82 protein-coding genes and 1 tRNA gene are annotated in these 81,172 nt (G+C 68.3%); 49 read left to right on the top strand and 34 right to left on the bottom strand.

Translation table 11 applies throughout. The features are described from left to right. Nucleotides 1-602, bottom strand: a 602-nt coding sequence (locus WMK75_RS06340) for a 1-deoxy-D-xylulose-5-phosphate synthase N-terminal domain-containing protein (protein ID WP_347266823.1), incomplete at its 3' end; no start/stop codon positions are given. A gap of 91 nt (nt 603-693) precedes the next feature. Between WMK75_RS06340 and WMK75_RS06335 the strand changes: the two genes are divergently transcribed. After that, nucleotides 694-2,616 carry a hypothetical protein gene (locus tag WMK75_RS06335; protein ID WP_347266822.1) on the top strand — a complete coding sequence of 641 codons (1,923 nt, stop codon included), beginning with the start codon at nt 694-696 and terminating at the stop codon, nt 2,614-2,616. Nucleotides 2,617-2,621: 5 nt separating this feature from the next. Here WMK75_RS06335 and WMK75_RS06330 read toward each other — a convergent pair whose 3' ends face one another. From WMK75_RS06330 to WMK75_RS06320, 3 genes are read right to left on the bottom strand one after another with little or no spacing between them, the layout of a single operon-like run. After that, nucleotides 2,622-3,587, bottom strand: coding sequence for a tyrosine recombinase (locus WMK75_RS06330; RefSeq protein ID WP_347266821.1), 966 nt, complete (start codon nt 3,585-3,587; stop codon nt 2,622-2,624). Then, nucleotides 3,584-5,209, bottom strand: coding sequence for a hypothetical protein (locus WMK75_RS06325; protein WP_347266820.1), 1,626 nt, complete (start codon nt 5,207-5,209; stop codon nt 3,584-3,586). The genes WMK75_RS06330 and WMK75_RS06325 overlap by 4 nt, the downstream gene beginning before the upstream one ends. Continuing rightward, nucleotides 5,196-5,417 carry a hypothetical protein gene (locus WMK75_RS06320; RefSeq protein ID WP_347266819.1) on the bottom strand — a complete coding sequence of 74 codons (222 nt, stop codon included), beginning with the start codon at nt 5,415-5,417 and terminating at the stop codon, nt 5,196-5,198. The genes WMK75_RS06325 and WMK75_RS06320 overlap by 14 nt, the downstream gene beginning before the upstream one ends. A 131-nt stretch (nt 5,418-5,548) precedes the next feature. Here WMK75_RS06320 and WMK75_RS06315 point away from each other — a divergent pair, with 131 nt between their 5' ends. From WMK75_RS06315 to WMK75_RS06305, 3 genes are read left to right on the top strand one after another with little or no spacing between them, the layout of a single operon-like run. Next, the gene (locus WMK75_RS06315) at nt 5,549-6,085 is read left to right on the top strand and encodes a shikimate kinase (protein WP_347266818.1); all 537 of its coding nucleotides are present in this window, start codon (nt 5,549-5,551) and stop codon (nt 6,083-6,085) included. Next, on the top strand, nt 6,082-7,206 hold the full coding sequence (aroB, locus tag WMK75_RS06310) for a 3-dehydroquinate synthase (protein ID WP_347266817.1): 1,125 nt from the start codon (nt 6,082-6,084) through the stop codon (nt 7,204-7,206). The genes WMK75_RS06315 and aroB overlap by 4 nt, the downstream gene beginning before the upstream one ends. A gap of 2 nt (nt 7,207-7,208) precedes the next feature. Then, nucleotides 7,209-8,330, top strand: coding sequence for a hypothetical protein (locus tag WMK75_RS06305; protein WP_347266816.1), 1,122 nt, complete (start codon nt 7,209-7,211; stop codon nt 8,328-8,330). A 9-nt stretch (nt 8,331-8,339) separates the two neighbouring features. Here the strand turns inward: WMK75_RS06305 and ileS are convergent, their stop codons facing one another. Then, nucleotides 8,340-11,258: an isoleucine--tRNA ligase gene (ileS, locus tag WMK75_RS06300; RefSeq protein ID WP_347266815.1), complete on the bottom strand. Its 2,919-nt coding sequence runs from the start codon at nt 11,256-11,258 to the stop codon at nt 8,340-8,342. Between the two features lie 211 nt (nt 11,259-11,469). Here ileS and WMK75_RS06295 point away from each other — a divergent pair, with 211 nt between their 5' ends. Together WMK75_RS06295 and WMK75_RS06290 are read left to right on the top strand one after the other, a co-directional pair. Further along, complete coding sequence (locus WMK75_RS06295) at nt 11,470-11,871, top strand: group III truncated hemoglobin (RefSeq protein ID WP_347266814.1); 402 nt, start codon at nt 11,470-11,472, stop codon at nt 11,869-11,871. 48 nt (nt 11,872-11,919) lie between these two features. Then, nucleotides 11,920-12,243 carry a VOC family protein gene (locus WMK75_RS06290; protein ID WP_347266813.1) on the top strand — a complete coding sequence of 108 codons (324 nt, stop codon included), beginning with the start codon at nt 11,920-11,922 and terminating at the stop codon, nt 12,241-12,243. A gap of 67 nt (nt 12,244-12,310) precedes the next feature. Here WMK75_RS06290 and WMK75_RS06285 read toward each other — a convergent pair whose 3' ends face one another. Both WMK75_RS06285 and WMK75_RS06280 read right to left on the bottom strand, forming a co-directional pair. After that, complete coding sequence (locus WMK75_RS06285) at nt 12,311-13,081, bottom strand: Bax inhibitor-1/YccA family protein (protein WP_347266812.1); 771 nt, start codon at nt 13,079-13,081, stop codon at nt 12,311-12,313. Nucleotides 13,082-13,204: 123 nt separating this feature from the next. Then, nucleotides 13,205-14,173, bottom strand: coding sequence for an NADPH:quinone oxidoreductase family protein (locus tag WMK75_RS06280; protein WP_347266811.1), 969 nt, complete (start codon nt 14,171-14,173; stop codon nt 13,205-13,207). 166 nt (nt 14,174-14,339) lie between these two features. Between WMK75_RS06280 and WMK75_RS06275 the strand changes: the two genes are divergently transcribed. The 5 genes from WMK75_RS06275 to WMK75_RS06255 all read left to right on the top strand — a co-directional run bounded on the left by WMK75_RS06275 (nt 14,340) and on the right by WMK75_RS06255 (nt 21,624). Then, nucleotides 14,340-14,699, top strand: coding sequence for a helix-turn-helix transcriptional regulator (locus WMK75_RS06275; protein ID WP_347266810.1), 360 nt, complete (start codon nt 14,340-14,342; stop codon nt 14,697-14,699). 78 nt (nt 14,700-14,777) lie between these two features. After that, nucleotides 14,778-15,593 (top strand): inositol monophosphatase family protein, encoded by an 816-nt coding sequence (locus WMK75_RS06270; protein WP_347266809.1) that lies wholly within the window; start codon nt 14,778-14,780, stop codon nt 15,591-15,593. Between the two features lie 82 nt (nt 15,594-15,675). Further along, a complete protein-coding gene (gene mgtE / locus WMK75_RS06265) occupies nt 15,676-17,061 on the top strand; it encodes a magnesium transporter (protein WP_347266808.1) in 1,386 nt (461 codons plus the stop codon). Then, nucleotides 17,046-17,588: a 5-formyltetrahydrofolate cyclo-ligase gene (locus WMK75_RS06260; RefSeq protein ID WP_347266807.1), complete on the top strand. Its 543-nt coding sequence runs from the start codon at nt 17,046-17,048 to the stop codon at nt 17,586-17,588. Before mgtE ends, WMK75_RS06260 begins: the two co-directional genes overlap by 16 nt. A 427-nt stretch (nt 17,589-18,015) precedes the next feature. Continuing rightward, nucleotides 18,016-21,624 carry a vitamin B12-dependent ribonucleotide reductase gene (locus tag WMK75_RS06255; protein ID WP_347266806.1) on the top strand — a complete coding sequence of 1,203 codons (3,609 nt, stop codon included), beginning with the start codon at nt 18,016-18,018 and terminating at the stop codon, nt 21,622-21,624. 25 nt (nt 21,625-21,649) lie between these two features. On the opposite strand, the gene WMK75_RS06250 is transcribed toward WMK75_RS06255, so the two are convergent. Next, nucleotides 21,650-22,516 carry a hypothetical protein gene (locus WMK75_RS06250; RefSeq protein ID WP_347266805.1) on the bottom strand — a complete coding sequence of 289 codons (867 nt, stop codon included), beginning with the start codon at nt 22,514-22,516 and terminating at the stop codon, nt 21,650-21,652. A gap of 203 nt (nt 22,517-22,719) precedes the next feature. On the opposite strand from WMK75_RS06250, the gene WMK75_RS06245 reads away from it, so the two are divergent. The 6 genes from WMK75_RS06245 (at nt 22,720) to WMK75_RS06220 (ending at nt 28,598) form a co-directional block, all read left to right on the top strand. After that, nucleotides 22,720-23,454: a hypothetical protein gene (locus WMK75_RS06245; protein WP_347266804.1), complete on the top strand. Its 735-nt coding sequence runs from the start codon at nt 22,720-22,722 to the stop codon at nt 23,452-23,454. A gap of 156 nt (nt 23,455-23,610) precedes the next feature. Further along, a complete protein-coding gene (gene rpsB / locus WMK75_RS06240; protein ID WP_347266803.1) occupies nt 23,611-24,396 on the top strand; it encodes a 30S ribosomal protein S2 in 786 nt (261 codons plus the stop codon). 103 nt (nt 24,397-24,499) lie between these two features. Beyond that, the gene (gene tsf / locus WMK75_RS06235; RefSeq protein ID WP_347266802.1) at nt 24,500-25,411 is read left to right on the top strand and encodes a translation elongation factor Ts; all 912 of its coding nucleotides are present in this window, start codon (nt 24,500-24,502) and stop codon (nt 25,409-25,411) included. 261 nt (nt 25,412-25,672) lie between these two features. Beyond that, the gene (gene lon, locus WMK75_RS06230; RefSeq protein ID WP_347266801.1) at nt 25,673-28,093 is read left to right on the top strand and encodes an endopeptidase La; all 2,421 of its coding nucleotides are present in this window, start codon (nt 25,673-25,675) and stop codon (nt 28,091-28,093) included. A gap of 71 nt (nt 28,094-28,164) precedes the next feature. Next, the gene (locus WMK75_RS06225) at nt 28,165-28,455 is read left to right on the top strand and encodes a DNA-binding protein (RefSeq protein WP_347266800.1); all 291 of its coding nucleotides are present in this window, start codon (nt 28,165-28,167) and stop codon (nt 28,453-28,455) included. 68 nt (nt 28,456-28,523) lie between these two features. Next, nucleotides 28,524-28,598, top strand: a tRNA-Val gene (locus tag WMK75_RS06220). 154 nt (nt 28,599-28,752) lie between these two features. On the opposite strand, the gene pdxY is transcribed toward WMK75_RS06220, so the two are convergent. Together pdxY and WMK75_RS06210 are read right to left on the bottom strand one after the other, a co-directional pair. After that, complete coding sequence (gene pdxY / locus WMK75_RS06215) at nt 28,753-29,589, bottom strand: pyridoxal kinase (protein WP_347266799.1); 837 nt, start codon at nt 29,587-29,589, stop codon at nt 28,753-28,755. Next, a complete protein-coding gene (locus WMK75_RS06210; RefSeq protein WP_347266798.1) occupies nt 29,586-30,266 on the bottom strand; it encodes an MOSC domain-containing protein in 681 nt (226 codons plus the stop codon). The genes pdxY and WMK75_RS06210 overlap by 4 nt, the downstream gene beginning before the upstream one ends. Before the next feature lie 168 nt (nt 30,267-30,434). Between WMK75_RS06210 and WMK75_RS06205 the strand changes: the two genes are divergently transcribed. The 9 genes from WMK75_RS06205 (at nt 30,435) to WMK75_RS06165 (ending at nt 39,125) form a co-directional block, all read left to right on the top strand. Further along, nucleotides 30,435-30,800, top strand: coding sequence for a hypothetical protein (locus WMK75_RS06205; protein WP_347266797.1), 366 nt, complete (start codon nt 30,435-30,437; stop codon nt 30,798-30,800). A 65-nt stretch (nt 30,801-30,865) separates the two neighbouring features. Further along, a complete protein-coding gene (locus WMK75_RS06200; RefSeq protein ID WP_347266796.1) occupies nt 30,866-31,399 on the top strand; it encodes a copper chaperone PCu(A)C in 534 nt (177 codons plus the stop codon). Beyond that, a complete protein-coding gene (locus tag WMK75_RS06195) occupies nt 31,386-32,000 on the top strand; it encodes an SCO family protein (RefSeq protein ID WP_347266795.1) in 615 nt (204 codons plus the stop codon). The genes WMK75_RS06200 and WMK75_RS06195 overlap by 14 nt, the downstream gene beginning before the upstream one ends. 72 nt (nt 32,001-32,072) lie before the next feature. Continuing rightward, a complete protein-coding gene (locus WMK75_RS06190) occupies nt 32,073-33,203 on the top strand; it encodes an aminodeoxychorismate synthase component I (protein ID WP_347266794.1) in 1,131 nt (376 codons plus the stop codon). Continuing rightward, nucleotides 33,155-33,796: an aminotransferase class IV family protein gene (locus WMK75_RS06185; protein ID WP_347266793.1), complete on the top strand. Its 642-nt coding sequence runs from the start codon at nt 33,155-33,157 to the stop codon at nt 33,794-33,796. Before WMK75_RS06190 ends, WMK75_RS06185 begins: the two co-directional genes overlap by 49 nt. 163 nt (nt 33,797-33,959) lie before the next feature. Continuing rightward, nucleotides 33,960-35,012 carry a quinolinate synthase NadA gene (nadA, locus tag WMK75_RS06180; RefSeq protein ID WP_347266792.1) on the top strand — a complete coding sequence of 351 codons (1,053 nt, stop codon included), beginning with the start codon at nt 33,960-33,962 and terminating at the stop codon, nt 35,010-35,012. A gap of 2 nt (nt 35,013-35,014) precedes the next feature. Further along, complete coding sequence (locus tag WMK75_RS06175; RefSeq protein ID WP_347266791.1) at nt 35,015-36,580, top strand: L-aspartate oxidase; 1,566 nt, start codon at nt 35,015-35,017, stop codon at nt 36,578-36,580. Further along, a complete protein-coding gene (gene nadC, locus WMK75_RS06170; RefSeq protein ID WP_347266790.1) occupies nt 36,577-37,428 on the top strand; it encodes a carboxylating nicotinate-nucleotide diphosphorylase in 852 nt (283 codons plus the stop codon). The genes WMK75_RS06175 and nadC overlap by 4 nt, the downstream gene beginning before the upstream one ends. A 65-nt stretch (nt 37,429-37,493) precedes the next feature. Then, complete coding sequence (locus WMK75_RS06165) at nt 37,494-39,125, top strand: alpha-D-glucose phosphate-specific phosphoglucomutase (protein WP_347266789.1); 1,632 nt, start codon at nt 37,494-37,496, stop codon at nt 39,123-39,125. A 9-nt stretch (nt 39,126-39,134) separates the two neighbouring features. On the opposite strand, the gene WMK75_RS06160 is transcribed toward WMK75_RS06165, so the two are convergent. From WMK75_RS06160 to WMK75_RS06145, 4 genes are all read right to left on the bottom strand, one after another. Further along, a complete protein-coding gene (locus tag WMK75_RS06160) occupies nt 39,135-40,277 on the bottom strand; it encodes an alpha-D-ribose 1-methylphosphonate 5-triphosphate diphosphatase (RefSeq protein WP_347266788.1) in 1,143 nt (380 codons plus the stop codon). Nucleotides 40,278-40,340: 63 nt separating this feature from the next. After that, a complete protein-coding gene (locus WMK75_RS06155; protein WP_347266787.1) occupies nt 40,341-41,039 on the bottom strand; it encodes an NAD-dependent deacylase in 699 nt (232 codons plus the stop codon). Between the two features lie 7 nt (nt 41,040-41,046). After that, nucleotides 41,047-41,349 (bottom strand): hypothetical protein, encoded by a 303-nt coding sequence (locus WMK75_RS06150; protein WP_347266786.1) that lies wholly within the window; start codon nt 41,347-41,349, stop codon nt 41,047-41,049. Between the two features lie 139 nt (nt 41,350-41,488). Next, nucleotides 41,489-41,674, bottom strand: a complete 186-nt coding sequence (locus WMK75_RS06145) for a heavy-metal-associated domain-containing protein (protein ID WP_347266785.1) — start codon at nt 41,672-41,674, stop codon at nt 41,489-41,491. A gap of 85 nt (nt 41,675-41,759) precedes the next feature. On the opposite strand from WMK75_RS06145, the gene WMK75_RS06140 reads away from it, so the two are divergent. Both WMK75_RS06140 and lepA read left to right on the top strand, forming a co-directional pair. Next, complete coding sequence (locus WMK75_RS06140) at nt 41,760-42,665, top strand: DMT family transporter (protein ID WP_347266784.1); 906 nt, start codon at nt 41,760-41,762, stop codon at nt 42,663-42,665. Nucleotides 42,666-42,718: 53 nt separating this feature from the next. Next, nucleotides 42,719-44,518 carry a translation elongation factor 4 gene (gene lepA, locus WMK75_RS06135; protein ID WP_347266783.1) on the top strand — a complete coding sequence of 600 codons (1,800 nt, stop codon included), beginning with the start codon at nt 42,719-42,721 and terminating at the stop codon, nt 44,516-44,518. Between the two features lie 39 nt (nt 44,519-44,557). Here the strand turns inward: lepA and WMK75_RS06130 are convergent, their stop codons facing one another. The 3 genes from WMK75_RS06130 to WMK75_RS06120 form a co-directional block, all read right to left on the bottom strand. Next, complete coding sequence (locus WMK75_RS06130) at nt 44,558-45,730, bottom strand: AI-2E family transporter (protein ID WP_347266824.1); 1,173 nt, start codon at nt 45,728-45,730, stop codon at nt 44,558-44,560. Nucleotides 45,731-45,944: 214 nt separating this feature from the next. Then, nucleotides 45,945-46,421: an NUDIX domain-containing protein gene (locus WMK75_RS06125; protein WP_347266782.1), complete on the bottom strand. Its 477-nt coding sequence runs from the start codon at nt 46,419-46,421 to the stop codon at nt 45,945-45,947. Between the two features lie 69 nt (nt 46,422-46,490). Then, nucleotides 46,491-46,814 carry an FYDLN acid domain-containing protein gene (locus tag WMK75_RS06120; protein ID WP_347266781.1) on the bottom strand — a complete coding sequence of 108 codons (324 nt, stop codon included), beginning with the start codon at nt 46,812-46,814 and terminating at the stop codon, nt 46,491-46,493. 147 nt (nt 46,815-46,961) lie between these two features. Between WMK75_RS06120 and WMK75_RS06115 the strand changes: the two genes are divergently transcribed. Further along, nucleotides 46,962-47,651 carry a SprT family zinc-dependent metalloprotease gene (locus WMK75_RS06115; protein ID WP_347266780.1) on the top strand — a complete coding sequence of 230 codons (690 nt, stop codon included), beginning with the start codon at nt 46,962-46,964 and terminating at the stop codon, nt 47,649-47,651. A 31-nt stretch (nt 47,652-47,682) separates the two neighbouring features. After that, nucleotides 47,683-48,327 carry a GntR family transcriptional regulator gene (locus WMK75_RS06110; protein ID WP_347266779.1) on the top strand — a complete coding sequence of 215 codons (645 nt, stop codon included), beginning with the start codon at nt 47,683-47,685 and terminating at the stop codon, nt 48,325-48,327. Here WMK75_RS06110 and WMK75_RS06105 read toward each other — a convergent pair. The 7 genes from WMK75_RS06105 to scpA all read right to left on the bottom strand — a co-directional run bounded on the left by WMK75_RS06105 (nt 48,324) and on the right by scpA (nt 54,457). Further along, a complete protein-coding gene (locus WMK75_RS06105) occupies nt 48,324-48,920 on the bottom strand; it encodes a DUF4453 domain-containing protein (RefSeq protein ID WP_347266778.1) in 597 nt (198 codons plus the stop codon). The two genes, WMK75_RS06110 and WMK75_RS06105, sit on opposite strands and share 4 nt — an antisense overlap. Before the next feature lie 71 nt (nt 48,921-48,991). Further along, nucleotides 48,992-50,308, bottom strand: coding sequence for a homoserine dehydrogenase (locus WMK75_RS06100; protein WP_347266777.1), 1,317 nt, complete (start codon nt 50,306-50,308; stop codon nt 48,992-48,994). A 71-nt stretch (nt 50,309-50,379) separates the two neighbouring features. Further along, nucleotides 50,380-50,901 (bottom strand): hypothetical protein, encoded by a 522-nt coding sequence (locus WMK75_RS06095; RefSeq protein ID WP_347266776.1) that lies wholly within the window; start codon nt 50,899-50,901, stop codon nt 50,380-50,382. Next, entirely contained in the window at nt 50,898-51,722 is an 825-nt protein-coding gene (locus WMK75_RS06090; RefSeq protein WP_347266775.1) for a glycosyl transferase, read from the bottom strand. The genes WMK75_RS06095 and WMK75_RS06090 overlap by 4 nt, the downstream gene beginning before the upstream one ends. Nucleotides 51,723-51,783: 61 nt before the next feature. Further along, nucleotides 51,784-52,128, bottom strand: coding sequence for an N-acetyltransferase family protein (locus WMK75_RS06085; RefSeq protein ID WP_347266774.1), 345 nt, complete (start codon nt 52,126-52,128; stop codon nt 51,784-51,786). Next, a complete protein-coding gene (locus WMK75_RS06080) occupies nt 52,067-52,252 on the bottom strand; it encodes a hypothetical protein (RefSeq protein ID WP_347266773.1) in 186 nt (61 codons plus the stop codon). Before WMK75_RS06080 ends, WMK75_RS06085 begins: the two co-directional genes overlap by 62 nt. A 63-nt stretch (nt 52,253-52,315) precedes the next feature. Beyond that, a complete protein-coding gene (scpA, locus tag WMK75_RS06075; RefSeq protein ID WP_347266772.1) occupies nt 52,316-54,457 on the bottom strand; it encodes a methylmalonyl-CoA mutase in 2,142 nt (713 codons plus the stop codon). A gap of 57 nt (nt 54,458-54,514) precedes the next feature. Between scpA and WMK75_RS06070 the strand changes: the two genes are divergently transcribed. Beyond that, nucleotides 54,515-55,036, top strand: a complete 522-nt coding sequence (locus WMK75_RS06070) for a DUF4174 domain-containing protein (protein ID WP_347266771.1) — start codon at nt 54,515-54,517, stop codon at nt 55,034-55,036. A 99-nt stretch (nt 55,037-55,135) separates the two neighbouring features. Continuing rightward, nucleotides 55,136-55,318 (top strand): hypothetical protein, encoded by a 183-nt coding sequence (locus WMK75_RS06065; protein WP_347266770.1) that lies wholly within the window; start codon nt 55,136-55,138, stop codon nt 55,316-55,318. Here WMK75_RS06065 and WMK75_RS06060 read toward each other — a convergent pair. The 8 genes from WMK75_RS06060 to WMK75_RS06025 form a co-directional block, all read right to left on the bottom strand. Continuing rightward, nucleotides 55,284-55,970: a hypothetical protein gene (locus WMK75_RS06060; RefSeq protein WP_347266769.1), complete on the bottom strand. Its 687-nt coding sequence runs from the start codon at nt 55,968-55,970 to the stop codon at nt 55,284-55,286. The two genes, WMK75_RS06065 and WMK75_RS06060, sit on opposite strands and share 35 nt — an antisense overlap. Nucleotides 55,971-56,074: 104 nt before the next feature. Then, nucleotides 56,075-58,132, bottom strand: a complete 2,058-nt coding sequence (locus WMK75_RS06055) for an acetyl/propionyl/methylcrotonyl-CoA carboxylase subunit alpha (RefSeq protein ID WP_347266768.1) — start codon at nt 58,130-58,132, stop codon at nt 56,075-56,077. Nucleotides 58,133-58,243: 111 nt separating this feature from the next. Continuing rightward, entirely contained in the window at nt 58,244-58,456 is a 213-nt protein-coding gene (locus WMK75_RS06050) for a hypothetical protein (protein WP_347266767.1), read from the bottom strand. Nucleotides 58,457-58,522: 66 nt separating this feature from the next. Continuing rightward, entirely contained in the window at nt 58,523-58,759 is a 237-nt protein-coding gene (locus WMK75_RS06045) for a hypothetical protein (RefSeq protein WP_347266766.1), read from the bottom strand. 130 nt (nt 58,760-58,889) lie between these two features. Next, a complete protein-coding gene (locus WMK75_RS06040; protein ID WP_347266765.1) occupies nt 58,890-59,297 on the bottom strand; it encodes a hypothetical protein in 408 nt (135 codons plus the stop codon). A gap of 93 nt (nt 59,298-59,390) precedes the next feature. Continuing rightward, on the bottom strand, nt 59,391-59,522 hold the full coding sequence (locus WMK75_RS06035) for a hypothetical protein (RefSeq protein WP_347266764.1): 132 nt from the start codon (nt 59,520-59,522) through the stop codon (nt 59,391-59,393). 178 nt (nt 59,523-59,700) lie between these two features. Continuing rightward, on the bottom strand, nt 59,701-60,348 hold the full coding sequence (locus WMK75_RS06030; RefSeq protein WP_347266763.1) for a DUF6497 family protein: 648 nt from the start codon (nt 60,346-60,348) through the stop codon (nt 59,701-59,703). 22 nt (nt 60,349-60,370) lie between these two features. Further along, entirely contained in the window at nt 60,371-61,903 is a 1,533-nt protein-coding gene (locus tag WMK75_RS06025) for an acyl-CoA carboxylase subunit beta (protein ID WP_347266762.1), read from the bottom strand. Between the two features lie 281 nt (nt 61,904-62,184). On the opposite strand from WMK75_RS06025, the gene pip reads away from it, so the two are divergent. From pip to WMK75_RS05985, 8 genes are all read left to right on the top strand, one after another. Next, a complete protein-coding gene (pip, locus tag WMK75_RS06020) occupies nt 62,185-63,129 on the top strand; it encodes a prolyl aminopeptidase (RefSeq protein ID WP_347266761.1) in 945 nt (314 codons plus the stop codon). Then, entirely contained in the window at nt 63,126-64,910 is a 1,785-nt protein-coding gene (locus tag WMK75_RS06015; RefSeq protein ID WP_347266760.1) for a prolyl oligopeptidase family serine peptidase, read from the top strand. Before pip ends, WMK75_RS06015 begins: the two co-directional genes overlap by 4 nt. A gap of 12 nt (nt 64,911-64,922) precedes the next feature. After that, a complete protein-coding gene (locus WMK75_RS06010) occupies nt 64,923-66,356 on the top strand; it encodes a M20 family metallopeptidase (RefSeq protein WP_347266759.1) in 1,434 nt (477 codons plus the stop codon). A gap of 33 nt (nt 66,357-66,389) precedes the next feature. Then, nucleotides 66,390-67,997, top strand: a complete 1,608-nt coding sequence (locus tag WMK75_RS06005; protein ID WP_347266758.1) for an ABC transporter substrate-binding protein — start codon at nt 66,390-66,392, stop codon at nt 67,995-67,997. A 67-nt stretch (nt 67,998-68,064) separates the two neighbouring features. Continuing rightward, nucleotides 68,065-69,117: an ABC transporter permease gene (locus WMK75_RS06000; RefSeq protein WP_347266757.1), complete on the top strand. Its 1,053-nt coding sequence runs from the start codon at nt 68,065-68,067 to the stop codon at nt 69,115-69,117. 11 nt (nt 69,118-69,128) lie between these two features. Continuing rightward, entirely contained in the window at nt 69,129-70,040 is a 912-nt protein-coding gene (nikC, locus tag WMK75_RS05995; RefSeq protein ID WP_347266756.1) for a nickel transporter permease, read from the top strand. Next, nucleotides 70,033-70,911, top strand: coding sequence for an ABC transporter ATP-binding protein (locus tag WMK75_RS05990; protein ID WP_347266755.1), 879 nt, complete (start codon nt 70,033-70,035; stop codon nt 70,909-70,911). The genes nikC and WMK75_RS05990 overlap by 8 nt, the downstream gene beginning before the upstream one ends. Beyond that, complete coding sequence (locus WMK75_RS05985; RefSeq protein WP_347266754.1) at nt 70,908-71,678, top strand: ABC transporter ATP-binding protein; 771 nt, start codon at nt 70,908-70,910, stop codon at nt 71,676-71,678. Before WMK75_RS05990 ends, WMK75_RS05985 begins: the two co-directional genes overlap by 4 nt. Nucleotides 71,679-71,705: 27 nt before the next feature. Here the strand turns inward: WMK75_RS05985 and WMK75_RS05980 are convergent, their stop codons facing one another. After that, nucleotides 71,706-72,629, bottom strand: coding sequence for a LysR family transcriptional regulator (locus WMK75_RS05980; RefSeq protein ID WP_347266753.1), 924 nt, complete (start codon nt 72,627-72,629; stop codon nt 71,706-71,708). 287 nt (nt 72,630-72,916) lie between these two features. On the opposite strand from WMK75_RS05980, the gene WMK75_RS05975 reads away from it, so the two are divergent. The 8 genes from WMK75_RS05975 (at nt 72,917) to WMK75_RS05940 (ending at nt 79,745) form a co-directional block, all read left to right on the top strand. Next, nucleotides 72,917-73,501 carry a d(CMP) kinase gene (locus WMK75_RS05975; RefSeq protein ID WP_347266752.1) on the top strand — a complete coding sequence of 195 codons (585 nt, stop codon included), beginning with the start codon at nt 72,917-72,919 and terminating at the stop codon, nt 73,499-73,501. A gap of 1 nt (nt 73,502) precedes the next feature. Then, nucleotides 73,503-74,552: a nitronate monooxygenase gene (locus tag WMK75_RS05970; protein ID WP_347266751.1), complete on the top strand. Its 1,050-nt coding sequence runs from the start codon at nt 73,503-73,505 to the stop codon at nt 74,550-74,552. Nucleotides 74,553-74,738: 186 nt separating this feature from the next. Next, entirely contained in the window at nt 74,739-76,418 is a 1,680-nt protein-coding gene (gene rpsA / locus WMK75_RS05965) for a 30S ribosomal protein S1 (protein WP_347266750.1), read from the top strand. 187 nt (nt 76,419-76,605) lie between these two features. Next, a complete protein-coding gene (ihfB, locus tag WMK75_RS05960) occupies nt 76,606-76,893 on the top strand; it encodes an integration host factor subunit beta (protein ID WP_347266749.1) in 288 nt (95 codons plus the stop codon). 37 nt (nt 76,894-76,930) lie between these two features. Beyond that, entirely contained in the window at nt 76,931-77,332 is a 402-nt protein-coding gene (locus tag WMK75_RS05955; protein WP_347266748.1) for a LapA family protein, read from the top strand. A gap of 3 nt (nt 77,333-77,335) precedes the next feature. After that, entirely contained in the window at nt 77,336-77,983 is a 648-nt protein-coding gene (locus tag WMK75_RS05950; RefSeq protein WP_347266747.1) for a phosphoribosylanthranilate isomerase, read from the top strand. Nucleotides 77,984-78,095: 112 nt separating this feature from the next. Further along, nucleotides 78,096-79,328 (top strand): tryptophan synthase subunit beta, encoded by a 1,233-nt coding sequence (gene trpB / locus WMK75_RS05945; RefSeq protein ID WP_347266746.1) that lies wholly within the window; start codon nt 78,096-78,098, stop codon nt 79,326-79,328. Nucleotides 79,329-79,409: 81 nt separating this feature from the next. Beyond that, complete coding sequence (locus tag WMK75_RS05940; RefSeq protein WP_347266745.1) at nt 79,410-79,745, top strand: hypothetical protein; 336 nt, start codon at nt 79,410-79,412, stop codon at nt 79,743-79,745. Between the two features lie 67 nt (nt 79,746-79,812). On the opposite strand, the gene WMK75_RS05935 is transcribed toward WMK75_RS05940, so the two are convergent. Continuing rightward, nucleotides 79,813-80,430, bottom strand: coding sequence for a DsbA family protein (locus tag WMK75_RS05935; protein WP_347266744.1), 618 nt, complete (start codon nt 80,428-80,430; stop codon nt 79,813-79,815). Between the two features lie 89 nt (nt 80,431-80,519). Between WMK75_RS05935 and alkB the strand changes: the two genes are divergently transcribed. Then, nucleotides 80,520-81,131 carry a DNA oxidative demethylase AlkB gene (gene alkB / locus WMK75_RS05930; protein ID WP_347266743.1) on the top strand — a complete coding sequence of 204 codons (612 nt, stop codon included), beginning with the start codon at nt 80,520-80,522 and terminating at the stop codon, nt 81,129-81,131. The last annotated feature ends 41 nt before the right edge of the window (nt 81,132-81,172 follow it).

Genomic DNA, 81,172 nt, shown 5'->3' with positions numbered 1-81,172 from the left:
GACACGCGGCCGTCGATGGTGATGTCGTTGTCGTCCCAAAGCACGATCAGGTTCTTCAGCTTCTGGTGGCCGGCCAGGGCGATGGCCTCCTGGCTGATGCCCTCCATCAGGCAGCCGTCGCCGGCGATGACCCAGGTCCGGTGGTTGCACAGATCGGCGCCGAACTGCGCGCGCATCGCTTCTTCGGCGATGGCCATGCCCACGGCGGTGGCGATGCCCTGGCCCAGCGGGCCGGTGGTGGTCTCGACCCCCTCGGCATGGCCGTATTCGGGGTGGCCGGCGGTGATCGCCCCCCACTGGCGGAAGTTGCGGATCTGGTCGAGCGACATCTGCTCGTACCCGGTCAGATAAAGCAGCGCATAGATCAGCATCGAGCCGTGGCCGGCCGACAGCACGAAGCGGTCGCGGTCGAACCAGTTGGGCGCCGCGGCATCGAATTTCAGGTGGTCGCGGAACAGGACCGTGGCGACATCGGCCATGCCCATCGGCATGCCCGGATGGCCCGAGTTCGCGGCTTCGACCGCATCCATAGCAAGGGCGCGGATGGCGGTGGCAAGGCGCCAGTGGGCGGGATCGGCTTGACGGCGGGCGTCGATGTCCATGTCGGAATTCCGTGCTGTTGTGGCGGCAAGCCCAAATAGGCAGGCCTGCGCGTGGTTGCAACCCGCCATGGGATCGGGCATTGCGCTTTCGATGACGCCTGTTGCCCCCATCATCGGCTTTCGCCAGGACCGGATCGGCGCGCGGCTGACCTGCCTGCTGAACGTGCTGCGCCTGTCGCGCAAGTTCGGCACGCCGGGGCGCTTTCTGTGGCTGGCGGATGCCTCGGGCGCCTATCCGGAACTGGCCGACCCCTGCGCCTTTTTCGCCCCCGATTTCGTTGCGCGCCATGTCACCGTCATCGGGCAGACGCCGGACCTGCGCGGTCGCGCCAACCTGTGCACCCGGGCGCCGGGCCTGTCGGTCGAGGGGTTCGCCGAGGCGCTGGCCCGAGGCGAGCGCCATGAATGCGACACCATGGCCGAGCCGGTCCGCTTCATGGACGAATCCCCCGCCGAGGTCGCGGCCGAGCTGCGCGAGATCGCCGCCGGCATCGAACTTGCTGCGCCGCTGCGCGCGGCGCTTGCCGAGGCGCGGCAGCGGCTGGCGCAGGCCGGCGGCGGCGATCCGGTGGCGATCCATGTCCGGCGCGGCGACATCCTGGACGGCGATCCCTGGTCCTATTCCGCATGGAGCGCGAAATACGTCCCGGACGAATTCTTTCGCGCCTTCATCGCGCTTTCGGACGGGCCGGTGATCGGGTTCTCGGACACGCCGCGGGCGGTGGCGCATCTGGCGCAGGACAGCGCGCGGGTGCTGGCGGCCTCGGATCTGCTGGCCGGGATGGCGCCGGGCCCCGCCGCGCGCGATCTGCTGGAGCTGCTGCTGATGGCGGGCTGCGCCAGCGTGGGCGCGCCGTTTCAAAGCGCCTTTTCCCGGGCCGCGGCGACGATCGGCGGCTGTCACATCCTGGCGCTGCCGCAGGGACTGCCGCCCGAGGCGCGCACGGCCGCGCATGACGCGCTTCTGGAGCGGGTGATCGCGCGGCCTGACAGCTTTCTTGCCCCGGGCGATCTGGCGCAAAGCCTGGGCTTTGCCGCGCGTCATGCGGTCTCGGTCGGGCGCGGCGCGGAGCTGGTCGCGGGTTTTGCCAGGCAGGAGCGGTTCCTGACGCGCTTTCCGTTTCTGCATGCCGATCTGGCGGTGGCGGCGCTGCAGTCGCGCCTGCCCGATGCGGCGCGTCACCTGGCCGAGGCCGGGCTGCAGGCGCCGCGGATCAGCCATCACGACAAGTCGCGCTGCCGGCAGGTGTTGCTGGCCTGCAGCGAGGGCTGGCATTCCGCTGGCCGCACCGATCTCGAGGCCGGGCTGATCGCGATGATCCTGACCGGGCGCCGTGCCGATGGTCCGGTCACGCCGGCCCTGCTGTGGCGGGCGCTGTCGCAGCCGGGGCGGGCGCGGCGCGAGCTGCTGTTCGATCCCGCCCTGCTGCCGGTGCTGGCGCAGCCGCATCCGGTTGCGGATCAGGGGCCGGTCATGCCGCTGTGGATGCTGCGCGGCGACTGGGCCGAGCTGCTGCTGGACGCGCAGCTGCAGGGCGCGCTGCTGCTGGCGCCGGAGCTGCGCCAGAAGCTGGCCCCGGCGGCCGCGGGGCTGGGCGCGCTCGAGACGGCGCTGACGGCGGGCAAGCACCCGGCGATCGGCGCCGGGGATGCGGCGCGGTTCGGCTTTTGCGCGGCACAGCTGCGTCTGCACCACCGGCTGCAGCGCGCCTTCCGCCTGCTGCACGAACTGGACGCGCAGCATCCGCATCAGGCCCTGACCCACAAGCGCCTGGCCGATGCCTGTTTCGCCGCCGGCAATCGCAAGAGCGGCGACAGGTGGCTGACCTCGGCGCTGGCGCTGGCGCCCGAGAATGCCATGCTGCGCCTTTCCGCCGCCGTCCGCGCGCATGAGGCCGGGCGCAGGAACGCGGTCGCGGCGCAGCTTGACCTGGCCGAGACCTTCTGGCCGGATTTTCCGCTGATCGCGCGGCTGCGACAGAAGCTGGGCGATGCCGGGCCGGGGCCGGGCTGAGGCGCTCAGTCCGGCTTGCGGGACCCGATCGCCAGCGGGTGGTGGTTCAGCACCAGTTCGCGCATGCGCGTGTCCAGCACATGGGTATAGATCTCGGTGGTGCCCAGGTCGGCGTGGCCGAGCAGGGTCTGGATGGCGCGCAGATCGGCGCCGCCCTCCAGCAGATGCGTGGCAAAGGCGTGGCGGATGACATGCGGCGACACGCGCGCCGGATCGATTCCGGCCGCCAGCGCCAGCTGCCCCAGCAGGTTGTTCATCGACTGCCGGCCCAGATGCCCCTCGCGGCTGGCGGCCGGAAACAGCCAGCGCGCGCCCTTGCCGGCGACCAGTCGGCCCAGCTGCGTCGTGGGCGCGGCATGGTCGCGCAGCGCCAGCCAGTCGGCCAGCGCCTCGCGCGCCGGGCGGTTCAGCGGCACCATGCGTTCCTTGCCGCCCTTGCCCCGGATCAGGATCAGCGCCGGATCGCCGCGGCAGGCGCTGACCGGCAGGGTCACCAGTTCGCTGACGCGCATCCCGGTGGCATAGACCAGTTCGACCAGCGCGCGGTTGCGCGCCCTGTCGCAGGGGGTGCGGCCAAGCCCGGCCAGCGCGTCCAGCATGGCCTGCACCTCGGCGCGGCCCAGGATGCGCGGCAGCCGCCGGGCGCGGCCGGGGCCGCTGATGCGGCCGGCGGGGTCGTCCTCGCGCCAGCCTTCCTCAAGCGCAAAGCGCGTCAGCTGCCGGATCGAGGACAGCCGCCGCGCCCGCGTCGCCCGCGACAGGCCCTGCGCCTCGCAATGGCGCAGATAGTCCTCGATACCCTCGCGCGGCACGGAAAGCAGCGTCTGCCCGCGCGCCGCCAGCCAGGCGGCAAAGTCGCGCAGGTCGCGGCCATAGGCCAGCAGCGTGTTGCGCGCCGCACCCGCCTCGGCGGCCTCGGCGTCAAGAAAGGCCAGGATGCGGCGCTCATCCTCGTGGCGGGCGCCGCTCATGGTGCGGTGCCGGGGGCGGGTTGCAGGATCGGGGCCAGGATCAGCTCGACCGCCGCCTGGCGGGCGACCTGCTGCTGGCCCAGGGCGCGCAGGCTGCGCAAACCCTGCGCCGCCCGCGCCAGATCGCCGTCCAGCCCGGCATCGGTGTCGGCGATCGCCGCCAGCAGGGCCTCGCCGCGACGCTCCGCCAGGATCAGCTCGGCCGTGGCGGCGGGGACATCGTGTTCGGATGGGCCGAGAAAGGCCGGAAACAGCGTCGCGGCGCGCGGTGCCGCCCCGGTGGTGCCGGAGGGCGGCGCGGTCTCGGGCTCGCCCTCGGCAAAGCGCAGGAGCCACAGGTCGAACTCGGACGCATCGGCGGGCGGCGCCTGCAGCACCTGCGCCTGTCCGGCCTGCAGGGCCAGCCACAGCGCGATCTGCCCCGCGCGGCCCGACAGCGCCATGGCCCCGGCCTCGGCCCCGGCCATGTCCGCCAGCGCCGGACCCAGACCCGCGGGAACCATGGTATCGAAGGCGCGCGGCAGCGTGCGCGCCACCTCTTGCGCGTCGCGCGCGTTCAGCGCCACGCGCAGCGCCTGCACCGCGGCCGCGCGGTCCCAGACCCCGCCCGAGGCGGCGGGCTTCTGTTCCAGATAGATGTCGCGCAGCTGCGAGGCCGGGATCGCGCCGGCCCGCGCCAGGCGCTCGGCCGCCTCGAGCCGGGCCTTCCAGCCGGTGTTCTCGTCAAGGTCGGCAAGGGCAAAGACCAGCGGCAGACTGGTCAGGGGCAGCGGCTGGCCGATGGCCTCGAACAGCCGCAACTCCAGCGGCGAGACCGGCTGCGGCACCGGCAGTTCCCCGCCTTCGTCGACATAGGCGTCGTCAAGATAGCGCGCCAGCAGCGCCGCCATCTGCGGCGCGATCAGCCCCATGGTCTCGGCGCCGTGAAAGACCATCGCCGCCGCCGGCCAGTCGCCGCTCATGGCGAGACAGAAGATGCGTGCCGGAAAGCTGGGGGCGACGCCGGGGGTGCGGTCCATGATCTCGCAGGCATGGGCCTCGTCTCCCGAAAGCAGCGCGATGTCGAAGAGGCGGCGGAAACGCTCGGGGTCGCCGGGGCCGGCGGCCTTCAGCAGCTCGCGCGCCGCGCCGGTGGCGCCCATGTCCAGAAGCTTGTCGACCCGGGCCAGGAACAGCGCGCCTTCCTGACCCTGGATGCTGCGCGGCGGCTGCAGCTGCGCCGCCAGCAGCCGCCGTTCCAGACGGCGCATCACCGGCAGGCGCGGATGCGACTCGCCGATCAGCCGCACCAGAACCGCGGTGTCGCTGTCCCCCCAAAGCCCCGGCGGCAGCCCGGCCGCGCGCGGCGAGACCGTGCCCTTGCCGTCGGGATTGCCCTCGCCCAGCCGGGTGACGCCCACCGGCTCGACGGCGCCGGTGGGCGCGATCTCGCGCGTGCTGCGGCGGCGCAGCTCGGGCGGGCGCGCGTCGCCGGGGCGCCAGGACGAGACATTGCCCGGCGGCTGCACGCTGCCCGAAAGCCAGTCGCTGGCCGCAAGCGGCGGCCGCGCCAGCGCCGGGCCGGCAAGCCCCGCGGCAACGGCCAGCGCCAGGGCAAGGCGGTGCGGATCAGTCCAGATCATCTTTCCCGCTTTCCGCCCCGGCGGGGGCCGGCTGCTCGGCCTCGGCCGTCGGCGCCGCGGGCGTGGGGGTCTCGGCCGCGCCAAGGTCAAGCGCCACCGGCATCCGCATCTCGCGCGGGGTGGAATTCATGTCGCCGAAATAGGCGTATCCCGCCAGTCCTGCCACCAGAAGAATGACAAGAACCGCCAGCAGTTTCAAAAGCCGCATGAAATCTTCCTTCCGCCTCGAAAGTCTTGCCTTGGCCGGTCTGACGCCGACTGATGCGAAATATATATGGCATTTCCCGAAAGATCACGCCATCAGTCAGTCCGGTTGCAAGGGTGGACTTCGGGGTGGTGATGCGGCGAAACATCGTGCTGATCGGAATGATGGGGGCGGGAAAGACGGCAATCGGCGGCGAGTTGTCGCGCCGGCTGCGTCGCCCGTTCTCGGATACCGACGCCGAGATCGAGCGCGCCGCCGCCATGACCATCCCCGAGATCTTTGCCCGCGACGGCGAGGCTTTCTTTCGCGCCCGCGAATCAGAGGTGCTGGCGCGGGTGCTGGCCGCAGGCAACGGGGTGATCTCGACCGGCGGTGGCGCCTGGCTGCGGCCCGAGAACCGTGCCTGCATCGGCGAACACGGCGTCTCGGTCTGGCTGGACTGCGATCTGGGAACGCTCTGGAACCGGGTGCGGCACCGCACGACGCGGCCCTTGCTGCAGACCGCCGACCCTTACGGCACGCTGGAACGGATGCTGGCCGAGCGCCGCCCGACCTATGCGCTGGCCGATATCCGCGTCGGCGCCGATCGCAGCGACAGCATCGAGCAGACCACCACGCGCGTGCTGGACGCCCTCGCCAGCCATGCCCCCGAGATCCTGGAGACGAAATGAGCATCGACACCGTGCATGTGGACCTGGGCGCGCGTTCCTATGACGTGCGCATCGGGCGCGGGCTGCTGGCGCGCGCGGGCGAGCAGATCCTCGCCCTGGCCGGCCGGCGGCGGGTGGCGATCCTGACCGACGAGACCGTGGCCGGCCTGCACCTGGCCCCCCTGCAGGCGGCGCTGGCAAGTGCCGGCATCGACGCCCCGGCGCTGGCGCTGCCCGCGGGCGAGGCGACGAAATGCTGGGCCGAGCTGGGCCGCACCGTCGAATGGCTGCTTGCGCAGCGCATCGAGCGCAAGGATCTGGTGATCGCGCTGGGGGGCGGGGTCATCGGCGATCTGGCGGGCTTTGCCGCGGCGATCCTGCGCCGCGGCCTGCGCTTTGTGCAGATCCCCACCTCGCTTCTGGCGCAGGTGGACAGTTCCGTGGGCGGCAAGACCGGCATCAACAGCCCGCAGGGCAAGAACCTGATCGGCGCCTTTCACCAGCCGGCGCTGGTGCTGGCCGACATCGACATTCTGGCGACGCTGCCGCCGCGCGACCTGCGCGCCGGCTATGGCGAGGTGGCGAAATACGGGCTGCTGGGCGATGAGGGCTTTTTCCGCGACCTGGAATCCGCCGGCCCGGCGCTGTTCGGGGATCCGCAGGCGCTGCAGCGCGCCGTGCGCCATTCCGTGCAGATGAAGGCCGGGATCGTGCAGCGCGACGAGACCGAGCAGGGCGAGCGCGCGCTGCTGAACCTTGGCCATACCTTTGGCCATGCGCTGGAATCGGCCACCGGTTACAGCGCCCGGCTGCTGCATGGCGAGGCGGTGGCCATCGGCTGCACCCTGGCCTTCGCGCTGTCGGCGCGGCTTGGCCTGTGCAGCCAGGAGGCGCCCTCGCGCGTGGCGGCGCATCTGGCGGCCATGGGCCTGCCGACGCGCATCGGCGACATTGCGGGCGATCTGCCCGACGATCAGGCGCTGATCGCGCTGATGGGCCAGGACAAGAAGGTTCAGGACGGCCGGCTGCGCTTCGTGCTGGCGCGCGGCATCGGCCAGGCCTTCGTCACCGACGAGGTGGATCCTGCGGCGCTGCGCCATGTGCTGGCCGAGTCCCGCCTCGGCGCCTCGGCCCCGGCCTGAACTTGCGCGCAGGCGATGACAGCGGCGGCAAGGCCGCCGCCCGCGCCGCGCGCCAGGCGGCGAACCGGGCCCAGCGGCTGGCCCTGCGCGAGGCGCGGCGCGTCGGGCGCCGGTTGCAGCACTCCGCGCCCGGGGTGCCGGCCGGGCCGTTCAACATCCTTGCCGTCGGCCAGGGCCAGAGGCTTGGCCAGCAGGCGCTGCTGCTGGCGGCCAGTTTGCGGCGCAACGCGCCCGACTGGCGCGGCCGGCTGATCATCGCCGAGCCGCAGCCCGTGGCCGCCTGGGAGGGCTGCGACACGCGCATGCCCGCGGCCCTGCACCTGGCGCTGGCGGATTTCGGCGCCGAGATCCTGCCCCTGGTCGCGCGCCATTTCGGGCACAGCTACCCGCATGGCAACAAGATCGAGGCGCTGGCGCTGCTGCCCGAAGCTGAGCCCTTCCTGTTTCTGGACAGCGACACATTGGTGACCGGGCCGCTTGAGCGGGTGGGTTTCGACTTTTCCCGCCCCTCGGCCTCGATGCGGCGCAGCAATACCTGGCCCGAGCCGCCGCTCTATGGCCCCGGCTACGCGGACATCTGGCGCGCACTGCACCAGCGTTTCGGGCTGGACTTCGACAGCTCGCTCGACCCTTCCCAGCCCGAGGAACACTGGGAGCGCTATCTCTATTTCAATGCCGGCTGGTTCTATGGCGCCGATCCGCGGGCCTTCGGGCGCCGCTTTCTCGACTGGGCGCTGGCGATCCGCGCGGCGCCGGGCGAGGTGCTGGCCTGCCAGAGCCTGGATCCGTGGCTGGACCAGATCACCCTGCCGCTGGTGATCCATGCCCTGGGCGGCGGGCGCCCGGGGCCGGAACTGGCGGGTCTGGACGGCTGGGCCACCTGCCATTACCGCAACCTCGCGCTGCTTTACGCGCGCGAGCCGGCGCCGGTGCTGGATCTGATCGAATCGCTCGCCGCCGATCCGCGCATCGCCCCGCATCTGCAGGACGAGGCGAGCGAGCGACTGATCCGCCGGGGCGGGGGGCGGCGGCTGATCCGGCCGATGTTCGCGAAACAGGACCCGCCCCCGCCCGAAAAGACCATGCGGCACCGGCTGCGCCAGGCCGGGCTCTGGCTGCGCTGAGGGGCGACCTCAGCCCCCCAGGACCGCGTTGCAACGCGCGCAGGTGCCGGGGTGGCTGTGGTTTCCGACATCGGGCAGGATCTTCCAGCAGCGCTGGCATTTCTCGCCTTCGGCGGTCTCGAACACCACGCCGATGCCGGGAATCTCGGCCAGCCGGAACGCCTCGTTCGGGGCCGGGTCGGCAGTCAGGCTCAGGCCCGAGGTGATGCAGATATCGGCGAAGGCCACCGATTTCAGCGCCGCCAGAACCTCGCCGTCCTCGACATGCACCACCGGCGCGGCCTCAAGACTGGCGCCGATCACCTTGTCGCTGCGCTTGATTTCCAGCGCGGCGGTGACCACGCGGCGGGTGCGGCGGATCGCCTCCCATTTGCGGGAAAGCGGCTCGTTCAGCCATTCCGCCGGTGTCGCCGGGAAGTCCTGCAGATGCACGCTGCCATCCTCGGAGGGGAAGCGGCTCAGCCAGACATCCTCCATGGTAAAGGGCAGGATCGGCGCCAACCAGGTGACCAGCCGGTGGAACAGAATGTCCAGCACCGTGCGCGCCGCCCGCCGCCGGATGGAATCCGGCGCGTCGCAATAAAGCGCGTCCTTGCGGATGTCGAAGTAAAAGGCCGAGAGGTCCACCGTGGCGAACTGAAATACGGTCTGGAACACGCCCTGAAAGTCGAAACCCTCATAGCCCTGGCGCAACTGCCCGTCGATCTGTGCCAGACGGTGCAGCACCCATTGCTCCAGTTCCGGCATCTCGGCACTGCCGATGCGCTCGGCCTCGTCAAAGCCCGCAAGGTTGCCAAGGACAAAGCGCAGGGTATTCCTGAGCCGGCGATAGCTGTCGGCGGTGCCCTTCAGGATCTCGGGGCCGATGCGCTGGTCGGCGGTATAGTCGGTCTGTGCCACCCACAGTCGCAGGATGTCGGCGCCATATTGCTTGATGATCTCGGCCGGCACGATGGTATTGCCCAGAGACTTGGACATCTTCATGCCCTTCTCGTCCAGGGTGAAGCCATGCGTCACCACATTGCGATAGGGCGCGCGGCCCCGCGTGGCGCAGGCCTGCAAAAGCGAGGACTGGAACCAGCCGCGATGCTGGTCCGTGCCCTCAAGATAGACATCGGCGATGCCGTCCGCCGCCCCGTCCGCACGGTCGCGCAGAACAAAGGCATGGGTCGAGCCGGAGTCGAACCAGACATCCAGCACGTCCATGACCTGGTCGTAATCCTCCGGATTCGCGATGCCCGCCAGCATCTCGGCGGCAAAGCCGGGGCGATACCAGACATCGGCGCCGTCCCGTTCAAAGGCGGCGGTGATGCGGTCGTTCAGGCGCTGGTCGCGCAAAAGGAAATCGGCATCAGTGGGCTTTGCACCCTTCTTCACGAAGCAGGTCAGCGGCACGCCCCAGGCGCGCTGGCGCGACAGCACCCAGTCGGGCCGGTTCTCGACCATGGAATGGATGCGGTTGCGGCCCGACTGCGGCCACCACTTCACCAGCCGGTCGATCGAGTTCAGGGCGCGGGCCCGGATCGTCGCGCCATATTCGCCCATGCCGTCGGCCAGTTCGTGGTCGATGGCCGCGAACCATTGCGGGGTGTTGCGATAGATCAGCGGCGCCTTGGAACGCCAGCTATGCGGATAGCTGTGCTTGATCCTGCCCTTGGCCAGCAGCGCCCCGGCCCAGGCCAGCTGCTTGATGACGCTGACATTGGCCGGGCCCTCCTTGCCGTCGGCGGTCAGGATCGCCTGTCCCCCGAACAGCGGCAGGTCGGCGCGATAGCTGCCGTCCGGCTCGACATTGTAGGTCATCGGCAGTTTGTGGCGCAGGCCAAGCTGATAGTCGTCGTCGCCATGGCTGGGGGCGGTATGGACAAAGCCGGTGCCGGCGTCCTCGGTGACGTGATCGCCGGGCAGCATGGGCACGTCAAAGTCCCATTCGGCCTCGGCGCCTTCGACGCCGCGCAGGGGGTGGGACAACATCAGCCCGTCCAGATCGGCCGCCGCGACACCGCCGACGCGTTCCCAATCCGCGACCCTGGCCGCCTGCATGACGCTTTCGACCAACGCATCGGCCAGCACCAGCAGTTCACCGGTTTTGGCCGTGGCATTCTCGGCCACGGTGCCGACGCGATAGATGCCGTAGGCAATCGCCGGATTGAAGGCCACCGCCCGGTTCTGCGGAATCGTCCAGGGGGTGGTGGTCCAGATCACCACGCTGGCGGGCTTCTCTGTTCCCCAAATACTCCGCGACGACTGCACCGGGAACCGCAGCCAGATGGTGTGGCTGGTGTGGTCGTGATATTCGACCTCGGCCTCGGCCAGTGCGGTCTTTTCCACCGGCGACCACATCACCGGCTTGCTGCCCTGATAGAGGCTGCCGTTCATCAGAAGCTTCATGAATTCGGCCGCGATCACCGCCTCGGCGTGAAAGTCCATGGTCAGATAGGGGTCGTCCCATTTGCCGGTGACGCCCAGGCGCTTGAATTCATCGCGCTGCACGCCGACCCAGTGCTCGGCAAAGCGGCGGCATTCCTGGCGGAACTCGACCACGTCCACCGCGTCCTTGTCGCGGCCCTCCTTGCGGTATTTCTCTTCGATCTTCCACTCGATCGGCAGGCCGTGGCAGTCCCAGCCCGGCACATAGCGCGCATCGCGACCCATCATCTGGTGGCTGCGCACGATGATGTCCTTGATGGTCTTGTTCAGCGCGTGGCCGATGTGCAGGTTGCCGTTCGCATAGGGCGGGCCGTCATGCAGCACGAAGGGTGCGCGGCCGGCGGCGGTCTCGCGCAGACGGTCATAGATGCCGATGCGCGCCCAGCGGGCCAGCCATTCCGGCTCGCGCTGGGGCAGCCCGGCGCGCATGGGAAAATCGGTCTGGGGCAGGAAGACGCTGTCGCGGTAATCGGGCGCGGTATCGGTGGTGTCGCTCATCTGGCGGGAATCCTTGGCTGGCAGGGCAGGCGGAGGTGACCCGACGGCGAGGACACCCTACGCCGCCGGGCGAATAATTCGGAAAATCCGCGCCCTGCTGAACATGGCGGGGTTATAGGAAACCGCCCGGGGGGCTGCAAGCGCCCGATGGCCGGCGCCGCGACAAGCCGCCATCTTGCAAGTCGCGCGCCGCCGGCACATATCATGGGCCATGATCCCGCCACGCTTTGAAGTCACTCCCGAACAGATCGACCGCGTCGTTGCCGTCTTCTATGCCGCGATTCGCCGGCACGCGGAACTTGGCCCGGTCTTTGCCAACCATGTCGCCGACTGGCCCGAGCACGAGGCCAAGATCGCCCGCTTCTGGCGCAATGCCATCCTTTACGAGCGGGCCTATGACGGCAATCCGATGATGGCGCATATGCGCGCCGGCGATGTCGAGGCCGGGCATTTCCCGCTCTGGCTGGCGCTGTTTGACGAGGTGCTGCAGCGCACGCTGCCGGCCGAGCCGGCCGAGGCCTGGTCGGTGCTGGCCCATCGCATCGGCGCCGGCCTGCGCATGGGGGTCGAGGACCTGCGCGACCGCAGCTCGGCGCCGCCCTCCTTGCGCTGAGCCTGCTACAAGGGTAAACAAAGCGAGAACATCCGAGGAGATCCTGCGATGCAGATCGACTATATCGAGTTCTCGTCCCCCGACATCGCCGCCACCAAGGCCTTCTTTGCCAGCGCCTTTGGCTGGAGCTTCAACGACTATGGCCCGGATTACCAGGAGATCGCCGATGGCGGCGTCTCGGGCGGGATCGCGGCCGCGCCGCTGGCGCCGCCGCTGGTGATCCTGCGCAGCGACAACCTCGAGGCGGCGCTGGCGCAAGTGACGGCGGCGGGGGCCACGATCACCCGGCCGATCTTTGCGTTTCCCGGTGGCCGGCGTTTCCACTTCCGCGAACCGGGCGGCACCGAGCTGGCGGTCTGGTCCGGGACCTGAGCCGATCCTCGCATGAAAAGGGCCGGGCAGATGCCCGGCCCTTTTGCAATGGTCGCAAGTCGCGCGCTTACTCGCGGTTGCCCATGAACTGCAGCAGGAACATGAACATGTTGAGGAAGTTCAGGTAAAGCTGCAGCGCACCCATGATTGCGGCCTTGCCCAGGAAATCGCGATCCGAATTGGCAAGCTGCAGATAGGTGTTCTTGATGTTTTGCGTGTCATGCGCGGTCAGGCCGGCAAAGATCAGCACCCCGATGGCCGAGATCGCGAACTGCATCGCGCCCGACTGCAGGAAGATGTTGATGATCGATGCGATGATCAGGCCGATCAGCCCCATCATCAGGAAGGTGCCCATCGCCGACAGGTTGCGCTTGGTGGTGTAGCCGTAAAGCGACAGGCCGGCAAAGGCGATCGCGGTGACGATGAAGGTCTGCACGATCGAATAGGAGGTGTAGGTGGCAAAGATCCAGCTGATCGAGACGCCCATCACCGCCGAAAAGACGTAAAACATCGTCGTCGCGCCCCGCACCGACAGCCGGTTCAGCGCGGCGCCGAAGGCAAAGACCATGACCAGCGGCGCAAACATCACCAGCCATTTCACCGGCGACAGGAACAGCGTCTTGCCGAATTCGGTCAGGAACTTGCCATTGCCCAGCGCATAGGGGGTCGGCACGTCGGAAAGCGTCAGCCCCGCCATGCCCCAGGCGGTGCCCGCGGTGACCAGCATGCCCACGGCCATCAGGCCATAGACCTTGTTCATGTAGGCGCGCAACCCTTCATCCACGGCGGCCGAGCGCGTCGCGGTCCCGGCCGTGCGGATCGTATTGAAATCTTGCATAGGTTCTCCCCGGTCGAAAGTCGCGGTGCGGCCCATGAGGCCCACCATCCACGCAGATATTGGCGAGGAATGGGGCGATTTCAATGCGGCACTTGCGTTTTCCCGCGCAGGCTGACGCAAAATTCAGATGCTGACGATCACCTTGCCGATGGATTTGCGCCCGGCAAGCAGCGCATAGCCCTGCGCCAGCCGGGCCAGCGGCAGCACGGTGCCCGGATGCGGCTGCAGCCCGCCGCGGCGGTAAAGCGCGAAGAGCGCTTCGGTGTCGCGCCGCAGCAGCCCTGGGTCAAGCCGCAGATAGCCGCCCCAGTAGAATCCGTGAATGGCGATGTTCTTGACCAGGGCGTGGTTCAGCGGCAGCTGCGGCGGCTGGCCGCCGGCAAAGCCGATGACCAGAAAGCGCCCGCCGGGCCGCAGCGCGCCAAAGGCGGCGGCGCCGGGCGCGTCGCCCACCGGGTCATAGACCACGTCCACGCCGCCCAGATCGCGCAGCGCCGCGCGCAGGTCGGGGCAGTCGTCGCTGTCGATGCCATGCGCCGCCCCGGCCGCGCGCGCCACCGCCAGCTTTTCCGGCCCGCGCGCCACGGCGATGACGCGCGCGCCCAGCGCCGCGCCGATCTCGACCGCGGTCAGCCCGACACCGCCGGCCGCGCCCAGCACCGCCAGCGTCTCGCCCGCGCGCAGCCCGGCGCGCAGGGTCAGGGCGAAATGGCTGGTGCCATAGGCGATCTGGAACCCGGCCGCCACCTCATGCGGCATCGAATCGGGAATCGCCGTGCAGGCGGAGGCGGCGAACAGATTCGCCTCGGCCATCGTGCCCTGGCCCAGCACCGCGACGCGCTGGCCGGGCGCCAGATCCACCCCCGGCCCGGCGGCAAGGACCTCGCCCGAACCCTCCAGCCCCGGGACATAGGGCGGGGGCGGGCTGTCCTGATAGCGCCCCTCGGTCATCAGCAGATCGGCAAAGTTCAGCGCCGCGGCGCGCAGCCTGACCAGCACCTGGCCGGGCCCGGGATCGGGCAGGACAAGGCTGCCGGGCAGCGGAATCCCCGCCTTTTCCCTGATTTCCATCGTCTTCCAGGTCGTGCTCATGCTGCCTCCCAAAGTGCCCATGCCTGGCTTTTCCAGTTCGCGTCGGATTTCGCCAGCGTTTTCTGGCGCTTCTGCCGAATTGTCTTTTTGGTCAGGTCGCAAGATTAGAACTCGAAAATTGCGCAAACCTGCTATAGTGCCCGCTTAGATTGAGTGAGGTGTTACCATGAAACATAACGTGGATGTCCATGTCGGCAAACGCATCCGGCACCGGCGCTGGATGATCGGCATGACCCAGCAGCAGTTGGCCGAAAAGGTCGGGATCAAGTTCCAGCAGATCCAGAAATACGAGACCGGGATGAACCGCGTCTCGGCCTCGCGGCTGTGGGACATCTCGCGCGCCGTGGATGTGCCGGTCAGCTTCTTCTTCGAGGGGCTCGAGGACGGGCAGGTGACCACCGCGGTCGAGGGCGACATCCTCGCCGACAAGGAGGCGCTGCAGCTGGTGCGCGCCTATTACGCCATGCCCGAGGCGCAGCGCCGCCAGATCTTCGAACTGGCGCGGGTGCTGTCCGACGCGGCCTGACGCCACTGCGACCGCCGGGCTTTCGCTTGCGCGCGGCTGCGGCTAAACCTGCCCCGGAACAGTTGTGCGGGGCAGGCCATGGCAGACGCCAGGAGGACAATCTCGGCCGATGAGGCCGGGCAGATCACGCGGCTGGCGCATCGCCTGGCCGATGCCGCCCGGCATAAGACGCTGGCGCTGTTTCGCAGCCCGGCGCTGCGGCCGGACAACAAATCCGCCGCCGGTTTCGATCCGGTGACCGAGGCCGACCGCGCCAGCGAACGGGCCATGCGCGCGATCCTTGAGGCCGAGCGGCCCGAGGACGCGATCCTGGGCGAGGAATATGGGCCGAAGGACGGCAGCAGCGGCCTGACCTGGGTGCTGGACCCGATCGACGGCACCCGCGCCTTCATGGCCGGTGCCCCCAGCTGGGGGGTGCTGATCGGCCTCTCCACCGCCGACGGCCCGGTTTATGGCATCATCGACCAGCCGCATCTGGACGAGCGTTTCGAGGGCGGCTTCGGCAGGGCGCGGCTGCTGTCGCGCCAGGGCGAGACCCCGCTGGCGGCGCGGCAGGGCGTGGCGCTGGCGCAGGCCACGCTGATGACCACCTATCCCGAGGTGGGCAGCGCGGCCGAGCAGGCGGCCTTTGCGCGCGTCGCGGCGCGGGCGCGGCTGGTGCGCTACGGCCTCGATTGCTATGCCTATGCGCTGCTGGCCGCCGGCCATGTCGATCTGGTGATCGAGGCCGGGTTGCAGCCCTATGATGTCGCTGCCCCCATCGCCGTGGTGCAGGCCGCGGGCGGCGTGGTCAGCGACTGGCGGGGCGGGCCGGCGCATGGCGGCGGCACCATCCTCGCCGCCGGCTCGGCCGCGCTGCATGCCGAGGCGCTGGCGCTGCTCAAGGGCGATTGAGGCCCGCGCCCGCGGCCCCTATGGTGCCGCCAGCCGGGGCAAGCGTCCGCAGACAGCAACAAGAATCAGGGGAGGGCCGCCGATGGACGATCTGCGCGAGGCCGAAACCGACAGCGGCGACGCCGATTTCCAGCTGAGCCAGAGGGATCTGGACGCGATCGGCAAGGCCATCGACGAGGGCGACGGCGCGGCGCTGGACGCGCTGCTGGAGCCGGTGCACGCCGCCGACATCGCCGACCTGATCGAGCAGCTGACGCCGCCGCGCCGCCGCGCCTTCCTCGGGCTCTACTCGGGCGAGATCGACGGCGACATCCTGTCCGAGATCGACGAATCCATCCGCGACGAGGTCATCGAGCAGCTGCCGCAGGAAGTGCTGGCCGAGGCCGTGCGCGAGATGGACACCGACGATGTCGTCGACCTGATCGAGGACATGGAGGCGCCCGAGCAGCAGGCGATCCTTGCGGCGCTGGACGAATCCGACCGTGCCGCGGTCGAGCGCTCGCTGACCTGGCCCGAACATTCCGCCGGCCGCCTGATGCAATCCGAGGTCGTCACCGCCCCCGAAGACTGGACCGTGGGCGAGACCATCGACTTCCTGCGCGCCGAGGAATGGCTGCCCGACCAGTTCTATCATGTGGTGCTGGTCGATCCGCGCCGGCATCCGACCGGCTATGTCACGCTGGGCAAGCTTCTGTCCTCGCGCCGGCATGTGGCGCTGCGCGAGATCACCGAGGACAGTTTCCGCACCATCAGCGCCCGCGAGGACGAGGGCGACGTGGCCTATGCCTTCAACAAGTATCACCTGATCTCGGCGCCGGTGGTCGATGACGACGACCGGCTCGTGGGCACGATCACCATCGACGACGCCATGTTCGTGCTGGACGAGGAACACGAGGAGGACTTTCTGCGCATGGCGCGGGTCTCGGACGACAGCCATGTTTCGGACGGGCCGCTGCAGACCGCGCGCCAGCGCCTGCCCTGGCTGATCATCAACCTGTTCACCGCCTCGCTGTCGGCGGTGGTGATCTCGCGGTTCGAATCCACGCTGGCGCAGCTGGTGATCCTGGCGGCACTGATGCCGATCGTCGCCTCGACCGGCGGCATCGCCGGCACGCAGTCGCTGGCGGTGGCGGTGCGCGCGCTGGCGACGCGCGACCTGACCAGCGCCAATGCGCGCCGGGTGATCCTGCGCGAGTTGATGGCCGGGCTTCTGAACGGGCTGGGCCTTGCCCTGCTCTTGACGCTGGCGGGCGGGTTCATCCTGGGCGACGTGCAGATCGGCCTGGTGTTGGGCATGGCGATGGTCGCCAACCAGGTCGTCGCGGCCATGGGCGGGGTGCTGGTGCCGCTGGGCCTCAGCCGGCTGGGGCTGGACCCGGCGCTGGCCTCTGGGACGTTCGTGACCACCATGACCGACGTGATGGGGTTCTTTGCCTTCCTGGGCCTGGCGTCATGGCTGCTGATCTGAAGCAGGAGTTGCGCCGCAAGGCGCTGGCGGCGCGGGCCGGGGGCGGCGACGATGCGGCGATGACGCGCCATCTGCTGGCGGCGCTGGTGGCGCATCGGGGCAGGGTGCTGGCCGGCTATTGGCCGATCCGGGGCGAGGCCGACCCGCGCCCGGCCATGGCGGCGCATCAGGGGCCGGTCTGCCTGCCGGTGGTGCTGGCGCCGGGCCTGCCGCTGCAGTTCCGCCTCTGGGACGGCAGGCTTGAGCCGGGGCGCTACGGCACCAGCCAGCCCCCGGGCGATTCGCCGCTGCTGCGCCCCGAGGTGCTGATCGTGCCCCTGGCCGGGTTCGACCGCATGGGCCACCGCCTGGGCTATGGCGGCGGCTATTACGACCGCACGTTGCAGCACCTGCGGGCCGAGGGCGCGGTCACGGCGATCGGATTCGCCTATGCCGTGCAAGAGATTCGCGCGATTCCCGCCGAAGTGACAGATCAGATGCTGGATCTGATCGTCACCGATCGCGGCGCCATCCTGCCGCAGCGCTGATTTTTCCTGCGCCGCGCCGTGCGAACGAAAACGCAACCGGGCTGTGCACAGGCTGGGGATAAGCCTGTTGAAAGCCGGTGCATCAGCGGCGCGAACCCTGCCGGATCGTTTGGATTTTACGCAATCGCCGCCCGGCGGCAGGCTTGTTAACAGTGCGGATGCAGCGAATCCATGCGCCGGCCGGATGGCGGCAAAGCCCCGGAAGTCCAGCGAAAATTTCGGTTGAAATGTGCCGTAACCCGGTTCAGGTTGTGGTCCATGCCCGCAAGTCCACCATATCTGGTGTCTGAACCGAAATGGCGGCCGTTGGCGGGGATCAAGGATGACAGTTCGGAAAGCCGGGGCTCTGGCCGCCTGACCGATGCCTGCCGGCACGGTCCGGAGGGCGGCGCCGCACGGCCCGGCGCAACAGGGGGACGGACAGGATATGCGGATCGAGCGGCGCTTTACCACGGCCGAGGGCGGTGCCTATGGCGACATCGCCTTCACCACCACCAGCAGCGAGATCCGCAACCCGGACGGCAAGATCGTGTTTCGCAACGATGCCGTCGAGGTGCCGCAGGGCTGGAGCCAGGTCGCCTCGGACGTGATCGCGCAGAAATATTTCCGCAAGGCCGGCGTGCCGGCGCGGCTGAAGCGGGTGCCCGAGAAGGGCGTGCCCGAGTTCCTCTGGCGCTCGGTCGCGGACGAGGAAGCAATGGCCGATCTGCCCGAGGCCGAGCGGTTTGTCGGCGAGACCTCGGCGCGGCAGATGTTCGACCGGCTGGCCGGCGCCTGGGCCTATTGGGGCTGGAAGGGTGAGTATTTTTCGAACGAAGAAGACGCACGCGCCTATTATGACGAGATGCGTCACATGCTGGCGGCGCAGATGGGGGCGCCGAACAGCCCGCAATGGTTCAATACCGGCCTGCACTGGGCTTACGGCATCGACGGTCCGTCGCAGGGGCATTTCTATGTCGATTACCGCAGCGGCAAACTGGTGCGTTCGGACAGCGCCTATGAGCATCCGCAACCGCATGCCTGTTTCATCCAGTCGGTCAGCGACGATCTGGTGAACGAGGGCGGCATCATGGACCTGTGGGTGCGCGAGGCGCGCCTGTTCAAATACGGCTCGGGAACGGGCACCAATTTTTCGTCCCTGCGTGGGGAGGGCGAGAAACTGTCGGGCGGCGGGAAATCTTCGGGGCTCATGGGATTCCTGAAGATCGGAGACCGCGCAGCCGGGGCGATCAAATCGGGCGGCACGACCCGACGCGCGGCAAAGATGGTGATCTGCGACATGGATCACCCCGACATCGAGCAGTTCATCAACTGGAAGGTCATCGAGGAGCAGAAAGTCGCCTCCATGGTGGCCGGCTCGAAGATGCACGAACAGAAGCTGAACGAGATCTTCGCCGCGATCCGCGGTTGGGACGGCGACATCGAAAGTGCCACCGACCCGGCGCGGAACGCGGCGTTGAAATCGGCAATCCGCTCGGCCAAACGCAGCATGATCCCGGAAACCTATGTGAACCGGGTTCTGCAATATGCCCGTCAGGGCTTTGATTCGATTGAGTTCCAGACCTATGACACCGATTGGGACTCGGAGGCCTATATTTCGGTCTCGGGGCAGAATTCGAACAATTCGGTGCGGGTGACCGATGCCTTCCTGCGTGCCGTGCGCGAGGACAAGCAGTGGGACCTGATCCGGCGCACCGATGGCGGCGTGGCGAAAACCGTCCCCGCGCGCGAGCTTTGGGACCAGATCGGCCATGCCGCCTGGGCCTGCGCCGATCCGGGCATCCAGTTTCACGACACGGTGAACGCCTGGCACACCTGCCCCGAGGACGGGCCGATCCGCGGCAGTAACCCCTGCAGCGAATACATGTTCCTTGATGACACCGCCTGCAACCTGGCCTCGATGAACCTGCTGACCTTCTGGCGGGACGGGGGATTCGATGCGGATGGCTATGTCCATGCCAGCCGGCTGTGGACGCTGACGCTGGAAATCTCGGTTCTGATGGCGCAGTTCCCCTCACGCGAGATCGCGCAGCGCAGCTATGATTTTCGCACCCTGGGCCTGGGTTACGCCAATATCGGCGGCCTCTTGATGAACATGGGGCTGGGCTATGACAGCGCCCGGGGTCGGGCGATGTGCGGGGCGCTGAGCGCGGTGATGACCGGCGTGGCCTATGCCACCTCGGCCGAGATGGCGGCCGAGCGCGGCGCATTCCCCGGCTATGCCCGCAATGCCGGCCATATGCTGCGGGTGATCCGCAACCACCGTGCCGCCGCCGAGGGCAGCGATGCCTATGAAGGGGTGAACGTGGCGCCGCTGGCGCTGGACGCGGCGAACTGCCCTGATGCGCGGCTGGTGGCGCTGGCGCGCGACGCCTGGGACCGCGCCCTGACGCTGGGCCAGGCGCATGGCTATCGCAATGCGCAGGTGACGGTGATCGCCCCCACCGGCACCATCGGCCTGGTGATGGATTGCGACACCACCGGCATCGAGCCCGATTTCGCCCTGGTCAAGTTCAAGAAACTGGCCGGCGGCGGCTATTTCAAGATCATCAACCGCTCGGTGCCGGCGGGGCTGGAGACGCTGGGCTATGGCAGTGCGCAGATCGAGGAGATCGTCGCCCATGCCGTCGGCCATGCCAGCCTTGGCAACTGCCCGGGGATCAACCACGCCAGCCTGATCGGCCACGGCTTTGGCCCGCGCGAGCTGGAAAGGATCGACGCGGCGCTGGCCTCGGCCTTCGACATCCGCTTCGTCTTCAACCAGTGGACGCTGGGCGAGACCTTCTGCCGCGAGACCCTGGGTATCCCGGCGGAAAAGCTGGCCGATCCGGGGTTCGATCTGCTGCGGCATCTGGGTTTCACCCGCGCCCAGATCGAGGCGGCGAACGACCATGTCTGCGGCACCATGACGCTGGAGGGCGCGCCGCATCTGCAGCCCGAACATTACCCGGTCTTCGACTGCGCCAATGCCTGCGGCAAGACCGGCCGGCGTTACCTGTCGGTGGAAAGCCACATCCGCATGATGGCGGCGGCGCAAAGCTTCATCTCGGGGGCGATCTCCAAGACGATCAACATGCCCAATAGCGCCAGCATCGCGGATGCGCTGGCGGCTTATGAGCTATCCTGGTCCCTGGGCATCAAGGCCAATGCGCTTTACCGCGACGGATCGAAACTGAGCCAGCCGCTGGCCGCCGCCCTGGTCGAGGACGACGACGAGGCCGAGGAGATCCTTGCCAGCGGCAGCGCCCAGGAAAAGGCCGTGGTGGTGGCCGAGAAGATCGTGGAAAAGATCATCCTGCGCGAGGTGGTGCGCAGCAACCGCGAGAAACTGCCGCAGCGCCGCAAGGGCTATACGCAAAAGGCGGTGATCGGCGGGCACAAGGTCTATCTGCGCACCGGCGAATATGACGACGGCAAGCTGGGCGAGATATTCATCGACATGCACAAGGAAGGTGCGGGCTTCCGGGCGATGATGAACAATTTCGCCATCGCCGTGTCCGTGGGCCTGCAATACGGCGTGCCGCTGGAGGAATTCGTCGACGCCTTCACCTTTACCCGCTTTGAGCCCGCGGGCATGGTGCAGGGCAATGACAGCATCAAGAATGCCACCTCGATCCTTGACTATGTGTTCAGGGAACTGGCGGTCAGCTATCTGGACCGCACCGATCTGGCGCATGTGAAGCCGCAGGGAGCGCGTTTCGACGATCTGGGCGGCGGCGAGGCCGAGGGCCAGCCCAGCGCCGCCCCGGCCGGCGACGGTGCCTCGCGCTCGCTGGAAATGCTGCGTCAGATCAGCTCGACCGGCTATCTGCGCAAGCGCCTGCCGCAGGACCTGCTGGCGCTGCGCGGGGAAGTCTCGGTTGCGGCGGTCTCGCTGGGCGAAAGCGGCGGGGTCACGACCCTGGACGCCCGCGCCAAGGCGAGGATGCAGGGCTATGAGGGCGATCCCTGTGGCGAATGTGGCAATTACACGCTGGTCAGGAACGGCACCTGCATGAAATGCAACACCTGTGGCGGCACCAGCGGCTGCAGCTGACCCCGGGATCTGCGGCAGGGCCGGGTCAGGCCTTGCCGCCACCCTCCTCGGCGGCCTTGCGGGCCAGGTGTTTCTGCTTGCGCGTCCTTGGCCTGAGCTTGCGAAAGGACTGGTCGAGGAAACGCAGCGGCTTGGTGACCGACATCAGCCGGTCGATCGTCGTGCCCAGATGCGAAAGCCGCTCGGCCAGGACCTCGTCGGCGGTGGCCGAGACCTCGGCCGCGGTGAATTGCGGGAAATGCGCGGGAAGGGTTGCATAGCGGTTCTCGTCCCCGGCGCCGAGGATCTCGATCTCGCCCTTGCGGGCCAGGAGGCGCAGCACCACCTGCTCAAAGGTCCAGTCGTGGATGTCGAAGACCTTCCAGCGTTCGCTGCGCCGCGATGAAAACCCGGCCAGCACCACCTTGGATCCCAGCCCCAGACGTGTCAGCCAGATACACAGCCCGAAGCCGGTCGTCGGCACCATGCCCGCAGGATAGAAGGGCGCGAGCGTCGCATCGAGATCCAGATGCGCCACGCGCGCGATGCCGAATTCCTCGGCACTGCTGAAGCGTTCGTCATTGCCGATGATGATGTTCAGGATGCCCAGGAAATGCGCCGGGTCGAAATGCCGGATCACCTCGGGCACCTCGCGGCGGTGCACGATATTCGCACCCATCATGCCGCTGCGGCTTGCCAGGATGGCGGGCCGGTCAAAGACATGGTCGAGGACCTTGAAGACCTTGTTGAAGAAGATGAACAGCGTGTCGCGCTGGAACCGCTGTTCGAGCTGCGCCATGTCGACCTGCTCGCTGTTCGCGACCAGCACGATATGGGCATAGGGCGCCAGCAGGTCCCGCCATTCCCTGTCACCGGCCTGATCCGAAGGCAGTGTCGGAAGCGTGTCGGACATGGGGCCTCTCATTCTTTGGGGGGCACGGGGGCCGGGGGGAGAGCGGGGGCCGGCGCGCAGGACGACACTGCGGCAGGGGGGTGCTGGCGGAAACTGCTTGCGGCACGCGCCACATCGGCCCTTGATTCCATCGCCACCCCGCGTCATCCCGACCGGAAACCTTACGGCCCTTGACCTTAACCGCCCGGGAGGAAATTGCAAAGGTGTCGATTCTGGCCAGCATCACGCGCGGCAGGCGCCAGCTTTACCGCTATCTGAAGTATCAGTTGCTCGCCCCGACCGCCCCCCGGCTTGAGGGAGAGTTGCGGGGCAGGGATGTGGTGATCGTCGGTTCGGCCCCGGTCTCGACCCGCCCGGCGGGTTGGGACGGGAATTTCCGCGTCATTTCGATCAATGCCTCCCAGATGGCGGCGCGCGCCTGGCTTAGCGAAACCCCCGATGTCACGCTGATGCAGTTCAACCAGATCGAGGGCACGAATGCCAATGCGCGCGAGGTGCGCCGCGTGCTGGCCGGGCAGCGGACGGGGATCCTTTATGTCATCCACTGGCGCCACGGGCTGGCGCGCCTGCAGGCGGGGCTTGCGGGTTTCGGCTATGGCTGCGACAGCCTGCGGCTGATGGGCCGCTATGAGCGGATCGCGCTGATGCGCGCGGCGACGGGTCGGCTGAACCTTGAACTCGAGGCTGATTCGAAATGGTCGAACGGCATCGTCGCCGCAGCGCTGGCGATCCACAGCGGCGCAAGGAACGTCATCCTGACCGGGATCAATCCGAAATCCTCGGGGCATGGCTACAACGCGCTGGACCTGAAGCGGCTGCATGCCGACAGCGACCTCGAGGCGCTGCGGCTGTTTCTTGCCCGCGGCTATCCGCTGCACACCGCCGATCCCGGCGTCGCGGCCGCGACCGGGCTGCCGCTGTGGTCTCCGCCGGCCTGAGGGGGCAGGGACTGCGGGCTTGCGCTTGCCCCCGAAAGCGGCTAATGGGCGCGCACTTCACAGGCGGAGCCGGGCCCCGGAGGGAGACATCCTTCGACGGTCCACCGGTTGGGGCTAGCCCCTGAAAGCTCTGCCAAGGCGCAAACCGGAAAGGAAATGGACATGGCGCTTCCCGAATTCTCCATGCGTCAGCTGCTTGAAGCTGGCGTTCACTACGGCCACCAGACCCAGCGCTGGAACCCGCGCATGGCCGAGTTCATTTATGGCGAACGCAACGGCATCCACATCTTCGACCTGACGCAGACCGTCCCGATGCTGGACGCGGCGCTGCAGGCCGTGCGCGACACCGTCGCCAAGGGTGGCCGCGTGCTGTTCGTCGGCACCAAGCGCCAGGCGCAGAAGGCCGTGTCCGACGCCGCCGAAAGGTCGGCGCAGTATTACATGAACCACCGCTGGCTGGGCGGCACGCTGACCAACTGGAAGACCGTCTCGCAGTCGATCCAGCGCCTGAAGGCCATCGACGAGGCCATGGCTGGCGGCGCCGAGGGCCTGACCAAGAAAGAGCGCCTGCAGATGGAACGCGAGCAGGCCAAGCTGCAGGCCTCGCTGGGCGGCATCCGCGAGATGGGCGGCCTGCCGGACCTGCTGTTCGTCATCGACGTGAACAAGGAAGACCTCGCCATCGCCGAAGCCCGGAAACTGGGCATCCCGGTGGTCGCGGTGGTCGATACCAACTGCTCGCCCAAGGGCGTCGACTATATCATCCCGGGCAACGATGACGCCGCCCGCGCCATCGCGCTTTACTGCGATCTGGCCAGCCGCGCCGCGCTCGAGGGCATGACCGTGCAGATGGGCGCCGCCGGCGTCGATCTGGGCGCGCTGGAAGCCAGCATCGAGGAAGATCTGGCCGGCGCCTCGGACGGAGAAGCCGCCGAGGCCTGATCCGGGCTTGCGGGCCGTATTCGCCCGCGCAGGTTTGGCAACAGCATTTGTCAGGCGGGGACATGCCCCGCCTGACGCGTTGAAAAAGCAAGGAGACACCCCGATGGCTATCACCGCTGCAATGGTGAAGGAACTGCGCGAGACGACCGGCGCAGGCATGATGGACGCCAAGAAGGCGCTGATCGAGACCGACGGCGACATGGAAGCCGCCATCGACTGGCTGCGCACCAAGGGCCTGGCCAAGGCCGCCAAGAAGGCCGACCGCGTGGCGGCCGAGGGTCTGGTGGGCGTCGCCGTCCGCGCCGGCCGCGGCGTCGCGGTCGAGCTGAACTCGGAAACCGATTTCGTCGCCAAGAACGCCGATTTCCAGCAGCTGGTGCGCGAAATCACCAATGTCGCGCTGGACGCGGCCACCGATCTGGAAGTGCTGAAGGCCACGCATCTGAACGGCAAGCCGGTCTCGGACGTGCTGACCGACGCCATCGCCCGCATCGGCGAGAACATGACCCTGCGCCGGCTGCACCTGCTGGAAGGCGATGCCGTGGTTTCCTATGTCCACAACGCCGCCGCCGAAGGCATGGGCAAGATCGGCGTGCTGGTCGCGCTGAAGGGCGATGCCGCCAAGGTGCAGGAAGTCGGCAAGCAGTTCGCCATGCACATCGCCGCCACCGCGCCGATGGCGCTGTCGGAAGCGGCACTCGACCCGGCGCTGCTGGCGCGCGAGCTTGAGGTGCAGACCGCCAAGGCGCTTGAGGAAAACTCGGCCTCGGCCAAGCCCAAGCCCGAAGCCGTGATCCAGAACAACATCATCCCCGGCCGGATGAAGAAGTTCGTGGCCGAAAACACCCTTCTGGGCCAGGCCTTCGTCATCAACCCCGATCTGACGGTCGAGCAGGCCGCCAAGGAAGCCGGCGTCGAGATCACCGGCTTTGCCCGCATCGTGGTCGGCGAAGGCATCGAGAAGAAGGAAGAGGATTTCGCCGCCGAGGTCGCCAAGACCCGCGCCGGCGCCTGATCCCCGTTCCGGGCAGATCCCCGAAACGCCGGCCTCCGTGGCCGGCGTTTTGCCATGTGCTGGCGCAAGCCTCTGGTCGGGCGCGGGTTTCTGCCGATGGCACGGAATCGTGCGCAATTTTCGATTGTCTTGATCCACTTGGAACGAAGGACGAACCGATCTGCCATTGAACCCGCGCTCGCGGCTTCTTATTTTGTGCTCCAGCAGTAGGCCCGCCTGCCTGTCCGGGGGCGCGCCTTCTGGCGAGAAAGGACTGTCTCCATGAACGAAATCGCCCAAGACATCCATCCGGTCCTGCCGCTGCGCGACATCGTGGTGTTTCCGCACATGATCGTGCCGCTGTTCGTCGGGCGCGAGAAATCGGTGCGGGCCCTCGAGGCGGTGATGGAACAGGACCGGCCGATCCTGCTGGCGGCGCAAAAGGATGCCGCCGTCGACGAGCCCGAGGCCGAGGGCATCTACCGCACCGGCGTACTGGCCAATGTGCTGCAACTGCTGAAGCTGCCCGATGGCACCGTGAAGGTTCTGGTCGAGGGGCGCGAGCGGGTGCGCATCACCTGTTTCGTGTCGAATGATGCCTTTTTCGAGGCCGGCTGCGAGCCGCTTGCCGAAGAGCCGGGCGACAAGGAAACCCTGACCGCGCTGACCCGCGCCGTCGCCGAAGAGTTCGAGCGTTACGTGAAGGTGCGCAAGAACATCCCCGAAGAGGTGGTCTCGGCCGTGGCCGAGGCGCGCGACCCGGCGCGCCTGGCCGATCTGGTCAGCGGCCATCTGGGCATTGCCCTGGACAAGAAGCAGGAACTGCTTGAAACCCTCGTCACCGCCGAGCGGCTGGAGAAGGTCTACGGCCTGATGCAGGGCGAGATGTCCGTGCTGCAGGTCGAGAAGAAGATCAAGTCGCGCGTCAAGACCCAGATGGAAAAGACGCAGCGCGAATACTACCTGAACGAGCAGATGAAGGCCATCCAGAAGGAGTTGGGTGACGGCGAGGACGGCTCGAACGAGATCGCCGAACTGGAACAGCGCATCGCCGGTACCAGGTTCAGCAAGGAGGCGCGCGAAAAGGCCGAGGCCGAGCTGAAGAAGCTGCGCTCGATGTCGCCGATGTCGGCCGAGGCCACGGTCAGCCGCAACTATCTGGATTGGCTGCTGTCGCTGCCCTGGGGCGTGAAGTCGCGCATCCGCAAGGATCTGGGCAAGGCGGAAACGGTGCTGGACGCCGACCATTACGGGCTGGAAAAGGTCAAGGAACGCATCGTCGAATATCTGGCGGTGCAGAACCGCTCGGCCAAGCTGAAGGGGCCGATCCTGTGCCTCGTCGGCCCGCCCGGTGTCGGCAAGACCTCGCTGGGGCGTTCGGTCGCCCGGGCCACGGGGCGCGAATTCATCCGCATCAGCCTTGGCGGCGTGCGCGACGAATCCGAGATCCGCGGCCACCGGCGCACCTATATCGGCTCGATGCCCGGCAAGATCATCCAGGCGCTGAAAAAGGCCAAGACCACCAACCCGCTGATCCTGCTGGATGAGATCGACAAGATGGGGCAGGACTTCCGCGGCGATCCGGCCAGCGCGATGCTGGAGGTGCTGGACCCGGAACAGAACTCGACCTTCGTGGACCACTATCTCGAGGTGGAATACGATCTGTCGAACGTGATGTTCGTGACCACGGCCAACAGCTACAACATGCCCGGGCCGTTGCTCGACCGCATGGAGATCATCACGCTTGCCGGCTATACCGAGGACGAAAAGCGCGAGATCGCCCGCCAGCACCTGCTGCCCAAGCAGATCGCGGCGAACGGGCTGCGCAAGGGCGAATTCTCGGTGTCGGACGCGGCGCTGACGCATGTCATCCGCTATTACACCCGCGAGGCCGGGGTGCGCTCGCTTGAACGCGAGATCGCGAAGCTGGCACGCAAGGCGGTGACCGACATCCTGAAGGGCAAGGCAAAGTCCGTCGACGTGACCCCGGCCAAGGCCGAGGAGTATCTGGGGGTGCGCCGCCACCGCTACGGGCTGGCCGAACAGGACGACCAGGTGGGTGTGGTGACCGGCCTGGCCTGGACGCAGGTCGGCGGCGATCTGCTGCAGATCGAGGCGCTGAAACTGCCGGGCAAGGGCCGGATGAAGACGACCGGGAAACTGGGCGAGGTGATGAAGGAATCGATCGATGCCGCCTCGTCCTTTGTCCGCTCGATCAGCCCCGAGATCGGGGTGAAGCCGCCCAAGTTCGAGACCGTGGACATCCATGTGCATGTGCCCGAAGGCGCAACCCCCAAGGACGGGCCTTCGGCCGGGGTGGCGATGGTGACCTCGATCGTTTCGGTCCTGACCCAGATCCCGGTGCGCAAGGACGTGGCGATGACCGGCGAGGTCACGCTGCGCGGCAATGTGCTGGCCATCGGCGGGCTCAAGGAAAAGCTGCTGGCGGCGCTGCGCGGTGGCATCAAGACCGTGCTGATCCCGGCCGAGAACGAAAAGGACCTGGCCGAGATCCCCGCCAATGTGAAGGAGGGGCTCCGGATCATCCCGGTCAGCCATGTGCGCGAGGTTCTGGCGCAGGCCCTGGTGCGCAAGCCGGTGCCCGTCGAATGGGACGAGGCCGCCGAGGAGGAGGCTGCGGAATCCAGCCGGGTCGCCGCGCGCTCGGACCCGGGCAGCGGCGGCGCGGCCATCGCGCATTGACACAGAAACCGCGCGGGGCCGTCCCGCGCGGTTTTTTCTTGGCCATCGCTCCGACAGAAGGGAGGTCGATCATGTCAAGGACCGAGGCAACGGCAAAGGCGGGGATGCACCGCGATCCCGAAACCGCGAAAATTCTGCAAAAGCGCGAGCTGCTGACCAATGTGGCGCATCGCACCGGCATGCGCAGCGCCGAGATCCGCATCGTCGTCGAGGCGACGCTTGCCGAGTTGGGCGAGGCCATCGCCGCCGGCATGACGCTGGCGCTGCCGCCGCTGGGCCGGGCGAGGATCAACCGCCAGGACGATGGCGGCGGCGGCGAGGTCATCACGCTGCGGCTGCGGCGGCGCCTGGCGAAAGCCTGAAAGCCCCTCGGGGTTTTTTCATCTGCCCTCTTGCGGCCCCCGGCGACTGCGGCTATCTAGCCCGCACCGGGCGATTAGCTCAGCGGTAGAGCGCTTCGTTCACATCGAAGATGTCAGCGGTTCAAATCCGTTATCGCCCACCATCATTCTATTGAAAAGCCCTCGGAATTTCCGGGGGCTTTGCAGTTTCGCACCCCCGCAAGCCGGTTCTGCCGTCCGCAGCCCGGCCAGGACAGCCCGGGGCGCGGCGCGCCCCGCAACAGGTCCGGTCGCAGCTTGCCCTTCGCAGCGGCCGGGTCAGAGCGTCAGGAGCGCAGCGCGGAACGTGGGGTCCGAGAGCGAGACCTCGAGCTTGCCAAGCGCCGCGCCGCGCGCCAGCGCCCGCGCGGTCTGAGCTTGCGCGAATTCGACCGCCTGCGGCAGGGTCCGCCCACAGGCCATCGCCGCGGTGGTCAGCCCGGCAAACAGATCGCCGGTGCCGGCCAGCGCGCAGGGCAGGCGCGGCGTCGGGTGGCGCGACAGCCCCTCGGGACCGAGGATGATGCTTTCCAGCATGTCGGCAGGGGTCTCGCGCAGGGCGCAGCCGGTGACGATCAGCCGCGCCCCCGGCGCCAGGTGCAGCGCCCGCGCCACGCGCGGCAGATCGGCCAGCGCGGCGACCGGCTCTCCGGTCAGCCAGGCCACCTCGAACGGGTTGGGCGAGGCGATGTCGGCCATGGGCAGCAGCCGGTCGCGAAAGATGCCGGCAATCTCCTGCGGCACATAAAGCCCGGGCTGCTGATCTCCCATGACCGGATCGCAGTAATAGCGCAGGCGCGGGTTCGCCGCCTTGGCGCGGGCGACGAAATCGGCCAGCAGATGCGCCACCTCGACAGAACCGATATAGCCCGAGAGCAGGAAATCCGCGCGCTCGGGCAGGCCGCGTTCCCACAGGCCCCGCAGCAGATCGGCAAAGAAATCCTCGGGCAGCGGCCGGCCGCGCAGGGTCGGGTAATCGGGGGTGTTGGAAAAGATCACCGTCGGCACCGCCACCACCTCAAGCCCGGCGGCCAGCAGCGCAAACACCGCGGCGGAATTGCCGACATGGCCCATGGCCACCTGGCTTTGCACCGAGATCACCAGCGGCGGCGTCATTGCCCGCCCTCAAGCCGTCGGCTCCAGTCCTCGACCCGGCCGCTGTCAAGGCGGCGCAGCGCGTGGCGGCGCCAGCCCTCGGCCAGCACGTCAAGCGCGGCGATGCCCTGCAACTCGGCCAGGTTCATGCGGTCGATATACAGCGCGTGCCACAACCGGTGCAGCGTCCAGTCCGGCGCCATGCGGTCGCGCAGTTCCAGCCTGTCGCCGGGTGCGACGATGCCGGGTTTCAGTACGCGGTAATACCAGCCGGTGCGGCCGCTGTCCTGCACGCGCCGGGCCATGCGATCGGTGCCGAAGCGGCGCGACAGTTTCCAGCAGGGCTGGCGGCCCTGGCTGACCTGCAGCAGCGCCGTGCCGAGGCGAAAGATGTCGCCCACTGCGACATCGGCCTCGGTCATCCCATGGGTCGAGATGTTCTCGCCGAAGGCACCGGGGGCCTCAAGCACCGGCAGTGGCCCCAGTTCCGCCTGCCAATACGGGTAATGCTCGCGCGCATAGTGATGCACGGCCTTTTCCGGCCCGCCATGCACGCGGCGGTCGGCCTGTTCGTCACCCTCGAACCCTTCGGCGCCAAGCGCCAGCGGCCGGTCCACCGGGTGCTTGTCGATGCCGCTCAACTCGTTGCTGTCGGGCAGGGGCGCGGCGCGGCCGGTCAGCAGAATGATGCTTGGCATGGCGTCTCCGGGATGTCGGACTGCTGCCAGCTTAGCCGAAGGCGCGGCAGGCTCAATGGCCGAGGCGGGCGATTTGCCCCCTTTCCCCGCCGCGGGATTTCTGCGACTGCTGCGCATATGCAGCACGGGACCCGGCATTCGCAGGCAGGTCTGGCGCGGGACATGCCCATGCGCCGGATCGCGCTGTGGCTTGCGGTCCTGCCCTTCGTGCTGATGTCGCTGATCCTGCCCGGCACCATGCTGGTGCGCGATGCGCTGGGGCGGGTGACGGTGGTGCTGTGCAGCGGCGCGGGGCCGATGCAGATGCGGCTGACCGCCGATGGCAGCCTGGTCGCCGACACGCCGACCGCGCCTGTCGATCACGCCTGCGACTGGGCACCGCATGGCCGTGCGCTGGCGCCGGGGGCGACGCTGGATCCGCCCCAGGCCCTGGCTGGCCTGTCGCGCGCCTGGCTTGCGCCGGCGCCCGCAGTGCCGCAGCCGCGCGCCCGGCCGCTGCCGCCGGTGGCACGGGGCCCGCCGCGCCCTGTCTGACGCAGAACCAGTTGCCCGCCGGGACAGGCCCGGGCGGAAACCATGCTCATCAGACAGGACATGTCATGCGAATTCTTCTTGTTCCGGCGCTTCTGGCCGCCGCCCTTGCCGCAGGACCGGCATTTTCCCAGACTGCGGCGACCAGCCCCGATCATGCCGGCCATGCGCCGGCGGCCGCGGGCAGCGTGGTTCTGGGCGATCTGACGCTGGCCGGCGGCTTCAGCCGCGCCACGCCACCGGCGGCGCCGGTGGCCGGCGGCTTTCTGACCATCAGCAATGCCGGGGCGGCCGACCGGCTGGTCTCGGCCACGTCCGACATCGCCGGGCGCACCGAGATCCACGAGATGGCCATGCAGGGCGAGGTCATGCAGATGCGCCAGCTGGCCGACGGCCTGGAAATTCCCGCCGGCGGCACGGTTGAACTTGCCCCCGGCGGCATTCATCTGATGTTCATGGAGCTGAAACGGCCGCTGGCCGAGGGCGAGACGGTCGCGGTCACGCTGCGTTTCGAACATGCGGGCGAGGTCACTCTGCCGCTGGCCGTCGGGCCGCGCAACGCCAGGGCAGCAGGCAAGGGAGGCGCGCATGACGGGCACTGATACCGGACTGAGGAAACTGCGCTACGCGCTTTGGGCGCTGGTGGTGCTGGCGCTGGCGGGATTCGCCTGGCTGCAATTCGCCCCGCCGCGCCCCGGCTCTCTGGCCAATCCCGGCACCGCCAGCCTTGGCCGCGGCGACTACCGGCTTGAGGCCACCGACGGCAGCGAATTCACCCAGGCGACGCTGCAGGGCCAGCCCTCAGCGGTGTTTTTCGGCTTTACCAATTGCCCGGATGTCTGCCCGACCACGCTGGGCGACATCGCCGCCTGGCAGCAGGAGCTTGGCCCCGCGGGCAAGGATCTGCGGGTGTTCTTCGTCACCGTGGACCCCGAACGCGATTCGGTCGAGAAGCTGCGGGAATACGTGTCCTGGGTGCCGGGCGTGACCGGCGTCTCGGGCACGCCCGAGGAGATCGCCAAGGCGCTGAAGGCCTTTCGCATCTATGCGCGCAAGGCGCCGCAAGAGGGCGGCGGCTACAGCATGGACCATTCCTCAAGCCTGCTGCTGTTCGGCGCCGACGGCGCTTTCGCCGGGGTGATCGGCTATCAGGAGGCACCCGAGCGCGCCATGGCCAGCCTGCGCAAGCTGCTGGATGCCTGAGGCCTGCGGCGACGGGCGTTGCCCTGCCGCCGGCCCCGGTGCCAGGCGCGCGGGGCAAAGAAGGAGGCGCGCGTGATTCTTTGCGAATTCGGCCCCGGCGGGCGGCCGGTGCAGTTTGCCAACCCGCGCGAGTTGCTGGTCATCGACCGGCCCGGCGATGTCCTGCCTGCGCTGGCCACGCTCGAGGCGCGGAGGCGCGCGGGGGCCTGGATCGCGGGCTATCTGTCCTATGAGGCGGGCTATGCGCTTGAGCCGGCGCTGGCGGGGTTGATGCCGCAGGGCCGGCGGCTGCCGCTCTTGGCCTTCGGCGTCTTTGACGCACCGGGGCCGGCGCCGGGCTGGCCCATGGCGGATGCAAGGCTGTCGCCGCTGCGGCCGCTGATCTCGCGCGCGGAATACGAGGCGGCCTTTGCCCGCACCCGGGCCTATATCGCCGCGGGCGACTGCTATCAGATCAACCTGACCTTTCCGCTGGGCGCGCGGCTGGTCGCAGGGACGCCGCTTGCGCTGCATGCGGCGCTGGCGCGGCGCCAGCCGGTCGGCTTTGGCGCCCATGTCGATCCGGGCGCGGGGCCGGTGATCATCTCGCGCTCGCCAGAGCTGTTCGTGCGGCTGGATGCCCGGGGCGGCATCGAGGCGCGGCCGATGAAGGGCACGGCGCCGCGCGACCCCGACCCCGGCCGCGACGCGGCGCTGGCGGCGGCGCTGGCCGCATCCGAGAAGAACCGCGCCGAGAACCTGATGATCGTGGACCTGCTGCGCAACGACATCGCCCGCATCGCCCGCCTCGGCTCGGTCCGGGTGCCTGAACTTTTCGCGGTGGAAACCCTGGCCACGGTGCATCAGATGAGCTCGCGCGTGGTCGGGCAGCTGGCCGCGCCCGCCGATCTGGCTGCGTTGATGCAGGCGCTGTTTCCCTGCGGCTCGATCACCGGCGCGCCCAAGATCCGCGCCATGCAGATCATCCGCGAGGTCGAGCCGCATCCGCGCGGCGCCTATTGCGGCGCCATCGGCTGGATGGGGCCGGATGGCGCGGGCTGTTTTTCCGTCGCCATCCGCACCCTGACACTCTGGCCCGACGGCGAGGTGCTGCTGAACGTCGGCGGCGGCGTGGTGCAGGATTCGACCCCCGAAGGCGAATGGGAGGAGGCGCTGTGGAAAGCCCGTTTCGTGCAGGATCTGACCAGCCCGGACTGCGGCTGATCGAAACCGCGCTGTGGGACGGCGCCTGCTGCCCGCGCCTGAGCCTGCATCTGGCGCGGCTGCGCGACAGTGCCGCGCAACTGGGCTGGCCCTGCGATCCGGCCGCCGCGGGCGCTGCGCTCAGCGGCGCGGCGGACCAGCCGGCCCGTCTGCGCCTGACGCTGGACCGCGCGGGCCGGATCGAGGTGACGCGCGCCGCCCTGCCGCCCTCGCATGCCCCCTGGCGGCTGGCGCTGGCCGGGGCGCGGCTTGCCTCGACTGATCCCTGGCTGCGGCTGAAGACCACGCGGCGGGCGCCATATGATGCGGCGCGCGCCGCGCTGCCGCCGGGCATCGACGAGGCGATCTTCCTGAATGAACGCAACGAGGTCTGCGACGGCACGATCGCCACGCTGTTTTACGACCGCGGGCAGGGGATGCGGACGCCGCCCATCGCCTCGGGCCTGCTGGCGGGGGTGCTGCGCGCCGAACTTCTGGCCCAGGGGCGCTGCCGTGAGGAGGTGCTTGCGGCGGCGGACCTGCCGCATGTGCGGCTTTGGGTCGGCAATGCGCTGCGCGGGCTGATCCCCGCGATCTGGGCCGCCCCGCGGTGAATCGCTGCAGGGCCGCATTAACGTTTGCCCCTGCGTCATGCATCCGTTAGGAAGCCGGACTCACGGGCCCGGACTCACGGGCCCGGACTCACGGGCCCGGGGTCTACGGGCCGGGGTTCACGGGGCCGGTGCCGGCTGACGACAGGCAGATCTGGGGGGAAAGATGCTCGATCTGACGGAGATCCGCGGCGAACTGGCCGCGCATTACGACCTTGCGCCCTCGCTGGACCTGGCCGAGAGCATGGCCGACATCCACGCGCGCATGGGTCGGGTCATGCCCTGGCCGGACTGGGCGATCCACGCCCCCTATGTCGCGGCGATCAACCGGCTGAAACGCGAACGCAATGCCGTGGTGCTGGCACATAACTACATGACGCCGCAGATCTATCACGGCATTTCCGACGTGGTCGGCGACAGCCTGCATCTGGCGATCAAGGCGACCGAGGTCGAGGCCGATGTGATCGTGCAATGCGGCGTGCATTTCATGGCCGAGACCTCGAAGATCCTGAACCCCGCCAAGACCGTGTTGATGCCGGACATGGAGGCGGGCTGTTCGCTGGCCGAAAGCATCACCGCCGAGGGCGTGGCCCAGATGCGCGCCCGCTTTCCCGGCGCGCCGGTGGTGAGCTATGTCAACACCACCGCCGAGGTGAAGGCCGCATCCGACATCTGCTGCACCTCGGCCAATGCCGCGCAGATCGTCGCCGCGATGGAGGGCGACACGGTCATCATGACGCCCGACAAATGGCTGGCGCAGAACGTGGCCAAGCAGGTGCCGCACAAACGCATCGTCTGGTGGGATGGCGCCTGCGTCGTGCATGAACGCTTTAGCGCCCAGGACCTGCGCGATTTCCGCGAATGGAACCCCGGCATCCGCATCATCGCCCATCCCGAATGCCCGCCCGAGGTGGTGGCCGAGGCCGATTATGCCGGCTCGACCGCGAACATCCAGGGCTGGGTCGAGAAAGAGCACCCCAGACAGGTGATGCTGGTCACCGAATGCTCGATGGCCGCGAACATCTCGGACGCCAATCCGGAGGTCGAATTCCTCGGCCCCTGCAACATGTGCCCCTACATGCAGAAGATCACCCTGGAAAAGGTGCTGTGGTCGCTGCATTCCATGACCGGCGCGGTCGAGGTGGACCCGGCCGTGGCCGAGCCCGCGCGCCGCGCCGTGCAGCGCATGATCGACCTGTCGCGCCGTCTGGCGGCGTGAGCATGCACGAGATCGCGACCGCGCGCGTCGTCATCGTCGGCGCCGGGCTGGGCGCGCTTTATGCCGCGCTGCATCTGGCGCCGCGGCCGGTGCTGGTGATCTCGCCCGAGGAGCTGGGGCAGGGGGCCAGTTCGGCCTGGGCGCAGGGGGGCGTGGCCGCCGCCATGGACCCGGCGGATTCGCCCGCCGCGCATGCCGGCGACACGCTGAAGGCCGGCGCCGGCACGGTCGATGCCGCCATCGCCCGCATCGTCACCGAAGAGGCGCGCGCGCATGTCCTTGACCTGGCGGGGCTGGGCACCCCTTTCGACCGCAGGGCCGACGGCAGCTATGTGCTGTCGCGCGAGGCGGCGCATGGCTTTGCCCGGGTGGTGCGGGTGCGGGGCGACCAGGCCGGTGCCGAGATCATGCGCGCGCTGGTCGCCAGCGTGCGCGCCACGCCCTCGGTGCAGGTGCTCGAGGGGGTGATGGCCACCGGCCTCGTGCCCGGGGCCGGCCGCGTCGCGGGGGTCGAGCTGCGGCTGTCCGGGCCGCAGGGCTCGGCGCCGGTCAGGATCCTTGCGCCGGCGGTGCTGCTGGCCGGCGGCGGCTCGGCCGGGCTTTACGCGCTGACCACCAACCCGCCGCGCATCCGCGGCCAGGTGATCGGCATGGCGGCGCGCGCCGGTGCGGCGATCGCCGATGCGGAATTCGTGCAGTTCCACCCCACCGCCATCGACTGCGGCGAGGATCCGGCGCCCCTGGCGACCGAGGCGCTGCGCGGCGAAGGCGCGCAGTTGCTGAACCGGCTGGGCGAGCGCTTCATGCCGGCGCTGCATCCGGATGCGGAACTGGCGCCGCGCGATGTCGTGGCCCGCGCCATCCATGCCCAGACCCAGGCCGGGCTGCGGCCGGTGCTGGACACCCGTGCCTGCCTTGGCGCGCGCATCATCGAGGAATTCCCCGCCGTGGCCGGGGCCTGCCTGCGGGCCGGCATCGACCCGGTGCGCCAGCCGATCCCGGTGGCGGCGGCGGCGCATTACCACATGGGCGGCGTCGCCGTGGATGCCGATGGCCGCGCCAGCCTGCCGGGGCTGTGGGTCTGCGGCGAGGCGTCCTCGACCGGGCTGCATGGCGCGAACCGCCTGGCCTCGAACGGGCTGCTCGAGGCGCTGGTCTTTGCCCGCCGCGCGGCACGGTCGATCGGCTCGGAACTGGGCGCGCTGCCCGATGCGGCCCTGCTCGAACTGCCGCCGCTGCCCGCCGCCGCCGGACCCGATCCGGCGCTGGTCGCCCGCCTGCGCCGGGCGATGACTGCCGGCGCGGGGGTGGTGCGCGACGCGACGGGCCTCGCGCGCTGCCTGCGCGAGATCGCCGCGGTCGAAGCCGCGCAGCCCGATTGCCCGGCACTGCTGAACATGACCGCCACCGCGACGCTGATCGCCGCCGCGGCGCTGCTGCGCCAGGAAAGCCGCGGCGCGCATTGCCGCAGCGATTTTCCCGATACCGCGCCCGAGGGTCGCCGCTCGCGCCTGACACTGGCCGAGGCGCTGGCCCTGCGCGCCAGCCTTGAACCGGAGATGACATGACCCAGATGCCGCCGCTGCCCGAGATGATCCTTGAGCCGCTGGTCCGCGCCGCCCTGCTCGAGGATCTGGGAACCTGTGGCGACATCACCACCCGCACGGTGATCGCCGCCGGCACGCGCTATCGCGCCCGCATCGCCGCGCGCGAGCCGGGCATCGCCTCGGGCATGCAACTGGCGGCGATCACCTTCCGGCTGGTGGATCCGGGCCTTGACTTCCATGTGCGGGTTGGCGACGGCGGCAGCTTTGACAAGGGCGACACCCTGGCCGAGATCGAGGGCGAGGCGGCCTCGATCCTCTCGGGCGAGCGGGTGGCGCTGAACCTCGCCGGCCGGCTGTCGGGCATCGCCACGCAGACCGCCGCTTTCGTGGCCCAGACCGCGGGAACCCGGGCGCGCATCACCTGCACGCGCAAGACCACGCCTGGGCTGCGTCTGGTGGAAAAGCAGGCGGTGCTGCATGGCGGCGGCTTCAACCACCGCTTTTCGCTCTCGGACGCCATCCTGATCAAGGACAACCACATCGCCGCCGCCGGCGGCATCCGCCCGGTGTTGCAGGCGGTCAAGGCGCGGGCCTCGCACATGATGCGGGTCGAGATCGAGGTCGACCGGCTGGACCAGCTGGCCGAAGTGCTGGACGAGGGCGGCGCCGATGTCGTGCTGCTGGACAATATGGAAAACGGCACCCTGCGCCAGGCGGTGGCGATGAACGCGGGCCGCATGGTGCTTGAGGCCTCGGGCAACATGCGGCTTGAACGCATCGCCGGGGTGGCGGCGACCGGGGTGGACTATATCTCGGCCGGGGCGCTGACCCATTCCGTGCGCACGCTGGACCTCGGCCTCGATTTCTGACCCCGCCCTTGCCCGGCGCGGCGCAACCTGCGACATCAGGCGTGAAGCGAACGTCAGGAGCATCCATGCGCGTGCAAACCGTCCCGACCACCCCGATCGAGGGGCAAAGGCCCGGCACCTCGGGCCTGCGCAAGAAGACCCCGGTCTTCATGCAGCCGCATTACCTGGAAAACTTCGTGCAGGCGATCTGGAACGGCACCGGCGGCGCCGCGGGCAAGACCTATGTGCTGGGCGGCGACGGGCGCTATTTCAACGACCGCGCCGCGCAGGTGATCCTGCGCATGGCCGCGGCCAGCGGCGCAAGCAAGGTGATCGTCGGGCAGGGCGCGCTGCTCTCGACGCCCGCCGCCTCGCATCTGATCCGCTCGCGCGGCGCGGATGGCGGCATCATCCTGTCGGCCAGCCACAACCCCGGCGGCCCGGAGGCGGATTTCGGCATCAAATACAACACCGCGAACGGAGGCCCGGCCCCCGAGGCCGTGACCGGGCGCATCTTCGACGCCACCAGGACCATCCGCGAATACCTGATCCTTGAGGCGCAGGACGTGGACCTGTCGCGCCCCGGCACCACGCGGCTTGCCGGTATGGAGGTCGAGGTCGTCGATCCGGTCGCTGACTACGCGGCGCTGATGGCCAGGATCTTTGATTTCGACGCCATCCGGCGGCTCTTCGCCGGCGGCTTCCGCATCCGGTTCGATGCCATGCATGCGGTGACCGGCCCCTATGCCAGGGCGATCCTGGAAGGGGAGCTGGGCGCCGCGCCCGGATCGGTGGTCAATGCCGTGCCCAGCCCCGATTTCGGCGGCGGCCATCCGGATCCGAACCCGATCTGGGCGCATGATCTGATGGCAGCGATGTTTGCCGCCGACGCGCCGGATTTCGGCGCCGCCTCGGACGGTGACGGCGACCGCAACATGATCGTCGGACGCGGCGCCTATGTCACGCCCTCGGACAGCCTGGCGGTGCTGGCGGCCAATGCCGGGCTGATTCCAGCCCATGCCGGGGGCTTGAAGGGGGTGGCACGCTCGATGCCCACCTCGCGCGCGCTGGACCGGGTGGCCGAGAGCCTGGGCATCCCCTGCCATGAGACCCCGACCGGCTGGAAATTCTTCGGCAACCTGCTGGACGCCGGCCGCGCCACGCTGTGCGGCGAGGAAAGCGCCGGCACCGGATCAAGCCATGTGCGCGAAAAGGACGGGCTCTGGGCGGTGCTGTTCTGGCTGAACCTGCTGGCGGCGCGCCGGCAGTCGGTGGCCGAGGTCATGGCCGATCACTGGGCGCGTTTCGGGCGCAACCAGTATTCGCGCCACGACTATGAGGCGGTGGACGCGGTGGCAGCAAATGCGCTGATGGCGGACCTGCGCGCGCGGCTTGACACGCTGCCCGGCCAGAGCTTTGCCGGGCTGCGCATCGAGGCCGCGGACGAGTTCGCCTATGACGATCCGGTGGACGGCTCGCGCAGCGAAAGCCAGGGGCTGCGCATCCTGACCGAGGGCGGCGGGCGCATCGTGCTGCGTCTCTCGGGCACCGGCACCGAGGGCGCGACGCTGCGCCTCTATCTGGAGCGGCTGGAGACCGACCCCGCGCGCCTGCACGAGGATGCGCAACAGGCGCTGGCCGGGATCATCGCTGCCGCCGAGGAAATCGCCCGGATCCGCGCCCGCACCGGCCGCGACCGTCCCGACGTGATCACCTGAACCGCGCGGTCAGACGCGCCGGCCCACCACCCAGGTCGCGCGCATCACCGGCAGGTCGCCGGCCAGCGCAAAGCGGATCAGGTCGGCGCGCAGGCCGGGCGCGATGCGACCGCGGTCATCCAGCCCCGCCGCGCGCGCCGGGCCGGCGCTGGCGGTGGCCATGGCGCGCGGCAGGTCGTCCCAGATGCGCGCCAGCATCATCACCCCGGCCAGCAGCCCCGCCGGCACATAATCCGAACTGAGGATGTCCAGATGCCCGGCCCGCGCCAGATCGGCCGCCGGAACATTGCCCGAATGCGAGCCGCCGCGGATCAGGTTCGGCGCCCCCATCATCACCATGATGCCGTGGTCGTGGCATGCGGCGGCCGCCTCGGGCGTGGTCGGGAACTCGGCCAGGCGCACGCCATGGGCGGCGGACACCGCCACCTGCGCGGCCGTGGTGTCGTCATGGCTGGCCAGCACCGCGCCCAGCCGGTGCGCGATCTCGACCGCGGCGGCCTCGTGACGGTCGCCGTGACGCGCGCGCAGCGCCTTCAGCCGCGCGACGTGATCGGCGAATTCCGCATCCGACAGCTTGTATTTGCCCTGCACATATTGCGCCAGCTTGGAGACATCGCGGAACTGGCGCTGGCCGGGGGTATGGTCCATCAGGCTGACGATGCCGACATGGTCGCCCGGGCCGAACTCGTCCAGCTCGGCCAGCAGCGTCTCGGAACAGATCTCGGCCCTCAGGTGCAGGAAATGGCTGATGCGCAGCAGCCCGCGTCGGCGCAGTGCCGCCAGTTCGTCCGCCAGCGGCCGGGCGTATTTGTCGTAATCCGAATCCGGCGAATCCGAGGGGATCGAGCCCACGCGCATGGCGTCGAAGACCGTGGTGATGCCGCAGCCCGCCAGTTCCGCGTCATGGGCGAGGATGGCGGCGGCGTGCGGCCAGTCCACGCCCGGGCGCGGGCGCAGGTGGCGTTCCAGGTTGTCGGTATGCAGTTCGATCATCCCCGGCGCGAGGCAGTCGCCCCCGAGGTCCAGCGCCCCGGCGGGAATCTCGCCGCCGGGCAGGATCTCGGCGATGTTTCCGTCGCGGATCACCAGCGCGCCCAGGGTGACGGCATCGGGCAGGATCAGGCGGGCATTGGCAAGAATGGTGCAGGTCATCAGGGCTTCGTCATGGGTAATTGCGCCACAGGAACAGGGCCGGGCCGGCGCGTCAAGGGCGGGTCAGGGCCGGGTTCCGGCCTGGCTGCACAGTTCGCCGACCCAGGCGGGCACGGTGGCGGTGGCCGGGCCAAGGCGCAGCTCGCGAAAGTCGCGGCTGACGCCCGAGGACGAGATGTTGAACTCGATGGTCTCGGCGCCGTGGCGCCGCGCGTGCTGTGCCAGCCCCGCCGCCGGATAGACCTGGCCCGAGGTGCCGATGGCGGCAAAGATCTCGGCCGTCTCGACTGCCTGCCAGATGCGCTCCATGTGATAGGGGATCTCGCCGAACCAGACGATGTCGGGGCGGGTGGCGGGCTTGCCGCAGGACGGGCAGGGATCAAGCGAGCGCATGACCAGCGTCGCCGACCAGCGGTGGCCGCAGGCGGCGCAAAGCGCCCCCAGCAGGCTGCCGTGCATGTGGATCACATCGGGCGAGCCGGCGCGTTCGTGCAGGTCGTCCACGTTCTGGGTGATCAGCGTGACCTCATGGCAGCGCGCCAGCCGCGCCAGGGCGCGATGCGCGGCATTGGGCTGGGCGCGGGCGGCATCGGCGCGGCGCTGGTTGTAGAACCGGTGCACCAGAACCGGGTCGCGGCGAAAGCCCTCGGGGGTGGCGACATCCTCGATGCGGTGCTCCTCCCAAAGCCCGTCGGTGGCGCGGAAGGTGCGGATCCCGCTTTCGGCCGAAATCCCGGCCCCGGTCAGGACGCAGATCCGCATGGCCACCTCATCTCGCGCAATAGGTCTCGGCCGCTGCGGTGAAATTGCGGTAGCGGTCCCAGAAGGCGTTGTCGGCATCGCTGTCGGACATGCGCACCTCTTGCGCTGCCTCGGCGTCGCGGAAGAATCGCGCGGCGCGGCGCTGGTCGGCGCGCGACAGCGTCTGGTCGGCGACCTGCTGGATGCAGCCGCAAAGCTGGCGGCTGGCGCCGCGATCAGAGCGGGCACAGGCGGAATCGATCGGGCCGGCCAGGGCAAAGGGCGTGGTCAGCACCACCGCGGCGGTGGCGATCATCAGTCGGTTGAACATCACTGTCTCCTCGGGTTCCTGCAAGGCGCCGCGGGGCTTGCCACCCTCTGCCCGCATCCGGGCGGCACCTGACCGCGAAAGCCTAGCAGAAACCGCGCCGCCGCTCAATCGTGGCGGGCGCCGGCGTGGCCGGTCGCGATCAGGCCGGCCGGGGCGTATAGCCGGCGTCGCGAATCACCTGCTCGGCCTGCGCGGCCGTGAGGCCCTCGACCTCGACCAGATGCGTGGAAAGGTCGGTCCTGGCCCGCCCGCCGGCCTCGGCCACCGCCTTTTCGATCGCGGCGGTGCAATGGCCGCAGCTCATGTCCTCGACGCGGAATTTCATCGGCCCGTCCTTTCGCTTGCATTTCGTTCCGCCTATGATCGCGCCGAAACGCAACCTGCGCAATTCCCTGACAAGAAGGCCGGCGATGGTCACCGACAATTTCCGCGGCGCGATCCTGATGATCGTCTCGATGCTGCTGTTTGCCTTCGAGGACATGTTCATCAAGCTCTTGTCGCGCGAGCTGCCCTATGCCGAGGTGCTGGGGCTGGTCGGGTTCATGGGATTTGTGGTGTTCTCGCTGCTGCTCAAGCTCAGGGGCGGGCGGTTCTGGACGCGCGAGCTGCTGCTGCCGATCGTGCTGTTTCGCTGCGCCAGCGAGGCCGTGGGCTCGATCGGCATCGTGGTGGCGCTGGCGCTGACGGAACTTTCCTCGACCGCGGCGATCATGCAGGCGCTGCCCCTGGGCGTGGTGCTGGGGGCGGCGCTTTTCCTGGGCGAGCCGGTCGGCTGGCGGCGCTTCAGCGCCATCATCGTCGGGTTTCTGGGGGTGCTGATGGTGATCCGGCCGGGGCTTGCGGGCTTTCAGCCGGTGTCCTTGATGGCGCTGGTGGCAGTGGTGGGGCTGGCGGCGCGCGATGTCGTCACCCGCCGCGTGCCGGCCTCGATCCCCTCGGATCAGCTCAGCGCCGCGGCCTTCCTGGCCATCCTGATCGCCTCGGCGCTGATGGGGCTGGTGCTGGGTCAGGAATTCGTGATGCCCGATGCGCGGCAGGGGCTGACCTTCCTGGCCTGCATGACCGTCGGCGTCGGCGGCTATGCGCTGCTGGTCACCGCCACCCGCGTGGCCGAGGCCTCGGCCATCGCCCCCTATCGCTATGTGCGGCTGGTGGGGGCGCTGATTCTGGCGGCGCTGGTCTTTGGCGAACGCCCCGACGCGCTGACGCTGGCGGGGGCGGCGGTGATCGTCGCCTCGGGCGGCTACACCATGTGGCGCGAGGCGGTGCGGCGCCGGCGCAGCCTGGTCAGGGCCGGACTTGCGCCGCAGCGCTGAATGCCCTTCCAAACCCCCTTCACGCAACGCGAAAGCCCTTGTATAGCCCGGCCATGACCGACCTTGATCTCATCCGCAATTTCTCGATCGTGGCCCATATCGACCACGGCAAATCCACGCTGGCCGACCGTCTGATCCAGATGACGGGGACGGTGGCCGAACGCGACATGAAGTCCCAGTTGCTGGACAGCATGGACATCGAGCGCGAGCGCGGCATCACCATCAAGGCCAATACCGTGCGCATCGACTATCCGGCGCGCGACGGGCGCAAATATGTGCTGAACCTGATCGACACCCCCGGCCATGTTGACTTCGCCTATGAGGTCAGCCGAAGCATGCGCGCGGTCGAGGGCTCGCTTCTGGTCGTCGATGCCAGCCAGGGCGTCGAGGCGCAGACGCTGGCCAATGTCTATCAGGCGATCGACGCGGGCCATGACATCGTGCCGGTGCTGAACAAGATCGACCTGCCCGCCGCCGAGCCCGAACGCGTGAAGGAAAACATCGAGGAGGTCATCGGCATCGACGCCCATGACGCCATCCTGATCTCGGCCAAATCCGGGCTTGGCATCCCCGATGTGCTGGAAGCCATCGTCACCCGCCTGCCCGCGCCCAAGGGCGATCGCAACGCGCCCTTGAAGGCGATGCTGGTCGATTCGTGGTATGACGCCTATCTGGGCGTCGTCGTGATGATCCGGGTCATGGACGGGATCATCAAGAAGGGCGACCGCATCCGCATGATGCAGACCAATGCGGTCTACGGCATCGACAAGCTCGCGGTCCTGCGCCCGCAGATGCAGGACATCGCGGAACTGGGGCCGGGCGAGATCGGCGTGCTGACCGCATCCATCAAGCAGGTGCGCGACACCCGCGTCGGCGACACCATCACCCATGAGAAGAAGGGCTGCGATGCGCCCCTGCCGGGCTTCAAGCCGGCGCAGCCGGTGGTTTTCTGCGGCTTGTTCCCGGTCGATGCCAATGACTTCGAAGGCTTGCGCGACGCCATCGAGAAGCTGGCGCTGAACGACGCGAGTTTCTCCTACGAGATGGAGACCTCGGCCGCCTTGGGCTTCGGTTTCCGCTGTGGCTTCCTTGGGCTCTTGCACCTCGAGGTGATCCGCGACCGGCTTGAGCGTGAATATGATCTCGATCTGATCACCACCGCGCCTTCGGTGGTGTTCAAGCTGCACATGAAGGACGGAGAGGTGCGCGACCTGCACAACCCCGCCGACATGCCCGATCTGACCTATGTCGACCACATCGAAGAGCCGCGCATCAAGGCCACGATCATGGTCCCGGACGAATATCTGGGCGACGTGCTGAAACTGTGTCAGGACCGCCGCGGCATCCAGATGGACCTGACCTATGCCGGCAACCGCGCCATGGTGGTCTATGATCTGCCGCTGGCCGAGGTGGTCTTCGACTTCTACGACCGGCTGAAATCGGTGACCAAGGGCTACGCCAGCTTCGATTACCAGATCAGCGAATACCGCGAGGATTTCCTCGTGAAGATGTCGATCCTGGTCAATGACGAGCCGGTGGATGCGCTCTCGATCATGGTGCATCGCGACCGCGCCGAAAGCCGCGGCCGCGCCATGGTGGAAAAGCTGAAAGAACTGATCCCGCGCCACATGTTCAAGATCCCGATTCAGGCGGCGATCGGTTCGCGCGTCATCGCGCGCGAGACGCTGAGCGCCATGCGCAAGGATGTGACCGCGAAATGCTATGGCGGCGACGCCACCCGCAAAAAGAAGCTCTTGGAAAAGCAGAAGGCCGGGAAAAAGAAGATGCGCCAGTTCGGCAAGGTCGAGATCCCGCAGACCGCCTTCATCCAGGCGCTGAAGATGGACAGCTGAGCCGCCCGCCATCGCAGGCCGGCGGCGGGCAGCCCGGCTTCAGTCCAGCCCGACCAGGGTGCGCGCCTGGCGGTTGTCCTCCTCGATGATCTCGCGCTGCCATTCGCGCCAGATCGAGACCAGCAGCGCCATCAGCACCGGCCCGACGAACAGGCCGACCAGGCCCATGGTCTTGACCCCGCCGATCAGCCCGAAAAAGGTCGGCAGGAAGGGCAGCTTGACCGGACCGCCCACCAGCACCGGGCGGATGGTCTTGTCGACGATGAACAGCTCGCATGCACCCCAGACCAGCAGTGCCGTGCCCGCGACCGGCGAGCCGCTGGCCATCAGATAGATCGAGACCAGCGTGAAGCTGAGCGGCGCGCCCCCGGGGATCAGCGCCATGAAGCCGGTGATCACCCCGAAGGTCACCGGCGAGGGCACGCCTGCCAGCCAATAGGCAAAGCCCAGCACCACGCCCTCGCCGATGGCGATCAGGGTCATGCCGGTGACGGTGGCGCTGATCGTGGCCGGGACGACGCGCGACAGGCGGCTCCAGCGTTCGGGCAGGATGCGCCGTCCGACGCGGTCGATCTGCACCACCAGCCGGTCGCCGTCGCGATAAAGCACGAACAGCGTAATCAGCACGAAGAGCAGCGTCAGTGTCAGGTGGAAGGCCAGCGAACCCGCGGTGATCGCGCCGCGATAGATCGCGCCGATGTTCGAGCCGCTGATCACCTGCACGATCTCGCTGATGCCGCCGGGCCGGCCGATGTAGTTCTGCCAATGCATGTCCAGCCAGTCGCCGATCTGCGGCAGGTCCACCATCCAGGCCGGCGTCGGTTCGCCATAGCTGTTCACCAGGATTGCCCAGTTGATCCAGTCGCGCAGCTCGCGAAAGGCATAGAGCAGCGCCATGGTGATCGGCACCACCAGAAAGCAGACGAGGATCAGCACCAGCAGCGCCGCGGCGCCGGTGCGGCCAAGGTTCAGCTGATAGGCGGCGCGCTCGCGCAGGGGCCAGCTGGTCAGCGCGATCACCACCGCCGCCAGCACCGGCACCAGGAAGCCGTGAAAGAAATAGACCGAGGCGAGCATGATCGCCACCAGCAGCCAGCGCGCCGCCGAGATATTGGTGACCAGCGGCGGCCGGTGCAGGCGCAGCCCGGTCTGCTTCGGCGCGCCGGCCGTCTCCGGCCTGCCCGCAAGAGGCAGCCCGCCCGTGTCCGGCATGTCGCCTGTGTTCATCTTCCCCTGCCCTGCTGACGGACCCGCGCCCGCTCAGGCGCCACGAGACAACGGATCGTCCCGGCCTGCAAGCCGGAATGGCGAGCCGCTGGGCCCTCGGTAGGAAATATTTTGCCGCGCGTCGGCATCCGGCGTCCCGCCGACGCTTGCCCGGACCGGCGCGACGCAGGAAATTCATGGGGTGCCATGCACATGCCGGTCATTCCTCGATCACTTCGATGGGCGGCGGCGTGCCGGGCGGACCCTGATCGCGCAGATCGCGCAGGATGCGTGCCAGGCTTTCGGGCACCAGCCGTTCGCGGGTCAGGCGGATCTCGTCCCTCTGCCACCAGCGCCATTCGCGCTGCAGCCGCGCCTCGGCCCTGTCGCGGATCACCGGGACAAAACGCGGCACCGGCACAAGAAACACCTGCTCGTGCTGGCGCCAGCGGCGGCCGTTCAGCGTCGCCAGCCGCTGGCCGCGCCACAGCAACGGCCCGATCGCGGCATGGTCAAGACCGACCTCCTCGGCCAGTTCGCGGCGCAGCGCCTGGCTTGCGTCCTCGCCCGGGCGCAACCCGCCGCCGGGCGCGATCCAGAAGCGGCCGTTCGCCACCTCGACGCGCAGCAGCAGCACCTCTGCATCCGGGGTCAGCAGGATGGCGCGCGCGGCGTGGCGTTCGGTGATCTCGGGCATGGGGTCTGGCAGGGGGCGGGAATGGAAAGCCCCGGCAGCGCGGGGCTGGCCGGGGCCGGGGGTCTGCCTTCACTCCTCGTCGGAGCTTGGCACGTCGGCGATGTCGTCCAGCGACACGTCGCTGTCGTCGTCGTCATCGTCCAGCAGATCGTCGTCCAGATCGCCGGCATCGGCGTCGTCATCCAGATCCTCGTCCTCGACCAGATCGGCCTGGTCGTCGCGGCGGGCCGCGGTCTTTTCCGAGATCAGCGAGCGCGTGCGGCCGCTGGCCAGGCTTTCGGCGGTGAATTCCGCGCCGCAGGCCGGGCAGGTCATCGGATCGTTCCTCAGGTCGTAGAAGCGCGTGGCGCAATGGGGGCAAAGGCGTTTCGTGCCCCATTCCTCTTTGGGCATGGTATTCTCTTTCTGCCGCGTTCGGGTAAATCCGCTGTCCAGTGCCATAGCCGGGGCAGGCTGTCAAAGGCTTTTGCCCTTGCGGTCGGGTGCCGGGGCGGGGGAAACATGCGGCAGGGGCAGAACGGCCACAAGGGGCGCGACGGCATGGACAGGATTGTGGTGGGCGGCGACATTCCGGTGACCCTGCGGCGGCTGGCGCGGGCGCGGCGCATGACGCTGCGCGTCGCGCGGGCGGGCGGCGAGGTGGTGCTGACGCTGCCGCCGCGCGCCAGCCTTGCCGAAGGCCGCGCCTTCGCCGAGTCGCGGCTGGACTGGCTGCGCGACCGCCGCCGCGACATGCCGCCGGTGCAGCGCGCCGAACATGGCGCGCTGATCCCGGTCGAGGGTGTGCCGCGCCGCATCACGCCCGCGCCGCTGCGCCGGGTCGAGCTGACCTCCGAGGCGATTCTGGTGCCACAGGCCCTGCCTGCGGGGGCGGTGGTGGGTGCCTGGCTGCGCCATCTTGCGCAGGCGCGGCTGATCGCGGCCTGCGACCGGCATGCGCGCGCACTTGGCCGCGGCTATCGTGCCATGGCGCTGCGCGACACGCGCTCGCGCTGGGGCAGCTGCACCCATGACGGGCGGCTGATGTTTTCCTGGCGCCTGGCCATGGCGCCGCCCGAGGTGCTGGATTATGTCGCCGCCCATGAGGTGGCGCATCTGCGGCACATGGACCATTCGCCGGCTTTCTGGGCCGCGACGGCGGCGCTGGTGCCCGACTATCGGATCCATCGCGACTGGCTGCGCCGCCACGGCCACCAATTGCTGACCTGGCGGTTTCGCGACGGCGATTGACGCGGGCGCGATTTGTGATCACTAACGCGGGATGAGCCCGACCGCCTCGCCCGATACCGCCGCGCATGAGCGGCTTTACCGCAGCCTTCGCCAGCGCATCATGCTGGGCGAACTGCCGCCCGGCCTGCCGATGACCCTGCGCGGCATCGCGGCCGAGCATCGCGTCTCGATGACCCCGGCGCGCGAGGCGGTGCGGCGGCTGGTGGCGGAAGGGGCGCTGTCGCTGTCCTCGTCGGGGCGGATCAGCACCCCGGAACTGTCGGTCGAGCGTATCGAGGAGCTGGCGGCGCTGCGCGGGCTGATCGAGCCGGAACTGGCGGCGCGCGCCCTGCCGCGTGCGCATAACGCGCTGATCGAGCGCATGGTGGTGATCAACGCCGCCATCGGCGCTGCCGCCGAGGGCCATGACGCCATCGGCTATATCCGCACCAATCTGGAATTCCACCGCCTGCTTTACCTGCGCGCCCAGGCCCCGGCGATGCTGGCGATCCTCGAGACGGTCTGGCTGCAGCTTGGCCCGACCATGCGCGCGCTTTACGGGCGGGTAAAGCGCAATGAGCCGCCGCGCCATCACCGGATGATCCTGGCCTCATTGCGGGCCGGGGACGAGCCGGGGTTGCGGCTGGCAGTGCGCGCCGATGTGACGCATGGGCTGCGGCATCTGGCGCAGGTCTAGCCGGCCCAGTCGGTGCAGCCTTTCTCAACATCGTGCCGGCTGTGGTCGAACCAGCCCATGGCCACAGGACCGTCATAACCACCCTTACGAATTGTGACGGCCGTCCAGTTGCCCTCGGGCTGGTCCGAAAAGACTAGGGTGTCACCTGCCCGGATCTCGCCGATCTGTCGCGATCCGGGCGTATAGCCATCAAGCAATGGCACCGGATTGGCCGCCCAACGACAGCCGGACACGCCGCCGTCCGACAGGGGCAGGTCGCGCAACTGCCGCAATGCCCGGGTATCCGCCGGCACATCCAGTTGGCGGGCCCGCGTATTCACCTTGCAGCCAAGCTCGCGCTCCATCGCCTGCATCTTGGCGACCTGGCGGCTTTCGCGGGCCGAGAGCTTGACCTCGGTGCCGCGGCAGCCGGCATTGCCGAAAAGCGCCTGGCCCAGCGGCGAGGCAAAGCAATAGCCGGCGCGGTGCATGATCAGGTTGCGGGTGAACCACAACTGGTTGCAGGAAGGCTCGGGGCTGTCCCAGACATCCGCCGATGCCGGTGCCGCCAGCAGCGACAGGCCCGCTGACAGCGCCAAGACAAGCCGTTTCACCGCCACCTCCTGATCGAAAGCCACCCGATCACGGTCGCGTGAACGGGGGCGCGTGTCAAGCCGGCATGGGCTCAGACCTCTTCGATGCGCAGCTCGACCGGCTCATCGGCGATGACGCCGGTGCGGGGCAGGGCCTCCATGGCGTGGTCGATGGCCTCGGGCGTGGTCTTGTGGGTGACGATCAGCACCGGGGCAATGCCCCTGGTCTCGGCGTGGCCGTATTGGCGCATGCGGTCGATCGAGATGCCGGCCTCACCCAGCACCGTGGCCACCTTGGCCAGCGCGCCCGGCTTGTCGGCCAGCGCAAGACGGATGTAATAGGCGGCGGGCACGGCGGTGCGGGCGGCCTGCGGCTGCGCCAGGTCCTGCGCCGGCTGGCCGAAACTGGGCATGCGCACGCCGCGCGCGATCTCGATCACGTCCGACATCACGGAACTGGCGGTCGGGCCTTCGCCCGCGCCGGCGCCGCGCAGCACGATCTGGCCGACCGAATCGCCCTCGATCACCACCATGTTGGTGCCGCCCTGCAACTGCCCCAGCGGGCTGTCGGCCGGCACCAGACAGGGCGACATGCGCTGCTCCAGTCCGCGGCCGGTCATCTGCGCCACGCCCAGGAGCTTGATGCGATAGCCCATGTCGGCAGCACGGCGGATGTCGTCGATGCTGACGCGCTCGATGCCCTCGATCTCGACCTCGCCAAAGGCCGGGCGGGTACCGAAGGCGATGGCCGCGAGGATCGCCAGCTTGTGGCTGGCGTCGATGCCGCCCACGTCCAGCGTCGGATCGGCCTCGAGATAGCCCAGCTTGCGCGCCTCCTCGAACACCGTCTCATAGGGCAGGCCGGCGCTTTCCATCCGGGTCAGGATGTAGTTGCAGGTGCCGTTCATCACCCCCATGACGCGGCGGATGTCATTGCCGGCCAGCGATTCTGTCAGCGTCTTGATGACCGGGATGCCGCCCGCCACCGCCGCCTCGAAGCGGATCACCCGGCCCATGGATTCGGCCATCTCGGCCAGTTCCTGCCCGTGCACGGCCAGCAGCGCCTTGTTGGCGGTGACCACGTCCTTGCCGGCACCCAGCGCGGCCATGACGGATTCGCGGGCGATGCCCTCGTCGCCGCCGATCAGTTCGACAAAGACATCGATATCCTCGCGCATGGCCAGGGCCCGGGCGTCGGCCTCCCAGGCATAGTCCGACAGGTCGGCATCGCGGTTCTTGCGCGGGTCGCGGGCACTGACGGCGGTGATGGCGATGGGGCGCCCGGCGCGCTGCGCCAGCAGGTCCGCGTGTTTCTGGATGATCTTGACGGTGCCGATGCCGACCGTCCCGAGACCGGCAATGCCGAGACGCAGGGGAGAGGCGGGCTGCCCGGGGTTCTGGGCGGTCATGTGATGCTCTTTGCTAAGGACAGGGCGGTGTTAGCCGAAGCCGCGGGCTCATGCAACGCGCACGCAGCGGGCTATTCGTCATCCCCCGGCCATTCGCCCTGCACGCCGGTGGCGCGCATGACGCGCAGCACGCGCCGGCCGATCTCGATCGTGGCCTCGCGCGCGGCTTCCAGGTCCTCGACGGCGAAGGAATGGTCAAAGACCTCGCCCCTGGTATTGACGAAGGCGGGATGCCAGCGGCCCTTTTCCTCGGTCGGGCGCCATGAGGCATGGCACAGCAGGTTGCGCTGCTGCTTGATCTCGTTCAGGCGGTCGGTGATGCGGTTGCGCTCGCGCAGGCCGGGGTGACGGCGCATGGCGGCGTCCAGTTGCTCGATCAGGGTGCCCATGGAATCGTCGGCGATGTTTTCCATGTGCGTCAGCCAGGTCTGCAACTCCTCATGCGTCAGGTCCTCGGCCAGGCGCGCGCGGTCCAGCGCATAGATGGTGCGCTTGATGATCTCCTCAAGCCAGCCAAAGCTGGCGACGGCCTGGCCCAGGGCCTGGGCGAATTCGGCTGGCAGCATGTAATAGGTCTCGGGGGCCGTTGTCATTCGCGCCACAGTTCCTCGACCCAGGGAACAGGCAGCAGGTAATGGCGCAGGTGCTGGGACAGGCTCTCGTGCCGGCGGCCGTCGAAGGTGGCGCGCAGGTGGTCCATCGGCGCGCGCGGCTCCTCATGCTCGCTCCAGCGGCCAAGGATGGCGTCGGGCGGATTCAGGTTGCCGGGAAAGATGACGATCCTGCAGCGCGAGGGGATGCGCGCCGGGCGCAGATAGTTCAGCGGAAAGATCGGCACGCATTGCATGCGGAAATGCGCTAGCCAGCCGCGCGGCCAGAACTTGACCCCGCCCGGCGCATTGCGGGTGACGAAACGCTGCTCATAGCGGAACTTGTCGGCGGCGGCCTGCGGATCGGCGCGAAACAGGTCCTGCAGTGGCTGCAGCTTGCCCACCCGCATGCGATAGACCGAGGTCTGGCCCATGCGCTCCAGCGGCGTGTTCGGGTTCAGCCCCAGGATGGTGTCCTCCGGATCGCCATGGCTGAAGAATTCGTCAAGGCTGCCGGTGATCACCACATCCAGATCCAGAAACAGCACGACGCCGGTCACATCGCCCAGATCGCCCCACAGCCGCGATTTCGGCCATTTGCCCTTGGTGCGGACCGGGGTCTGATATTCGAACTCCGGCAGGGGCCGCACGGCGATGTCGGGATGCAGGCCGCTGCCGTCATCGGTAAAGCAATACAGCCGGAAGGGCGGCGTGATGTTGCGGGCCACCATGCCATGCAGCCGGTTCACGAATTCGGGTCCGAATTTCGTGCCCCATTTGATGCAGATGATCTGCTTCACCGTGCCGTTGCGCCCGTCGTTCATCCCGTCCTCGCATGTTCCGGACCCGAGTCTTTCACAGCGCCCGGCGACAGGCAAGGCGGGCTCAAAGCCTCTTTTGCATCAGCACCAGATCCAGCCAGCGCCCGAACTTGCGGCCCAGCTCTGGCATGCAGCCGGTCTCGACATGGCCAAGCGCGCGATGAAAGCCGATGGCGGCCATGTTCTCGCCCGAGATCGCGGCCACCATGACAGGCGCGCCGGCGGTGCGGGCATGATCCTCGATCGCCGCCAGCAGCGTGCGGCCGATGCCGCGCCCGCGGGGCGTCGGGGCAAGGACGATCATATGTTCCATGCAATGCGCATGGCCGTCGCCATGCCGGACGCGGTCATAGCTTGCCCCCCTGCACCGTGCCGCCAGCTTCGGCGACCAGAGACGCCCGGCGATCATCCACAACAGATCCCCGGATGTCCTCTCCTCGCCCGAGAAAGTGATCGTCGTCCTCCCGGATCAGCGGGTTCCAGAAGGCCGGGATCGCCGGGACATCGCCGCGCAGGGCGGGGCGCAGGATCATGGCGCTTCTTCGTTCCTCAAATACTCCTGCGGCCGTGACGCCGGCGCCACGGCCGCAGGCTGCTCAGGCGCGTGTCGCGCGGATCAGTTCCAGGATATCGCGCGCGGCGGCTGGGATATTGGTGCCGGGGCCAAAGATCGCCTTCACCCCGGCCTTCTTCAGGAAATCGTAATCCTGCTGCGGGATGACGCCACCACAGATCACGATGATGTCGCCCGCGCCCTGGTCCTTCAGTGCCGCGATCAGCTTCGGCGCCAGGGTCTTGTGCCCCGCCGCCTGGCTCGAGATGCCGACCACATGCACGTCATTGTCGAGGGCGTCCTGCGCGGCCTCTTCGGGGGTCTGGAACAGCGGCCCCACGTCCACGTCGAAACCGATGTCGGCAAAGGCGGTAGCGATCACCTTGGCGCCGCGGTCATGGCCGTCCTGGCCCATCTTGACCACCAGCATGCGCGGGCGGCGGCCCTCCTCCTCGGCGAACAGGTCGACATCGCGCTGGATCTGCGCGAACTCGTCGTCGCCTTCATAGGCCGCGCCATAGACCCCGGCCAGGGTTTTCACCTCGGCGCGGTGACGGCCGAATTCCTTTTCCATCGCCATGCTGATCTCTCCTACGGATGCGCGCGCGCGCGCCGCCTCGACCGCCGCCGCCAGCAGGTTGCCGCCTTCCTTGGCGCGCCGCGTCAGTTCTGCCAGCGCCGCCTGGCATTTCGCCTCGTCCCGCGTCTGGCGCATGGCGTTCAGCCGCGCGATCTGCGCCTCGCGCACCTTGACGTTGTCGATGTCGAGAATGTCCAGATGATCCTCCTTGGCCAGGCGATACTTGTTCACGCCGACGATCACCTCCTCGCCGCGGTCGATCTGGGCCTGGCGCCGCGCTGCGGTCTCCTCGATGCGCAGCTTGGGCATGCCCGAGGCCACGGCCTTGGTCATGCCGCCCATCCCTTCTACCTCCTCGATCAGCGCCCAGGCTTTTTCCGCCAGTTCCGCGGTCAGGCTCTCGACGTAATAGGAGCCCGCCAGCGGATCGACGACATGGGTGATGCCGGTCTCCTCTTGCAGGATCAGTTGCGTGTTGCGGGCAATGCGGGCTGAGAAATCGGTGGGCAGGGCGATCGCCTCGTCCAGCGCGTTGGTGTGCAGCGACTGCGTGCCGCCCAGCGCCGCGGCCATCGCCTCATAGGCGGTGCGCACCACGTTGTTGTAGGGGTCCTGTTCTTGCAAGGACACGCCCGAGGTCTGGCAATGCGTGCGCAGCATCAGGCTGGACGGCTTCCTGGCCCCGAACTCGGACATGATGCGGTGCCACAAAAGCCGCGCCGCACGCAGCTTGGCCGCCTCCATGAAGAAATTCATGCCGATGGCGAAAAAGAACGAGAGCCTTCCCGCGAACTGGTCCACGTCCATGCCGGCCTTCAGCGCCGCGCGCACATATTCGCGCCCGTCGGCCAGTGTATAGGCCAGTTCCTGCACCAGGTTCGCGCCGGCCTCCTGCATGTGATAGCCGGAGATCGAGATCGAGTTGAACCGCGGCATCTCGGCCGAGGTGTATTCGATGATGTCCGCGATGATCCGCATGCTGGGCTCGGGCGGATAGATATAGGTGTTGCGGACCATGAACTCCTTGAGGATGTCGTTCTGGATCGTGCCCGAGAGCTGGGCGCGGGAATGGCCCTGCTCCTCGCCGGTGACGATGAAATTCGCCAGCACCGGGATCACCGCGCCGTTCATGGTCATGGAGACCGACACCCTGTCCAGCGGGATGCCGTCGAACAGCACCTTCATGTCCTCGACCGAATCGATGGCGACGCCGGCCTTGCCCACGTCGCCCTCGACCCGCGAATGATCGCTGTCATAGCCGCGATGCGTCGCCAGATCGAAGGCGACCGAGACCCCCTGCTGTCCGGCCGCCAGAGCCCGGCGGTAGAAGGCGTTCGATTCCTCGGCGGTGGAAAAGCCCGCATATTGCCGGATCGTCCAGGGCCGGCCGGCATACATGGTGGCGCGCGGGCCGCGGGTGAAGGGCGCGATCCCCGGCAGGCTGCCCATATGCGGCAGGCCCGCCACGTCCGCCTCGGTGTAAAGCGGCTTCACCTCGATGCCTTCCAGCGTCTGCCAGTTCAGGCTTGCCGGATCGGCGCCCTTCAGCTCCTTGCTGGCCAGGCGGCGCCATTCGTCCAGGGTGGCTTTCGTGGTCTCGCTCATCTTGCATCCTTTCGCATGGCCCCGCCGCTCCTATATGAAGGGGAAGACGGGGGGGCGATGAAACTCAAACAGTTGATTTTTCTTGTCGCGGTGCCGCTGGTGGCGGCGATGGGCGCCAGGCCCGGGGACGGGACCGGCGCGCCACAGCCATATGTGCGCCACGCGGTGCCGGCGGCGGGCGGCATCGAAAGCCCGGCGGCGCCGGCGCCGGCGGCCGAATTGCGCATCCTCGGCGCCGACGAGGCCGTGCCCGAGGAATTCCTGTGGCGGGCGCGGCCGGTGGTGGTCTTTGCCGATACCGAGGCCGATCCCGGCTTTGCCCAGCAGATGGCAGCGCTCGGGCGCGATCCGGCGCCGCTGCTGGCGCGTGAAGTGGTGGTGATCACCGACACCGACCCGGCGGCGGAAAGCGTCTGGCGGCGGCGGCTGCGGCCGAGAGGATTTTCCGTGCTGCTGCTGGACCTCGACGGCCAGGTGAAGCAGCGCAAGCCCACGCCGCGCTCGGTGCGCGAGATCACCCGTGCCATCGACACCTTTCCGCTGCGCCGCCAGGAAACCGGAAGCGCCGCGCCGCCATAGGACGCGCCGCCCGCCGGCGCTGGCGCATTGCGAAAGCCGGGGCCGCACATTATCTTGAGGGCAGGGCGCGGTGCGCGCCCGGCAGCAAGGGGATCCGCCATGGCGAAACCGACCTCATCGCGCAGGACCGAGGACACGGCCCCGGCCGAACGTCCGCGGCTGGATTCCGACACCGAGGCGCTGGTCAAGCGGCTGTCGCGCGCCCGCACCGCCAATGAGATCACCAGTGTCATCGGTCTGAAACCCATCAAAGGCCGCTCCGGTCCGAAGATCGCCTATTGAGGCGCTCGCGCATCTCCTGCAGCTCGCGCGGCAGGTTCTGCGCCAGCGCCGCCACCTCGGCCTCCAGCATGTCCTGCTGCGCCCGGTCCCCGGCGTGCAGCATGGCGTCCACCGCCGCATCGCCGCCGTCCAGCGAGGCCGAGAGGATCAGCATGGCAAAACGCCCCGAATCCAGCACCTCGTCGGCAAGGCTCAGGTAATCCTCCAGCATGTCGGCGGCGCGCGCCGCGTCCTGCGCCGCCAGCGCCGCCAGGTTGGCGGCGAGAAAGGCCATGACCGCCAGCAGCCGGTAATAGATCACCACCGGGTCGATCACCCCGGCGGGCAGCAGGTGCACCTCGGAGATGATGGCGCGAAAGATGCGGTCGTTGGCCTCGCTGGGCAAGGTGGGCACATAGCCGCCCTGCCGCACACGCGCCACCATGTCGCGCCGCCAGGCGTCGGTGGTCTGCTGGTTTTCCAGGGCGACGACATGGGCGCGGATCTCGGCCAGGATGGCGCGCTGCACATCGGCCACGCGCTCGCTGCGCTGGCGGGCGGCGGCAAGCCGGTTCTGGCGGCCATTGTGCACCCAGCCGCCGGCCGCCACTGCCGCCGCGACCAGCGCCGCCTGCACGCTGGGGTTCAGCCAGTCGTCAAGCCATGAGGGCATGGCCCGCCCTCCGCCGGTGCGCGCCCCGCCGCGCAGCCCGCCGCCCCGCCGTGCAGGCGGGCCGGGCCGGGATCGCGGGGCGGGGCGGGCAGGTCATCCGCGGCTCACTCGAACTCGATGATCACGTCATCGACCTTCAGGCTTTCGCCGGGTCGGGCGTTGACGGATTTCACCACCGCCTTCTTCTCGGCGCGCAGGATGTTTTCCATCTTCATCGCCTCGACCGTGGCCAGGGCCTGGCCTTCCTGCACCTCGTCGCCGGCGGCGACATTGACCTTCACCACCAGACCCGGCATCGGACAAAGCAGGAACCGCGAGGTATCCGGCGGCAGTTTTTCCGGCATCAGCCGCGCCAGTTCCGCCGCGCGCGGCCGGCGCACATAGGTCTTCAGATCGGCGCCCCGCACCCGCAGCCGATAGCCCGAGGGCAGGCGGTCTGCCTTCAGCACCAGCGGTTGGCCATCGATGGTCAGCCGCGCCAGCGACTGCCCGGGCAACCAGTCGCTTTCCACCCGCAGGCGCTGGCCGGCGATCTCGACCGAGGAACCCTGGCGGTCGGCGGTGATGCGCACCGGGAATTCATGGCCAGAAAGCGTCACCACCCAATGTTCGCCGACATGGCGCTCGTGATTGTCGATGCGACCCGAGATGCGGGTGCGCCGGATCTCGGCCACGCGGTGCATGGCCGCGGCGGCGGCGGCGATGCGGATCAGCTCGGCTTCGGGCAGGGTCGCGCCCAGAAATCCCTCGGGATATTCCTGCGCGATGAAGGCGGTGGAAATCTGCCCCGAGACGAATTTCGGATGATCCATCACCGCCGAAAGGAAGGGCAGGTTGTGGCCGATGCCCTCGACCTCGAACTCGTCCAGCGCCAGGCGCATCTGCTCGATCGCCTCGGCGCGCGTCGGCGCCCAGGTGCAGAGCTTGGCGATCATCGGGTCGTAGAACATGCTGATCTCGCCGCCCTCATAGACGCCGGTATCGTTGCGAACGCCGCAGGCGGCTGCGGGCGGGGTGTCGCCGGGATGCGCCGGCACCCATCTGGCGGCGCGCTGCAGCGGGCCGGCGGCGGTCTCGACCGGCGGGCGATAGCGCGTCAGCCGCCCGATCGAGGGCAGGAAATTGCGATAGGGGTCCTCGGCGTAAAGCCGGCTCTCGATCGCCCAGCCCTCGATCTTCAGGTCGTCCTGGGTGAAGGCCAGTTTCTCGCCATTGGCGACGCGGATCATCTGCTCGACCAGGTCGATGCCGGTGATCAGCTCTGTCACCGGGTGTTCGACCTGCAGACGGGTGTTCATTTCCAGGAAATAGAAATTCTTCTGCGCGTCGACGATGAACTCGACCGTGCCGGCGCTGGCATAGCCCACCGCCTTGGCCAGCGCCACCGCCTGTTCGCCCATGGCCTTGCGCGTCGCCGGGTCGAGGAAGGGCGAGGGGGCCTCTTCGATCACCTTCTGGTTGCGGCGCTGGATCGAACATTCGCGCTCATGCAGGTAGACGCAATTGCCGTGCTTGTCGGCCAGCACCTGGATCTCGATGTGGCGCGGCTCGGTGACGAATTTCTCGATGAAGATGCGGTCGTCGCCAAAGCTGTTCGCCGCCTCGTTCTTCGAGGATTCAAAGCCCTCGCGCGCCTCCTGGTCGGTCCAGGCGATGCGCATGCCCTTGCCGCCGCCGCCGGCGCTGGCCTTGATCATCACCGGATAGCCGATCTGCTGGCTGATCTTCACCGCCTCGTCGGCGTCGGCGATCAGGCCCATGTAGCCCGGGACGGTCGAGACGCCCGCCTCTTGCGCGATCTTCTTCGAGGTGATCTTGTCGCCCATGGCCTCGATCGCGGGCGAGGGCGGGCCGACAAAGGCCACGCCCGCCGCTTCCAGCGCCTCGGCGAATTTCATGTTCTCGGAGAGGAAGCCATAGCCCGGGTGCACCGCCTCGGCGCCCGAGCGGCGGATGGCGTCCATGATCCTGTCGATGACGATATAGGACTGGTTCGCGGGCGGCGGGCCGATATGGATCGCCTCGTCGGCCATCTTCACATGCAGCGCGTTGCGGTCGGCGTCCGAATAGACCGCCACCGTGCGGATGCCCATCTTGCGCGCGGTCTTGATGACCCGGCAGGCGATCTCGCCCCGGTTGGCGATCAGGATTTTCTTGAACATGCTTACTTCCCCTGGGGCAGGTCCCGAATGTGAAAAGCCGCTCCGGTGCGGGACCGGAGCGGCTGGCAAGATCAGCTGACGCAGCGCTTGCGCGCGTTCAGCCGGGCGGCTTTACTGGCAGAGCCGCACGTCGTCGCAAAGCGCGCCGGCAACGGCGCCGATCGCCGCGCCCTTGGCGACGTTATGGCCGCCGACATGGGCGACGGTCGCGCCGACACCCGCGCCGATAAGGCCACGATCCATGTCGGTCGGGTTGATGTTCTGGGTGCAGCCGGCCAGGCCGACAAGGCCGAGGCCCAGCACGAGGACAAGTTTCCTGGACATTCATTTTGCTCCGTAAGCGGGATGGCGGCGGCGCAGACATTGCGCGCGCCGGCCCCCCGGGGGTAATCAGTAGCGGCGCTGGCAGACGCCGGCGTCGTCGCAAAGCGCCCCGCCGGCCGCACCGATAAGCGCGCCGGTCGCCACGTCGCCATCGACGGCCTTGGCGATGACCGCACCGGCCACCGCACCGCCGGCCGCGCGCTGCGCATCGGGCGAGACCCCGCCGGTATAGGGGTCGCAGGCCGACAGCCCGCCGAACAGAAGGACGGCGCCGGCAAGGCGCAGGATGACGGAATTCTGCATGGTTCTTTGCCTGTATCTTGAGCCCGCGCAGGGGCCATGGGGAACGTAGGTCCGCGCAATATCGCATGCGCCGCCGCCAGGTTGAACTGACGACGCCGTGACAGGCGGGCACTGCGCGGCAATCCGCCCATCAGGCGTCCTCCTCGTCGTCCCAATCGTCGAAATCGGCGTCGTCCCAGTCGAACTGCTCGGGCTCGGCGGCGAACAACTCGGGGAAACCGGCCTCGGCGCGCTTCATGTCCACCTGCAGCAACTGTTCATAGTCGCTGGGGTCCAGCTTGCCGACGGCAAGGACCTCGCGCCCGATCAGCCAGGACAGGCGCCCGGCATCCAGATTGCCGCGCTGGAAGGGCGCATCGCCGAAATGGCGGATCAGTGCCGCCAGAAAGCCGGCGTCGGCCCGGCGGTCGGCGGCCTTGCGGTCGCGAAAGCGTTCGCGCCGGACCAGAGGCGTCGCGCCCTTCTTGTTGGCGCGGCGGATGGTGAACTGGAAATCGGTGCCGGGAAGCCGGCCCGGAAAGCCGCGGTGCTTCAGCATGTCTTGCCCCCTTTCGTCGCGGGAAACGCGCGGGGGCAGTCAGGGCGGCGCGGTTCGCGCGGGCCGCCGGGCAGCCCGCGCGCGGCAGATGCCTCAGTTGGCGCCGTATTTGCCCTGGAACACCGGCTCGGGTTGGACGGGGGTCGGGGCGATCTCGGGTTCCTTCTTGGCGCAGGCGGCGGCAAGGGCGACCAGGACAAGGGCGAGGGCGACTTTCTTCGACATGAATGCGTGCTCCTGTTGTGCGGGATCTCCGGATCCCGGCTGCTCGTTCGCGATTCGACCGCACCATGCGGCCGAGGCGCCATGATAGCCAGCGCCGGCAGGCCCCGACAGACGGTCAGCGGCAGGCCCCGGGCGGGGGCGGGCGCTTGTGGCAGGCTTGCATCAGGACGCGGCGCCATCACCAGGGCTCCCATTCGCAGGCGTCGCGGTCCGGGGGCAGGCGGAAGGCCTCGAACAGCTGCAGCGCCGCCGGGTCCTGGGTGCCGAAGGCCAGCGGGCGGTCGGCGATGCTGATGATGATCTGGCTGGGGCGCGGAGCTGGGCTGGCGATGCGCGGCAGCACCCAGTTCTCGCACAGCCAGACGATGTCGGCATGGATCGGGTCCTGGGCCAGCAGGTCGGGCTCGGCCGGCAGCACGACCTCGCCCAGCAGCGCATCGGCCTCTTCCTCGTCCGGGTCGCCGGCGTCGTCCCCGGGTGGCTGCGGCGGGGCGGGTTCGACCAGGACTTCGGGGGCGTCCTCGCCGCTGATCTCGCCGCTTTCGGTGTCGATGTCGATCGGGCCACGCTCGCCGGTCTCGAAATCCGAGGCCGGGCCCTCGGTCGCGGGCACGCGGCTGGCCAGATCGCGCATGACAAAGCGAAAGCGGTAGGTCAGCCCCATGCCGCCGCTGTTGTCATGCAGCGTCTCCTGCCATTCGACGCGCGCCCCCGAGGGCAGGTCGATCTCGATCGCGGCGCCGGCCGCAGACCCGGCCGCGCACCCGGCCCAGGCCAGAGCGGCCAGGACCAGGGGCATCGCGCGCAGGGCTGCAAGTCGAGACATGGATCCTTCCCCTTGCCAGAGGTTACAGCGGGATGTTGTCGTGCTTTTTCCAGGGGTTCGACAGCTTCTTGCCGCGCAGGCTGGCGAATGCGCGCGCCACGCGCCGGCGCGTCGAGCGCGGCTGGATCACCTCGTCGATGAAGCCCTTCTCGGCGGCGACAAAGGGATTGGCAAAGCGGTCCTCATAGTCGCTGGTGCGGCTGGCGATCTTGTCGACATCGCCCAACTCGCTGCGATAGAGGATCTCGACCGCACCCTTGGCGCCCATCACCGCGATCTCCGCCGTGGGCCAGGCATAGTTGAAATCGCCGCGCAGATGCTTGGAGGCCATCACATCATAGGCGCCGCCATAGGCCTTGCGGGTGATTACCGTGACCTTGGGCACGGTGGCCTCGCCATAGGCGAACAGCAGCTTCGCCCCGTGCTTGATGACGCCGCCATATTCCTGCCCGGTGCCCGGCAGAAAGCCCGGCACATCGACCAGCGTCAGGATCGGGATCTCGAAGGCGTCGCAAAAGCGCACGAAACGCGCCGCCTTGCGCGAGCTGTCGATGTCAAGGCAGCCCGCCAGCACCATCGGCTGGTTGGCCACCACGCCCACGGTCTGCCCCTCGAGCCGGATGAAGCCGGTGATGACATTGCCGGCGAAATCCTTCTGGATTTCATAGAAGTCGCCCTCGTCCGCGACCTTCAGGATCAGCTCCTTCATGTCGTAGGGCTGATTGGGGTTGTCGGGGATCAGCGTGTCGAGGCTGGCCTCGATGCGCGAGGGATCGTCGAAGAAGGGTCGCGTCGGCGCCTTCTCGCGGTTGCTCAGCGGCAGGAAATCGACCAGGCGGCGGATCTCGGACATGGCCTCGACATCGTTTTCAAAGGCGCCGTCCGCGACCGAGGATTTCTTTGTGTGGGTCGAGGCGCCGCCCAGCTGTTCCGCCGTCACCACCTCGTTCGTGACCGTCTTGACGACATCGGGGCCGGTCACGAACATGTAGGACGTGTCCTTGACCATGAAGATGAAGTCGGTCATCGCCGGCGAATAGACCGCGCCGCCGGCGCAGGGGCCCATGATGACGCTGATCTGCGGCACCACGCCCGAAGCCATGATATTGCGCTGAAACACCTCGGCATAGCCGGCAAGGCTGGCCACCCCCTCCTGGATGCGCGCGCCGCCCGAATCGTTCAGCCCGATCACCGGCGCGCCGTTTTGCAGCGCCATGTCCATGATCTTGCAGATTTTCTGCGCATGGGTTTCCGACAGCGAGCCGCCGAACACGGTGAAGTCCTGCGAAAAGACATAGACCATGCGGCCGTTGATCGTGCCCCAGCCGGTGACCACGCCATCGCCGTAGGGGCGGTCGTCCTGCATGCCGAAATCGGTCGAGCGGTGGCGCACGAACATGTCGAATTCCTCGAACGAACCCTCGTCCAGCAACAGATCCAGCCGCTCGCGCGCGGTCAGCTTGCCGCGGGCGTGCTGCGCGTCGATCCGGCGCTGCCCGCCACCCAGCCGCGCGTCGCGGCGGCGCTGGTCCAACTCGCCAAGGATGTCCTTCATGTGCCGTCTCCCTTTGGGTTTGCCGAAGGTTAGCGGCAGGCGGCGGCGGCGGAAAGCGGAAAGGCGAATATTTGCAAATCATGCAACGGATGCGCGATGCAAACAGTGTATCTGCAAAATTATGGTCGCCGGCAACCTGAGAATCCGCCTTGCATTCTGCCTGCAAATCACTGGTTTTGCTTGGTCATGCAAAAAACGGATCAATCATCGGAAATATGCATTTCTGTCGTGGCGTGACGTGGCGTAACTTTTACCACAGGTGAGGAAATCCAGACAAGATCATGACCGAAGAGCATTTCACGACCCTCCGCCTTGCGGTGGACGGGCTGCACGAGTTGCATGTCGAACGCCATGGCACACGGGGCGCGATCCCGACCGTGGTCCTGCACGGCGGGCCGGGGGCGGGGATCAGCCCGCTGGCGCTGGCCACGATCGACCCGGCGCGCCATGACATCGTGCTGTTCGACCAGCGCGGCGCCGGCAAATCGACGCCCCTGGCCGAGTTTCGCGACAACACCACCGCGCATCTGATCGCCGACATCGAGGCGATCCGGCGCGAACTGGGCTTCGAGCGCTGGCTGGTGATCGGCGGGTCCTGGGGCAGCTTCCTGTCGCTGGCCTATGCCCAGGCCCATCCCGAGCGCGTGCTGGGGCTGCGGCTGCACGGCATCTTCCTGGCCGGGGACGAGGACGTGCACTGGTGGTTCCAGGGCATCCGCTCGATCTTTCCCGACCATTGGCAGGTCTTTGCCGGCCATGTCGAGCCCGAGGAGCGGGGCGACCTGCTCTCGGCCTATTACCGGCGCCTGACCTCGCAGGACCCGGCCGTGGTCGATGCCGCCGCCTGGCATCTGCGCAATTTCTCGGCCCGTACCCAGACCTTCGAGCCGCAGGAAGACCATGTCGCCAACCTGCTGGCGACGCCGGGCAAGTATCTTGCCGTATCGCGGCTGTTTGCGCATTATTGTGTCCATCGCGGCTTCATGCCGCCGGGGGCGATCCTTGCGGGCATCGACCGCATCCGCCAGATCCCGACGGCGATCCTGCAGGGGCGATATGACATGGTCACGCCCATGGCCTCGGCCTGGAAACTGCACCAGCACTGGCCCGAGGCCGGGTTCGAGATCGTGACCCTGGCCAATCACGCCGCGACCGGCGCCATGGCCGAGGCGCAGCGCCGCGCCACCGACCGGCTGGCCGACATCATCGAAGGAAAGACCGCATGATCGACGCCGATGCCATCGCGCCCTATCTCGAGATCCCCGGCCACCGGGCGCCCGCGCGCGAGGCCGGCACCGGCAGGCTGGCCTTCCTCAGCGACGCCAGCGGCACGGCCCAGATCTGGCTGAGCGACGACAGCGGCACGCGCCGCATCACCGACCATGCCGAGCCGGTGAACGCGCTGGCCTGGAACCCCAAGGGCGGCTCGCTGCTGTTCATGGCCGATTGCGGCGGCGACGAGCGCTGGCAGCCCCATCTGCTGAACCCCGATACCGGCGAGCTGCGCAAGATCATCGACGATCCGATGACCGTGCACATGTGGGGCGCGTTCTCGCCCGACGGCGCGCAGATCGCGCTGACCGCCAATGCCGATGACAAGAGCCAACTCGACATCTGGCTGGTCGATCTGGCCAGCGGCGCGCGCCGGCGCATCGGCGGCCACATGGGCCATCAGGAGGTGCTGGCCTTTACCGCCGACGGCAGGTCGCTGCTGGTGCGGCGCACGCTGGGCGCGGGCTCGGACCAGAAGCTGGACCTGGTCGAGATCGCGACCGGCGCCCGCCGCCCGGTGCTCGAGGCGCCGCACCGGGTGCGCTTTGCGCAGGTGCGCGCGCTGAAGGCCGGCGGCGGCCTGGCCATCTGCGATTTCGGCGGCGACAGGCTGGCGCTGTGGCGCTTTGGCGAGGACGGCATCGGCGAGGCGCGCATCCATGCCGAGGACGGCTGCGACCTCGAGGCCGTGGCCCTGCTGCCCGACCAGACCGGTGCCGTCGTGGCGGTGAACGACCGCGGCTACAGCCGGCTGCGGCTGGTCGATCTGGCCGGCGGCGCAGCGCGCGACCTGGCGTTGCCGTTTCCGGCCATCGTCGGCAACATGACGGTTCCGGGCGACGGATCGCGGCTGCTTTGCGCGCTGACCTCGGCCGTCGAGGCGCCCTCGGTCTGGGAGATCGCGCTGGCGGACGGCGCCGCCCTGCCGCTGCACCGCGCCGAGCCGGCCGCCGCCCCGGGCTTCATCGCCCCCGCCGAGCGCGTCTTTGCCAGTTTCGACGGGCTCGAGGTGCCGTTCTTCGTCTATACCCCCGCGGGCGCGAAACCGGCGGGCGGTTGGCCGGCGGTCTTCATCATCCATGGCGGGCCCGAGGCGCAGTGGCGCCCGGATTTCCGCGCCGACGTGCAATGGATGCTGGCGCAGGGGCTGATGGTGGTGGCGCCGAACGTGCGCGGCTCGACCGGCTACGGCCGGCGCTATCACGGGCTGGACGACCGCGAGAAGCGGCTCGACAGCGTCTCCGATCTCGAGGCGCTCAGGGCGCATCTGGTGGCCGCGGGGCTGGTCGATGCGGCGCGCTGCGGCGTCTTCGGCCGCTCTTATGGCGGCTACATGGTGATGGCGGCGCTGACCGAACACCCGGCGCGCTGGAAGTTCGGGGTGAATTTCTACGGCATCGGCAATTTCTTCACGCATCTGCTGGCGACCGGCCCCTGGGCGCGCCAGATCCGGGTGGCGGAATACGGCGACCCCGAGACGCAGCCCGACCTGCTGCGCCGCATCTCGCCGGTGTTCCGCATCGGGGAGGTGCGCGCGCCCTTGCTCCTGGTGCATGCCGACCGCGATCCCCGGGTGCCTCCGGGCGAGAGCGAGACCATCCATTCGCTGCTGTTCGGCCTTGGCCGGCGCTGCGAGATCCTGCGTGTCGCCCATGAGGGTCATGGCTTCAATCGGCGCGAGAATGTCAGGCGCGTGTTCGGCCGGCTGGCCGCGTTCATCGCCCGGGAAATCTAGGGAACAATGCAGATGAAGAACGAACAGACGATCTGGGCCCGGGTCGATGACCATGCCGGGGACCTGTGTGGCCTTTCCGACCGCGTCTGGGGCATGCCCGAGGTCTGCTATACCGAATACCGCTCGGTGGCCGAACATACCGCCATGCTGCGTCAGAAGGGTTTCCGCGTCACCGAGAATGTCGCCGGCATCCCGACCGCGGTCATGGGCGAGGCGGGCACCTCCGGGCCGATCGTCGCCTTTCTGGGCGAATACGACGCGCTGCCCGGCCTGTCGCAGGAGGCGGGCGTGACCGAGCCGCGGCCGCTGCCCGGCAATGGCCAGGGCCATGGCTGCGGCCACAACCTGCTCGGCTCGGCCGCGCTGCTGGCGGCCTGTGCGCTGAAGGACTGGCTGGAGGAGACCGGCACCCCCGGCCGCGTGCGCTATTACGGCTGCCCGGCCGAGGAGGGCGGGGCTGCGAAATCCTTCATGGCGCGCGCCGGCGCCTTTGACGGCGTGGCTGCGGCGATCACCTGGCATCCGCATTGCTTCAACGAGGTCGCCCCGGCGCTGTCCTTGGCCAATACGCGCATGGACTTCGCCTTTGCCGGCCGTGCCAGCCATGCCGCCGCCAGCCCGCATCTGGGCCGCTCGGCGCTGGATGCGGCGCAGCTGATGTGCACCGGCGTGCAATATCTGCGCGAGCATGTGCCCCAGGAAAGCCGCATCCATTACGCTTATCTGGACGCGGGCGGCATCGCGCCGAACGTGGTGCAGGCGGCGGCGAAACTGCGCTTTGCCATCCGCTCGACCAGCCTTGCCGGCATGTTCGAGCTGAACGAGCGCGTCAAGCGCGTGGCGCGGGGCGCGGCGATGATGACCGACACGCAGGTGGACATCTCGATCATGAGCGCGGTGTCGAACCTTTTGGCGAACCCGCCGCTCGAGGCGGCGATGCGGGCGAATTTCGAACGCCTCGGCCCGCCGGTCTGGGACGATGCCGACCGCGACTTTGCCGCGCGCATCCAGGCGACGCTGGCGCCCGAGGACATCGAGAACGCCTATCGCGCCGTGGGCGTCACCCCGCGTGAGAACACGCCGCTGTGCGACTTCATCGTGCCCGCCGACGCACCGCGCGAGCCGATGATCGGCTCGACCGACGTGGGCGATGTCAGCTGGATCGTGCCCACGGTGCAGGCCCATGTCGCCACCATCGCCATCGGCACCCCCGGCCACAGCTGGCAGGTGACGGCGCAGGGCAAGATGCCGGCCGCGCACAAGTCGATCGCCTATGCCGCCAAGATCATGGCCGGTACGGCGCAGGACTGCCTGAGCGACCCCGCGATCCTGGCGCGCGCGCGCGCCGATCTGGACGCGCGGCTGGCGGCCTCGCCCTATGACTGCCCGATCCCGCCCGAGGTGCAGCCGCCGCTGCAGCCCCGCCCGGCGAACGCGCCCCGATAAAGACCAAGAACCAGACCAACACGGAGACCAGAGATGAACATCAGGACCAGACTTTTCGCGTCGCTCTCGACGCTGGCGGCCACGGCCATGCTGGGCGCGCTGCCGGCCGGCGCGGCCACGCCCACCGACGCCATGGTGGTGGCGTGGAACATCGACGCGATCTCGACCTTCGACCCGGCCCAGGTCGGCGAGGTGGTGACCATCGACCTGCTGGCCAACATGTGCGACCGGCTGATGGAATACGACCCCGCTGACGACAGCAAGCTGCTGCCAGGCCTGGCCGAAAGCCACGAGGTCTCGGCCGACGGCAAGACCATCACCTTCAAGATCCGCCCGGGCATGACCTTCCCCTCGGGCAACCCCGCCACGGCCAGGGACCTGGCCTGGTCGATGCAGCGGGTGGTCAAGCTGGGCCTGGGTGCCGCGGCGGCGCTGAACGAATACGGCTTTACAAAGGAAAACGTCGACCAGACGATCACCGCGCCCGACGACAGCACGCTGGTCCTGGCCTTTGACAAGCCCTATCCGACCTCGCTGGTCCTGCAGGCGATCGCCGCCTATCCGATCTCGGTGATGCTGGACGAAAAGACGCTGATGGCCAATGAGGTCGACGGCGACATGGGCAACAAGTATCTGGGCACCCATACCGAATGCGTCGGCCCCTACAAGCTGGTGCGCTGGAACCCCGGCGAGGTCGTGCTGATGGAGCGCAACGACGACTACTGGGGCGAGAAGCCGGCCTTCAAGACCATCCTCGTGCGCCATGTCGCCGAGGCGGCGACGCAGCGCCTGATGCTGGAAAGCGGCGACATCGACGTGGCGCGCGACCTGACGCCCGAGGATTTCGCCGCGGTCAGGAACAACCCCGAGCTTGCGGTGGCAACCACGCTGCGCCCGCAGCTGACCTATCTGGCGCTGAACAACGAATACGGCCCCTTCGCCAATCCCAAGGCGCGCCTGGCGCTGCGCTATCTGCTGGATTACGACGCCATGGCAGAGACCTTCCTGAAGGGTGTCGGCGTCATCCGGCAAAGCCCGATCCAGATGGGCGCCTTCGGGGCCCTGGACGAGGCCGCGGGCCGGCCCTTCAAGCTGGACATCGAAAAGGCCAAGGCGCTTCTGGCCGAGGCCGGCGTGGCCCCGGGCACCAAGATCCAGCTGGTGGTCGGCACCGGCGCCACCGCCATGCCCATCGCCCAGCATTTCCAGGAAAACGCGGCCAAGGCCGGGCTTGATGTCTCGGTCGAGCGCATGGCCAGCGCGCAGCTGTTCTCCAAGGTGCGGGCGCGCGAATTCCAGATGGCGGTGATGGGCTGGCAGACCACGGTGGCGGATGCCCATGGCATGGCCTCGCGCCAGATCTACAACCCCGACAACCGGCTCGAGGCCAAGCTGACGCAGCTGCCCAGCTGGCGCTCGGCCTATTTTTCCGAGGATTTCAACAAGCGCGTGATGGACGCGCTGCTGGAAACCGACCCCGCCAAGCGCGAGGCGCTGTATCACCAGATCCAGCTCGACCAGATGCAGGAGGGGCCGCAGGTCTTCATCTATCAGTCGCTGCTGAACGTTGCGCATCGCAAGGAAATCAAGAACTGGACCTTCAACGGCTTCCGCAGCTTCTACAACAAGGCGTCCAAGTGACGGCCATCCGCCATCCCGGCCGGGCGCGCGATCCGCGCCCGGCCCCCGCAAACGCAGGAGCGCGCCCATGAACACGGCTACGCAGACAAGACTGTGGACGCCCCGCCGCAAGCGGCAGTTGCGGCAGGCGATGGTGCTGGTGGTGTCGGTGGCGGTGACGCTGCTGGGGCTGCTGGCGCTGACCTTCTTCATCGGCCGGCTGCTGCCGCTGGACCCGGTGATCAAGATCGTCGGCGAGAACGCGCCGCAAGAGGCCTATGACCGCGTCTATGCCGCGCTCGGCCTTGACCAGCCGCTGTATGTGCAGTTCTGGACCTATCTCAAGAACGCCGTCACCTTCAACCTGGGCGACGCGCTGACCTCGGGCCGGCCGGTGACCGAGGACATCGCCCGCGTCTTTCCCGCCACGGTCGAACTGGCCACGGTCGCCATGGTCATCGGCACCGGGCTCGGCGTGCCGCTGGGGGTGATCTCGGCCATGTATGCCAACAGCTGGATCGACCACACGGTGCGCACCGTCTGCCTGATCGGCTATTCTGCGCCCAACTTCTGGCTGGGGTTGATGGGGCTGATGATCTTCTATGCCGGGCTTGGCTGGGTCGGCGGTCCGGGGCGCATCGACTTCATCTATGAATATGCCATCGAGCCGCGCACCGGATTCCTGCTGATCGACACGCTGCTGGCCGGCAATCTGGCGGCATTCGGCAATGCCGTCTCGCATATCGTGCTGCCGGCCGCGATCCTGGCCTTTGGCGCCATGACCTATATCAGCCGCATGACGCGCAGCTTCATGGCCGCGCAGCTGTCGCAGGAATACATCATCACCGCCCGCGTCAAGGGGCTCAGCTGGGGCCGCACCGTCTGGCGCCATGCCTTCCGCAATATCGCGGTGCAGGTGCTGACCGTGGTGGCGCTGGCCTATGCCTTTCTGCTGGAGGGTGCGGTGCTGACCGAAACGGTCTTTGCCTGGCCGGGATTCGGCCGCTACCTGACCACTGCGCTGATGTCGGGCGACATGAACGCCGTGGTCGGATGCACGCTGCTGGTCGGCATCATCTTTGTCACCATCAACCTGATCTGCGACGTGCTCTATCGCGTCCTCGATCCCAGAACCCGCTGAGAGGGGCCCGGATGTCTGACCAAACGACCGAAATCCGCACCGGCTGGCTCTCGGCGCCGATCCCGCAATCGGCGGCGCAGGCGCGGGCGCAGCAGGCCGTGTTCGGGCTGAAGCGCTTTGCCGCCAACCGCACGGCGCTGGCCGGCGCCGTCTTTTTGCTGGCGCTGGTCATCGTGGCGCTGCTGGCGCCGCTGATCGCGCCGCACGATCCCTTTGCGCAATCGCTGCAGATGCGCCTGCAGCCGCCCTCGGCCGCGCATTGGTTCGGCACGGACGAGTTGGGCCGCGATGTCCTTTCGCGGCTGATGTATGGGGCGCGCATCACGCTTTACATCGCCGCGCTGACGGCGGTGATCGTCGGCCCGGTGGGGCTGATCGTCGGCACCGTCTCGGGCTATTTCGGCGGCTGGCTGGATCTGGTGCTGATGCGCGTCGTCGACGTGTTCCTGGCCTTCCCGTCGCTGATCCTGGCGCTGGCCTTCGTCACCGCGCTGGGGCCGGGGATCGAGAACGCGGTCATCGCGCTGTCGCTCTCGGCCTGGCCGCCGATCGCGCGGCTGGCCCGCGCCGAGACGCTGAGCATCCGCAAGTCGGACTATGTCTCGGCCATGCGCATGCAGGGCGCGTCGCATCTGCGCATCATCTGGTCCGACGTGGTCCCGATGTGCCTGCCCTCGGTGGTGGTGCGCCTGACACTGAACCTGGCCATCGTGATCCTGACCGCCGCGGGCCTGGGCTTTCTGGGTCTTGGCGCGCAGCCGCCCAGCCCGGAATGGGGCGCGATGCTGTCCACCGGCCGCGAATTCATGATGAACGCCTGGTGGGCCGCGACCATCCCCGGTCTTGCCATCCTGCTGACCAGCCTTGCCGTCAACCTTGCGGGCGATGGCCTGCGCGATGTTCTGGATCCGCGCCATGACTGAGACCATGACCACGCCTCTGCTTGAGGTCGAGAACCTGCGCATCCGCTTTGGCGGCAACCGCACCGGACGCGACGCGGTGCGCGGCGTGTCCTTCAGCGTCGGCCGCGAAAAGCTGGGCATCGTCGGCGAATCCGGCTCGGGCAAGTCGCAGACCGGGCGGGCGCTGCTGAAGCTGACGCCGCGCTCGGCCACGATCAGCGCCGACCGCATGGCCTTCCGCGGCGAGGATCTGCTGGGCGCCAGCGAAAAGCGCATGCGCGAGATCCGCGGCCAGAAGATCTCGATGATCCTGCAGGACCCGAAATTCTCGCTCAACCCCTTGATGCATGTGGGCGAGCAGATCGTCGAGGCCTTCCAGGTCCACCACCGGGCGGACCGCGCCACGGCCCGCAAGCGCGCCATCGAGATGCTGGAATCGGTGCATATCCGCGACCCCGAGCGCGTCTTTGGCCTATACCCGCACGAGGTCTCGGGCGGCATGGGCCAGCGCATCATGATCGCGATGATGCTGATCCCCGAGCCCGACATCATCATCGCCGACGAGCCGACCTCGGCCCTGGACGTGACCGTGCGCCGGCAGGTGCTGTCGGTGCTGGACGAACTGGTCGAGGCGCGCGGCACCGGGCTGATCCTGATCAGCCACGACCTGAACCTGGTGGCCAGCTTTTGCGACCGCATCCTGGTCATGTATGCCGGCCGCGTGCTTGAGGAGATCGCGGCGAAGGACCTGCGCAACGCCCGCCATCCCTATACGCGCGCGCTTCTGGACAGCCTGCCGCGCCTTGACCGCGAAACCGAGGTCCTGCGCGTGCCGCAGCGCGAGGACAGCTGGCTGGATGGTCCCGTCTTCCGTCCCGAGGGGGTGAAATGAGCTATCTGATCGAGACCCGCGACCTCGACATCGCTTTTGGCGAAGACGAGACGCGCCACCGCGTCGTCAAGAACGTGGCCTTCGGCATCGAGCCGGGGGCCTGCTACGGGCTGATCGGCGAATCCGGCTGCGGCAAGTCCACGGTGCTGCGCGCCATCGCCGGGCTGAACCCCGATTATCAAGGCCAGGTGCTGCTGGACGGCGAGGTGCAGGATCCGCGCCGGCGCGGGGCGAATTTCCTGCGCCGGGTGCAGATGGTGTTCCAGGACCCCTATGCCAGCCTGCATCCGCGCAAGATCGTCGAGAAGGTGCTGCGCGAGCCCTTGCAGATCCACGGGTTCGACCGCCCGAGCGAGCGCATCGACGCGGTGCTGACCCAGGTCGGGCTGGGGCCGGCCTTTCGCTATCGCTATCCGCACGAATTGTCGGGCGGCCAGCGCCAGCGCGTCGCCATCGCGCGGGCGTTGATCATGGAGCCCGAGGTGCTGCTGCTGGATGAGCCGACCTCGGCGCTGGATGTCTCGGTGCAGGCCGAGATCCTGAACCTGCTGCGGCAGGTGCAGCGCGAACGCGGGCTGACCTATCTGCTGGTCTCGCATGACATGGCGGTGATCGCCCATGTCTGCCAGCGCATCGGCATGATGCAGCACGGCCGCATCATCGAGGAGATGACCGCCGCCGACGTGCGCCAGGGCCGCGCGCGCGAGGAATACACCCGCGAGTTCCTCGAGGCGAGCGCAAGCTTTGCCGCAGCGCTGGAGGGCTAGATCGCGGCCGGGGCCGCGCCCGCGGCCCTAGCCCGAGGGCAGCGCCCGGCGCCGGACCTGGTGGCTGGCGCTGACGCTTGACCAGAAGCGCTGCGCATATCGGCCCATGTTGTGCGAGCGATAGAGCCGGATCTCGATGTTGACGCTGTGCTGCGGCCCGCCCGCCAGCACCAGCGTGCCGTCCTGCAGGTCGGGCCCGATCTGGATGCCCGGCAGCCAGCTCATGCCATGCCCCTGCCGCACCATGGAATAAAGCACCGCCGCCATGGAGTTTTCGCGCACCTTGTGCAGCCAGGGCCCGACCTCGGCCATCAATTCCGCCAGCGCCTGCTGCATGAAGCTGCCCTTGCTGTAGGCGCAATAGTTCACCGGACCCGGCCCCTGCAACAGCCAGCGCGGGCGACCGCTGTCGTCAGGCGCCGAGACCGGATAGGCGGTGTCCATGCCCAGCACGACATAGCGGTGGTGGCGCAGCGCATGCAGGTCGGCCACATTCTCGCTGCCGAAGGTCAGCAGGAAATCCGCATGCCCGTGCAGGAACAGCCGCAGGTTCGCGGCGAAGACCGGCTCGGTGTTCAGCAGGTTCACCCGCCAGTGTTCGTCCTGCTGCTGCTGCGACAGCCAGCCGGGGAAAAAATTCATCGCCAGCGAGCTGAGCGAGATCAGGGTGCATTGCTCGTTGCGGCGCTGGCTTTCGGGGTGGCCGAGGGCATGGATGCGCTGCATCTGCTCCAGCACGTCCTGGGCCAGCGGCAGCAGGTTCTCGCCGGTCTCGGTCAGGGCGACGGGGTGGATGGCGCGGTCGAACAGCGGCGCGCCGACAAAGGTCTCAAGCTGGGCGATGCGGCGCGACAGCGTCGATTGCGACATGCCGCGCGCCCGCGCCGTCGTGGAAAAGTTCCGGCTTTGCGCCAGGCTCAGAAAGTCGTTGAACAGGTCCGTATCGATCACGGGCGCACCCATTGCCGCCGTCCGGGCGGCTGGCCGCACCCGCCCCCATCCCTCACAGATGGCCCCTGAGGCGCTCGCGGTCAATGCGCAACCTTGTCGCGCATGACAATGGCGCCACCGGGGCCGGTTCCGCGAAACCTTGCGCAAGCCCTTGACGGCGTTCGCGGAGTTGCGGCAGGAAGGTAGCCAAGCGATCACGGCCCCACGCGATCACGGCCCATGGCCGGACCCGTCCGGCGGCCGCGATCTGGCGCCCGGGCTGCCATGCCGGGCAGAACGGGGGAGAGATGCCTTTCACCATCGCCATCGACGGGCCCGCGGCCTCGGGCAAGGGCACGATCGCGCGCGCGCTTGCGCGGCATTTCGGCTTTGCCCATCTGGATACCGGGCTGCTTTACCGGGCGGTGGGCGCCATGGGCGGGGACCCGGTCGCAGCCGCCCGCGCGCTGGCTGCCGCGGATCTGGGGCGCGACGATCTGCGCAGCGCCGAGGCCGGCCAGGCCGCCAGCCGCGTGGCCGTCATCCCCGAGGTGCGCGCCGCGCTCGTGGATTTCCAGCGCCGCTTTGCCCGCGGCGAGCCGGGCGCGGTGCTGGACGGGCGCGACATCGGCACGGTGATCTGCCCCGAGGCGGAGGTAAAGCTTTACGTCACCGCCAGCGACACGGTGCGCGCCCGCCGGCGGGCGCTGGAACTGGGCGCGGACGAGGCGCAGATGCTGCGCGAACTGCGCGAGCGCGATGCGCGCGACGCGGCGCGCGACGTGGCACCGATGCGCCCGGCCGGGGACGCGCTGCTGCTTGACACCAGCGAGATGACCATTGACGAGGCGGTGGCGCTGGCCATCGCCTGCGCCACCAGGGCAGGAGCATGAGATGACCCTTGCATTGACCGATCTGGCGGTTCCGGTGATCCAGGCGCCGATGGCCGGCATCGCCACGCCCGCTCTGGCGGCCGAGGTCAGCCGCGCCGGCGGGCTGGGCTCGCTGGGGCTGGGATCGTCACCGGCGGCGAAGGCGGCCGAGATGCTGGCCGAGACGCAGGCGCGGCTCGGATCGAACCGCTACGGCGTCAACCTGTTCTGCCACCGCCCGCCGCAGGCGGATGCGCGGCGCGAGGCGGGCTGGCTTGACTTCCTCGCCCCGGAGTTCCGCCGTCTTGGCGCCGAGCCGCCGGCGCGGCTGCATGAGGTCAACCGCAGCTTCCTGATCGACGACGAGATGCTGCGCGTGGTGCTGGCGGCGCGGCCGGCGCTGATCAGCTTTCACTTCGGCCTGCCGCAGCCCGAGCGTATCGCGGCGCTGCGCGCAAGCGGCGCGCTGCTGGCCGCCACCGCCACCTCGCGCGCCGAGGCCGAAGCGATCCGCGCCGCCGGGCTGGACGCCATCGTGGCCCAGGGGTTCGAGGCTGGGGGGCACCGCGGCATCTTCGACCCCGAGGCCGCGGACGGCTGCCTGCCGACGCTGGATCTGGTCGCGGCGCTGAAGGACATCGGCCTGCCGCTGGTGGCGGCGGGCGGCATCATGGACGGGCGCGACGCGGCGCGGCAGTTGCAGGCGGGGGCGCAGGCGGTGCAGATGGGCACGGCCTTTGTCGCCTGCCCGGAATCCGCTGCCAGCGCGCTTTACCGCTCGCGCCTGGCCGAGGGGCGCACGGTGATGACACGGGCGATCTCGGGCCGACCGGCACGGGCGCTGGAAAACCGCCTGATCGCGCTGGCGCACCGCCCCGAGGCGCCCGCGCTGCCCGATTATCCCATCCCCTATGACGCCAGCAAACAGCTGCACGCGCTGGCGCAGGGGGCGGATTTCGCCCCGCACTGGGCCGGCACCGGCGCCGCCCGGGCGCGTTTCATGCCGGCCGCGCGGCTGGTGGCGCTGCTGTCCGAGGAAATCGCCCGGCAGGGGCGGGGGCAGGGCGCCTGACGCTTGCCAGACGGGCGGATGCGGGCTATATCGCGCGCGTCGGGACAAGCGACGGGGCCAGAACAGGCCGCTTCATCACAGGGTCGGGCCCATGCCGCGGCCCTGTGCCTTTATCCCGGTGGCTACAAAAAGACCGGCGGAGCCAACCGCAAGGCCAGAAAACCATGCAAAGGAAACTGGATTTATATGTGCGCTAAAGCGACCATGGAGGAATTCGAGGCCCTCCTGAACGAAAGCCTCGCCATCGACACGCCCGACGAGGGCTCGGTGGTCAAGGGCAAGGTCATCGCCATCGAGGCGGGCCAGGCCATCATCGATGTCGGCTACAAGATGGAAGGCCGCGTCGATCTGAAGGAATTCGCAAATCCCGGCGAGGCCCCGTCGATCGCCGTCGGCGATGAGGTCGAGGTCTATCTCGACCGCGTCGAGAACGCCCGCGGCGAGGCCAGCATCTCGCGCGAGAAGGCCCGCCGCGAGGAAGCTTGGGACCGTCTGGAAAAAGCCTATGCCGCCGAAGAGCGCGTCGAAGGCGCCATCTTTGGCCGCGTCAAGGGCGGCTTCACCGTCGATCTGGGCGGCGCTGTTGCCTTCCTGCCGGGCAGCCAGGTCGATGTGCGCCCGGTGCGCGATGCAGGCCCGCTGATGGGTCTCAAGCAGCCATTCCAGATCCTGAAGATGGACCGCCGCCGCGGCAACATCGTCGTCTCGCGCCGCGCCATCCTGGAAGAAAGCCGCGCCGAACAGCGCGCCGAGGTCATCGCCAACCTGACCGAGGGCCAGACCGTCGAGGGCGTGGTCAAGAACATCACCGAATACGGTGCCTTCGTTGACCTGGGCGGCGTTGACGGCCTGCTGCACGTCACCGACATGGCCTGGCGCCGCGTCAACCACCCGTCCGAGATCCTGTCGATCGGCGAGACCGTCAAGGTCCAGGTCGTCAAGATCAACAAGGACACCCACCGCATCAGCCTGGGCATGAAACAGCTGCAGGCCGATCCGTGGGATACCGTGGGCAACAAGTTCCCGATCGGCTCGGTTCATGCCGGCCGCGTGACCAACATCACCGATTACGGCGCCTTCGTCGAACTGGAGGCCGGTGTCGAGGGTCTGGTCCACGTCTCGGAAATGTCCTGGACCAAGAAGAACGTCCACCCCGGCAAGATCGTCTCGACCTCGCAGGAGGTTGACGTGATGGTGCTGGAGATCGACGAGCAGAAGCGCCGGGTGTCGCTGGGTCTCAAGCAGACCATGCGCAACCCGTGGGAAGTCTTTGCCGAAACCCACCCGGTCGGCACCGTCATCGAGGGCGAAGTCAAGAACATCACCGAATTCGGTCTGTTCGTCGGCCTCGAGGGCGACATCGACGGCATGGTGCACCTGTCGGACATCTCGTGGGATACCCGCGGCGAGGAGGCCATCCAGGACTTCCGCAAGGGCGACGTGGTGAAAGCCGTGGTCCAGGAGGTCGACACCGACAAGGAGCGCATCTCGCTCTCGATCAAGGCGCTGGAAAACGACGCCATGGCCGAGGCGGTCGAAGGCGTCAAGCGCGGCTCGGTCATCACCGTCACCGTGACGGCGATCGAGGATGGCGGCATCGAGGTCGAATACAACGGCATGAAGTCCTTCATCCGCCGTTCGGACCTGGCCCGCGACCGTCAGGACCAGCGCCCCGAGCGCTTCCAGACCGGCGACCATGTCGATGTCCGCGTCACCAACATCGACACCAAGACCCGCCGTCTGGGCCTGTCGATCAAGGCTCGCGAGATCGCCGAGGAAAAGGAAGCCGTCGAACAATATGGCAGCTCGGATTCGGGTGCCTCGCTGGGCGACATCCTGGGCGCCGCGCTGAAGAACAAGGGCTGATCCGCCGCGGATTGGCAGAATTGCGCCCCCGGATTTCCGGGGGCGTTTTTTCATTGCGGATTCCGGCCTTTGGAAGGTAAACTGTTGATAAACACGGCAACCCGGCTGCCGGTGCGGCGTGTGACGCTTTCTTGCCCGGCGCCGGGCAGCGGGAGCGGACGTTGACCCATCAGATTCAGGAAACGCAATGATCCGATCCGAACTGATCCAGAAGATCGCCGAAGACAATCCGCACCTGTTCCAGCGCGACGTCGAGCGGATCGTGAACACCGTCTTCGAGGAGATCATCGAGGCGATGGCCCGCGGCGACCGGGTCGAGCTGCGCGGCTTCGGCGCCTTCTCGGTCAAGAAGCGCGATGCCCGCCAGGGCCGCAACCCGCGCACCGGCGAAACCGTCAGCGTGGACGAAAAGCACGTTCCCTTCTTCAAGACCGGAAAACTGTTGCGCGAACGGTTGAACGGCGCCGCCGAATAGGCCAGATTGCCGACAGCAAATCCAGGCGGGGTAGGGAATGCGTGCGATCCGGGTGTTGTTCATTGCCATTCTGGCGGCCATTCTGATTCTGTTGGCCTCGGCTAACCGCGAGATGGTGACCGTCAACCTGCTGCCGGAAGGCATGGCGCCCTTTGCCGGCGGCCAGTGGTCGATGACCATGCCGGCCTTCATGGCACTGTTCCTGGCCATGGTCTTTGGCATGCTCGTGGGGCTGATCTGGGAATGGCTGCGGGAATCGCGGCTGCGCGCCGAATCCGGTCGCCGCGCGCATGAGCTGCAGGTGCTGCAGCGCGAGGTGGGCGATCTGCGCCGCACCCATGCCGCCCCGCAAGACGAGGTGCTGGCCATCCTCGACGAGGCCAAGGCCAGGAAACCCGAGACCGCCTCCGGCACGACAAACCTGCCCGCAAAACGCTAGACGATGCCGGTTTCCGTCAAGATCTGCGGCCTGACCGAGCCGCTGGGCCTGGCCGCGGCCGTCGATGCCGGGGCGCGCTACCTCGGCTTCGTCTTTTTCGCGAAATCCCCCCGGCATGTGGCGCCGGCCACAGCGGCGGCGCTGGCGGCCGAGGTGCCCGCCGGCGTGGCCCGGACCGGCCTGTTCGTCGATCCCGACGATGCGGCGCTGGACGCGGTGCTGGCCACGGTGCCGCTTGACCTGATCCAGTTGCACGGCAGCGAAAGCCCGGCCCGCGTGGCCGAGGTCAAGGCGCGCACCGGCCTGCCGGTGATGAAGGCTGTGGGTGTGGCCCAGCCGCAGGACCTGGGGGCGCTGTGGGATTACGGCCTGGTCGCCGACATGCTGCTGATCGACGCCAAACCGGCCCCGGACGCGGCGCTGCCCGGCGGCAACGGCCTGGCCTTTGACTGGCGGCTGCTGGTCGGGCGCCAGATCATCAAGCCCTGGCTGCTTGCCGGCGGGCTGACCCCGGAAAATGTGCATGAGGCGATCCGGCTGACGCGCGCCCCGGGGGTCGATGTCTCGTCGGGGGTGGAAAGCGCGCCGGGCAGCAAGGACCCCGAGCGCATCCGCCGCTTCATCGCCCGCGCCACGGCGCCGATCCTCTAGAGCGTGCCGCGCCTGCCCGGCTTTACCCCCATGCCCATCGCCTGTAAGAAATCCCCCTGACGGGGTCCTTGCATTTCCAGATACCCGCCAGAACCGCACCCGGAGGAGAGCCATGGCCGAAGACCTCATCAACAGCTTCATGACCGGCCCGGACGAACAGGGCCGCTTCGGCATCTTCGGCGGCCGTTTCGTCAGCGAAACCCTGATGCCGCTGATCCTCGACCTCGAGGCCGAATACGGCCGCGCCAAGGACGACCCGGATTTCTGGGCGGAAATGGACGATCTCTGGCGCCATTACGTCGGCCGGCCCAGCCCGCTGTATTTCGCCCCGCGCCTGACCGAGGAACTGGGCGGCGCAAGGATCTACCTCAAGCGCGAGGAACTGAACCACACCGGCAGCCACAAGATCAACAACGTGCTGGGCCAGATCCTGCTGGCGCGCCGCATGGGCAAGAGCCGCATCATCGCCGAGACCGGCGCCGGCCAGCATGGCGTGGCAACCGCCACCGTCTGCGCCCGCTTCGGGTTGAAATGCGTGGTCTACATGGGCGCCCATGACGTGGAACGCCAGGCCCCGAACGTGTTTCGCATGCGGCTCTTGGGCGCCGAGGTGGTGCCGGTGACCTCGGGACGCGGCACGCTCAAGGATGCGATGAACGACGCGCTGCGCGACTGGGTGACCAATGTGCGCGACACCTTCTATTGCATCGGCACGGTCGCCGGCCCGCATCCCTATCCGGCCATGGTGCGCGATTTTCAATGCATCATCGGCCGCGAGACCCGCCGGCAACTGGCCGAGCAGGAGGGCGAGGGTCGCCTGCCCGACAGCGTGATCGCGGCGATCGGCGGCGGCTCGAACGCCATGGGCCTGTTCCATCCCTTCCTCGACGACGCTTCGGTGCGCATCATCGGCGTCGAGGCCGGCGGCCTGGGCGTCGATGAACGCATGCAGCATTGCGCCAGCCTGACCGGCGGCCGTCCGGGTGTGCTGCACGGCAACCGCACCTATCTTTTGCAGGACGCCGAGGGCCAGATCCTGGAGGGGCATTCGATCAGCGCGGGGCTGGACTATCCCGGCATCGGACCGGAACACGCCTGGCTCAAGGAGCAAGGGCGCGCGGAATATGTCAGCGTCACCGATGACGAGGCGCTGGCGGCCTTCCAGACGCTCTGCCGGCTCGAGGGCATCATCCCGGCGCTGGAGCCCAGCCACGCGCTGGCCCATGTCATCAAGATCGCCCCGGACCTGCCCAGGGACCACATCATGGTGGTGAACCTCTCGGGGCGCGGCGACAAGGACATCTTCACCGTGGCCAAACATCTCGGAACCGAGATCCAGACCTGATCCGGTTTCACATCCCCGTGCCTGCGGAAACCCCCGGCCGGGCCGGGGGTTTATGCCCTGTTGCAGCAGATGGAGGCAGCCATGCTGAGCAGAGCTTTCAGATCGGCCGGAATCGTCGTCAGGACCGGGGCGCTGGCCCTGGTGCTTGCCGGCGCCGGAATGGCGCAAGCCGCCGCACCGATGGCGGATGAGGCCATCGTCGAGCAGCTGACCCAGGCCGGCATGACGGATGTCGTCGTCACCCATGCCGGCGACAAGATCAATGTCGTGGGCACGCTCGATGGCAAGGGCGCGGAACTGGTCTATGACGCCGCGACCGGCAATCTTGTGACCTTCAACGGCGACTCGCCCTCGGTGGATGCGCATGTCGCCTTCATGAATCTGGGCAAGGCGCCCGAGGTGTCGCCGAAGGACTGATCTGCGCGGGCGCGGCAGCGCGCGCCAGGGGCCGGCACCGCAGGGCGCCGGCCCTGTCATACGGGCGTCAGGGCCGGCCGCGCGCCTCGGTCACCAGTTCCGCCAGATCGGCGCGACTCAGATAGCCAAAGATCGCCCGGTCGCCGGCGACAAAGCTGGGGGTGCCGACCAGGCCGATGTCATCGGCAAGCGCCAGCGAGGTCTCGATCCTTGCGGTGATCTCCGGAGATTCCATGTCGCGTTCGATCCGCGCCATGTCGAGGCCCATCTCACGCGCAACCCGCAGCGCCGAGGCCTTGGCCGCCTTGCCGCGCATGGCCATCATCTTGCGGTGGAATTCCGGGTAGCGGCCCTGGTTGCGCACCGCCAGCGCCACCTTCGCCGCCTCGCGCGAGCCTTCGCCAAAGATCGGGATCTCATGCACCACCACCTTCAGCGCCGGGTCGGATTCGATCAGCGCCGTCACCTCGGGTGCGGTCTTGCGGCAGAAACCGCAATTGTAGTCCGAGAACTCGACCAGCACCGCATCGCCTTGCGCATGGCCCATCACCGGCAGGTCTGGCGCGTCGAAAACCGCGCGCTTGATCGCCGCCACCTCGGCGGGATCGCTGGCGCGCGCCGGCGCGGGCAGTATCGGCAGGGCGCCGATCAGCGCGGCGGCAAGCAGGGCAAGGACAGGGCGCATGGAATTCTCCGGGATCCGTTCCCATCTGAAAGCCATTGCGCGCCGCCGCGGTCAAGCGCCGGGCCATGACATTTGCGTGGGGAAAGATCATGCAGAGCGAATTGTTCGGCACCGGACCGGACGAGCCCATAGCCAAGGGCGCGCTGATCCTGCGCGGCTTCGCCCTTGACCCGCAGCTTGCCGCCGCGATCGCCGGCATTGCCGCGGCGGCGCCGTTCCGGCGCATGGCGACCCCGGGCGGGCGGCTGATCGGGGTCGAGATGACGAATTGCGGCGCGCTTGGCTGGGTCAGCGACCGGCGCGGCTATCGCTATACGCCGCGCGATCCGCTGACGGACCGACCCTGGCCCGGGATGCCCGCCGCCTTCGCCCGTCTGGCGCAGGATGCGGCGGCGCGCGCGGGTTTTGCCGGTTTTCAGCCCGATGCCTGCCTGATCAACCGCTATCATCCCGGCACCGGCATGGGGCTGCATCAGGACCGGGACGAGGCGGACCTGACCCAGCCCATCGTCTCGGTGTCGCTGGGCCTGCCCGCGACCTTCCGCTTCGGCGGCGCGGCGCGCGGCGACGGGGTGGCGAAATACCCGCTGCAGCATGGCGATGTGGTGGTCTGGGGCGGGCCCTCGCGGCTGAACTGGCACGGCATCCTGCCGCTGCGCCCGGGCCTCCCAAGTTCGACAGCAAAACTGATAAGCGATTGATATTGCTGTCACGAAATTGCGGATTTGCCACAACGTGAGGG

This window comes from Paracoccus sp. (in: a-proteobacteria) (assembly GCF_039808215.1).
Classification (GTDB): Bacteria; Pseudomonadota; Alphaproteobacteria; order Rhodobacterales; family Rhodobacteraceae; genus Paracoccus.
The sequence above is the reverse complement of the archived record's forward strand: the minus strand, read 5'-3'. Positions and strand labels throughout refer to the sequence as shown.

What these genes read in the sequence shown, in the direction of transcription:
- nadC (WP_347266790.1), top strand. Translation starts at nt 36,577, where the DNA reads ATGACCCAGATGCCGCCGCTGCCCGAGATGATCCTTGAGCCGCTGGTC.
- WMK75_RS06165 (WP_347266789.1), top strand. Translation starts at nt 37,494, where the DNA reads ATGCGCGTGCAAACCGTCCCGACCACCCCGATCGAGGGGCAAAGGCCC.
- WMK75_RS06140 (WP_347266784.1), top strand. Translation starts at nt 41,760, where the DNA reads ATGGTCACCGACAATTTCCGCGGCGCGATCCTGATGATCGTCTCGATG.
- WMK75_RS05985 (WP_347266754.1), top strand. Translation starts at nt 70,908, where the DNA reads ATGAGCTATCTGATCGAGACCCGCGACCTCGACATCGCTTTTGGCGAA.
- WMK75_RS06045 (WP_347266766.1), bottom strand. Translation starts at nt 58,759, where the DNA reads ATGCAGAATTCCGTCATCCTGCGCCTTGCCGGCGCCGTCCTTCTGTTC.
- WMK75_RS06030 (WP_347266763.1), bottom strand. Translation starts at nt 60,348, where the DNA reads ATGTCTCGACTTGCAGCCCTGCGCGCGATGCCCCTGGTCCTGGCCGCT.
- WMK75_RS05955 (WP_347266748.1), top strand. Translation starts at nt 76,931, where the DNA reads ATGCGTGCGATCCGGGTGTTGTTCATTGCCATTCTGGCGGCCATTCTG.
- WMK75_RS06205 (WP_347266797.1), top strand. Translation starts at nt 30,435, where the DNA reads ATGCGCCGGATCGCGCTGTGGCTTGCGGTCCTGCCCTTCGTGCTGATG.
- alkB (WP_347266743.1), top strand. Translation starts at nt 80,520, where the DNA reads ATGCAGAGCGAATTGTTCGGCACCGGACCGGACGAGCCCATAGCCAAG.
- WMK75_RS06325 (WP_347266820.1), bottom strand. Translation starts at nt 5,209, where the DNA reads ATGATCTGGACTGATCCGCACCGCCTTGCCCTGGCGCTGGCCGTTGCC.
- nikC (WP_347266756.1), top strand. Translation starts at nt 69,129, where the DNA reads ATGTCTGACCAAACGACCGAAATCCGCACCGGCTGGCTCTCGGCGCCG.
- nadA (WP_347266792.1), top strand. Translation starts at nt 33,960, where the DNA reads ATGCTCGATCTGACGGAGATCCGCGGCGAACTGGCCGCGCATTACGAC.
- WMK75_RS06055 (WP_347266768.1), bottom strand. Translation starts at nt 58,132, where the DNA reads ATGTTCAAGAAAATCCTGATCGCCAACCGGGGCGAGATCGCCTGCCGG.
- WMK75_RS06150 (WP_347266786.1), bottom strand. Translation starts at nt 41,349, where the DNA reads ATGTTCAACCGACTGATGATCGCCACCGCCGCGGTGGTGCTGACCACG.
- WMK75_RS06255 (WP_347266806.1), top strand. Translation starts at nt 18,016, where the DNA reads ATGCGGATCGAGCGGCGCTTTACCACGGCCGAGGGCGGTGCCTATGGC.
- WMK75_RS06320 (WP_347266819.1), bottom strand. Translation starts at nt 5,417, where the DNA reads ATGCGGCTTTTGAAACTGCTGGCGGTTCTTGTCATTCTTCTGGTGGCA.
- WMK75_RS06070 (WP_347266771.1), top strand. Translation starts at nt 54,515, where the DNA reads ATGAAACTCAAACAGTTGATTTTTCTTGTCGCGGTGCCGCTGGTGGCG.
- WMK75_RS06090 (WP_347266775.1), bottom strand. Translation starts at nt 51,722, where the DNA reads ATGAACGACGGGCGCAACGGCACGGTGAAGCAGATCATCTGCATCAAA.
- WMK75_RS06130 (WP_347266824.1), bottom strand. Translation starts at nt 45,730, where the DNA reads ATGCCGGACACGGGCGGGCTGCCTCTTGCGGGCAGGCCGGAGACGGCC.
- tsf (WP_347266802.1), top strand. Translation starts at nt 24,500, where the DNA reads ATGGCTATCACCGCTGCAATGGTGAAGGAACTGCGCGAGACGACCGGC.
- WMK75_RS06125 (WP_347266782.1), bottom strand. Translation starts at nt 46,421, where the DNA reads ATGCCCGAGATCACCGAACGCCACGCCGCGCGCGCCATCCTGCTGACC.
- pdxY (WP_347266799.1), bottom strand. Translation starts at nt 29,589, where the DNA reads ATGACGCCGCCGCTGGTGATCTCGGTGCAAAGCCAGGTGGCCATGGGC.
- WMK75_RS06120 (WP_347266781.1), bottom strand. Translation starts at nt 46,814, where the DNA reads ATGCCCAAAGAGGAATGGGGCACGAAACGCCTTTGCCCCCATTGCGCC.
- WMK75_RS06210 (WP_347266798.1), bottom strand. Translation starts at nt 30,266, where the DNA reads ATGCCAAGCATCATTCTGCTGACCGGCCGCGCCGCGCCCCTGCCCGAC.
- WMK75_RS06155 (WP_347266787.1), bottom strand. Translation starts at nt 41,039, where the DNA reads ATGCGGATCTGCGTCCTGACCGGGGCCGGGATTTCGGCCGAAAGCGGG.
- WMK75_RS06095 (WP_347266776.1), bottom strand. Translation starts at nt 50,901, where the DNA reads ATGACAACGGCCCCCGAGACCTATTACATGCTGCCAGCCGAATTCGCC.
- WMK75_RS05950 (WP_347266747.1), top strand. Translation starts at nt 77,336, where the DNA reads ATGCCGGTTTCCGTCAAGATCTGCGGCCTGACCGAGCCGCTGGGCCTG.
- WMK75_RS06085 (WP_347266774.1), bottom strand. Translation starts at nt 52,128, where the DNA reads ATGATCGCCGGGCGTCTCTGGTCGCCGAAGCTGGCGGCACGGTGCAGG.
- lepA (WP_347266783.1), top strand. Translation starts at nt 42,719, where the DNA reads ATGACCGACCTTGATCTCATCCGCAATTTCTCGATCGTGGCCCATATC.
- WMK75_RS06115 (WP_347266780.1), top strand. Translation starts at nt 46,962, where the DNA reads ATGGACAGGATTGTGGTGGGCGGCGACATTCCGGTGACCCTGCGGCGG.
- WMK75_RS06160 (WP_347266788.1), bottom strand. Translation starts at nt 40,277, where the DNA reads ATGACCTGCACCATTCTTGCCAATGCCCGCCTGATCCTGCCCGATGCC.
- WMK75_RS06295 (WP_347266814.1), top strand. Translation starts at nt 11,470, where the DNA reads ATGATCCCGCCACGCTTTGAAGTCACTCCCGAACAGATCGACCGCGTC.
- WMK75_RS06195 (WP_347266795.1), top strand. Translation starts at nt 31,386, where the DNA reads ATGACGGGCACTGATACCGGACTGAGGAAACTGCGCTACGCGCTTTGG.
- WMK75_RS06250 (WP_347266805.1), bottom strand. Translation starts at nt 22,516, where the DNA reads ATGTCCGACACGCTTCCGACACTGCCTTCGGATCAGGCCGGTGACAGG.
- aroB (WP_347266817.1), top strand. Translation starts at nt 6,082, where the DNA reads ATGAGCATCGACACCGTGCATGTGGACCTGGGCGCGCGTTCCTATGAC.
- WMK75_RS06275 (WP_347266810.1), top strand. Translation starts at nt 14,340, where the DNA reads ATGAAACATAACGTGGATGTCCATGTCGGCAAACGCATCCGGCACCGG.
- lon (WP_347266801.1), top strand. Translation starts at nt 25,673, where the DNA reads ATGAACGAAATCGCCCAAGACATCCATCCGGTCCTGCCGCTGCGCGAC.
- WMK75_RS06200 (WP_347266796.1), top strand. Translation starts at nt 30,866, where the DNA reads ATGCGAATTCTTCTTGTTCCGGCGCTTCTGGCCGCCGCCCTTGCCGCA.
- WMK75_RS05990 (WP_347266755.1), top strand. Translation starts at nt 70,033, where the DNA reads ATGACTGAGACCATGACCACGCCTCTGCTTGAGGTCGAGAACCTGCGC.
- WMK75_RS06080 (WP_347266773.1), bottom strand. Translation starts at nt 52,252, where the DNA reads ATGATCCTGCGCCCCGCCCTGCGCGGCGATGTCCCGGCGATCCCGGCC.
- WMK75_RS06040 (WP_347266765.1), bottom strand. Translation starts at nt 59,297, where the DNA reads ATGCTGAAGCACCGCGGCTTTCCGGGCCGGCTTCCCGGCACCGATTTC.
- WMK75_RS06065 (WP_347266770.1), top strand. Translation starts at nt 55,136, where the DNA reads ATGGCGAAACCGACCTCATCGCGCAGGACCGAGGACACGGCCCCGGCC.
- rpsA (WP_347266750.1), top strand. Translation starts at nt 74,739, where the DNA reads ATGTGCGCTAAAGCGACCATGGAGGAATTCGAGGCCCTCCTGAACGAA.
- WMK75_RS06050 (WP_347266767.1), bottom strand. Translation starts at nt 58,456, where the DNA reads ATGTCCAGGAAACTTGTCCTCGTGCTGGGCCTCGGCCTTGTCGGCCTG.
- WMK75_RS06015 (WP_347266760.1), top strand. Translation starts at nt 63,126, where the DNA reads ATGATCGACGCCGATGCCATCGCGCCCTATCTCGAGATCCCCGGCCAC.
- WMK75_RS06285 (WP_347266812.1), bottom strand. Translation starts at nt 13,081, where the DNA reads ATGCAAGATTTCAATACGATCCGCACGGCCGGGACCGCGACGCGCTCG.
- ileS (WP_347266815.1), bottom strand. Translation starts at nt 11,258, where the DNA reads ATGAGCGACACCACCGATACCGCGCCCGATTACCGCGACAGCGTCTTC.
- mgtE (WP_347266808.1), top strand. Translation starts at nt 15,676, where the DNA reads ATGGACGATCTGCGCGAGGCCGAAACCGACAGCGGCGACGCCGATTTC.
- WMK75_RS06315 (WP_347266818.1), top strand. Translation starts at nt 5,549, where the DNA reads ATGCGGCGAAACATCGTGCTGATCGGAATGATGGGGGCGGGAAAGACG.
- WMK75_RS05970 (WP_347266751.1), top strand. Translation starts at nt 73,503, where the DNA reads ATGACCCTTGCATTGACCGATCTGGCGGTTCCGGTGATCCAGGCGCCG.
- WMK75_RS06280 (WP_347266811.1), bottom strand. Translation starts at nt 14,173, where the DNA reads ATGAGCACGACCTGGAAGACGATGGAAATCAGGGAAAAGGCGGGGATT.
- WMK75_RS06110 (WP_347266779.1), top strand. Translation starts at nt 47,683, where the DNA reads ATGAGCCCGACCGCCTCGCCCGATACCGCCGCGCATGAGCGGCTTTAC.
- trpB (WP_347266746.1), top strand. Translation starts at nt 78,096, where the DNA reads ATGGCCGAAGACCTCATCAACAGCTTCATGACCGGCCCGGACGAACAG.
- scpA (WP_347266772.1), bottom strand. Translation starts at nt 54,457, where the DNA reads ATGAGCGAGACCACGAAAGCCACCCTGGACGAATGGCGCCGCCTGGCC.
- WMK75_RS06010 (WP_347266759.1), top strand. Translation starts at nt 64,923, where the DNA reads ATGAAGAACGAACAGACGATCTGGGCCCGGGTCGATGACCATGCCGGG.
- WMK75_RS05940 (WP_347266745.1), top strand. Translation starts at nt 79,410, where the DNA reads ATGCTGAGCAGAGCTTTCAGATCGGCCGGAATCGTCGTCAGGACCGGG.
- WMK75_RS05975 (WP_347266752.1), top strand. Translation starts at nt 72,917, where the DNA reads ATGCCTTTCACCATCGCCATCGACGGGCCCGCGGCCTCGGGCAAGGGC.
- WMK75_RS06330 (WP_347266821.1), bottom strand. Translation starts at nt 3,587, where the DNA reads ATGAGCGGCGCCCGCCACGAGGATGAGCGCCGCATCCTGGCCTTTCTT.
- WMK75_RS06145 (WP_347266785.1), bottom strand. Translation starts at nt 41,674, where the DNA reads ATGAAATTCCGCGTCGAGGACATGAGCTGCGGCCATTGCACCGCCGCG.
- WMK75_RS05935 (WP_347266744.1), bottom strand. Translation starts at nt 80,430, where the DNA reads ATGCGCCCTGTCCTTGCCCTGCTTGCCGCCGCGCTGATCGGCGCCCTG.
- rpsB (WP_347266803.1), top strand. Translation starts at nt 23,611, where the DNA reads ATGGACATGGCGCTTCCCGAATTCTCCATGCGTCAGCTGCTTGAAGCT.
- WMK75_RS06290 (WP_347266813.1), top strand. Translation starts at nt 11,920, where the DNA reads ATGCAGATCGACTATATCGAGTTCTCGTCCCCCGACATCGCCGCCACC.
- pip (WP_347266761.1), top strand. Translation starts at nt 62,185, where the DNA reads ATGACCGAAGAGCATTTCACGACCCTCCGCCTTGCGGTGGACGGGCTG.
- WMK75_RS06000 (WP_347266757.1), top strand. Translation starts at nt 68,065, where the DNA reads ATGAACACGGCTACGCAGACAAGACTGTGGACGCCCCGCCGCAAGCGG.
- WMK75_RS06260 (WP_347266807.1), top strand. Translation starts at nt 17,046, where the DNA reads ATGGCTGCTGATCTGAAGCAGGAGTTGCGCCGCAAGGCGCTGGCGGCG.
- WMK75_RS06225 (WP_347266800.1), top strand. Translation starts at nt 28,165, where the DNA reads ATGTCAAGGACCGAGGCAACGGCAAAGGCGGGGATGCACCGCGATCCC.
- WMK75_RS06035 (WP_347266764.1), bottom strand. Translation starts at nt 59,522, where the DNA reads ATGTCGAAGAAAGTCGCCCTCGCCCTTGTCCTGGTCGCCCTTGCCGCC.
- WMK75_RS06005 (WP_347266758.1), top strand. Translation starts at nt 66,390, where the DNA reads ATGAACATCAGGACCAGACTTTTCGCGTCGCTCTCGACGCTGGCGGCC.
- WMK75_RS06025 (WP_347266762.1), bottom strand. Translation starts at nt 61,903, where the DNA reads ATGAAGGACATCCTTGGCGAGTTGGACCAGCGCCGCCGCGACGCGCGG.
- WMK75_RS06270 (WP_347266809.1), top strand. Translation starts at nt 14,778, where the DNA reads ATGGCAGACGCCAGGAGGACAATCTCGGCCGATGAGGCCGGGCAGATC.
- WMK75_RS06060 (WP_347266769.1), bottom strand. Translation starts at nt 55,970, where the DNA reads ATGCCCTCATGGCTTGACGACTGGCTGAACCCCAGCGTGCAGGCGGCG.
- ihfB (WP_347266749.1), top strand. Translation starts at nt 76,606, where the DNA reads ATGATCCGATCCGAACTGATCCAGAAGATCGCCGAAGACAATCCGCAC.
- WMK75_RS06100 (WP_347266777.1), bottom strand. Translation starts at nt 50,308, where the DNA reads ATGACCGCCCAGAACCCCGGGCAGCCCGCCTCTCCCCTGCGTCTCGGC.
- WMK75_RS06175 (WP_347266791.1), top strand. Translation starts at nt 35,015, where the DNA reads ATGCACGAGATCGCGACCGCGCGCGTCGTCATCGTCGGCGCCGGGCTG.
- WMK75_RS06335 (WP_347266822.1), top strand. Translation starts at nt 694, where the DNA reads ATGACGCCTGTTGCCCCCATCATCGGCTTTCGCCAGGACCGGATCGGC.